At 69.6% G+C, this 115,343-nt stretch carries 94 protein-coding genes (2 of these 94 only partly in view); 40 read left to right on the plus strand and 54 right to left on the minus strand.

The features are described from left to right. Positions 1-7,673 carry the final stretch of an Ig-like domain-containing protein gene (locus SM116_RS05445; protein WP_320943442.1) on the plus strand. 22,753 nt of this gene lie to the left of the window's left edge, so only the last 7,673 of its 30,426 coding nucleotides appear in the window; the start codon falls outside the window, past its left edge; its stop codon occupies positions 7,671-7,673. A gap of 122 nt (positions 7,674-7,795) precedes the next feature. On the opposite strand, the gene SM116_RS05450 is transcribed toward SM116_RS05445, so the two are convergent. Beyond that, the gene (locus tag SM116_RS05450) at positions 7,796-9,238 is read right to left on the minus strand and encodes a helix-turn-helix domain-containing protein (protein WP_320943443.1); all 1,443 of its coding nucleotides are present in this window, start codon (positions 9,236-9,238) and stop codon (positions 7,796-7,798) included. A 113-nt stretch (positions 9,239-9,351) separates the two neighbouring features. Between SM116_RS05450 and SM116_RS05455 the strand changes: the two genes are divergently transcribed. Beyond that, positions 9,352-11,226, plus strand: coding sequence for a phosphoenolpyruvate carboxykinase (GTP) (locus SM116_RS05455; RefSeq protein ID WP_320943444.1), 1,875 nt, complete (start codon positions 9,352-9,354; stop codon positions 11,224-11,226). 55 nt (positions 11,227-11,281) lie between these two features. Here the strand turns inward: SM116_RS05455 and SM116_RS05460 are convergent, their stop codons facing one another. Beyond that, entirely contained in the window at positions 11,282-13,291 is a 2,010-nt protein-coding gene (locus SM116_RS05460) for an ABC transporter ATP-binding protein (RefSeq protein WP_320944104.1), read from the minus strand. 40 nt (positions 13,292-13,331) lie between these two features. Continuing rightward, positions 13,332-13,541: an AsnC family protein gene (locus SM116_RS05465; RefSeq protein WP_320943445.1), complete on the minus strand. Its 210-nt coding sequence runs from the start codon at positions 13,539-13,541 to the stop codon at positions 13,332-13,334. 339 nt (positions 13,542-13,880) lie between these two features. On the opposite strand from SM116_RS05465, the gene SM116_RS05470 reads away from it, so the two are divergent. The 5 genes from SM116_RS05470 (at position 13,881) to SM116_RS05490 (ending at position 17,850) form a co-directional block, all read left to right on the plus strand. Further along, a complete protein-coding gene (locus SM116_RS05470; protein ID WP_320943446.1) occupies positions 13,881-14,576 on the plus strand; it encodes an aggregation-promoting factor C-terminal-like domain-containing protein in 696 nt (231 codons plus the stop codon). A 69-nt stretch (positions 14,577-14,645) separates the two neighbouring features. Then, complete coding sequence (locus SM116_RS05475) at positions 14,646-15,587, plus strand: ABC transporter ATP-binding protein (RefSeq protein ID WP_320943447.1); 942 nt, start codon at positions 14,646-14,648, stop codon at positions 15,585-15,587. Next, the gene (locus SM116_RS05480; protein WP_320943448.1) at positions 15,584-16,480 is read left to right on the plus strand and encodes an ABC transporter permease; all 897 of its coding nucleotides are present in this window, start codon (positions 15,584-15,586) and stop codon (positions 16,478-16,480) included. The genes SM116_RS05475 and SM116_RS05480 overlap by 4 nt, the downstream gene beginning before the upstream one ends. 28 nt (positions 16,481-16,508) lie before the next feature. After that, a complete protein-coding gene (locus SM116_RS05485; RefSeq protein ID WP_320943449.1) occupies positions 16,509-17,336 on the plus strand; it encodes an ABC transporter permease in 828 nt (275 codons plus the stop codon). 64 nt (positions 17,337-17,400) lie between these two features. After that, positions 17,401-17,850, plus strand: coding sequence for a DUF2269 family protein (locus SM116_RS05490; protein ID WP_320943450.1), 450 nt, complete (start codon positions 17,401-17,403; stop codon positions 17,848-17,850). Between the two features lie 149 nt (positions 17,851-17,999). Here SM116_RS05490 and ribH read toward each other — a convergent pair whose 3' ends face one another. From ribH to ribD, 4 genes are read right to left on the minus strand one after another with little or no spacing between them, the layout of a single operon-like run. After that, on the minus strand, positions 18,000-18,479 hold the full coding sequence (ribH, locus tag SM116_RS05495; RefSeq protein WP_320943451.1) for a 6,7-dimethyl-8-ribityllumazine synthase: 480 nt from the start codon (positions 18,477-18,479) through the stop codon (positions 18,000-18,002). After that, entirely contained in the window at positions 18,476-19,753 is a 1,278-nt protein-coding gene (gene ribA, locus SM116_RS05500) for a GTP cyclohydrolase II (RefSeq protein WP_320943452.1), read from the minus strand. The genes ribH and ribA overlap by 4 nt, the downstream gene beginning before the upstream one ends. Further along, on the minus strand, positions 19,750-20,490 hold the full coding sequence (locus SM116_RS05505) for a riboflavin synthase (protein WP_320943453.1): 741 nt from the start codon (positions 20,488-20,490) through the stop codon (positions 19,750-19,752). Before SM116_RS05505 ends, ribA begins: the two co-directional genes overlap by 4 nt. Next, complete coding sequence (ribD, locus tag SM116_RS05510) at positions 20,490-21,557, minus strand: bifunctional diaminohydroxyphosphoribosylaminopyrimidine deaminase/5-amino-6-(5-phosphoribosylamino)uracil reductase RibD (protein ID WP_320943454.1); 1,068 nt, start codon at positions 21,555-21,557, stop codon at positions 20,490-20,492. Before ribD ends, SM116_RS05505 begins: the two co-directional genes overlap by 1 nt. 341 nt (positions 21,558-21,898) lie before the next feature. On the opposite strand from ribD, the gene SM116_RS05515 reads away from it, so the two are divergent. Both SM116_RS05515 and glpK read left to right on the plus strand, forming a co-directional pair. After that, positions 21,899-23,725 carry a glycerol-3-phosphate dehydrogenase/oxidase gene (locus tag SM116_RS05515; protein WP_320943455.1) on the plus strand — a complete coding sequence of 609 codons (1,827 nt, stop codon included), beginning with the start codon at positions 21,899-21,901 and terminating at the stop codon, positions 23,723-23,725. Between the two features lie 137 nt (positions 23,726-23,862). Continuing rightward, positions 23,863-25,359 carry a glycerol kinase GlpK gene (gene glpK, locus SM116_RS05520; RefSeq protein WP_320943456.1) on the plus strand — a complete coding sequence of 499 codons (1,497 nt, stop codon included), beginning with the start codon at positions 23,863-23,865 and terminating at the stop codon, positions 25,357-25,359. A gap of 65 nt (positions 25,360-25,424) precedes the next feature. On the opposite strand, the gene SM116_RS05525 is transcribed toward glpK, so the two are convergent. Continuing rightward, on the minus strand, positions 25,425-25,967 hold the full coding sequence (locus tag SM116_RS05525; protein WP_320943457.1) for a GNAT family N-acetyltransferase: 543 nt from the start codon (positions 25,965-25,967) through the stop codon (positions 25,425-25,427). Positions 25,968-25,971: 4 nt separating this feature from the next. Continuing rightward, positions 25,972-26,847 (minus strand): Fpg/Nei family DNA glycosylase, encoded by an 876-nt coding sequence (locus SM116_RS05530; RefSeq protein WP_320943458.1) that lies wholly within the window; start codon positions 26,845-26,847, stop codon positions 25,972-25,974. Positions 26,848-27,304: 457 nt separating this feature from the next. Here SM116_RS05530 and SM116_RS05535 point away from each other — a divergent pair, with 457 nt between their 5' ends. Then, on the plus strand, positions 27,305-28,147 hold the full coding sequence (locus tag SM116_RS05535; protein ID WP_320943459.1) for an endonuclease domain-containing protein: 843 nt from the start codon (positions 27,305-27,307) through the stop codon (positions 28,145-28,147). Between the two features lie 524 nt (positions 28,148-28,671). Here SM116_RS05535 and trpS read toward each other — a convergent pair. From trpS to sdhC, 7 genes are all read right to left on the minus strand, one after another. After that, entirely contained in the window at positions 28,672-29,676 is a 1,005-nt protein-coding gene (trpS, locus tag SM116_RS05540) for a tryptophan--tRNA ligase (protein ID WP_320943460.1), read from the minus strand. 23 nt (positions 29,677-29,699) lie between these two features. Then, entirely contained in the window at positions 29,700-30,548 is an 849-nt protein-coding gene (locus tag SM116_RS05545; RefSeq protein ID WP_320943461.1) for an exodeoxyribonuclease III, read from the minus strand. A 30-nt stretch (positions 30,549-30,578) separates the two neighbouring features. After that, entirely contained in the window at positions 30,579-31,877 is a 1,299-nt protein-coding gene (locus SM116_RS05550; RefSeq protein WP_320943462.1) for a YihY/virulence factor BrkB family protein, read from the minus strand. Positions 31,878-31,948: 71 nt separating this feature from the next. Next, complete coding sequence (locus tag SM116_RS05555; protein WP_320943463.1) at positions 31,949-32,728, minus strand: succinate dehydrogenase iron-sulfur subunit; 780 nt, start codon at positions 32,726-32,728, stop codon at positions 31,949-31,951. Beyond that, positions 32,728-34,530, minus strand: a complete 1,803-nt coding sequence (gene sdhA / locus SM116_RS05560) for a succinate dehydrogenase flavoprotein subunit (RefSeq protein ID WP_320943464.1) — start codon at positions 34,528-34,530, stop codon at positions 32,728-32,730. The genes SM116_RS05555 and sdhA overlap by 1 nt, the downstream gene beginning before the upstream one ends. A 71-nt stretch (positions 34,531-34,601) precedes the next feature. Beyond that, complete coding sequence (locus tag SM116_RS05565) at positions 34,602-35,048, minus strand: succinate dehydrogenase hydrophobic membrane anchor subunit (protein WP_320943465.1); 447 nt, start codon at positions 35,046-35,048, stop codon at positions 34,602-34,604. 13 nt (positions 35,049-35,061) lie between these two features. Then, entirely contained in the window at positions 35,062-35,496 is a 435-nt protein-coding gene (gene sdhC, locus SM116_RS05570) for a succinate dehydrogenase, cytochrome b556 subunit (RefSeq protein WP_320943466.1), read from the minus strand. Between the two features lie 171 nt (positions 35,497-35,667). On the opposite strand from sdhC, the gene SM116_RS05575 reads away from it, so the two are divergent. The 8 genes from SM116_RS05575 (at position 35,668) to SM116_RS05610 (ending at position 45,190) form a co-directional block, all read left to right on the plus strand. Further along, positions 35,668-36,783 (plus strand): mannose-1-phosphate guanylyltransferase, encoded by a 1,116-nt coding sequence (locus SM116_RS05575; RefSeq protein WP_320943467.1) that lies wholly within the window; start codon positions 35,668-35,670, stop codon positions 36,781-36,783. 128 nt (positions 36,784-36,911) lie between these two features. Then, positions 36,912-38,033, plus strand: coding sequence for a BMP family lipoprotein (locus tag SM116_RS05580; RefSeq protein ID WP_320943468.1), 1,122 nt, complete (start codon positions 36,912-36,914; stop codon positions 38,031-38,033). 100 nt (positions 38,034-38,133) lie between these two features. Then, a complete protein-coding gene (locus SM116_RS05585) occupies positions 38,134-39,651 on the plus strand; it encodes an ABC transporter ATP-binding protein (RefSeq protein ID WP_320943469.1) in 1,518 nt (505 codons plus the stop codon). Continuing rightward, on the plus strand, positions 39,648-41,018 hold the full coding sequence (locus SM116_RS05590) for an ABC transporter permease (RefSeq protein WP_320943470.1): 1,371 nt from the start codon (positions 39,648-39,650) through the stop codon (positions 41,016-41,018). Before SM116_RS05585 ends, SM116_RS05590 begins: the two co-directional genes overlap by 4 nt. Continuing rightward, complete coding sequence (locus SM116_RS05595) at positions 41,015-42,307, plus strand: ABC transporter permease (protein WP_320943471.1); 1,293 nt, start codon at positions 41,015-41,017, stop codon at positions 42,305-42,307. The genes SM116_RS05590 and SM116_RS05595 overlap by 4 nt, the downstream gene beginning before the upstream one ends. 1 nt (position 42,308) lies before the next feature. Continuing rightward, complete coding sequence (locus SM116_RS05600) at positions 42,309-42,710, plus strand: cytidine deaminase (protein ID WP_320943472.1); 402 nt, start codon at positions 42,309-42,311, stop codon at positions 42,708-42,710. 37 nt (positions 42,711-42,747) lie between these two features. Then, a complete protein-coding gene (locus SM116_RS05605; RefSeq protein WP_320943473.1) occupies positions 42,748-44,049 on the plus strand; it encodes a thymidine phosphorylase in 1,302 nt (433 codons plus the stop codon). 25 nt (positions 44,050-44,074) lie between these two features. Further along, positions 44,075-45,190, plus strand: coding sequence for an adenosine deaminase (locus tag SM116_RS05610; protein WP_320943474.1), 1,116 nt, complete (start codon positions 44,075-44,077; stop codon positions 45,188-45,190). A 53-nt stretch (positions 45,191-45,243) separates the two neighbouring features. On the opposite strand, the gene SM116_RS05615 is transcribed toward SM116_RS05610, so the two are convergent. The 7 genes from SM116_RS05615 to SM116_RS05645 all read right to left on the minus strand — a co-directional run bounded on the left by SM116_RS05615 (position 45,244) and on the right by SM116_RS05645 (position 55,314). Next, positions 45,244-46,134, minus strand: coding sequence for an endonuclease domain-containing protein (locus SM116_RS05615; RefSeq protein ID WP_320943475.1), 891 nt, complete (start codon positions 46,132-46,134; stop codon positions 45,244-45,246). Positions 46,135-46,411: 277 nt separating this feature from the next. Next, positions 46,412-47,134 (minus strand): TSUP family transporter, encoded by a 723-nt coding sequence (locus tag SM116_RS05620; RefSeq protein ID WP_320943476.1) that lies wholly within the window; start codon positions 47,132-47,134, stop codon positions 46,412-46,414. A 22-nt stretch (positions 47,135-47,156) separates the two neighbouring features. Continuing rightward, a complete protein-coding gene (locus SM116_RS05625) occupies positions 47,157-50,012 on the minus strand; it encodes a glycoside hydrolase family 2 TIM barrel-domain containing protein (protein ID WP_320943477.1) in 2,856 nt (951 codons plus the stop codon). Further along, positions 50,009-52,114 (minus strand): alpha-galactosidase, encoded by a 2,106-nt coding sequence (locus SM116_RS05630; RefSeq protein ID WP_320943478.1) that lies wholly within the window; start codon positions 52,112-52,114, stop codon positions 50,009-50,011. Before SM116_RS05630 ends, SM116_RS05625 begins: the two co-directional genes overlap by 4 nt. An 8-nt stretch (positions 52,115-52,122) precedes the next feature. Further along, positions 52,123-53,055, minus strand: a complete 933-nt coding sequence (locus SM116_RS05635; protein ID WP_320943479.1) for a carbohydrate ABC transporter permease — start codon at positions 53,053-53,055, stop codon at positions 52,123-52,125. After that, positions 53,052-54,017 (minus strand): carbohydrate ABC transporter permease, encoded by a 966-nt coding sequence (locus SM116_RS05640; protein WP_320943480.1) that lies wholly within the window; start codon positions 54,015-54,017, stop codon positions 53,052-53,054. The genes SM116_RS05635 and SM116_RS05640 overlap by 4 nt, the downstream gene beginning before the upstream one ends. Before the next feature lie 13 nt (positions 54,018-54,030). Then, positions 54,031-55,314, minus strand: coding sequence for an ABC transporter substrate-binding protein (locus SM116_RS05645; protein ID WP_320943481.1), 1,284 nt, complete (start codon positions 55,312-55,314; stop codon positions 54,031-54,033). Between the two features lie 145 nt (positions 55,315-55,459). On the opposite strand from SM116_RS05645, the gene SM116_RS05650 reads away from it, so the two are divergent. Further along, positions 55,460-56,773 (plus strand): glycoside hydrolase family 27 protein, encoded by a 1,314-nt coding sequence (locus SM116_RS05650; protein ID WP_320943482.1) that lies wholly within the window; start codon positions 55,460-55,462, stop codon positions 56,771-56,773. Here SM116_RS05650 and SM116_RS05655 read toward each other — a convergent pair. The 8 genes from SM116_RS05655 to SM116_RS05690 form a co-directional block, all read right to left on the minus strand. Further along, complete coding sequence (locus tag SM116_RS05655; protein ID WP_320944105.1) at positions 56,764-57,777, minus strand: LacI family DNA-binding transcriptional regulator; 1,014 nt, start codon at positions 57,775-57,777, stop codon at positions 56,764-56,766. The two genes, SM116_RS05650 and SM116_RS05655, sit on opposite strands and share 10 nt — an antisense overlap. Positions 57,778-57,889: 112 nt before the next feature. After that, positions 57,890-58,477, minus strand: coding sequence for a GNAT family N-acetyltransferase (locus tag SM116_RS05660; protein WP_320943483.1), 588 nt, complete (start codon positions 58,475-58,477; stop codon positions 57,890-57,892). 9 nt (positions 58,478-58,486) lie between these two features. Then, positions 58,487-59,665 carry a mannitol-1-phosphate 5-dehydrogenase gene (locus SM116_RS05665; RefSeq protein WP_320943484.1) on the minus strand — a complete coding sequence of 393 codons (1,179 nt, stop codon included), beginning with the start codon at positions 59,663-59,665 and terminating at the stop codon, positions 58,487-58,489. Continuing rightward, on the minus strand, positions 59,662-60,102 hold the full coding sequence (locus SM116_RS05670) for a PTS mannitol transporter subunit IIA (protein ID WP_320943485.1): 441 nt from the start codon (positions 60,100-60,102) through the stop codon (positions 59,662-59,664). The genes SM116_RS05665 and SM116_RS05670 overlap by 4 nt, the downstream gene beginning before the upstream one ends. Positions 60,103-60,121: 19 nt before the next feature. Continuing rightward, positions 60,122-61,783, minus strand: a complete 1,662-nt coding sequence (locus SM116_RS05675; protein ID WP_320943486.1) for a PTS mannitol transporter subunit IIBC — start codon at positions 61,781-61,783, stop codon at positions 60,122-60,124. Next, positions 61,780-63,465 carry a phosphoenolpyruvate--protein phosphotransferase gene (ptsP, locus tag SM116_RS05680; protein ID WP_320943487.1) on the minus strand — a complete coding sequence of 562 codons (1,686 nt, stop codon included), beginning with the start codon at positions 63,463-63,465 and terminating at the stop codon, positions 61,780-61,782. The genes SM116_RS05675 and ptsP overlap by 4 nt, the downstream gene beginning before the upstream one ends. A 14-nt stretch (positions 63,466-63,479) precedes the next feature. Next, entirely contained in the window at positions 63,480-63,755 is a 276-nt protein-coding gene (locus tag SM116_RS05685) for an HPr family phosphocarrier protein (protein WP_320943488.1), read from the minus strand. Further along, positions 63,748-64,095 (minus strand): PTS sugar transporter subunit IIB, encoded by a 348-nt coding sequence (locus SM116_RS05690; RefSeq protein ID WP_320943489.1) that lies wholly within the window; start codon positions 64,093-64,095, stop codon positions 63,748-63,750. Before SM116_RS05690 ends, SM116_RS05685 begins: the two co-directional genes overlap by 8 nt. Before the next feature lie 147 nt (positions 64,096-64,242). Here SM116_RS05690 and SM116_RS05695 point away from each other — a divergent pair, with 147 nt between their 5' ends. Then, positions 64,243-66,183 (plus strand): BglG family transcription antiterminator, encoded by a 1,941-nt coding sequence (locus SM116_RS05695; RefSeq protein ID WP_320943490.1) that lies wholly within the window; start codon positions 64,243-64,245, stop codon positions 66,181-66,183. Between the two features lie 15 nt (positions 66,184-66,198). On the opposite strand, the gene SM116_RS05700 is transcribed toward SM116_RS05695, so the two are convergent. Next, a complete protein-coding gene (locus SM116_RS05700) occupies positions 66,199-67,890 on the minus strand; it encodes a phospho-sugar mutase (protein WP_320943491.1) in 1,692 nt (563 codons plus the stop codon). Continuing rightward, positions 67,887-68,720: a purine-nucleoside phosphorylase gene (locus SM116_RS05705; protein WP_320943492.1), complete on the minus strand. Its 834-nt coding sequence runs from the start codon at positions 68,718-68,720 to the stop codon at positions 67,887-67,889. Before SM116_RS05705 ends, SM116_RS05700 begins: the two co-directional genes overlap by 4 nt. A 102-nt stretch (positions 68,721-68,822) precedes the next feature. Here SM116_RS05705 and SM116_RS05710 point away from each other — a divergent pair, with 102 nt between their 5' ends. Continuing rightward, positions 68,823-70,271 carry an NAD(P)H-quinone dehydrogenase gene (locus tag SM116_RS05710; RefSeq protein ID WP_425563245.1) on the plus strand — a complete coding sequence of 483 codons (1,449 nt, stop codon included), beginning with the start codon at positions 68,823-68,825 and terminating at the stop codon, positions 70,269-70,271. A gap of 3 nt (positions 70,272-70,274) precedes the next feature. Here the strand turns inward: SM116_RS05710 and SM116_RS05715 are convergent, their stop codons facing one another. The 5 genes from SM116_RS05715 to SM116_RS05735 all read right to left on the minus strand — a co-directional run bounded on the left by SM116_RS05715 (position 70,275) and on the right by SM116_RS05735 (position 77,036). Continuing rightward, positions 70,275-71,912, minus strand: a complete 1,638-nt coding sequence (locus tag SM116_RS05715) for an amidohydrolase (RefSeq protein ID WP_320943494.1) — start codon at positions 71,910-71,912, stop codon at positions 70,275-70,277. Then, complete coding sequence (locus SM116_RS05720; RefSeq protein WP_320943495.1) at positions 71,909-73,294, minus strand: APC family permease; 1,386 nt, start codon at positions 73,292-73,294, stop codon at positions 71,909-71,911. Before SM116_RS05720 ends, SM116_RS05715 begins: the two co-directional genes overlap by 4 nt. 191 nt (positions 73,295-73,485) lie before the next feature. Next, positions 73,486-74,514 carry a LacI family DNA-binding transcriptional regulator gene (locus SM116_RS05725; RefSeq protein ID WP_320943496.1) on the minus strand — a complete coding sequence of 343 codons (1,029 nt, stop codon included), beginning with the start codon at positions 74,512-74,514 and terminating at the stop codon, positions 73,486-73,488. Between the two features lie 35 nt (positions 74,515-74,549). After that, positions 74,550-76,319 (minus strand): acetyl/propionyl/methylcrotonyl-CoA carboxylase subunit alpha, encoded by a 1,770-nt coding sequence (locus SM116_RS05730; RefSeq protein WP_320943497.1) that lies wholly within the window; start codon positions 76,317-76,319, stop codon positions 74,550-74,552. A 78-nt stretch (positions 76,320-76,397) separates the two neighbouring features. Beyond that, positions 76,398-77,036, minus strand: a complete 639-nt coding sequence (locus SM116_RS05735) for a Maf family protein (protein ID WP_320943498.1) — start codon at positions 77,034-77,036, stop codon at positions 76,398-76,400. A 35-nt stretch (positions 77,037-77,071) separates the two neighbouring features. Between SM116_RS05735 and SM116_RS05740 the strand changes: the two genes are divergently transcribed. The 4 genes from SM116_RS05740 to SM116_RS05755 are packed head-to-tail and all read left to right on the plus strand — an operon-like array spanning position 77,072 to position 81,325. Next, positions 77,072-78,349 (plus strand): class I SAM-dependent RNA methyltransferase, encoded by a 1,278-nt coding sequence (locus SM116_RS05740; RefSeq protein ID WP_320943499.1) that lies wholly within the window; start codon positions 77,072-77,074, stop codon positions 78,347-78,349. Between the two features lie 24 nt (positions 78,350-78,373). Beyond that, complete coding sequence (locus SM116_RS05745; RefSeq protein WP_320943500.1) at positions 78,374-79,036, plus strand: response regulator transcription factor; 663 nt, start codon at positions 78,374-78,376, stop codon at positions 79,034-79,036. Next, positions 79,026-80,264 carry a sensor histidine kinase gene (locus SM116_RS05750; RefSeq protein WP_320943501.1) on the plus strand — a complete coding sequence of 413 codons (1,239 nt, stop codon included), beginning with the start codon at positions 79,026-79,028 and terminating at the stop codon, positions 80,262-80,264. Before SM116_RS05745 ends, SM116_RS05750 begins: the two co-directional genes overlap by 11 nt. After that, a complete protein-coding gene (locus SM116_RS05755; RefSeq protein ID WP_320943502.1) occupies positions 80,261-81,325 on the plus strand; it encodes a hypothetical protein in 1,065 nt (354 codons plus the stop codon). The genes SM116_RS05750 and SM116_RS05755 overlap by 4 nt, the downstream gene beginning before the upstream one ends. 290 nt (positions 81,326-81,615) lie before the next feature. Here the strand turns inward: SM116_RS05755 and SM116_RS05760 are convergent, their stop codons facing one another. Both SM116_RS05760 and SM116_RS05765 read right to left on the minus strand, forming a co-directional pair. Further along, the gene (locus tag SM116_RS05760; protein ID WP_320943503.1) at positions 81,616-81,840 is read right to left on the minus strand and encodes an acyl-CoA carboxylase subunit epsilon; all 225 of its coding nucleotides are present in this window, start codon (positions 81,838-81,840) and stop codon (positions 81,616-81,618) included. After that, complete coding sequence (locus SM116_RS05765; protein WP_320943504.1) at positions 81,837-83,426, minus strand: acyl-CoA carboxylase subunit beta; 1,590 nt, start codon at positions 83,424-83,426, stop codon at positions 81,837-81,839. Before SM116_RS05765 ends, SM116_RS05760 begins: the two co-directional genes overlap by 4 nt. A gap of 114 nt (positions 83,427-83,540) precedes the next feature. Here SM116_RS05765 and SM116_RS05770 point away from each other — a divergent pair, with 114 nt between their 5' ends. The 7 genes from SM116_RS05770 (at position 83,541) to SM116_RS05800 (ending at position 91,261) form a co-directional block, all read left to right on the plus strand. Continuing rightward, positions 83,541-84,326 carry a biotin--[acetyl-CoA-carboxylase] ligase gene (locus SM116_RS05770; protein WP_320943505.1) on the plus strand — a complete coding sequence of 262 codons (786 nt, stop codon included), beginning with the start codon at positions 83,541-83,543 and terminating at the stop codon, positions 84,324-84,326. A 35-nt stretch (positions 84,327-84,361) separates the two neighbouring features. Further along, positions 84,362-84,961, plus strand: a complete 600-nt coding sequence (locus SM116_RS05775) for a PH domain-containing protein (RefSeq protein WP_320943506.1) — start codon at positions 84,362-84,364, stop codon at positions 84,959-84,961. A 56-nt stretch (positions 84,962-85,017) separates the two neighbouring features. Beyond that, positions 85,018-86,136, plus strand: coding sequence for a 5-(carboxyamino)imidazole ribonucleotide synthase (locus tag SM116_RS05780; RefSeq protein ID WP_320943507.1), 1,119 nt, complete (start codon positions 85,018-85,020; stop codon positions 86,134-86,136). 119 nt (positions 86,137-86,255) lie between these two features. Beyond that, the gene (purE, locus tag SM116_RS05785; protein WP_320944106.1) at positions 86,256-86,723 is read left to right on the plus strand and encodes a 5-(carboxyamino)imidazole ribonucleotide mutase; all 468 of its coding nucleotides are present in this window, start codon (positions 86,256-86,258) and stop codon (positions 86,721-86,723) included. Next, positions 86,720-88,141 carry an LCP family protein gene (locus SM116_RS05790; protein ID WP_320943508.1) on the plus strand — a complete coding sequence of 474 codons (1,422 nt, stop codon included), beginning with the start codon at positions 86,720-86,722 and terminating at the stop codon, positions 88,139-88,141. Before purE ends, SM116_RS05790 begins: the two co-directional genes overlap by 4 nt. A 4-nt stretch (positions 88,142-88,145) precedes the next feature. Next, complete coding sequence (locus SM116_RS05795; protein ID WP_320943509.1) at positions 88,146-89,225, plus strand: glycosyltransferase; 1,080 nt, start codon at positions 88,146-88,148, stop codon at positions 89,223-89,225. Between the two features lie 155 nt (positions 89,226-89,380). Further along, positions 89,381-91,261 carry a cell wall-binding repeat-containing protein gene (locus SM116_RS05800; RefSeq protein ID WP_320943510.1) on the plus strand — a complete coding sequence of 627 codons (1,881 nt, stop codon included), beginning with the start codon at positions 89,381-89,383 and terminating at the stop codon, positions 91,259-91,261. A gap of 23 nt (positions 91,262-91,284) precedes the next feature. Here SM116_RS05800 and SM116_RS05805 read toward each other — a convergent pair whose 3' ends face one another. Continuing rightward, on the minus strand, positions 91,285-92,595 hold the full coding sequence (locus tag SM116_RS05805; protein ID WP_320944107.1) for a UDP-glucose dehydrogenase family protein: 1,311 nt from the start codon (positions 92,593-92,595) through the stop codon (positions 91,285-91,287). A gap of 336 nt (positions 92,596-92,931) precedes the next feature. Here SM116_RS05805 and SM116_RS05810 point away from each other — a divergent pair, with 336 nt between their 5' ends. Both SM116_RS05810 and SM116_RS05815 read left to right on the plus strand, forming a co-directional pair. Then, positions 92,932-93,957 carry a glycosyltransferase family 2 protein gene (locus SM116_RS05810; protein ID WP_320943511.1) on the plus strand — a complete coding sequence of 342 codons (1,026 nt, stop codon included), beginning with the start codon at positions 92,932-92,934 and terminating at the stop codon, positions 93,955-93,957. A 222-nt stretch (positions 93,958-94,179) separates the two neighbouring features. Beyond that, positions 94,180-94,824 (plus strand): hypothetical protein, encoded by a 645-nt coding sequence (locus SM116_RS05815; RefSeq protein ID WP_320943512.1) that lies wholly within the window; start codon positions 94,180-94,182, stop codon positions 94,822-94,824. Positions 94,825-94,834: 10 nt separating this feature from the next. Here the strand turns inward: SM116_RS05815 and SM116_RS05820 are convergent, their stop codons facing one another. From SM116_RS05820 to SM116_RS05835, 4 genes are all read right to left on the minus strand, one after another. Then, the gene (locus SM116_RS05820) at positions 94,835-95,575 is read right to left on the minus strand and encodes an ABC transporter ATP-binding protein (protein ID WP_320943513.1); all 741 of its coding nucleotides are present in this window, start codon (positions 95,573-95,575) and stop codon (positions 94,835-94,837) included. After that, positions 95,559-96,425 (minus strand): ABC transporter permease, encoded by an 867-nt coding sequence (locus tag SM116_RS05825; protein WP_320943514.1) that lies wholly within the window; start codon positions 96,423-96,425, stop codon positions 95,559-95,561. The genes SM116_RS05820 and SM116_RS05825 overlap by 17 nt, the downstream gene beginning before the upstream one ends. Positions 96,426-96,486: 61 nt before the next feature. Beyond that, the gene (locus SM116_RS05830; protein WP_320943515.1) at positions 96,487-97,398 is read right to left on the minus strand and encodes a glycosyltransferase; all 912 of its coding nucleotides are present in this window, start codon (positions 97,396-97,398) and stop codon (positions 96,487-96,489) included. Positions 97,399-97,434: 36 nt separating this feature from the next. Continuing rightward, a complete protein-coding gene (locus SM116_RS05835) occupies positions 97,435-98,310 on the minus strand; it encodes a glycosyltransferase family 2 protein (RefSeq protein ID WP_320943516.1) in 876 nt (291 codons plus the stop codon). A gap of 218 nt (positions 98,311-98,528) precedes the next feature. On the opposite strand from SM116_RS05835, the gene SM116_RS05840 reads away from it, so the two are divergent. Then, positions 98,529-100,499 (plus strand): DUF6541 family protein, encoded by a 1,971-nt coding sequence (locus tag SM116_RS05840; RefSeq protein ID WP_320943517.1) that lies wholly within the window; start codon positions 98,529-98,531, stop codon positions 100,497-100,499. A gap of 13 nt (positions 100,500-100,512) precedes the next feature. Here SM116_RS05840 and SM116_RS05845 read toward each other — a convergent pair whose 3' ends face one another. The 5 genes from SM116_RS05845 to rfbA form a co-directional block, all read right to left on the minus strand. Beyond that, entirely contained in the window at positions 100,513-101,919 is a 1,407-nt protein-coding gene (locus SM116_RS05845) for a bifunctional dTDP-4-dehydrorhamnose 3,5-epimerase family protein/NAD(P)-dependent oxidoreductase (protein WP_320943518.1), read from the minus strand. 130 nt (positions 101,920-102,049) lie between these two features. Continuing rightward, positions 102,050-102,970, minus strand: coding sequence for an NAD-dependent epimerase/dehydratase family protein (locus SM116_RS05850; protein WP_320943519.1), 921 nt, complete (start codon positions 102,968-102,970; stop codon positions 102,050-102,052). Then, positions 102,967-103,971, minus strand: coding sequence for a GDP-mannose 4,6-dehydratase (locus SM116_RS05855; RefSeq protein WP_320943520.1), 1,005 nt, complete (start codon positions 103,969-103,971; stop codon positions 102,967-102,969). The genes SM116_RS05850 and SM116_RS05855 overlap by 4 nt, the downstream gene beginning before the upstream one ends. 36 nt (positions 103,972-104,007) lie before the next feature. Further along, positions 104,008-105,006 (minus strand): dTDP-glucose 4,6-dehydratase, encoded by a 999-nt coding sequence (rfbB, locus tag SM116_RS05860; protein WP_320943521.1) that lies wholly within the window; start codon positions 105,004-105,006, stop codon positions 104,008-104,010. Continuing rightward, a complete protein-coding gene (gene rfbA, locus SM116_RS05865) occupies positions 105,006-105,875 on the minus strand; it encodes a glucose-1-phosphate thymidylyltransferase RfbA (protein WP_320943522.1) in 870 nt (289 codons plus the stop codon). Before rfbA ends, rfbB begins: the two co-directional genes overlap by 1 nt. A gap of 51 nt (positions 105,876-105,926) precedes the next feature. Here rfbA and SM116_RS05870 point away from each other — a divergent pair, with 51 nt between their 5' ends. Together SM116_RS05870 and SM116_RS05875 are read left to right on the plus strand one after the other, a co-directional pair. Further along, the gene (locus SM116_RS05870) at positions 105,927-106,670 is read left to right on the plus strand and encodes a glycosyltransferase family 2 protein (protein ID WP_320943523.1); all 744 of its coding nucleotides are present in this window, start codon (positions 105,927-105,929) and stop codon (positions 106,668-106,670) included. Then, positions 106,667-107,083, plus strand: a complete 417-nt coding sequence (locus SM116_RS05875; protein WP_320943524.1) for a DUF2304 domain-containing protein — start codon at positions 106,667-106,669, stop codon at positions 107,081-107,083. Before SM116_RS05870 ends, SM116_RS05875 begins: the two co-directional genes overlap by 4 nt. Here SM116_RS05875 and SM116_RS05880 read toward each other — a convergent pair. The 3 genes from SM116_RS05880 to SM116_RS05890 are packed head-to-tail and all read right to left on the minus strand — an operon-like array spanning position 107,047 to position 110,256. Next, a complete protein-coding gene (locus tag SM116_RS05880; protein ID WP_320943525.1) occupies positions 107,047-108,276 on the minus strand; it encodes a polysaccharide biosynthesis protein in 1,230 nt (409 codons plus the stop codon). The genes SM116_RS05875 and SM116_RS05880 overlap by 37 nt on opposite strands. A gap of 13 nt (positions 108,277-108,289) precedes the next feature. Further along, the gene (locus tag SM116_RS05885) at positions 108,290-109,294 is read right to left on the minus strand and encodes a glycosyltransferase (RefSeq protein ID WP_320943526.1); all 1,005 of its coding nucleotides are present in this window, start codon (positions 109,292-109,294) and stop codon (positions 108,290-108,292) included. After that, positions 109,291-110,256 carry a glycosyltransferase gene (locus tag SM116_RS05890; protein ID WP_320943527.1) on the minus strand — a complete coding sequence of 322 codons (966 nt, stop codon included), beginning with the start codon at positions 110,254-110,256 and terminating at the stop codon, positions 109,291-109,293. Before SM116_RS05890 ends, SM116_RS05885 begins: the two co-directional genes overlap by 4 nt. Positions 110,257-110,496: 240 nt before the next feature. Between SM116_RS05890 and SM116_RS05895 the strand changes: the two genes are divergently transcribed. Beyond that, positions 110,497-111,282 carry a glycosyltransferase gene (locus SM116_RS05895; RefSeq protein WP_320943528.1) on the plus strand — a complete coding sequence of 262 codons (786 nt, stop codon included), beginning with the start codon at positions 110,497-110,499 and terminating at the stop codon, positions 111,280-111,282. Here the strand turns inward: SM116_RS05895 and SM116_RS05900 are convergent. Then, complete coding sequence (locus tag SM116_RS05900) at positions 111,260-112,159, minus strand: glycosyltransferase family 2 protein (protein ID WP_320943529.1); 900 nt, start codon at positions 112,157-112,159, stop codon at positions 111,260-111,262. The genes SM116_RS05895 and SM116_RS05900 overlap by 23 nt on opposite strands. A 152-nt stretch (positions 112,160-112,311) precedes the next feature. On the opposite strand from SM116_RS05900, the gene SM116_RS05905 reads away from it, so the two are divergent. Further along, a complete protein-coding gene (locus SM116_RS05905) occupies positions 112,312-114,444 on the plus strand; it encodes an acyltransferase family protein (RefSeq protein WP_320943530.1) in 2,133 nt (710 codons plus the stop codon). Between the two features lie 740 nt (positions 114,445-115,184). Then, a protein-coding gene (locus SM116_RS05910) for a hypothetical protein (RefSeq protein ID WP_320943531.1) crosses the window boundary here: on the plus strand, positions 115,185-115,343 show its beginning. The gene runs 1,017 nt beyond the window's last position; 159 of the gene's 1,176 nt are visible here — the first part of the coding sequence; the start codon lies at positions 115,185-115,187; its stop codon lies off the right edge, out of view.

The raw sequence follows: 115,343 nt of genomic DNA on the forward strand, positions 1-115,343 counted from the left end.
CCCGCATCGTGAATGCCGGACTGTTCACCGGCTCGGTGGCCTATGACGCGACAGCAGGCACCCTGACGCGCACCGACGGCTCGAGCTGGCTTGACGACGGCTTCCTCGAGGGGCAGATCTTCAAGATCGGCGCATCCGGCGTCATGCTCAAGATCCAGTCGCTGACCGGCACGGACTCGTCACGCGTCGACATCCTGACTGTCACCGACAAGACAGCTCTCGCCGGCGTCCTCGGCGCATCCGGAACGATGACCCTCACCCTCACCCAGTGGGCCGCCGAGCTCACCTTCACGCCGAGCAACTGGTACGTGCCGGTGGCCATCCCGGTCGTCGCCGACCCGAAGTTCAACGTGCCACCGGGCAACCAGTCGCTGCTGAGCTTCCCGAAGATCGCGCACCTGCTGTCGGCGATCCGCGGTCCGCTATCGGTCGAGGGCGGCCCGACGGTCGACAACCACGCCGCGCTCAACCTCCCGGTCATGATGCCGGGCGAGGGCAACGCGCAGCCCTTCGGCATCGGCATCCAGCCGCCTGAGGCCCAGCAGGTCAACGTGCTGAACATCTTCGACGACGGCGCGCAGCAGAACGAGGTCGGGACGCTCAGCTCCACGGCCCTGAGCGGCTACGGCATGGGCCCGGGTGTGGACTTCAGCCACCACAAGGGCTACGTGCCGGGCGACCCGTCGCACCCGACCTTCGGGGAGCCTCCGGTGTTCCCGAGCGGCATCAGCTTCGGCTCGATCACCGTCGACCCGGCCACCGGCCAGATCCAGACGAACGCGAGCCTGTCGACCATCCAGGTGCTGAACCTCATGGAGGGCCAGGGCAACGACACCCTCACGGTGACCGGCACACTCGTCGGCGGACCGTTCACCAACGAGGACGGCACCCCGGGCACGACGTTCGTCCACGGCGGACTCACGAGCCTCAACGGCGGCGGCGGCGCGCTCCTGAGCATCACCGGCATCTTCGACATCACCTCGACCGCGACCGGAGGCACGATCACGCGCAAGGACGGCACCCCGTGGGCGACCGACCAGTTCGCGGTCGGCCAGGAGCTGATGTGGAACGGCGTTCCGATCGGGGTGGTCACCGCGATCAGCGGCCCGACGGTCACGTTCCACGGCATCGGCCCGGCCGCCGGCACGAGCCTCCACGGCACGGTCGCGGTGTTCGACCCGGCCGTCACCGTCACCGCGAACGTCCACGTCGTCGGCAACGAGCTGATCCGCACCGACATGCGCTCGTGGGTCGAGGCCGGCTTCTCGCAGGGCCAGACGGTCACGATCGACGGCGTCGTCGCGGGCAAGATCAGCTCCATCACCGGACCGACGCAGGACATCCTCGTCCTCGACGGCTCCGGCACGATCGACCCGCTGGGCTGCGGCGTGGGCGGCACGTGCACGGCGACGGTCGCCGAGGCATCCGCGTCGAACAACGCCGTGCGCTACGGCGGCAACGTCTTCACGATCACCGGAGGTGCCGGTCCCGGTCCCAGTGCCGTCCCGCCGACCATCAGCGGGACGTTCACGCCCGGCACCTCCGGCGGCTCGACACTCCTCACGCGCTCCAGCGGGTCCTGGATCGCCGACGGGTTCGTGGACGGCATGGTCCTGCAGGTGGGCGGCCTTCCCGCCTGGACGATCACCGGGGTGACCGCGCTCACCCTCACCCTGACCGGGCCTGCCTTCACGAACTCCCTGGTCAGCGTCACCGTCATCGGGTACGCGCCGTCGCCGCTGGTCGTCTACGGCGACACGTCGCAGGACGGCATCTGGTACAGCGGCGACACGCACACGCAGACGAGCCGGGTCTTCGGCTCCAAGCCGTTCCCGAACCAAGTCGGCGTCGGGACTCCGCAGTTCGTGTTCCCCGTCGCCGATCCGTACCGCCACGCGGGCAACAACATCATCGACGCGCACACGCTGTTCGCGAACGTGCCGGAGGGCCAGGTGCCGTCGATCGGCCTCACCATCTACGGCGGCTCGGGCGACGACACGATCTGGGGCAGCCAGGCCGGGGACTTCGTCGCCGGCGGCTCGGGCAACAACACGATCTACGGCGGCCGCGGCGACAACATCATCCTCGGCGCCAACGGCGTGAACGTGAACCCGATCACGCGCGCGGTCTCGTTCCCGACCGTCAACACGAGCACGTATCAGGATGCCGACCCGCTCGTCGCGGGCGACAACCTGATCTACGGCGAGGTCCCGAACGCCACGACCACCGACCGGTTCGGCGACTATAACAACCTCATCTTCGGCGCCTTCGGCATCGTGACACAGGACACGCAGGAGGCGACGGTCGGCGAAATCCCGAACACGCAGCGGGACGTGACAGGCACACTCGCCGGGCACGTGCCCTCCGGTAGCGCGCTCAACGGCCTGGCCACGCTCACCTGCGCGGCCGCCTGCTTCCAGGCCTCCGACGTGGGCCTCATGGTCAGCGACGGGCCGCTCCTGTCCGCGGGCACGATCATCACCGCGGTCAGCGGCGACCTCAAGACCGCGACCCTCTCGCGCGACCCGGTGGGCGGCGCGGCCGTCACCGCGACCGGCACGACGATGACCATCGGTCCGGCGCAGGGCTACTGCCGCCCGACCGGCACCGTCTCGCTGAACCAGTACTGCGCACCGAGCGGCACGACCCCCTGGCACGACCCGCGGCTCGAGAAGATCCAGACGACCCTCGACATCCTCGGCGCCGCATCGGATGCCGTGCAGAACCACGGTGACAACCGCATCTACGCATCTGGCGGCGACAACATCATCATCGGCGGCGACGGGAACAACGACATCCAGGGCGGCCCTGGACGCAACCTCATCGTCGGCGGCAGCGCCGTCCTGAGCCGGTCGGCGCACCTGTTCAACTACACGAACGCGCGGTTCCAGGACCTCACGGGCACGCAGATCTACAGCACGACGACGGCGACGCTGACGAACAGCCTGACCAACGGCGTGGCCCAGAACGACCCGACCGGGCACGCGTGGTGGGGCGACTTCCTCTCCGGCACCGGCGGCATCCTGCTCTCGGTCCCGCTCGGCGACACCACGCACGGAACCGTGCTCGAGGACTCCGCCTACAAGGGCGCCGACTACATCGCCGGCGGCTCGGGCTCGGCCATGATCTTCGGCGAGTCCAACGACAACATCATCCAGGCGCACGGCTCGATCGACATCACGGCGCCGCCGTCCGCCACCGGCTACCCCACGACCTCCAACGGCTCGCCGTCGATCGGCAGCGTCTTCGGCGGGGCCGCGACCTGCAGCTTCCGCGCCTCCTTCCTCGGCAACCGCGTCGGCGCGTGCCGCGACTCGGGGAACAACCTGCTCATCAACCCGTCCGTGAACGACTACCCGCTCGAGTACACGGTGACGACGAGCATCACCTTCGGCGCCCACACCATGACGCTCCCGACCGGCCAGTACTGGGCGGACGGCGGGTTCGCGGTCGGCCAGACGCTGAACGTCAACGGTGTCGCCGTCGGCGTGGTCAGCGCCGTGAGCGGCAACGTCCTCACCGTCACCGGGGCGCCGGCCCCCGCATCCTGCACCTCCCTGCCGTGCACCGCGTCGGCGACCGTGGCAGCCACCGACGGCCAGAGCTACGTCGAGGGCGGCCGCGGCAACAACACGATCTTCGCCAACCGCGGTCAGAACGACATCATCGGCGGCAACTCCGACATGTTCAGCCTGACGCTGCCGGGCGAGCGCGCGAGCGGGTCGAACCTGATCTTCGGCGGATCGGGCCTGAACGCGGGTCGCGAGGACTGCGGCGACGGGTATCTGGATGCCAACAACCACTGCATCACGAACCCCAACGGGCACGCGCACGACGCGAACGTCATCCTGGCGAACAACGGCGAGGTCATCCGTCTCGTGGGCGTCAACGGCGCGAACGGGGTCGGCAGCACCGGAGTGGCCACCTCGATCGGCTACCTGAACTTCAACTACGACGTCAACGGCTACCTGACGGCGACCGAGCGCATCATCGCCCGTGCGGTGAACCTGCTCGACAACACCCCGGGCGGACCCGACCTCGCCGGCCAGGCCACCGGCCCGCAGGTCGTCGGGTCGAAGGCGACCAACGGCGTCGGCGACATCGGCGGAACCCCGATCACGGTCGACGGCGTGCCGCTCATGAAGGGCAGCGAGATCCACGCAGAGTCCGGCGACGCGTTCATCTACGGCGGCCCGGCGAACGACGTCATCTACGGCGGCGGCCAGAACGACACGATCATCACGGGCTACGCCGACAACTGGGTCTCGGGTGGCCGCGGCGACCAGTGCATCATCGGCGGCGGCGGGCGCTGCTTCGCGAGCCGCAACAGCTCGAGCTACGGCGAGCCGCTGTACGGCGTCGCGCCGATCCCGGCCGCGCAGCTGAGCGAGCTCATCACGACGCCCGGCAATGTGCAGCAGGCGGTCATCAACGTCGCCGGCGCCCTGACCTACACCGCCGTCCTGTGGCCGTACAACTGGGATCCGGCGGCCGCGGCCACCGGTGCACCGAGCTTCTCGACCGGCTGCAAGCAGAACGCGATCTGCGCCCACTACCAGCCGCGCATGGGCCACAACATCATCTACGGCGGCTGGGGCAACGGCGTCATCCACGCCGGTCCCGGACAGTCCGCGGTGTCGGGCGCCGAGGCGCCGGAGCTCGGCTACCTCGACAACTTCAAGCTCGACGGCTCGGTCCTCAACTCGGCTCCATACGAATCCGACTGGTACCGGCCCTTCAACCCGGGCAACCCGGCCGGATGGTTCCCGCTCGGCGACGACGGCAACGGCAACGCCGCCCGCGCCGGGATGTCCGGCAAGTCGAGCTACTTCGACCCGACCGATCCGCGGCGCGAGGTGTTCCTGAGCCCCAACCCGACGAACAACTTCGTGCTGGGCAGCCCCAGCCCGATCCTGTGCACCTGGGCGGCCGGACAGACCGCACTGGGTCAGGGCTGCCTGCCGTTCTTCCTCACCTTCGACCCGACCGACAACGGTCTGCCGCTCGACCTCACGTGGTACCCCGGCACGGGCGACCCGCAGATGCCGGTGACCGGAGACAAGGCGATCTTCGGCGACCTCGGCAACGACTACATCGTCGCCGGCATGGGTCGCGTGCGGGTGTACGGCGGCTGGGGCAACGACCTCATCGACGTCCGCGCGAACACCTCCGTCGACAACGGCCTGAACGACGGCCCGGTTCCCGACCTCGTGCGGGGCACTGGCAACTCGTTCACGCTGCCCACATCGACGCCGACCTTCGGAACGCCGGCCTGGGAGTCCCTCGCCTACGGCGGCGCCGGCCAGGACATCTACTTCGCCGGCACCGGCGGCGACCGCCTCATCGACTGGGTGGGCAACCACAACAGCTACTACGTGCCGTTCTCGCAGTTCGGGATGCCGGCCGTCAGCCGCACGCTGCAGCCGTTCCTGCCGGAGTTCCTGTACGCGCTGTCCAAGAGCGACGGCGCCGACCAGACGCTCATGACGCGCTACGTGGCCTTCGACGACAGGTACCAGGGACTCGCATCCCGCAACGGAGAGCCGTACGGCGAGCTCGGCCTCGTCCTGCAGCACGACGACGCGTGGCATCAGCAGACCGGGTCGCCGTTCAACCAGATGCCCGAGAACCTCGGCGGCACCGCGATCGACGTCATGAAGACGGCGAACATCCGGCCGTTCAACTCCTCCGGCATGGGGTCGTCGTCCGGAGTCGTGGGCGGGGCCATGCTCCCGATGCTCTCCCTGCCCTCCGGCCAGGGCGTGAACCTGCCGTCCGGCACCAACCCGGCCGGCGCGTCCAGCGTGCCGTTCCTCGTCGCCGGAGCGCCGGGCAGCACGGTCGCCTACTCGTTCACGCAGGGCACGCTGAGCGTCACCGGCACGGGCACGATCTCGGCCGCGGGCACGTTCGGCGCTCTGCTCGACCTCTCCGGCTTCGCCGACGGCGGCATCAACGTCGCCGTGACGGTCACGAGCCCCACCGGCAAGGTGACGACGATGACGTCGGTGATGGGCAAGAACAGCGTCGCGCCACCCTCACCGACGCTCGGCGTCGCCGCGTACGCCAACCTCGCCACCCGCACGACCTTCACCGTGACGGTGACCGGGCAGGCCGGCTCCATCGCGAACGTCGTGATCACCGACACCTCGTCGCCCATCGCGCGGGTGGCCAACGGCATGGACATGGTCGGCACGAACGGCACCGTCGTGATCCCCGTCGACGTGTCGAACCTCGTCGACGGCGTGCTGACGATCACGGTCACCCTGACCAACGGCGCGGGGGTCAGTGCATCCACCGTCGTCACCGCGACCCTCGACACCATCCCGCCGCCGCTCACGGTGATCAACTACCCGGCCTCCATCACCTCGTCCAACGCGGGCAGCTACTGGTTCTACACGACCGGCCAGACCGGAGCGACCATCGCCTACACGTTCACCGACGGCACGACGACGGTGGGCGACAGCAAGCCGGTCAACGGCAGCGGCCAGTGGAACGTCAACAACATCTACCTCACGCCGCTCAAGGACGGACCCATCGTCTTCACCGTCACCGAGACGGAGCCGTCGGGCAACACGACGGTGTTCACCGTGACGCTGCTGAAGTCGACATCGCCACTGGCCCCGCCGACGATCGTCCTGAACTCCGCGGACGACTCCGGTGTCTCGGCATCCGACGGCATCACCAACGTGACGGCGCCGCGCTTCATCGTGACCCTCGCGGCCGGAGCCGTGTCGTCGACGATCTACGTCGGGGGAGTCGTGTACACCGGACAGGCGCTCGCCACCGGCACCTACTCGGTCACGGCGACCGATACGGATGCCTACGGCAACACGTCCGCCCCTTCGGCCGCCTGGACCCTCGTGATCGACGCCACGCCGCCCACGGGCACCGTCACGATCAGCAACGGCAAGACCGTCGGCACCACCGTCTACGTTGCGGGCACCACGGCATCCCTCGCCCTGTCGTTCTCGGGCGCACCGGCGGGGCTCACGACGATGTCGGTGTCGCTCGACGGCGGCGCCTACAGCGCGCCCGTGGCCTACGCCGCGACCGTCACCATCACCGGCCTCTCCGGCAACGGCACGCACACCGTCTCGGTGCTCGTGACCGACATGGCGGGCAACTCGGTGATCGTCACGCGGACCTTCGTGCTCGACAACACCCCGCCCGCGATCACCTCCTCGAGCATCGCCCCCACCAACGGCACCTCCTACGACGTGTCGCAGCGCATCGCGCTCGCCTTCGGGGCGACGGATGCCGCATCCGGGGTCGCTGCCGTGACGGCGACCCTCGACGGGGTCGCCGTCGCGAGCGGCACGGTGATCGTCGGGGAGACCCTCGCGGCCGGGGTGCACACGGTGGTCATCACCGCGACGGATGCCGTGGGCAACACCTCGACGTCGACCTTCACGGTCACCGTCCGCGCCACGATCGCAGGCCTCCAGGCGGCCGTGGACTACGGGGTTTCGATGGGCTACATCAGGTCGTCGGTTGCCTCGAGCATGCAGTCGTACCTGAGCGCCGCGCAGAGCGCCCTGAACGCCGGCAACCACACCCTGGCGAAGTCCGACCTGGCCTCGTTCGTGGCGCTCACCGGCAACAAGGGGGTGTCGAGCGCCTACGGGGCCCTGTTGAAGGGCTGGGCGAACGACCTCTCGTCGACCCTGTAAGTCTCACGCGCCCCTTCCGCCGGTGGCTGCACTCCCGCGGACTTCTGCGCTCCCGCGGATCCGCGGAAGCCGAGGCCTCCGCTGTTGCGCGCAACTCCGCAGTCACACGACCTCAGCAGGGCTCAGCCCTCGGCGTGCCGGTCGAGGAAGGCGTAGACCTCCGTCGCGTCGACGCCGGGGAACTTGCCGCTCGGCAGCGGGGAGAACATCTGCATGTGCACGCGGGCGCTCGGCCAGGCCTTGCCGTCCCAGCGGGCCGCGGCATCCGTCGGCGGCCGCCGGCAGCACGTCTCGTCCGGGCACGTCGACACCGCGCGCTTCTGCGTCTCGCGCCCTCGGAACCACTTCGCGTCGTCGAACGGAACGCCGACGGTGACCGAGAACTCGCCGGAGCTCGTCGAGCCGGTCTGCGTCGAGCACCAGAACGACCCGGCGGGGGTGTCGGTGTACTGGTAGTGCTCGGTGGTGCGGTTCTGCTCCTCGAACGCCGAGCGCGCGAGGAACTTGCGGCACACCATCTGACCCTCGACCGAGCCCGTGACGTCCATCGGCAGCGGCAGGTCGTCGTTCTCGTAGACGCGCGAGATGGCGCCCGTCCCGTCCACCCGCAAGAAGTGCAGGGGGATGCCGAGGTGGTGCGTCAGCAGGTTGGTCATCCGCATCCCGGCCGCCTCGTGCGTGACGCCGAACGCGTCGCGGAAATCCTCGACCGCGAGGTTGCGGTCCTTCTTCGCCTGCTGCAGGAACGCCACGGCGTTGGTCTCGGGCATCAGGCAGCACGCGGCGTAGTAGTTGATCTCGAGCCGCTGCTGGAGGAAGTCGGCGTACGACGTCGGCGGCTGGTGGCCGAGCATCCGGTGCCCCATCGCCTGCAGCGCCATCGAGCGCAGGCCGTGCCCGCCGGGGATGGATGCCGGCGGCAGGTAGATGCGCCCGTTCTGGATGTCGGTGACCGATCGCGCGGAGTGGGGGAGATCGGTGACGTAGATGAGCTCGAAGCCGAGCTGCTCGGCCATGAGGCTCACGGTGCGGTGCGTGAGCGCGCCCGACACGTGGCCGGCCGACTTCAGCTGCTTCTCCGCGAGCCGCTCGATCTCCGGCAGGTAGTTGTTCCGCTCGCGCATGTGCAGCCGCAGCTCGGTGTTGGCGCGACGCGCCTCCTCCGGTGTGGCGATGGCTTCGCGCTCGCGGCGGTGCAGCTCGCGGTGCAGCCCGAGGATGGACTCCAGCGTGTCGTCGCTCATGGCCTTGCTGACCTTCACCGGCGTGACGCCGAGGCGCCGGAACACCGTGCTCGCCTGCGCCCGCTCGAGCTCGATCTCCAGGGCGGCGCGGCGGTTCGGCGGCTCGGTCGACAGCAGGTCGGCGAGCTCCACCCCCGTGGCCCGCGCGATCTCCTGCAGCAGCGAGAGCTTCGGCTCGCGCTTGCCGTTCTCGATGAGGCTCAGGTGGCTCCCTGCGACGCCGACCTGTGCCCCGAGCTCGTCCAGGGTCATGCCGCTCTCGAGGCGGTGGTGACGGATGCGGTGGCCCAGGGTGGCCAGTTCGATGCCGGAGGCGGTCATTCCTTGAGCATAGCGAAAGAATCGCGGTTCTTTGCACCGGATCGGCGCGAAAGAGTCCTGCGAGGAGGGGGAGAGTTGTCATAGACCTCAGATCTGACGAAACAGGAGCGATGATGGCCTTGGCAGAGAGCTTCACCCGGACGACCGGCCCGATCACACGTCCCGTGACGGCGCTGCGCGAGTTCGGCGCCCGTCCTGCCTACACCGGCGCCGGCATGGACGCCCTCGTCGCCTGGGTGGACGAGGTGGCCGCACTGACGCAGCCTGCCCGCATCCACTGGGTCGACGGATCGCGCGCCGAGAACGACGCCCTCGTGCGCGAGATGGTCGCCGAGGGCAAGCTCATCAAGCTGAACCCCGAGTGGCGCCCCGGCTCGTACCTGGCCCGCTCGCACCCGAGCGACGTCGCCCGCACGGAGGGGCGCACGTTCATCGCCTCGGAGCGTGAAGAGGATGCCGGTCCCACGAACAACTGGGCCGACCCGGCCGAGATGCGCGCCACGATGACGGGCGTGTTCGCCGGCTCGATGCGCGGACGCACGATGTACGTCGTACCCTTCTCGATGGGAGCCGTCGGCGGCCCGCTGTCGCACCTGGGCGTGCAGATCACCGACTCGGCGTACGCCGTGGCATCCATCGGCATCATGACGCGCGTGGGCGACGCCGTCACCGCCCTCATCGCCGGCGGCCAGCCGTGGGTCAAGACCGTGCACTCCGTCGGTGCGCCCCTCGCCGAAGGCGAGCAGGATGCCGAGTGGCCCTGCAACGACGAGAAGTACATCGTCCACTACCCCGACACGCTCGAGGTGTGGTCGTTCGGCTCCGGCTACGGCGGCAACGCGATCCTCGCGAAGAAGTGCTTCGCGCTGCGCATCGCGTCGGTGATCGGCCGCGACGAGGGATGGCTCGCCGAGCACATGCTGCTCATCCGGGTGATCGACCCGCGCGGCAAGGCGTACCACGTGGCCGCCGCCTTCCCGTCGGCCTGCGGCAAGACGAACCTGGCGATGCTGCGCCCGACGATCCCCGGCTGGCGCGTCGAGACGCTCGGCGACGACATCGTCTGGATCCGCCCGGGCGAGGACGGGCGCCTGTGGGCCATCAACCCGGAGGCGGGCTTCTTCGGCGTCGCGCCGGGCACCGGCGAGTCGACCAACGTCACGGCCGTCGAGACGCTGTGGGGCAACACGATCTTCACCAACGTGGCCCTGCGCCCCGACGGCGACGTGTGGTGGGAAGGCCTCACCGACGAGGCGCCGGCCGAGCTCATCGACTGGGAGGGCAAGCCCTGGACGCCGGCATCCGGCCGCCCCGCCGCCCACCCGAACTCGCGGTTCACGGTCAGTGCCGCGCAATGCCCGCAGATCGCCGCGGACTGGGAGGAGGCCGTCCCGCTGGATGCCATCCTCTTCGGCGGGCGACGTGCGACCAACGTCCCGCTCGTGGTCGAGGCCACCGACTGGACGCACGGCGTCTTCCTCGGCTCGACCATCTCGTCGGAGCGCACCGCCGCCGCGGAGGGCACCGTCGGCGAGCTGCGCCGCGACCCGTTCGCGATGCTCCCGTTCTGCGGCTACAACATGGCGGACTACTTCGGCCACTGGCTGAAGGTCGGCCAGGCGGCGCGCTTCGACCGCCTGCCGCGCATCTTCCAGGTCAACTGGTTCCGCCGCGGCGCGGACGGCCGGTTCCTGTGGCCGGGCTTCGGCGACAACTCGCGCGTGATCGACTGGATCGTCCGCCGCATCGACGGCGAGGTCCCGGCGATCGAGAGCCCGATCGGGCGCCTGCCGCGCGTGCAGGATCTGAACCTGTTCGGCCTGCGGATTCCGGCCGAGGACCTCGACGAGCTCTTCGCCATCGACCGCACGTCGTGGGAGCGCGAGGCCGACCTCACCGAGGAGTTCTACGCGACCTTCGACGGCAAGATCCCGGCCGCCCTGCAGTCCGAGCTCGCCGCGCTGCGCTACCGCCTGCAGCGAGCCTGAACGCACTCGTTCCGGGGCCCGCGTTCCTCCCGGGTCCCGGAACCCGGGCCGGCGCTCACACCAGCAGCTGGTGGCGGGCGAGGTCGCGGTACAGGGGCGTGGATGCGACGAGCTCCGAGTGCGTCCCCTGACCAACGACGCGGCCGTGGTCCAGCACGACGATGAGGTCGCTGTCGACGACGGTGGACAGACGGTGCGCGATCACGATGAGCGTGCGACCGGATGCGACGGCGTCGATGGCATCCCGCATCCGCTGCTCGTTCAGACCGTCGAGGGATGACGTCGACTCGTCGAGCAGCAGGATCGGGGGAGCGGCCAGCAGCGCACGGGCGATCGCGAGCCGCTGACGCTCGCCGCCGGACAGCATGACGCCGCCCTCGCCGACCGGGGCCTCGAGCCCCAGCGGGCTGCGGTCGAGCACGTCGCCGAGATTCACCTCGCGCAGCACGAGCTCGCACGCCTCGTCGGAGGCATCGGGGGAGGCCAGCCGCAGGTTGTCGGCGATCGTGCCCGCGAGGGTCGGCGCATCCTGTTCGACGTAGCCGAGCCGGGCGCGCAGGTCGTCGCGATCGAGCGTGCGCACATCGGCGCCGTCGAGGAGGATCGCCCCGCCGGTCGGGTCGTAGAACCGCTCGATGAGCGAGAGGGTCGTGGACTTGCCGGCGCCCGACGGCCCGACGAGCGCGACCCGCGCGCCGTGCGGCACGGCGAAGGAGACGCCGCGCAGCACATCGCCGTCGGCGTCCGTCTCGACGTTCTCCGGTGCTCGCGCCTGCAGCGGTGAGGCGACCGCGACATGGGCGGACTCGAGCAGCGTCGCAGCCTCCGACTCGGCCTTGACGCGTGCCGCGACGACGGCGGCCGGGTAGCGGAAGTGCACGTCGCGGAACTCGATCGCCGCCGGCGCCTGTTCCGGTCCGCGGGCCTGTTCCGGTCCCCGGGCGTGTTCCGGTCCCCGAGCCTGTTCCGGTCCCCGAGCCTGTTCCGGTCCGCGAGCCTGTCGAGGGGTCGCACCCTCATCGGCTCCGGTCAGCGAGGCCGCGATGGCCGCGTCATCCGCCGTCTCGATGGGCAGGTCCAGCACCTCCTGGATGCGACCCAGCGCCCCGAGCGCCTGGTTCACCGACGTGATCGCGCCGAAGAACGAGCCGAGCGGCGCGATGAGCATGAACAGGAACATGATGAACGTCACGAGGCTCGCGATCGTGATCGCGCCCGACGCGACGCGCAGACCGCCGACGCCGAGTACGACGAGGAGCGACACCTGCAGCGCGATGCCGGCGACCGGCACGACGAGCGCCGACACCTTCGCGATGCGCACGCCGATCCGGTAGGTCTCCTCGGCGAGCCCGCTCACGGACGCCTCCTCGCGGGCGGTGGCGCCCGAGGCGCGGACGGTGCGGATCGACCCGATGGCCCGCTCCACCCCGGATGCGAGCTCGCCGACCTTCTCCTGCTGCTGTCGGGTCGCGACCCGGATGCGTCCGCTCAGCGCGACGACGCCGGCGATGGCGATCGCCAGCACGAGCACGATGATGCCGAGCAGCACCGGGTCGATGACGGCCATCGCGATGATGGCGCCGACGAAGATCAGGGCGTTGCCGACGGCATCCACGAGACCCTGCGTCATGACGGCGTACAGCAGTGTCGTGTCGGTGCCCACGCGTGACACGAGGTCGCCGGTGCGCCGGGCGTCGAACTCGGCGATCGGCAGGTGCAGGATGCGCGAGATCAGCTTGCGGCGGCTCGAGTAGACGACCGCCGTGCCGGTGCGCTGCAGCAGGTAGTGCTGGTAGCCCGACAGCAGGGACGACGCGACGACGAGCGCGATGAGCGCCCAGACGTACGGCGTGAGCTGACCCTGCCCCTGGGCGCCGGCTTCGACGAGCGTGATGACCTTGCCGACCACCAGCGGCTGGAGGAGGGTCGCGACAGCGCCGAAGATGCTCAGCAGCACCACGATCACGAGCACGCGCTTGTGCTCGAAGAGGAACGGCAGCAGTTGCGTGAGGCGTGCGCGCGGGCCTTCGGGGGCGGTACGGCGGCCGCGACGGGAGGCGGTCATGGACATGGGTGACCTCGTGTGTTCCGATCGGGGGAGAAGACTATCTTCGCCCGTACTTCTTGTGCACGGCCTGACGGCTGACGCCGAGGGAGTCCGCGATGGCGACCCACGAGTAGCCGCGGGCGCGGGCGCGGCGCACCTGCTCGGCCTCGGCGCGGGCGAGCTCGGTCTGCCACGCGCGGATGCGCCGAAGCTCCGCGAGCGGCTCGCCGCCCGCAGCGGCGATCGCCGCCGGAAGGCCTTCGCTCATCTCCGCTCCGTTTCGTCGCGTCAACTTTAGTTGACACGATCCGGGCCGTCAACCTGAGTTGACGCCCTGTTCTGTCCAGGAGTTTTGGATGAAGCGTCCAGGTTGCGCCCATAGCGTGAACGAGTCCGTTGAAGCGGTAGCGCCTGATCACGGTTCTGCAACGTTTCGACAAAGCGTGCACGTGCGTGCGTCAAGACGGATGCCTCGACCCGACGAGGCGGCGACTACCCGTAACCGTTTCGTTGTGCGAGGCGACCAGCCTGCACGGGCGCGACCGCGTCCGCTCCCCGGCGTGCGCGCCGGGCGGACAAAGCAGGGAAGCACGATCATCGGAGCCCCGTGCCCTCCTTCACCACCGCCACCCGAATCGCCGTGGTCGCCGCCGTCGTGGCAGCCGTGGCCATCCCGACCGCGGTGTCCGCCGCCCACGCGAGCGACACCGCATCCACCGCCGTCAAGCCCGTCGAGGTCGCCACGGCGATCAACGACCAGCTCGTGCTCGGAAAGGCTGAGGTCGCCCTCGAGCCCGTCCGGCCGGACTACGACCAGCTCCAGCTGGGCAAGACGCACGTCATGAAGACCGCCGCCTTCAGCGACGACGCACCGACGATCGTCGGCGTGCCCTACGTCCCGCCGCCCCCCGCGCCCCCGGCACCGGCACCGGCGCCGAAGCCGAAGCCCAAGGTCGTGGCCAAGCCCGCTCCGAAGCCGCGGGTCGCCGCGCCCGCTCCCGTGTCCGTCCCGGCGGGCGACGTGCGCGCGATCGGCCAGCAGCTCGCCGCCCAGCGCGGCTGGGGCGCCGACCAGTTCGCGTGCCTGAACGCCCTGTGGAACCGCGAGTCGGGCTGGCGCGTCACCGCGAGCAACTCGAGCGGGGCCTACGGCATCCCGCAGGCGCTCCCCGGATCGAAGATGGGCGCGGGCTGGCAGAGCGACCCGGTCGTCCAGATCACGTGGGGCCTCAACTACATCGCCGGCCGCTACGGCACGCCGTGCGGCGCGTGGGCGCACTCCCAGTCGACCGGCTGGTACTGAGCCGCAGCCGCTGAGTCGAGCCCGGTCCGGGGACGCCATCGTGTCCCCGGCCCGGGCTAGTCTCGTTGGGTGCCAGAGCCCGTCATCCACGCCGAGAACCTCGTCAAGACCTATCGGTCGAAGGGGCAGCCGGAGGTCGTCGCCGTCGGCGGACTGAGCTTCGAGGTCGCTCCGGGCGAGTCGTTCGGGCTGCTCGGCCCCAACGGCGCCGGCAAGTCGACGACCATGAAGATGATCGGCGCCGTCTCGACGCGCACGGCGGGGGAGCTCAGCATCCTGGGTCTCGACCCCGATCGCTACGGGCCTGAGATCCGCTCGCGACTGGGGGTCGTCCCGCAGCAGGACAACCTCGACGGCGAGCTCAACGCGCGTGAGAACCTCTTCATCTACGGGCGGTACTTCGGTCTGCCCGCGAAGGCGTGCCACGCGAAGGCCGACGAGCTCCTCGCGTTCGCGCAGCTCGAAGACAAGGCCAAGAGCAAGGTCGATCAACTGTCCGGCGGCATGAAGCGCCGCCTCACGATCGCGCGCGGGCTCGTGAACGACCCGCGCATCCTCCTGCTCGACGAGCCCACGACGGGTCTCGACCCGCAGGCCCGCCACGTGCTGTGGGACCGGCTGTTCCGCCTCAAGGAGCGCGGCACGACACTCGTGCTCACGACGCACTACATGGATGAGGCCGAGCAGCTGTGCGACCGTCTGATCGTCGTCGACAAGGGCAGGATCATGGCGGAGGGGTCGCCGTCGGCGCTCATCCGCGAGTACTCCACCCGTGAGGTGCTCGAGGTGCGCTTCGGAGCGAGCCGCAACGACGAGGTCGCCCCGCAGCTGCAGGGCCTCGGCGAGCGCGTCGAAGTGCTGCCCGACCGCATCCTGATCTACGCCGAGGACGGCGAGGCCGTCCTGGAGCGCGTCATCGCCGAGGGTCTCGAACCCATCACGTCGCTCGTGCGCCGGTCCTCGCTCGAGGACGTCTTCCTGCGATTGACGGGAAGGTCGCTGATCGAATGACCTTCCTGCCGGTTGGTGAGCCTGTCGAACCACAGGCGCCGGGCTCTGCGGCCCAGCCGTCGCTGGACGAGCTGCGCGCCGAGGCGATGGCGTGGGGTCGCAAGCCGCGCCGCCGAGGCGCGCTCTATGTCGCCGATCACGTCGTGCACGCCATGCGCGCGTACGGCTGGACGATCATCGTCGGCGCGCTGGGTCAGCCCATCCTCTATCTCGTCGGGCTCGTCGTGGGCCTCGCATCCCTCATCGGCGGGTCCGTCACGGACGCGTGGGGCCAGCACGTGCCGTACCTCGTGTTCGTCGCTCCGGCCCTCCTGATGACCGCGGGGATCCAGGTCGCGAGCGAGGAGTTCAGCTACCCGGTCATGGACGGGTTCAAGTGGCGCCGCTATTTCTACGGGTTCAGCGCGTCCCCGATCTCGCCGCAGCAGATCGCGACGGGTGTCGCCGTGGGCGCGAGCGCCCGCGTCCTGCTCGCGACGGCGGGCTACTTCGTCTTCGTCTGGCTGTTCCAGGCCGTGCCCCACGGCGGCAGCGGCTGGCTCGCCATCCCGATCGGCGTGCTCGCGGCCTGGTCGTTCGGGATGCCGCTCCTGGCCTACGCGGCGTCGCTGCAGAACGACGCAGGCCAGTTCGCCATGGTTCAGCGGTTCGTCTTCATGCCGATGTTCCTGTTCTCCGGCACGTTCTACCCGCTCACCGCGCTGCCGATCTGGCTGCAGTGGATCGGCTGGATCTCGCCGCTGTGGCACGCGACCGAGCTCGGCCGCGTCGTGACGTACGGGGCGGCCGAGCCGGTGTGGCTCACCGTGGTCCACATCGTCTATCTCGTCGCGCTCACCGTTGGCGGCTACCTCGCCGCGCGCAGGATCTTCGTGCGGCGGCTGGGCGCATGAGGCCGCGAAGCATGAGGGAGGTGGAGAGATGACGACCGCAGACGTCCGCACGAGCGAGGCGCCCATCCGCGGCGGCGGCGTTCGCGCCCTCTACGCCGGCAACCCCGGCTCCGTCGTGCAGCGCGGGTTCATCGCCGCTCGCAGCAGCAGCTGGGTCGTGGTGCTGTCGGGTTTCTTCGAGCCCGTGCTGTACCTGGCATCCATGGGCATCGGCCTGGGGAGCCTGATCGGCGACGTGCAGACGCCCGCGGGCCCGATCCCGTACGCCGCCTACATCGCCCCGGCCCTGCTCGCCGTCTCGGCGATGAACGGCGCGATCTACGACTCGACGTGGAACGTCTTCTTCAAGCTCAATCACGCGAAGCTCTACGAGGGGATGCTGGCCACCTCCCTCGGCCCGCTCGACGTCGCGCTCGGCGAGATCGTCTACGCGCTGCTGCGCGGCCTGGTGTACGCGACCGGCTTCATGATCATCATGCAGATCTTCGGCCTGAACCTCGCCTGGACGGCGATTCTGGCGCTCCCGGCGGTGGTGCTCATCGCGTTCGGCTTCGCGTCGCTCGGCATGGCGGTCACGAGCTACATGAAGGTCTTCCAGCAGATGGACCTCATCAACTTCGTCCTGCTGCCCATGTTCCTGTTCTCGGCGACGTTCTACCCGATCACGATCTACCCGGAGTGGCTGCAGGTGATCGTGATGGCGCTTCCGCTGTGGCAGGGCGTCGAGCTGGTCCGGGGACTCACGACCGGCGTGCTCGTCCCCGACATGTGGTGGCACGTCCTCTACTACCTCGTCATGATCGGCATCGGCCTCGTCTTCACGACGAAACGACTGCGGGCGCTCTTCCTCGATTGACCGCACGATCGGGCGACCTTCAGGTGGTCGAAAGGTTGGCCGGATTCAGCGTATGCTGACGGGCATGGACACTCTCATCACGATCCTCCACGTGGGCACCGCGGTGTTCATCGTGGGCCCGATGGCGATCATCCCGATGACCGGCCTGCGCGCTCTGCGTGCGGGCAACGCCGCCCAGGTTCGCACCCTCGCGACCTCCACGATGCTCTTCACCTGGCTGTCGCTGCTGACGTTCGTGTTCGGCTTCGGAGCGATGTCGATGGCGCCCGCCCGCTACCACCTGACCTTCACGACTCCGTGGATCCTGTGGTCCGCGATCCTCTACATCGTCGCGTTCGTCCTGAACGCGTTCGTCGTCGTGCCGCAGATGCGCAAGGCGGCCGACGCCATGGTTGCGACGCCCGAGGGCTCGGCGCCGGTGCGGCCCGCGGGCTACGGGCCCATCGCGGCGACCAACGGCATCGCGTCGCTGCTGCTGGTCGTCGTCGTCATCCTGATGATCTGGAAGCCATAGCCGACGCAGAGCATCCACAGAGCGAGGCGGTCACCATCGAAGGGTGACCGCCTCGCTCGCCTCCGGCCCGTAGTGCGCGGGCAAACGCAGCACGAGGCGCGTCCGCGGCTCCTGGACGTCGAGGACGAGACCGACATCGGGCGGATCGGTCAGGCGCGGGCGCGCAGCTCCCGCAGGATGAGCGCTGTGCGCAGGGCGGCGTCGGCCGCCTCCGCGCCCTTGTCCTCCTTCGAGCCGGGCAGACCGGCGCGATCCAGACCCTGCTGCTCGTTGTCGAGCGTGAGCACGCCGAACCCGACGGGCTTGCCCGTGTCGAGGGCCACGCGGGTCAGGCCGTCGGTCGCGGCCGACGAGACGAACTCGAAGTGCGGCGTGCCGCCGCGGATGATGACGCCCAGCGCCACGACCGCGTCGGCGCCCGCATCCAGCGCCGCCTTCGCGACCACGGGCAGCTCGAAGGAGCCCGCGACGCGCACGAGGCGCCAGGCGGCGCCCGAGGCGTCGAGGGTCCGCGCGGCGCCGGCGATCATGCCGTTCGTGATGACCTCGTGCCACGTGCCGGCCACGACGACGACCGACAGGCCCGAGGCATCCACCCGCTCCTGCTCGGGAGCGCCGTGCCCGCTCACTTCTCGGCCGCCTCGTGCATGGCGGCGAGCGCTTCTTCGAAGTCGTCGTCGGCGATGATGTGGCCCATCCGATCGCGCTTGGTGGCGAGGTATTGGTGGTTGTTCGGACCGATCCCCACGAGCAGCGGCACCTGCTCGACGATGTCGAGGCCGAGCTCGCGCAGCTGGTTCACCTTGTCCGAGTTGTTGGTGAGAAGGCGCACCTTCTCGACACCGAGATCCGCGAGGATGCCGGCCGCCGCCGCGTAGTCGCGCGCGTCCGCCGGAAGACCCAGCGCCAGGTTGGCATCGACGGTGTCGAGGCCGCGCTCCTGCAGGCTGTACGCGCGCAGCTTGTTGATGAGCCCGATGCCCCGGCCCTCGTGGCCGCGCATGTAGATGACGACCCCGCCGTCCTGCTCGATGGCGTCGAGCGCCGCCTCCAGCTGGGGGCCGCACTCGCACTTGAGCGAGCCGAACGCCTCGCCGGTCAGGCACTCCGAATGCACCCGGACCAGCGGGGCGCCGCCCTGCAGCTCGCCCGACACGACCGCGATGTGGTCGGTGCCCGTGACGCGGTCCTTGTAGGCGAGGAAGCGGAACGATCCGTGCGACGTCGGCACGTGCGCCTCCGCGCGCAGGCTCACCCGTCGCCTGTGCTGTGCGCGCTTGGCCGGGTCGCACGGCTCGTTCTCGTCGAGGTACTCGATGAGCTGCTCGATCGTGATGACAGGCACGCCGTCACGCTCGCCGAGCTCGAGCAGGCCCGGCAGACGCATCATCCCGCCGTCCTCCGCGACCACCTCGCCGATGACACCCACCGGCTGCAGGCCGGCGAGCCGCATGAGCTCGACCGTCGCCTCCGTGTGGCCGCCGCGCTCGCGGACGCCGCCGTCGACGGCGCGCAGCGGCAGGATGTGCCCGGGACGGATGACGGATGCGGGGGTGGATGCGGGGTTCGCCAGCACGTTGAGCGTGTGCGCGCGGTCGGTCGCGCTGATGCCGGTCGAGATGCGATCGGCGGCGTCGACGCTGACGGTGTACGCCGTGCCCCGCGCATCCTCGTTCACGGCCACCATCGGCGGCAGGTCGAGGCGGTCGGCCCAGTCTGTCGGCATCGGCGCGCAGAGGAATCCGCTCGACCAGCGGACCGCCCAGGCGACCCACTCCGGGGTCGCCAGCTCGGCCGAGAGGACGACGTCGCCCTCGTTCTCGCGGTTCTCATCGTCGGCGACGATGACGGGGCGCCCGGCGCGCAGCGCGTCGAGGGCCTGGGGGATGGTGGCAAGGCTCATCGTGAGCCTCCTTCCGTGAAAGTCGCCTCGCGGGGTGCGGCCGGTGCCGCGAAAGACAGAAGCCGTTGCACGTGGCGCGCGAGGATGTCGGTCTCGAGGTTCACACGCTCGCCCGGCGCGCGCTCGCCGAGCGTGGTCGCCGTGAGCGTCTCGGGGATGAGCGAGACCTCGAACCAGTCTCCGTCTCCGGTCCCCGATCCGTCCCCGGTCCCCGATCCGTCTCCGGTCCCCGATCCGTCTCCGGTCCCCGAGCCGCTCCCGGTCCCCGAGCTTGTCGAGGGGTCGGACACCGCGCTCACCGTGAGCGACACTCCGTCGACCGCGATGGACCCCTTGTCGACCACGAGCGGCGCGAGGTGGTGCGGGAGGCCGATGCGGATGACGCGCCACTGGGCGCCGGGCCGTACCTCGAGGATCTCTCCGGTGCCGTCGATGTGACCCTGCACGATGTGGCCGCCGAGGCGGCCGTGCGCGGACGTGGCGCGCTCGAGGTTGACGCGGCGACCCACCGCGACCCGCTCGAGCGTGGACATGTCCAGAGTCTGCTTCATGACGTCGGCGGTGAACCAGTCCGCGCCCTGGTCGACGACGGTGAGGCACACGCCGCTGACCGAGATCGAGTCGCCGTGCCCGGCATCCGACACGGCCTTCGGCGCGTGCACGGTGAGCCGCACGCCGTCTCCCGAGGGTGCGACGGCGGTGATCTCGCCGACCTCCTCCACGATTCCCGTGAACATCAGGCCTCTCCTTCTTCTGTCTTGCTCGCTGCGGGCCGGGCGACCACCAGCAGGTCGTCGCCGAGCCGTTCGACGGATGTCACAGCCAGTCGTCGGGCGTCGGCGATCGTGCCGACCCCGATGTCGCCGAGAGCGAGTCGGCCGCCCCCGAGCACGACGGGGGCGATGTAGGCGAGCACCTCGTCGACGAGGCCCTCGCGCAGGAACGCGGAGGCGAGCGCGGGGCCGCCCTCGACGAACACGCGCTGGATGCCGAGCTCGCGCAGCGCGTCGAGCACCGGGCGCAGCTCGGGGCCGTCGAAGAACAGCGGCTCGTGCGGGTGGCGCCGGAGCGCGGCATCCGCCGGCGTCCGACGGGTGCCGACGACGACCGGGACCGGCTGCGACTCCAGGAGGCGCCCGTCCGAACCGCGGGCGGTGAGGGCGGGATCGTCCGCGAGCACCGTGCCCGTCCCCACGACGATCGCGTCGGCCAGCGCGCGGCGGCGGTGGACGTCCTCGCGCGCCGCGGGGCCGGTGATCCACTGGCTCGTGCCGTCGTCGGCGGCCGCGCGGCCGTCGAGACTCTGCGCCCACTTGACGGTCACGTGCGGGCGGCCGAGCCGCTGCACCTCGAGCCACGAGTCGAGGAGCGCAGTGGCCTCGATCGCGCCGACGCCGGATTCGACCTCGACACCGGCCGCGCGAAGCCGGTCGGCTCCGCCCGAGGAGTGATCTCCCGGATCGGCGACGGCGTACACCACGCGGGCGACGCCGGCCTCGATGAGCGCGACCGCGCACGGGCCTGTGCGGCCCGTGTGGTTGCAGGGCTCCAGGGTCACGACCGCCGTGGCGCCGCGAGCGGCGCCCGGCGCGAGCCGTGAGAGCGCGTCGACCTCGGCGTGCGGGGTGCCTGCGCCACGATGCCATCCCTCGGAGAGCACCTCGCCGTCGGGGGAGAGGACGACCGCGCCGACCTGAGGGTTGACGCCGCGGGGACCGAGCTGCGCGATCTCGAGCGCGCGTGCCATGGCCGCGCGCTCGACGTCGGCGCGCTGCGCGCGCCGCTCGACGTCGGTTGCCGTCATCCGTCTTCCTGTCGTGTCCTCGTGACCGGGTCGACGGCGTGCAATGCGGCTGCCGCCGTGCTGCCTCCCATCCGGACTCGCGGGCCGCAGTCCTCGGACTGCCGCACCGCATCACCGTCGGTCCCGGAATTCCACCGGATCGGCCTCGGCGCTGCCCTTCGGAGAAGGGATCGCCTCGGTTCGCGGACTGTCACCGCCGGTTCGGATTCTCACCGACCCCGGAGCACGTTCTTCGGTCTCCAGTCTACTAATCGCGGGCGGCACCGTTTCATTCCGAGTCGCTGAATGGCGGCCTGATCGGCTCCGGGACCACGTAGCCTGGAGGTGGGGAAAGGGGAAGCATGCCCGACCGTTCCGGGGAGACGCACCACGAGCCGGTCGCACACGGCTACGACGCGCTCAAGGCTCGCCCGTACGCCGACGTCCTGATCGTGGGCGGAGGCATCAATGGCATCGCAACCTTCCGCGACCTCGCGCTGCAAGGCGTGGACGTCGCTCTCGTCGAGCGCGGCGACTTCGTCAGCGGAGCATCCGCCGCCTCGTCGCACATGATCCACGGCGGCATCCGCTATCTCGAGAACGGCGAGTTCCGGCTCGTGCACGAGGCGGTCACCGAGCGCAACTCCCTGCTGCGCACCGCCCCTCACTTCGTCCGCCCGCTGCAGACGACCATCCCGATCTTCTCGACCTTCTCGGGCGTGATCGGCGCTCCCCTCCGCTTCCTCCGGCACGGGTCGGGCCGGCCCTCCGAGCGCGGGGGCATCCTCATCAAGATCGGCCTCGTCATCTACGACTCGTTCTCGCGCGGGCTGTTCCACGTGAACGGCGTCGTGCCGCGGCACGCCTTCCACGGTCGTGCGCAGTCGCTGCGCGACCTTCCCGACCTGAGCCCCGATGTGAAATACACCGCGACGTATTGGGACGCCTCGCTCCACGACCCCGAGCGGCTCGCGCTCGACCTGGTCCGCGACGGGCTGGCGGCGGGCGCCCGCACGCGCTCGGAGGATGCGGCGCACCGCACCGCCCGTGCCGCCAACTACACCGCGGCGGTGGCCGTCAAGGACGGCCGCGTCGTGCTGCGCGACGTCGAATCAGGCGAGGAGACCGGGTTCGCCGCATCCGTCGTCGTCAACGCCTCGGGTCCCTGGACCGACATCACGAACGCCGCGCTCGGCAGCCCGACCCGCTTCATGGGCGGCACGAAGGGCTCGCACATCGTGCTCGATCACCCGCGTCTGCTGGCCGCGACCGGCGGGCGGGAGCTCTTCTTCGAGCATAGCGACGGCCGCATCGTGCTCATCTACCCGCTCAAGGGACGCGTGCTCGTGGGCACGACCGACATCGACCACGACATGGCCGACCCGATCGTGTGCACCGAGGCGGAGGTCGACTACTTCATCGACCTCGTCGCCCACGTGTTGCCGGGGATCCCGGTCGACCGCTCGCAGATCGTCTACCGCTTCGCCGGCGTGCGCCCGCTGCCGCGCCACGACGACGTGTCGCCGGGCTTCGTCTCGCGGGACTACCGCATCGAGCAGGCGCCGCTGGGCGAGGGAACGGATGCATCGGTCCTGAGCCTCATCGGCGGCAAATGGACCACGTTCCGCGCCTCGGCCGAGCACCTCGCCGACCGGGTCCTCGGGCTGCTCGCGCGCTCCCGCGTGCGCTCGACGAAGGGCCTCGCCATCGGCGGCGGCCGCGGCTATCCGACCACGGAGCGTGCGCGCCGGCAGTGGATCGCCGGCCACCCCGGCGTCTCCGGCGCGCGGGCATCCGTGCTCCTCGACCGCTACGGCACCTTCGCGGCCGACGTCATCCGCGCGATCGCGGCCGACCCTTCGGATGCCCCGCTCGCCGCAGCGCCCGCGTACTCCACGGGCGAGCTGCGTCATCTCGCCCGCACCGAGCATGTCGTCCACCTCGACGACATGCTCATGCGGCGCACGAGCATCGCCTTCACCGGCGGGGCGACCCCCGAGGCGGCCGCGGAGATCGCGGAGGCGATCGCTCCGGTCCTCGCATGGGATGCCGCGCGCCAGGCGTTCGAGGTCGAGCGCGGTCTCGCCAAGGTCGACGCGTTCGTGCCCGCCGCGCCGGCGCGCCACGACGAGGTGTCCGGAACCGACGACGGCGGCTCGCTGACCGGTCCCATCCCGCTCACCCGTTAGCTTCCCGGGCCCGCGTGCGGGCAGTCGAGCGGGCGCGAGCGGCACGAGACGGAGCCTGCGGAGCCTTCGACCTGCGCCGCTGGACCGATAGCCTGGCGGAGCCGCGCGGGGGCGCGGCATCCGATCGAGGAGGCGATGTGGCCGAGCATGTGATGGCGATCGATCAGGGGACGACGTCCACGCGGGCCATCGTGTTCGATCGCCACGGGGCGATCGTCGCGACGGCTCAGCGCGAGCACGCGCAGATCTTCCCCCGGGCCGGATGGGTCGAGCACGACCCGGTCGAGATCTGGACCAATACGGAGTGGGTCGTCTCGCACGCGCTCGGCAAGGCGAGGCTGAACGCCGCGGACCTGGCCGGCATCGGCGTCACGAACCAGCGCGAGACGGCGATCGTATGGGACCGTCGCACGGGCAGACCCGTCTACAACGCCGTGGTCTGGCAGGACACCCGAACCCAGGACCGCCTCGACCGTCTCGCCGATCAGGCCGAGCGGATCACCGGGATCACGGGGCTCCCGCTCGCGACGTACTTCTCCGCGTCCAAGCTCGCGTGGATCCTCGACAATGCGCCGGGTGCCCGCGACGCGGCCGAAGCCGGCGACATCCTCTTCGGCACCCCCGACACGTGGATCGTCTGGAACCTCACCGGCGGTCCGTCCGGCGGTGAGCATGTGACCGACGTCACGAACGCGAGCCGCACGCTGCTGATGGACCTCACGACCCTCGACTGGTCCGAGGAGCTCCTCGCGGTGTGGGGCATCCCGCGCGCGATGCTGCCCGCCATCCGGTCCTCGTCCGAGGTGGTCGGGACGGCTCAGCTGCCCGCCGTCGTGCGGCGTGTGCCCGTCGCCGGCATCCTGGGCGATCAGCAGGCCGCCGCCTTCGGCCAGGCCGCCTTCGACGAGGGCCAGTCGAAGAACACGTACGGCACGGGCAACTTCCTCCTCGTGAACACGGGCACCGAGCTCGTGCGCAGCTCGCATGGGCTCATCACGACGGTCGCGTACCGGTGCGGGACGGATGCGGCGCGCTACGCCCTCGAGGGCTCGATCGCCGTCACCGGGTCGCTCGTTCAGTGGCTGCGCGACAACCTCGGCATCATCAGGACCTCGCAGGAGGTGCAGACGCTCGCCGAGTCGGTGGAGGACAACGGCGGCGCCTACTTCGTCCCGGCGTTCTCCGGCCTGTTCGCACCGTACTGGCGGCAGGACGCGCGCGGCGCGCTGGTCGGCCTCACCCGCTTCGTCACCAAGGCGCACATCGCCCGCGCCGCGCTCGAGTCGACGGCCTTCCAGACGCGCGACGTGATCGGAGCCGTGACCGCGGACACCGGCCGCGAGCTCGACGAGCTGCGCGTGGACGGCGGGATGACGCACAACGACCTGCTCATGCAGTTCCAGGCCGACATCCTCGGCATCCCGGTCGTCCGGCCGAGGGTCGTCGAGACGACCGCCCTCGGCGCCGCCTATGCGGCGGGCCTGGCGACCGGCGTCTGGGCCGGCTTCGACGACCTGCGCGCACACTGGCAGGAGGACCGTCGGTTCGAGCCCGTGATGCCTGTCGAGGAGCGCGACCGGCGCTACCGCACGTGGCAGAAGGCCGTCTCGAAGTCCCTCGGCTGGGTGGACTGACACAGGACCAGTCATGCCGGTCGTCGAGGAAGCGCAGCGAGTCGAAACGCGGTGACCTCCCAGCCTCAGCCGTGGATGCGGTCGATGCGCAAGAGCGCGCACGTCGTGTTGTAGTACGCGTCGGTGAGGCCTTCGTCGCGCATGCCGATCCGGCGGGCGACGGCCTGAGATGCCGTGTTCTCGGGGTGCGTGACCGCCAGCACGCGGTCGAGCCCCGCCTCGAACGCGTACTCCAGCACCCTCTGCGCAGCCTCCGACGCGATGCCGCGGCCCCACGCATCCGGGTGCAGGTGCCAGCCGATCTCTGTCTCGCCCGACGGTTGCAGCGGATCGGCGGGACCGGATGCCGGCAGGTCCTTCAGCAGCGCCGTGCCGAAGCGTTCTCCGCTCTTGCGGTCGGCGATGAGCCAGATCCCCTTCGGCTCCTCGTCGTCCCACACGGCGTACCGGTCGACGCGCTCGATCGCCTCGGCGCGATCGGCCATGAGTCGTGGCACGCGGCCGATGAAGCGTTGCACGTCCCATCGCGAGTACGTGTCGAAGACGAAGTCGACGTCGTCGGGCCGGAACCGGCGCAGCCGCAGCCGGGGCGTCTCGAGATCCTGCATCCCTCTATTTCAGCAGGCGCGAGAGGCGCCGGTCGGCGAGGACCTTCCCGCCGGTCTGGCACGTCGGGCAGTACTCCAGCGAGTTGTCGGCGAAGAACACGCTGCGCACGGTGTCGCCGCATACGGGGCAGGTCTCGCCGCGGCGGCCGTGCACCTGCATCCCGCGTCTCTTCGCGTCCTTGAGGTCGGCGGGCGGCTTGCCCGTCGCCTCGGACACGGCATCCGTCAGCGTCGAGATCGTCGCCGCGTACAGCCGGTCGACGTCCTCATCCGTGAGCGAGGAGGCGAGGGCGTACGGCGACATCTTCGCGGCATGCAGGATCTCGTCCGAGTACGCGTTTCCGATGCCGGCGACGATCGACTGGTCGCGCAGCACGCCCTTGATCTGCGTGCGGCGGCCCGCCAGCATCCCGGCGAGCACGTCGCGCGTGAACGACGGAGCCAGCGGATCGGGCCCCAGCCGCGCGACGCCGGGAACATCGGATGCTGCGCGCACGACGTAGAACGCCAGCGACTTCTTCGTCCCCGCCTCGGTCAGGTCGAATCCCGAGCCGTCGCTGAGCGCCACGCGCAGCGCGATCGGCGTCCGTCCGGGCTTGATGAGCGTGGTCGGCAACTGGTCGTACCACCGCAGCCAGCCGGCCTTGGCGAGGTGGAAGACGAGGTGCGGACCTGCGCCACCGTCCTTCGCCGTCGAGATGTCGAGGAACTTGCCGTGACGCGAGACGCCGGTGATCTCGGCATCCTTCAGAGCCTCGACCGGCGGGTCGTACGTCTTCAGCGCCGCGATGTTCGCGACCATCGCCCGCACGATGCGCAGGCCGGCCGTGCGCTCGCCGAGGAAGTCGACCAGCCCCTGCACCTCCGGCATCTCGGGCATGCGCCCATCCTGGCACGCCCCACCGACCTCCGGGCCGCTGTCTCGCCCCGTCCCGCCCGCCCGGCCCCACCGCCCCGGCCCGCCCGCCTCACCCGCCTCACCCGCCCCGCCCCACCCGCCCCACCCGCCCCACCCGCCCCACCCGCCCCACCCGCCCCGACCACCGCCCCACCCGCCCCACCCGCCCCACCCGCCCCGACCACCGCCCTGCCGTGTCGTCCGGGATTCAGTCTGTTCGTTGCACAAGCGGCGGCCGGGCGGCGAACTTCCGGCCCTGCGCACGTCCGGCGGGCTCGACGAGACTGAATCCCGAACGCCGTGGGCCGCAGCGCGGCGCACGCACGGACGCCATGGTCAGGGAAACAGAGTCTCCTGCACCCGGCTCACCGGCGTTCGGCTATCCACACCGCGGGTGCGCGCCCGTCGGGGCGCGCCTCGGGGCCGCAACGATCAGGTGGTGTTCGATGTTCTGACCCGCGCCGACCTCATCCGGGACGGCTTCAGCTCCCGTGCCATCACCGCCGCGGTGAAGTCCGGCGACCTCGTGCGTGCTCGGCAGGACCGCTACCTCGCCCGCGATGCGCCGCCGCCGCTGGTTGATGCTGTCCGCGTCGGAGGTCGCCTCGGCTGTCTTTCACTGCTCGCGCTGCTGGGCGTCTTCGTCTTCGACGGTTCGACACTGCACGTGCACATGGAGCGAGGTGACAGCAGGATGCGGTCGCGCCTGAGTCGCCGCCGACGTCTGCCCGATCGCGGGAAGCGCGGGCCGATGCTGCTGCACTGGAGGCGCCTGACGGACGAGCCCGGGTTGGGCGCGGTCGGCGTCATCGATGCGCTGATCTCGGCTGTCCGCTGTCAGGAGCCGCGCCACGCCATCGCCACTTTGGACAGCGCCCTGAATCTGGGGGTGATCGATGACGTCGGATTCGCCGAGGTCTTCGCGCGCCTGCCGGCGCGTTTCCAGCTGCTGCGTGGGTTCGTCGACGCCAGGGCGCAGGCGGGGACCGAGACGCTGGTCCGGCTGATGGCGCAGAGACTCGGATGCCACGTCGTCCTCCAAGTCGTCTTCGAAGGCGTCGGTCGGGTCGACCTGGTTCTGGACGGCTGGCTTGTCGTCGAGTGTGACAGCAGAGCATTCCACGGCACGTGGGAGCAGCGGCTCAAGGACTATCGACGCGACCGCGCTCTCGCCGCGAAAGGCCTCTGCGTCCTCCGGCTGGCCGCTGAGGACATCCTCTATCGCCCGGAGTCGGTGGTCGAAAGCCTCCGCGGCCTCATCCACTCCCGCCGGCAGCTCTGAGCCGGACCGCCGGTAGCTCTGAGCCGGGCCGCCGGTCGCCGGTAGCTCTGAGCCGTGCCGCCCGATCGCCGGTAGTTCTGAGCCGGACCGCCGGTCGCCGGTAGTTCTGAGCCGGACCGCCGGTCGCCGGTAGTTCTGAGCCGGACCGCCGGTCGCCCTGAGCCCGACCGCGCATGCGCCCAAACGCCGATCCCGACACCGACGGCGTTCAGGATTCAGTCTCCGCGCCTCAGGATGAACCTGATCGCCCCGGAACTCGTGCGCCCGTGATCGCTGGCAGCGCGAGGAGACTGAATCCTGAACGCCACGCTCACAGAACGGCAGCGCGGAAGGACCCCCACCGGTAGGTCGCCAGCCGACCGCCAGCCGACCGCCCGCCGGCAGCCCGCCGGCAGCCCGCCCGCCGGCAGCCCGCCAGCCGACCGCCAGCCCGCCAGGCTGCAGGACCCCGCCGGCAGCCGCCCGCCAGCCGACGGGACAGCAGCCAGCTGGGCAGTCCGCCCGGCTGGATGAGCGGGGGAAGGTCACACGCGGCGCAGGAGCCCGACCCGGTCGTAGACGTCGGAGAGCGTCGCGTTCGCGACCTCTTCCGCGCGCGCGGCATTCAGAGCGAGCACGCGGTCGAGCTCCGCCGGGTCGTCGAGCATCGCCAGGGCACGCTCCCGCACCGGGCCGAACTCCTCCACCACGACCTCGGCGAGACCCTTCTTGAAGTCTCCGTAGCCGCGGCCGGCATACTCGTCCTCGATCGACGGGATCTGGCGACCTGTCAGGGCCGCGTAGATCACCAGCAGGTTCGACACGCCGGGCTTCGACTCGCGGTCGTATCGCACCGAGCCCTCGCTGTCGGTGACCGCGCGCATGACCTTCTTGGCAGATAGCGCCGGGTCATCCAGCAGCCACAGGACACCCGCATCCGATTCCGCCGACTTCGACATCTTGGCCGTCGGGTTCTGCAGGTCGTAGATGCGCGCCGTCTCCTGCTGGATGACGGGAATCGGCACGCGGAAGGTCTCGCCGTAGCGGGAGTTGAAGCGCTCCGCGAGGTCGCGCGTGAGCTCGACGTGCTGCTTCTGGTCGTCGCCCACGGGGACGATGTCGGTCTGGTACAGCAGGATGTCGGCGGCCATCAGCACCGGGTAGGTGAACAGCCCGACGGAGGTGGCGTCGGCACCGTAGCGCTGCGACTTGTCTTTGAACTGGGTCATGCGTCCGGCCTCGCCGAAGCCCGTGATCGTCGACAGGATCCACGCCAGCTCGGCGTGCGCCGGCACGTGCGACTGCACGTACAGCGTGGACTTCGACGGCTCGATGCCTGCGGCGATGTACTGCGCGGCCGTACGCCGCGTCTTCGCGCGCAGCTCGGACGGGTCGTTCGGCTGCGTCAGAGCGTGCATGTCGACGACGGAGAAGAACGCCTCGTAGGACTCCTGCAGGTCGCGCCACTGCATCAGGGCCCCGATGAAATTGCCGATCTGGAGGGAGTCGGCAGAGGGCTGCATTCCGGAGTAGAGGCGCGGTTTGGTCACCTCACGAGTCTATGGGAGCCCGATCAGGCCCCGACGGCGTAGTCCGCGACGACCGGAGCGTGGTCGCTCCACCGTGTGTCCCACGAAGGCGCCCGCACGATCCTGTAGTCGGCCACCCGCTCCGCGAGCTGCGGAGTTGCGACTTGATAGTCGATGCGCCACCCCGTGTCGTTGTCGAACGCCCGGCCCATCATCGACCACCAGGTGTACGGGCCGTCGACTTCGCCGTGGAAGCGGCGACCGACATCCACCCAGCCTTGGCCGCGACCGCGCGAGCCGTCGACCCCGGTCACGATGGTGCCTGCGGGCCCGAACAGCCGATCGAAGTACGCGCGCTCGCGCGGCAGGAAGCCGGACTTCTTGACATTGCCCTTCCAGTTGCGGATATCGAGCTCGCGGTGGCCGACGTTCAGGTCTCCCATGACAAGGGCGAGAGGCAGCGTGCGCAGCTGCCGCATCCGCTTCTCCATCGCGTTCAGGAAGTCCCACTTCTGGTCCTGCTTCGGCGTATCGGCCTCACCCGACGGCACGTAGGCGCTGACGACCGTCAGGTCCTCGCCGTCGATGACGAAGTCCGCCTCGAGCCAGCGGCCGGATGCATCGAGCCGCTTCGGGCCCGCCAACAGGCGTCGCACCACGACCGGATCCTCGCGGCTGGCGATCGCCACGCCGGCGCGGCCTTTCGCGAGGGCCTCGTCGCCGATGATCCGCCATCCCGGCAAGGAGGCGGCAAGCTGCTCGGCGGTCGCCCGGACCTCCTGCATCGCCATGATGTCGACATCGGCATCCGCCAGCCATTCGAGCATCCCTTTGCGCGTCGCCGCACGGATGCCGTTGACGTTGATGGAGGCGATACGTACGCGGCGGGGCATGTACGCCAGCCTAGCGAGGCCCTCCGACGTTCAATGCCGCCCCGCCTCGTCCGAAGGCTGCGCGTGCAGCCCGTGGTGCGAAGCGGTGGCGGCGGCCACCGCCGGCGTCGCAGCCTCGACCTGCTCGAGCTCGTCCTCGGCCTCTCGCACCGCGCGGTCGGCCGCCCACCGTCGGTGCCACGGCGCCGTCGCTCGCGCCTCCTGCGCCGTGCGCAGGCGCACCCGGGCTGCCAGCAGCAGGGCCTGGTGCTCGGCGGCGAGGCGCTCCGCCTCGGTGACGGGGAGGAGCGGGATGTGGTTGTCCTTCGCGGCCACGGCGATCCACGATGCCGCCACCAGCAGCACGATGCCGATGAGGCGGAACCACAGCAGCAGGACGATCGCGACGGCGAACGTCGCCACGAGCGGGTTCGAGGGCGTGAAGCTGAGGAACAGGCCGAAGCCGAGCTGCAGGACCGTCGTCGCGCTCGCCCCGAGCACAGCGCCGGGCATGATGCGCCGCCACGTCAGCTGCGTCCCCGTCAGGAAGCGGAACAGGCCGGCCATCAGCAGGATGTTCACGATGAGCAGCGCGAGCACTGTGACGAGCCGGACAGTGAGCAGCGAGGCCTTCGACGAGTTGCTCAGTCCGATCAGGTCGAAGGTGAACTGCAGGGCCCATGTGCCGAAGGTCACGAGGACCGTGCCGAGGAACAGACCAGCGCCGAAGACGAGGGCGGCCACGAGGTCGAGGCTCTTCAGCCAGAAGTAGTTGCGGCGGTCGGGCGGGATCCCGAACACTCCGCGCACCGCGCGCCGTGCGTACGAGATCGCGCTGATCGCCGTCCATACGAGGGTGCCGAGGGCGATGACGCCGGTGATGGTGAGCGTCCCGGTGTTCGCGCTCACGATCTCCTGCACCTGGTGGGGTTTGATCACGCCGTCTTCGGCGATCAGACCGGGAAAGTAGTTGTTGATGATCCGGATGAGCTCGTTCGCGGCGCTGACGCTGTCGCCGAGCCACAGCCCGGCGATCGCGAACACGACGTAGAGCGCGGCGAAGCCGGCGAACAGCGACTGATAGCTGACGCCCGCCGCCAGGATGAACCCGTCGTGCTGCAGGAAGTTGCGCCAGACGCGCACCGGGAACCACGCGAGCGTGCGCTGGGTCAGCGCCGTGGCGCGGGCGATCGGCTCGTCGAACCGCTGGCGCAGCGTCTCCTGCCGCTCCTCGAACCGTGCCCGGAGGTCCTTCTCGTCGCGCTCCGCCTGGGCGGCAGCAGTACGCGAGGACTTCGCGCTGTCGCTCGACGAAGGGGCAGCGCCGTGTTCGACTCCGGGACGGGTCACGGAGTCAGATTAGCGAGTCGCAGCCGCCGCATCCGCCGTCGCCGCGGCCGCGTGGCGGACGGTGCGGCGCGTCAGCGACCGCGGAGGACGGCCTGCTTGACCTCGGCGATCGCCTTGGTCACCTCGATGCCGCGCGGGCACGCCTCGGTGCAGTTGAAGGTGGTGCGGCAGCGCCACACGCCTTCCTTATCGTTGAGGATGTCCATGCGCACATCGCCGGCATCGTCGCGCGAGTCGAAGATGAACCGGTGCGCGTTCACGATCGCGGCAGGCCCGAAGTACTGGCCGTCGGTCCAGAACACGGGGCACGACGAGGTGCACGCCGCGCACAGGATGCACTTCGTCGTGTCGTCGAAGCGCTCGCGCTCGACGACCGACTGGATGCGCTCCTTGCCCGGCTCCGGCTTCGAGTCCGCGATGAGGAAGGGCTTGACCTCCCGGTACGCGGCGAAGAACGGCTCCATGTCGACGACGAGGTCCTTCTCGAGCGGCAGCCCCTTGAGCGCCTCGACGTAGATGGGCTTCGAGATGTCGAGGTCCTTGATCAGGGTCTTGCACGCGAGGCGGTTGCGGCCGTTGATGCGCATCGCATCCGACCCGCAGATGCCGTGCGCGCACGAGCGGCGGAAGGTGAGCGACCCGTCCACCTCCCACTTGATCTTGTGGAGCGCGTCGAGCACACGGTCGGTCGAGTACACCTCGACGTCGTAGTCCACCCAGCGCGGCTCCTCGTCCACTTCGGGGTTGAACCGGCGGATGATGAACGTGACGAGGAACGACTGGATGCCGGTCTCCGCCGTCGTCTCCTCGACTTCGGAGACCGCATCCGGATCGACGAGAGCGGTGGACATCAGTACTTCCTCTCCATCGGCTGGTAGCGGGTCACGACGACGGGCTTCCAATCCAGCGTGATGTGGTCCGACGCGTCCGACGAGTGCGCGTCCCCGGTCAGGTACGCCATCGTGTGCTGCATGTAGTTCTCGTCGTCGCGCTTGGGGTAGTCATCGCGCATGTGGCCCCCGCGGCTCTCCTTGCGGTTGCGGGCCGCGTAGACCACGACTTCGGCGAGGTCGAGGAGGAAGCCGAGCTCGACGGCCTCGAGCAGGTCGGTGTTGTACCGCTTGCCCTTGTCGTCGACGTGCACGTTCAGGTAGCGGTCGCGCAGCTCCTCGATCGTGCCGAGCACCTCGCCCAGCGACTCGTCCGTGCGGAACACCTGGGCCTTGCGGTCCATCTCGTCCTGCAGCGTCTTGCGCAGGACGGCGATGCGCTCGGTGCCGGCGTTGTTGCGCAGCTTCTCGATCATGTCGGAGACGGCCTGGGCCGGGTTCTCCGGCAGCGGGACGAACTCGGCGGTCTTCACATACTCCACGGCGTTGCGGCCGGCGCGCTTGCCGAACACGTTGATGTCGAGCAGCGAGTTCGTGCCGAGCCGGTTGGAGCCGTGCACCGACACGCACGCGCACTCGCCGGCGGCATAGAGGCCGGGCACGACGGTCGTGTTGTCGGAGAGGACCTCGGCTTTGTTGTTGGTCGGGATGCCGCCCATCGCGTAGTGGGCGGTCGGCATGACCGGCACCGGCTCGACGACGGGGTCGACACCGAGGTACGTGCGCGCGAACTCGGTGATGTCCGGGAGCTTGGTCTCGAGCACCTCGGCGCCCAGGTGCGTGCAGTCCAGCAGCACGTAGTCGCGATGCGGACCGGCGCCGCGGCCTTCCGCGACCTCCTGGACCATGCAGCGGCTCACGATGTCACGCGGGGCGAGGTCCTTGATGGTGGGGGCGTAGCGCTCCATGAAGCGCTCGCCGCTCGCGTTGCGGAGGATCGCGCCCTCACCGCGCGCGCCCTCGGTGAGGAGGATGCCGAGTCCGGCCAGCCCCGTCGGGTGGAACTGGAAGAACTCCATGTCCTCGAGGGGGAGGCCCTTGCGCCACACGATGCCGACGCCGTCGCCGGTGAGCGTGTGCGCATTCGAGGTGGTCTTGAAGATCTTGCCGAAGCCGCCCGTGGCGAAGATGACGGCCTTGGACTGGAAGACGTGCAGGTCGCCCGTGGCCAGCTCGTACGCCACGACGCCGGCGATCTGCTTGTTCCTGCCCTCACCGACCGTGATGAGGTCGAGGACATAGAACTCGTTGAAGAAGTTGATGCCGAGCTTCACGCAGTTCTGGAACAGCGTCTGCAGGATCATATGGCCGGTGCGGTCGGCGGCGTAGCATGCGCGGCGCACCGGGGTCTTGCCGTGGTCGGCCGTGTGCCCGCCGAAGCGGCGCTGGTCGATCTTGCCCTCGGGCGTCCGGTTGAACGGCAGGCCCATGTTCTCGAGGTCGATGACCGCGTCGATGGCCTCCTTCGCCAGGATCTCCGCCGCGTCCTGGTCGACGAGGTAGTCGCCGCCCTTGACGGTGTCGAAGGTGTGCCACTCCCACGAGTCCTCTTCGACGTTGGCGAGCGCCGCCGCCATGCCGCCCTGCGCCGCACCCGTGTGCGAGCGCGTGGGGTACAGCTTGGAGATGACGGCGGTCTTCGCCCCGGGGCCGGCCTCGATGGCCGCCCGCATCCCCGCGCCGCCGGCGCCCACGATGACGATGTCGAACTGGTGGTAGTGGACGCCGTCCTTGACGATGGAATCCGCGGTCTGCGTGCTCACGTGATGTATGCCCTTGCCTCTACGTCGTGTCGCTGGTGATCCTGGTGCGTCGCCGTCGTCCCTGCGCAGGCTCACGCCGTGCAGAGGGCGGCCAGCTCGCTGCCCGGGGTCACTCCCAGGCAGGGGTCGAAGGTGAAGACGACCAGCGTGCCGAGGAGGATGAGGAATGCGGCCGCCAGCCACAGCGCCCAGACGAGCACGCGCCGGGTGCCGGCGTGCATGACGTAGTCGTTGACGATCGTCCGCATGCCGTTCGCGCCGTGGATGAGGGCGAGCCAGAGCATGATGACGTCCCACCACTGCCAGAACGGCGTGGCGTACTTGCCCGCGACGAACGCGAAGTCGATCTGGCGCACTCCCTCGCCGGCGACGAGGTTGATGAACAGGTGCCCGAAGATCAGGACGACCAGCAGGACCCCGGAGGCCCGCATGTAGATCCAGCCCCACTTCTCGAGGTTGGATCCCCTGCGGCGGGACGGGGCCGGGGTGCGGGGGGCGGCGATGGTGTCGGAGGTCATGTCGTCGTCTCCCTTACTTCGCGCCGGACATCTCGGCCACGATGACCATGAGCTGACGGGGGATGAAGCCGAGCATCGTGATCGCCCAGAGTCCGATGACGCCCCACCACAACTGCCGCTGGTGGCGCGTGCCCCACGACCAGAGGTCGACGAGGATGATGCGCAGCCCGTTGAACGCGTGGTAGGTGATCGCCGCGACGAGCACGATCTCGCCGAGGCCCATGATCGGGTTCTTGTACGTGCCGATCACGGCGTCGTACGCCGCCGGCGACACGCGGATGAGGGCTGTGTCGAGGACGTGCACCAGCAGGAAGAAGAAGATCGCGACGCCGGTGATGCGGTGCAGGACCCAGGACCACATCCCCTCGCGGCCGCGATACAGCGTGCCGCGCGGGACCTTGGAGGTGGTTTCCGAGATCTGCGGTGTGAGGCGTGCTGGTGCAGACACGGCCGTCCTCCTTGATCGAAAACGGTGGGCTTCGAGCCCCGGGGGAGAGGCTGGGGAGCCTCTGGCGTCTCGCGGGCGCCTCACTCATCCTATTCCCAGCCAGGAGGTGGTGCGGGCGAGGGCACCCTCACCGCCAGGTGGCCGGCAGGAGCCTCCCGTACGCTGGTGCCCATGCCGCAGCCCATCGAAGACTTCTACGCCGTCATCCCTGCAGGGGGCGTCGGCAGTCGACTCTGGCCGCTGTCGCGGGCGGACGCACCGAAGTTCCTCCACGACCTGACGGGGTCCGGTCAGACGCTGCTGCGCGACACGTGGGATCGGCTCGAGCCTCTCGCCGGCGCCGACCGCATCGCCGTGGTCACGGGGCGCGCCCACCGTGCCGCGGTGGAGAAGGAGCTCCCCGGCATCCCGGACAAGAACGTCTTCCTCGAGTCGGAGCCGCGCGAATCGGCCGCCGCGATCGGGCTGGCCGCGGCCATCCTGAGCCGGCGCGAGCCGAACGTCATCATCGGCTCTTTCGCCGCCGATCACGTCATCCGCGGTCTGCGGACCTTCGAGTTCGCCGTCCAGCAGGCGGTCGCCGTGGCGCGCGAGGGGTACATCTGCACGATCGGCATCCAGCCGACGGAGCCGTCGATCGGATTCGGCTACATCCTGAAGTCCGACGAGCTCCCCGTCGACGGCGCGCCCGAGGCGGCGTTCGTCGAGCGGTTCGTCGAGAAGCCGGACCTCGAGACGGCGAAGGAGTACTTCGCCGACCGCCGGTACCTCTGGAACGCGGGCATGTTCATCTCCCGCGCCGACGTCCTGCTGGGCGAGATCGCCGAGCAGGATCCGCACCTCTACGCGGGTCTCATGGATCTCGCCGAGGCCTGGGACGACCGAGAGCGACGCGGCCCGGTCGTCGATCGCGTCTGGCCGACCCTCACCAAGATCGCCATCGACTACGTCGTGGCGGAGCCCGCCGCGGCCAAGGGCCGGCTCGCGGTGATTCCGGGCCACTTCGACTGGGATGACGTCGGCGACTTCGCGAGCCTCATCAAGCTCAACTCCCACGGGCGCAAGAACGACCTCGCCATCCTCGGCCCCAACGCCCGCGTCCTCGCCGACGCATCCAGCGGGATCGTGGTCTCGCAGACTAAGCGCGTGATCTCGCTGATCGGCGTGCACGACATCGTCGTGGTGGACACGGACGACGCTCTCCTGGTCACCACGAGCGAGAACGCGCAGCGCGTGAAGGGCATCGTCGACGCCCTCAAGCTGAATGGCGGAACCGACGTGCTGTGAGCCCCGATATCTCGGGTTCATAACCATTCACCTCAGGGGCTTTGTCCGCATGCAAATCGGCCGTCATGCTGGGTAACTTCTATACAGCCCTCGCGAGATCCGCTGGGGAAAAGACGTGGAGGCGTGAGTTGACCATCTCTACCACCCGCAAGCTCGTCGGCGCTGGGGTTGCCGCGAGCCTGCTCCTTGCCCTCGCCGGCTGCGGCTCGGCGCCCACCGCTACCTCGAGCAGCGCCGGCACGAAGGCCGTCGCCGGTTTCAAGCCCTGCATCGTCTCCGACAGCGGCGGTTTCAACGACCACTCGTTCAACGAGGCGGCGCTGAACGGCATGAAGGAGGCCGCCGACTCGCTCGGCATCAAGTTCACCCAGGTGACGTCCAAGTCCGCGAGCGACTACACGCCGAACATGCAGGCGCTCGTGGCCGGCGGCTGCACCTACATCGTCTCGGTGGGGTTCAACCTCTCCGCCGCCACGATCGAGTCCGCCAAGGCCAACCCGAAGATCGACTACGCCATCGTGGATGACCCGGCCGACGCGAACAACGACGGCAAGACGGATGCCCCGAACATCAAGCCGCTCCTGTTCGACACGGCTCAGGCCGCCTACCTCGGCGGGTACGCCGCGGCGGCGTACTCGCACGCTCAGAAGGTCGGCACCTTCGGCGGCATGCAGATCCCGCCGGTGAGCATCTACATGGACGGCTTCGTCGACGGCGTCGCCAAGTACAACAGCGACAAGAGCAAGAGCGTCCAGTCGTTCGGCTGGGACAAGGCGACCCAGAAGGGCTCCTTCACGGGTGGCTTCGCGGCGAACGACACCGCCAAGCAGACCGCCCAGGGCATCCTCGACCAGGGTGCGGACGTCATCCTGCCCGTCGGCGGACCGATCTACCTCAGCGCCGCGGCAGCCATCCGCGCGCAGGGCAAGGACACGGTCATGCTCGGCGTCGACAGCGACTTCGTCGTCGCCGACCCGAGTGTCGCCGACATCACGCTCGTGTCGATCCTCAAGCGCATCGATGTCGCCGTCCACGACGCCGTCATGGCGGGCGGGACCGGCAAGTTCGACCCGACGACGTACGTCGGCACGCTGAAGAACGAGGGCGTCGGCCTCTCCAGCTTCCACGACTTCGAGTCGAAGCTGCCGGCCGGTCTGACCGACGAGCTGAAGAAGCTCCAGCAGGACATCATCGACGGCAAGATCGTCGTCCAGTCGCCCTCGTCGCCGAAGGCGGCGTCGGCCGGCTGATCCCTGCGGACGGACAGCACGAAGCGGCGACCACGGTCGTCGCTTCGTGCTGTCCGTGGCCTCTCCCCGAAGTCCGCACGTAACGGATAAGGTGCAGAACATGAAGCTCGAGCTGCGTGGAATCACGAAGCGCTTCGGGTCTTTCACGGCGAACGATCACATCGATGTGACCGTCGAGCCGGGCGAGATCCACGCCCTCCTGGGCGAGAACGGCGCGGGCAAATCCACCCTCATGAATGTCCTCTACGGCCTCTACCAGCCGGAGGAGGGCGAGATCCTCCTCGACGGTGTCGCGCATCACTTCCGCGGTCCCGGCGACGCCATGAACGCCGGCATCGGCATGGTGCACCAGCACTTCATGCTGGTCCCGGTCTTCACCGTCGCCGAGAACGTCATGCTCGGCCACGAGCAGACGAAGGCCCTCGGCTCGCTCGACCTCGCGGCCGCGCGCAAGCACGTCCGAGACGTCGCCCAGCGCTTCGGCTTCGAGGTCGATCCCGACGCGACCGTCGGCGACCTTCCGGTCGGCGTCCAGCAGCGCGTGGAGATCATCAAGGCGCTCTCGCGGGATGCCAAGATCCTGGTGTTCGACGAGCCCACCGCCGTGCTGACGCCGCAGGAGACCGACGAGCTCATGACGATCATGCGCCAGCTCCGCGACGAGGGCACGTCCATCGTCTTCATCACGCACAAGCTGCGCGAGGTGCGGGAGGTCGCGGACCGCATCACGGTCATCCGCCTGGGTAAGGTCGTGGGCGAGGCGAACCCCACCGCGTCCAACACGGAGCTGGCCTCGATGATGGTGGGCCGTGCGGTCGAGCTGACGGTGCACAAGGACGCGCCGAAGGTGAAGCCGGCGGGCGGCCTCGAGGTGCGCAACCTGCGGGTGATCTCGCCGACGGGCACCGTGCTCGTCGACAACATCTCGTTCGACGTCCGTCCGGGGGAGGTGCTCGCGGTGGCGGGCGTCCAGGGCAACGGGCAGACCGAGCTCACCGAGGCGATCATGGGACTGCATTCGGGTGTCACCGGCTCGATCGTCCTCGACGGCGAGGAGCTCGCCGGGGTCGCCGTCCGCGGCACGCTCGACGCCGGCATCGGCTTCGTGCCCGAGGATCGGAACGAGGATGGCCTCGTCGGCGCGTTCTCGGTCGCCGAGAACCTCATCCTCGATCGCTCCAGCGACAAGGCGTTCAGCTCGATCGGCACCATCAATCGCGGCGTGCTCGATGAGTTCGCGCGGGCGCGCATCGCCGAGTTCGACATCCGCACGCAGGGCCCGCAGACCCCCGCCGGGGCCCTCTCCGGCGGCAATCAGCAGAAGGTCGTCATCGCGCGCGAGCTCAGCCGCGACCTGAAGATGCTGCTCGCCTCCCAGCCGACCCGTGGCGTCGACGTCGGCTCCATCGAATTCATCCACAAGCGCATCATCAAGACGCGGGATGCCGGCATCCCGGTGCTGGTCGTGTCGACCGAGCTCGATGAGGTCGCGGCCCTCGCCGACCGCATCGCGGTGATGTACCGCGGGAGTATCGTCGGGATCGTGCCCGGGGACACGCCTCGCGATGTGCTCGGCCTGATGATGGCCGGCGAGCAGCCTGAGGAGTCGGCAGCATGAGCGACACCACGTCCGACCCGAAGGCGGAACCCGGGGGCGCGCCCGAGGCCGACCGCGCGGTCCAGGCGGCGCCGGGCGCGGCCACCACGACGGCCACCACCGTCGACACCGCCGCGGGCACGGCTCAGACGATCGCGCCGCCCCCGCGGCAGAACCTCATCATCCGCGACATCATGCGCGGCAGCGTGGTCACGACGATCCTCGCCATCGTGCTGGCCATGCTGGTGGGCGGCATCCTGATCGCGCTCACCGACCCCGCGGTGCAGAAGGCCGCCGGCTACTTCTTCGCGCGGCCGATCGACACGTTCGCGGCGATCTGGAACGCCGTGTGGGGCGCGTACTCGGCCCTGTTCCAGGGGTCGATCATCAACTTCCAGGCGACGTCGTTCCAGCAGGCGATCCTGCCGCTGACGAGCACCCTGGGCTTCGCGGCGCCGCTCACGGCCGCCGCGCTCGGTGTCGCCCTCGCCTTCCGGGTGGGCCTGTTCAACATCGGCGCCCAGGGGCAGATGCTCATCGCCTGCGCGGCATCCGCGCTGCTGACGTTCAACCTCGGTCTGCCGATGATCCTGCAGCTGCCGATCACGCTGATCGTCGGCATCATCGGCGGTGCGCTGTGGGGCGGCATCGTGGGCGTGCTGAAGGCCCGCACGGGTGCGCACGAGGTGATCCTCACGATCATGCTCAACTACATCGCCTTCTATCTCGTCTCGTGGATGGTGCGCACGCCGAGCATGCTGCAGAAGCCCGGCACCAACCAGCCGATCTCCTCGCCGACGCCGCAGAACGCGGTCTTCCCGGCGCTGTTCGGCCCGCAGTATCCGCAGCTCACGTGGGCCTTCCCCGTCGTACTCGTCGCCACCCTCTTCGTGTGGTGGCTCATCGAGCGCTCGAGCCTCGGCTTCCGCATGCGCGCCGTCGGCGAGAACCCGAGCGCGGCCCGCGCGGCGGGCATCAGCGTGCCGCGGATGTTCGTCTACGCCATGCTGTTCGCGGGCGGTCTCGCCGGTCTCGCAGGCATGATCCAGATCCAGAGCACCATCACGAGCGGTTTCGATGCCGGCATCCATGCGGGTATCGGCTTCGACGCGATCACCGTGGCGCTCCTCGGCCGCAGCCGCGCGTGGGGCACACTGTTCGCCGGAATCCTGTTCGGTGCGCTCAAGGCCGGCTCGTTCACGATGCAGGCGCTCCAGGGCATCCCCGTCGACATCGTGCTGGTGGTCCAGTCGCTGATCGTGCTGTTCATCGCGGCGCCCCCGCTCATCCGCGCGATCTTCTTCCTCCCCAAGACCGAGGCCGAGAAGACGGCGAACGCCGTTCGAAAGTCCACGAAGAAGGCGGCTCGCAAGGAGGCGGCGGCATGACCATCGCAGAGGCGCAGACCGCCCCGGACGGCACCGTCCAGCTCGCCGTCGTGCAGGTCCGCAAGCTCAAGGTGCCGTTGACGCTCCTCGTGCTGGCCGCGCTGCTCGGCCTGCTGTTCCTGCTCGCCCCGGCGCACGGGGACACCGTCTACCGGCTCGCCGAGAGCGGCGCGGTGATCAAGCTCGGCTCGATCTCGGTGCCGGCGCAGCCGGCCATCTGGATCTCGTGGGTCATCGCGGCGCTGCTCGGCGTCTGGTCGCTGGTGCTCGCCATGCGGTATCGACCGACGCCCATCTGGCTGTCGATCGTGTACTCCCTTCTCGCGATGTTCGCGTTCCTGACGTGGTCGGGCGCCGGTTCGAGCGCAGCGGTCCCCGTCGTGGGGCTGCTCGGCGGCTCGCTCTCGCTCGCGGTGCCGCTGATCTTCGGTGCGCTCGGCGGTGTGATCGGCGAGCGGGGCGGCGTCGTCAACGTGGCGATCGAGGGTCAGTTCCTGCTCGGAGCGTTCACGGCGACCATCCTCGGCAGCGTCACGAAGAATCCGTTCGTGGGGCTCATCGGCGCCATGATCGGCGGCGTGCTCGTCGCCGCCGTCCTGGCCGTCTTCGCGATCAAGTACATCGTCGAGCAGGTCATCGTCGGCGTCGTCCTCAACGTGCTCGTGTCGGGCCTCACCGGCTTCCTGTACACCGCGGTGCTGGCGCCGAATGCGGGGGCGCTGAACAGCCCGGTGCCGTTCAAGCCGGTCGCCATCCCCGTGCTCTCCGAGATCCCGGTCATCGGTCCGGTGCTGTTCGACCAGACCTTCCTGGTGTACCTCATGTACGTCACGGTCGCCGTGGTCGCCTGGGCGCTCTACCGCACACGCTGGGGCTTGCGGCTGCGCGCCGTCGGCGAGCACCCGCAGGCCGCGGACACCGTCGGCATCAAGGTGAACCCCACGCGGTTCTGGAACCTGCTGCTCGCCGGCGCGATCGCAGGCATCGGCGGCGCCTACTTCACGCTCGTCTCGGTGCCGAACTTCACGAAGGACATGACGGCCGGTCTCGGATTCATCGCCCTGGCGGCGGTCATCTTCGGCCGCTGGGACCCGATCCGCGCCACGCTCGCGGCCCTGCTGTTCGGCTTCGCATCGAACCTGCAGAACCTGCTCAACGTGCTCGGAACGCCGATCCCGAGCGAATTCATGCTGATGCTGCCGTACGTCGTGACGATCCTCGCGGTCGTCGGGTTCGCGGGGCAGATCCGCGCACCTGCCGCGGACGGCAAGCCGTATATCAAGGGGTGACGTGACCGATATCGATTGGGACGAGCTGCGCGCTGCGGCGACGGATGCGATGCACAGGGCGTACGCCCCGTACTCGCGGTTCAAGGTGGGCGCAGCCGCACTCGTGTCGGACGGCCGGATCGTGTCCGGCTGCAACGTCGAGAACGCGTCGTACGGCGTGACGCTGTGCGCCGAGTGCGGTCTCGTCTCCGAGTTGCACATGAGCGGGGGCGGCCAGCTCGTCGCGTTCGTGTGCGTGGACGGCGACGGCGCGACGCTCATGCCGTGCGGCCGCTGCCGCCAGCTGCTGTTCGAGCACGCGCTGCCCGGCATGCTCCTCGAGACGGTCTCCGGCATCCGCACGATCGACGAAGTGCTGCCCGACGCCTTCGGCCCGCGCGATCTCGAGGAGGCGGCCCGATGACCCTTCGACACGCTCAGGGACCGGAAGAGGCCGGAGAATGACCGTGGAGGCTTTCGACGCGGTCGACGTCATCCGCGCCAAGCGCGACGGCGGGGCCGTCCCCGAGGACGCGCTGCGCTGGATGGTGGATGCCTACACCCGCGGCTACGTCACCGATCCGCAGATGGCCGCCTTCGCCATGGCCGTGTTCCTGCGCGGCATGAGCCGCGACGAGATCCGCGTCATGACCGACGCCATGATCGCATCGGGCGAGCGGATGAGCTTCGCCTCGCTCGGCAAGCCGACGGCCGACAAGCACTCGACCGGCGGCGTCGGCGACAAGATCACGCTGCCGCTCGCGCCGCTCGTGGCATGCTTCGGCGTCGCCGTGCCGCAGCTGTCGGGTCGCGGGCTCGGACACACCGGCGGCACCCTCGACAAGCTCGAGTCGATCCCCGGGTGGCGCGCTGCGCTCACGAACGAGGAGATGTTCGCCCAACTGCGCGACATCGGCCCCGTCATCTGCGCCGCCGGTTCCGGGCTCGCGCCGGCGGACAAGAAGCTCTACGCCCTCCGTGACGTCACGGGCACCGTCGAGGCGATCCCGCTCATCGCGTCGAGCATCATGTCGAAGAAGATCGCGGAGGGCACGGGAGCGCTCGTGCTCGACGTGAAGTTCGGCTCGGGAGCGTTCATGCACGACATCGACCGTGCACGTGAGCTCGCGCGCACGATGGTCGAGCTCGGCACCGACTCGGGCGTCGCGACGACCGCGCTCCTGACCGACATGAACACGCCGCTCGGCCTCACCATCGGAAACGCGAACGAGGTGCGCGAGTCGGTCGAGGTGCTCGCCGGCGGCGGTCCTGCCGACGTCGTGGAGCTCACCGTCGCTCTCGCCCGCGAGATGCTCGCCCTGGCAGGACAGCCGGACGCCGATGTCGAGGCCGCGCTCCGGGACGGCCGGGCGATGGATGCGTGGCGATCCATGATCGCGGCGCAGGGCGGCGATCCGGATGCTGCGCTGCCCCAGCCGCGCGAGACCCACGTCGTGACGGCCCCCGCCTCGGGTGTCGTGACGCGCATGGACGCACTGCCCTTCGGCGTCGCCGCGTGGCGGCTCGGGGCGGGCCGCGCCCGCGCCCAGGATCCCGTGGTGCACGCCGCGGGCATCGACCTGCACGTCAAGCCGGGCGACACCGTGGTCGCCGGGCAGCCGGTGCTGACACTGCTCGCAGACGACGCCGCACGCTTCCCGCGCGCGCTCGAGGCGCTCGAGAGCGCGTGGGAGGTGGGGGAGCCGGGGGCGGCCTCGGCATCCACCGATCGCACGCTCGTCCGCGAACGCATCACCGCCTGACTCCCACCCCCACGGAGGAACCACCATGCCCATCGATCAGAACGGCGACGCGCTCGTCGACGGCGTCTCGCTGCGCGGCCTGCCCAAGGTCTCGCTGCACGACCACCTCGACGGCGCGCTGCGGCCGCAGACGATCCTCGAGCTCGCCGACGAGGCGGGGGTCGAGGTGCCCGAGTCCGACGCGGGTGCCCTGGCCGACTGGTTCGCTGCGCGCAGCGACTCCGGCTCGCTCGTCGAGTACCTCAAGACCTTCGACCTGACCACGGCCGTCATGCAGACCGCGGAATCGCTGACCCGCGTCGCACGCGAGTTCGTCGAGGACCTCGCGACCGACGGGGTGATCTACGGCGAGGTGCGCTGGGCTCCCGAGCAGCACCTGGCCGGAGGGCTCAGCCTCGTGGAGGCCGTGGAAGCCGTGCAGCAGGGCATCGAGGAGGGGGAGGATGCCGCGGAGTCCCGTGGCCAGGACATCCGGGTGGGCCAACTCGTCTCCGCGATGCGGCACGCCGACCGCTCCCTCGAGATCGCCGAGCTGGCGGTGGCATTCCGCGGACGCGGCGCGGTCGGCTTCGACATCGCCGGCCCGGAGGACGGCTTCCCGCCGTCGCGGCACCGCCCGGCGTTCGAGTACCTCGCTTCGGAGTTCTTCCCGGTGACCATCCACGCCGGAGAGGCGGCCGGTCTGGACTCGATCCGCTCAGCCCTCATCGACGGCCGCGCCCTGCGCCTCGGCCACGGCGTGCGGATCGCGGAGGACCTCGAGGTCGTCTCGCGCGCCGGCGACGAGGTCCTCGTGCAGTTCGGCGACCTGGCGCGCTGGGTGCGCGACCGCGAGATCCCGCTCGAGCTGTCGCCGTCGTCGAACCTGCAGACCGGCGCCATCGAGCGCTGGGGGAGCGAGCTCGCCGATCACCCGTTCGACCTCCTCTACCAGCTCGGCTTCTCGGTGACCGTGAACGTGGACAACCGCACGATGAGCCGCACGTCGCTGACGCGCGAGCTCGCGCTGCTGGTCGAGACGTTCGACTACGACCTCGACGACCTCGAGGTCTTCCAGCTGAACGCCGCCGCCGGAGCCTTCCTCCCGGTGGAGGAGCGCGAGGAGCTGATCGACCTGATCACCGACGGATTCGACGTCTGACGCTCTGCCCGGCCTGCAGAACTCCACGGAGAGGGAGCCCGAGGCGCCCGCGCTCAGCGTGCGCGCCCGAGAGGGACGGGATCCGTGGAGTCCTGCAGACGGCCTGGGCCCCACGAGAGGATCTCCTTCATCGTGCTCACGATCTCCTCGCACCGGTAGTAGACGTCCTCGGCAAGCGGCCGGATCGTCGCGTATCCGAGTGCTGCTGCCGCCAGGTCTCGCCTGCGGTCGCGGACCTGCGCCGTCCATCCCTCATGGAATGCCCGGCTGTCGCATTCGACGATGAGCCAGCCGTCCACAATGAGGTCGACGCGGCCCACCCCGGGCAACTCGACCTGTACGTCGACGCGGCACCCGAGCTCCACCAGGATCAGTCGCATGAGCGTCTCGGCGCCCGATTCGCTGCGGGCATCCAGGAGGGCCCGACGTGGACGGAATCGTCGCGGGAGGCGCCGTAGGATCTCCGCGACATCCGCCTCGTCGATGAGGCCGTGGTGCCACGCGCTGTCGAGCGTGGCGATCGCGTCACGCGGCGACTGGCATCTGCACGCCTGAACGAGCGCTCCGAGGAGATCTGCGGTGAGAGCGTCGTCGCCGGCCTCCACGAACCGCCAATGGGCGATGACCTCGGGCGGTCGCACGGGCAGGCGGGTCGTACCCGGCGTGAACTGGAAATGCGACCCCGGCCTCTCACGGACGAACACGCCGAGCGCCGCCAGGAGCGAGACGCAGTCGAGACGGCCGCCGTAGCGCGCCGCCTCGACGAGGGACGGGTGCGTGTCCGGCGTGACATAGCGACCTTTCCGCACGCGCCAGAGGGCTCCCACGGCGACCTGAGCAGCCAGGCGATGACGGGTGAGCCCCATCTCCCTCACACGGTGCGGGGTGAGGAACGTCGCAGACAGGACGGCCTTCGCCGTCGCGCGGATGTCAGTGCTCGACATCCCCCAGCGAAGCGCGGTCGGCGGCGTCGTCGTCCGCCGTGGGTCGCAGGTGTGGACTGCTGCGGCTCCCGCCTCTCTTCCGGAGGAGACGCCTGCACAACTCCACGGATCAGACGTGACACACCGATCCCCGGAGGGAAACACGCCCCACCGCGCGCAGATCCGTGGAGTTCTGCAGGCCGCGGGGCGCGCGGCGCGCGGCGCGGGGCGCGCGGCGCGGGGCGCGGGGGGCGGGGGCGGGGCGGGGCGCAGGGGCGGGGCGCGCGGGGGGCGCGGGTCAGGCGAACAGTGCCAGGACGCCGCGGATGAGCACGACCGTGGCCCCGGCCCAGGCGAGCGCGAGCATCGCGATGCGGGCGATCCGCGGCGAGACGTTCCGGGCGAGGATCGACCCGATCGCGATGCCGGCGACCGTGACGGCGACGAGCATCCACACGTCCTGAGCGGGTGCGGCGGGCAGGCCGCGGAGGGCGACCGAGGCGACGTCGAACACGACGAAGATGACCTGCGCGCTCGCGGCGAAGCTGCGCTGAGGCCAGCGGTCGCCGACCGCGTAGGCGGCGAGCGGCGGTCCGGACAGGCCGCTGGCGACGTTCATGAAGCCACCCGCGGCTCCCGCGACGACCGCTCCGGTGCGTCCGGTCAGCGAACCGGAGAGGGCCCGGATGCGTCCCGCGACCAGGGCGAAGTACGCCATCGCGGCGATGAGCAGGAGGAGCGCGGCATCCGGCAGCACCCGCACGAAGAGGGCGCCGAGCGGGGCCGCGAGGAGGCCCGGCCAGATGAGCCACCACGTCCGCCGCCCATCGACATGGCGCCACACCAGCGGCACGGCGCTGAGCGACGCCACGAAGGCGAGGAGCACGGCGATCGTGACGCCCTCGACAGGCCCGTACAGCAGCACGATCGGTCCGACGAGCACCAGGACGAACCCGAGTCCCGTGATCCGCTGGATGACGGCCGCGATGAACACGGCGATTCCGGCGAGGACGAGGGTCACCAGCCGATGCTAGTCGAGTTGCTCAGGGCAGCAGCCGCAGGGCGACCCGGCCCTCGACCGACCTCGGTTCGAGCCGATAGGGCGGCAGGACGCCCGGCCCGCACGCGCCGGTGCCCACGCCGTGCTGCGCGAAGTCGATCGTCAGCCAGCAGCCGTCGCGCGGCGTCGGCAGATCGGTCGGATGCGCGGCCGCGGCGAGCTCGGCAGCCGTCCACGGATTGGCCGTGAAGGCGAAGCCGTCGCCGGTGATGCGCAGGCCGGAGCCGGCGACATCCGTCATCTCCAGCTCCGTGACCTGCGCGCGCGATCCGCTCTCCTGCGGCCGCACATAGTCGGTGCGCAACTGCTCGAGGGTCGCCTCCCACGCGCCGAGGCGCTGGCCGAGGCCCGTGTCGGGGTAGGCCTGGTCGGGGCCGAGGCCCGTCCACCGGACAGACGGCGTGAACGGCAGGTGGATGCGCAGTCCGACGCGCGCCCATGTGCACGGCCACGTGCCGTCCGGATCGACGCGCACGTGCAGGCCGATCGCATCCCCGTCCGACTCGTAGCGGAGCGCGACGAGCGCACCCCACCCGAAGACGGCGGGGGCGACGCGCGTGCGGACGACCACGGCGTCGGGCTCCACATCCACACCGAGCACGCGGGTCATGAGGCGCGGGAGTTCCGCAGCGTCCCAGTCCGCCGCCTCCGGCGGGTCGAGGTCGTGGCCGCTGGACGGCGCGGCGTGCGCGGCGCCGAGGTCGTTGTCCGTCGGCGCGCGCCACAGGACGAGCTCGGGGCCGGCCAGGTCGAGTCCGCCGAGGGAGAGACGGCCGGTCACCGCGTCGATCCTCGCGGGGCCGAGATGGATGCCGCGCCCGCCGCGCTCCGGCACGGCGGAAGCGCTCGAGGCCGCAGGGGCGACGGGGGCACCGCGCTGCGCCCACGCGACCTCGTGCCCCGCGGAGGCCCAGTTCGTGTCGTCCGCCAGCACGGCCGCGACCGTGAGCACCCCGGGCCCCTGTGCCCCCGGCGGCAGTGGCACCGTCGCCGACTCGCCGGGCCCGATGCCGGGCAGGTCGAACGTGCCGCGTGCGCTGTCGAGCGACCACACGCCTCGCAGATGCGAGAGGTCGACGACGTCGTGGCGGTTCTCGACGGTGACGGCACTCTCGCCGATCGTGAGGCGGACGGGTGCGAAGACCTTCGCGACGTCGGCGAGGCCGGGCCGCGGGCGGCGGTCCGCATCCACCAGGCCGTCCGCGACGAAGTTGCCGTCGTGCACATGCTCGCCGAAGTCGCCGCCGTACGCGGAGAACTCGCGCCCGTCTGCGGTGTGCCGGCGGATGCCGTGCTCGAGCCACTCCCAGATGAAGCCGCCGGCCGCTCGGTCGCTCGACTCGAAGAGTTCCTGGTATTCGCGGAGGCCGCCCGGTCCGTTGCCCATCGCGTGCGCGTACTCGCAGAGGATGAACGGCATGCCGCGGCGGTGCGCATCCAGCGCCGCGTCGCCCAGGGGCTCCTCCTCGCCACGGCCGATGACGGCGACCTCCTCGGGGTGCGCGTACATGCGGGAGTACACGTCCACGTGCGCCGACGACCGATCGCCCTCGTAGTGCAGCGGACGCGAGGCATCCCGTCGGCGCGCCTCATCGGCCATCGCCGCGATGTTGCACCCCGCGTACGACTCGTTGCCGAGCGACCACATGATGATGCTGGGATGGTTCCGGTCGCGCTCGACCGTGCGCGCCATGCGGTCGCGCAGAGCCGTCTCGTAGGCCGGATCGTCTGTGGGGTTGCCGTGCCAGTCGACGTACTCGAAGCCGTGCGTCTCGAAGTCGCACTCGAGGATGACCCAGAACCCGAGCTCGTCGGCGAGCGCCGGGACGTCGGGATGTGGCGGGTAGTGCGACGTGCGGATGGCGTTGATGTTGTGCTGCTTCATGAGCCGCAGCTCGTGCTCCACGACCTCGCGCGGCACGACGCGACCGAGGTCGGGATCGTGCTCGTGCCGGTTGACGCCGCGCAGCAGCAGGGGCCGGTCGTTCACCATCAGACGGACGCCGTCGATCCGGACCGTCCGGAAGCCGATGCGCAGGCGCGCGGTCTCCACCGCCGACGCGATCTCGAGGTCGTACAGCCGCGGTGACTCGGCCGACCACGGCTCTGCGACGGCGGTCGCGGTCTCTCCGGGGGCGAGGTCGAGGCCGAGCTCGGGCACTCGGATGCGGACGGAGCGCGCCTCGCCGTCCTCGGCATCCACCTCCACCCGGAGCGTCCCGTGGCCCTCCGTCCAATCGGCCTCGACGCGCACGTCGCGGATGCCGCCGGCCGGCCGGTCGAGCACGGCGACGGAGCGGAAGACGCCGGGGAGCCACCACATGTCCTGGTCTTCGAGGTAGCTCGTGGGCGCCCACTGCGCGACGCGGATGACGAGCAGATTCGACCCGGGGCGGACCGCATCCGTGATGTCGAACTCGTGGACCAGGCGGCTGCCGCGGGTCGTGCCGACGAGGATGCCGTTGACCAGGACCGTCCCGGCGGCATCGACGCCGTCCAGCCGGAGGAGGGTGCGGCCGCCGGGGGTCCAGTCGAAGCGCACCGCGTGATCGGCCACCGGGTTGTCGTCCGGCACGTGCGGCGGCTCGACCGGGAACGGGAAGCGCTTGTTGGCGTAGAGCGGAGCGCCGTGCCCGTGCAGCGGCCAGCTCGAGGGCACCGGGATGCGATCCCACGCGGCGATATCGAGGTCGGGGTCCGCGAGGTCGTCGGGGGCCGTGGCAGGGGAGTCCGACCACCGCACGGCCCACTCGCCGTCGAGGCTCAGGATGCGCGCATCCGTCTCGAATCGCGCCCGAGGCGCGCACGTGCCCTGCGGCACGACGTCGGGAGCCGTCATGAGAGCGCCGTCACCTCGAAGACGATCGCGTGCTCGGGTCGCAGTGCGGGCATCGGGAGTCCGATGTCGGCGAGCGCTGCGCCGGTCAGCTCCACGGGACCGGGGAACCAGCTCGGATGCCGCCGGTCCTGCGCACTGTGCGCATCCACTGCCAGCCCGACCCGCACGCGGTAGACGCGCTCGCGGTCGAGACCGGGGAACGTCATGGGCGGCGGCACCTCCGCGGGCGTCGCCGCCAGGACCGCCCAGACGAAGACGGCGCTCGACCCGTCGTCGGCGACGACGCCGGTGACGCCGACCGACGCGTCGAGGTCATCGGCGTGCACGAGGCGCCCGGAGTGCAGGAGCGCGCGGTGCTCCCGGTAGAACGCGATCGCCGCCGCCAGTGCGGCGCGATCGGCGTCGGACGCCGTGCGCACGTCCCACTCGATGCCGAAATGCCCGATGAGGGCCGTGATCGCGCGGAACGACAGGTCGTGCGTGCGGCCCGTGGTGTGCGCGGTCGGCGGCCCGACGTGCGAGCCGACGAGCTCCGGCGGCAGCAGGACGTGCGTGCCGCGCTGGATGAACTGCCGCTCCAGGGCGTCGTTCGTGTCGGAGGCCCAGACGCGGTCGGTGCGCTGGAGGATGCCGAGGTCGACCCGCGCGCCGCCGGACGAGCACGACTCGATCTCGACGTCGGGGTGGCCCGCCCGCAGCTCGTCGAAGAGCCGGTACGCGGCGAGCGTCTGAGCGCGGGTGCTCGATCGCCCTCTGGACCCGAGCTCGGTCTGGTCGCGGTTCTGGTCCCACTTGAGGAACGCGATGCCCGGGTACTCCGTCAGGAGGTCGTCGAGACGCGCGAGGACGTACGCGAACGCCTCGGGGTTCACGAGGTCGAGCACCTGCTGCGAGCGCCACTCCGGGGATCGCCGTCCGGCGGGCCCCGAGATCCAGTCGGGATGCTGCCGCACCACGTCCGAGTCCTCGTTGACCATCTCCGGCTCGACCCACAGACCGAAGCGCATGCCGTGCGCCTCGACCCGCTCGATGAGCGGTCCGAGCCCCTCGGGCCACACCTCCGGGTCGACGACCCAGTCGCCGAGACCGCGCGTGTCGCGCCGCCGCCCGAGGAACCAGCCGTCGTCGAGCACGAACCGCTCGACGCCGAGTTCGGCCGCCGTCTCGGCGAGCGCGGACAGCTCATCGAGGTCGTGGCGGAAGTACACGGCCTCCCACGTGTTCAGCACCACCGGCCGCGGGCTGTGCGGGTGACCGGGCCGCGCGCGCAGGTGGCGGTGGAAGCGCGCGCTGACGCCGTCGAGCCCCGCGGTGGAGTGGGCCGCGTACAGCGTCGGGGTGCGGTGGCTCTCGCCCGCGGTCAGCACGATCTCGCCGGCGTGCAGCAGCTCCCCGGCCGCGACGACCGTCGTGCCGGAGCCGATCCGCTCGACGCGGTGCTCGTGGTCTCCGCTCCAGCCGAGGTGGATGCCCCACACCTCGCCGCGACCGTAGCCGAAGCCGGTCGTGCCGACGGCCAGGAGACCCGTCGCGTCGTGGCCGGTGCGGCCGTGCCGCGCTTCGCGCGTCCACGTCCCGAAGCGCACGCCGTGCCGCTGCTCCTGCTTCTCCTTTGCCCAGCGTCCGGCGTAGTCGAGGATCTCGGTGGCGCGATCGGGCACCGGCAGGGCGATTTCGAGCGCGTCCAGGCGATAGACGCCGTCCCCGGTGTTGGTCAGCTCCGCGTCGGCCTGAAGGATGCCCTGCTCGTCGATGGCGAGCGTGATCGCCAGGGCGAGCCCGTCGCCGGACAGCCGGACGACCGCGCGGCGGGTGTCGGCATCCACCGCTTCGACGACGAGGAGGGGCGAGTACGAGCCGCCGTCGTCGCGGGCTCCGCGGATGCCGGGGCGCCCGCGCCAGCCGCGCGATGCCTGGGGCACGAGCGACGCACGCACGGGGACGTCGAACATCGAGTGCGGCACGGCGGGCAGCAGGAGGCTCGCGTCCGGGAGGGGTGCGGGCAGCGCCGATCCCCAATGGACGACGACGACATCGCCGTCGCTGACATCGAGCAGGATGCCCGTGCCCCCGCCCTCCAGATACACCTGTCGTGCGGGCATGGCGTCCCTCATCCCTTGCTTGCTCCGAGCGTCAGACCGGCGATGAAATGCCGCTGCAGCAGCAGGTAGATGACCAGGGTCGGGATGACCGTGATCATGGCGCCCGCCGCCAGCAGGTTGTAGTTCGTCAGCCACTCGCCCTTGAGGTTGTTGATGGCGGTGGTGACCGGCAGCCGGTTGCCGCTCTGGATGAACAGCAGCGGCCAGAAGAAGTCGTTGTAGATGAAGATGACCTCGAGGGTGGCCAGAGCCGCGAGCGCGGGCCGGCTGAGCGGCAGCACGATCGACCAGTAGTGCCGCCAGACGCCGGCCCCGTCGACCTTCGCCGCCTCGGACAGCTCGGTCGGCAGCGCCTTCATGAAGTTGGCGAGCACGAAGGTGCAGAAGCCGATCTGGAACGCCGTGTTCACCGCGATCACGCTGATGTAGGTGTTCAGCAGGGTGCCGGAATCGCTCATCCAGTAAGGGAGCTTCAGCAGGCGGAACGCCTCGAACAGCGGCGTCGCCAGTACCTGCGGGGGCAGGAGGTTCCCGGCCGTGAACATGATGAGCAGGGTCAGGCTGAACGTCCACGAGTAGCGGCTGACCGCGTACGCCATCATCGATGCCAGGAAGAGCGTCAGGATGACGGTCGGCACCACGTAGATGACCGAGTTCATGAAGTACGTCGAGAACCCGCCCTGGTTCCAGGCGTCGATGTAGTTCTGCACGTTGAACGTGCCACCGAAGGAGAAGTACCCGTACTTCGCCGTATCGGCATAAGGCCGCAGCGAGGTGAAGAGGCTCCACGCGAGGGGCAGCAGCCAGATGAGCGCCATGACGATGAGGAAGATGTACGTCCACAAGCGCGCAGGGCGCGGTCCGTGCCGCCCGGCGGCCTCGCGCTTGTCCTGCCCGGTGACGATGGCGCTGGTCGTCAGGGCGTCCGAAGCCGCGGTCATTCGGCGGCCTCCTTCCCGAAGGTGCGGACGAGGTAGAAGACGATCGGCACGAGCGAGATCACGAGCAGCACGACGGCGAGCGCCGACCCGATGCCGATGACCTGGCCCTCACCCACGAGGTTGCGCACCACCAGGGCGGAGAGGAGCTCGAGTCCGTTGGTGCCGCCGTTGATGATCCACACGATGTCGAAGGCTCGCAGGGCCTCGATGATCGTGATCACGACGACGATGATGTTCGTGGGCCGCATGACGGGGAACACGACACGGAAGAACGTCTGGGCGCCGTTCGCGCCGTCGAGGGCGGCAGCCTCGCGCAGCGAGGGGTCGACGCCCTTCAGCCCCGCGAGATACAGGATCATGATGTAGCCCGCGTGCCGCCAGGTCGCGGCGATGAGGGCTGCCCACAGGTTCACACGGGAGTCGCCGAACCAGTCCACGGCGTGCGACGTGCCGGAGGTGCCGAGCAGGTTGTTCAGCAGACCGTTGTCCTGCGAGTAGAACAGCTGCCAGATCACGCCGATGAGGGCGAGGGAGAGCATGACGGGCACGAAGAAGAACGACTGGTAGATGCGGGTGCCACGCAGGGGCCGGTCGAGGAGCACCGCGAGCAGCAGCCCGAGGGGCGTCGCGATGACCGCCAGGAAGACCAGCCAGATCACGTTGTGCAGCACCGCCGGCCAGAACGGCGGGTAGTCCTTGAGGATGTAGAGGTAGTTGTCCAGCCCCGCGAAGCGCAGGTTCGTGATGGACAGGCCGTTCCACTTCGTGAACGAGAGGAACACCGAGGCGACCGTCGGGATCCAGATGAGGAGCGCCTGGATGAGGGTCGGGATGGCGATCATGATCGCCAGGACGACCTTGTCGCCCCCGGAGAGCTGACGCAGGCGGTGGCGCCGTGCCGGAGGCTCGTGAACCTCCGGCACGCGCTCCGCGGCGACGGTGTCCGTGCGAATCGCGGTCAACGTCGGGCCCTTCTCACTGCTGCGAATAGAGCTGCTTCGCCTGCGACTCCATGTTCGCCAGATCGATCGTCCCGGACTTCGTGAAGTTCTGGAGCGCAGGGATCATCACGTTGCTGGCCATGGCCGGCAGCGCGTCGCGGTCGAAGAACTGGCTGATGTGGCCTGCCTTCGCGATGACCTGTCCGAGCATCTTCGTGAAGTCGCTGTACGACGAGGTGTCGGCATCCTTCGCGGTCATGATGTTCGAGGGGTCGGCCTTCCAGTACGCGAGCTGGCCGGCACCGGTGCCCATGAAGGCGAGCATGTCCTTCGCCGCCTGCGAGTCGGCGCCCTTCTTGGACAGGCATAGGCCGTCGATGGGCGCCTCGAGCGCCGTCTGGCCCTCCATGGCGATCTCGGGGAACTCGAAGAAGCCGATGTCGGCCGCCACGGCCGGGTCGGTGAACTGCTGCATCACGAACGAGCCGAGCAGGTACATGCCGGCCTGCTTGTTCCCGACCTTCTGGGCGGCGTCCTGCCAGGTGAGGCCGAGGGCCGCCGGGTCCTGGTAGGGCCGGATCTCGTTCCAGGTGTCGAAGACCTTCTTGACCTTGTCCTGGTCCCAGGATTCCTTGTGCGCGCAGAGGTCGAGGTGGAACTGGTAACCGTTCAGGCGCATGTTGATGTAGTCGAACGTGCCCATGGCCGGCCAGCCGTCCTTGTCGGCGAACTGGATGGGGATGATCCCGTCGGCCTGCATCTTCTTGGCGAGCGTGACCAGGTCGTCCCACTTCGTGGGCACCGCGTAGCCCTTCTCCTGCCACAGCGACTTGCGGTAGAAGTAGCCCCACGGGTAGTTGTAGTTCGGCACGAAGTACTGCTTGCCGTCGTCGCCTGTGGAGGCGGTCTTCATGGCGTCGCTGTAGTTGCCGCCGACCTTCTTCCAGACATCGGAGACGTCGCCCAGCAGGTCGTTCTTGGCGAAGTACCGCATGCGGTAGCCGGCGAACCAGGTGAAGGCGTCGTCCGGGCTGCCCTGCAGGTAGTTGTTGATCTTCTCCTGGAACGAGTTGTGGTCGCTCGTGTTGACGGTGACCTTGTCGCCGGACTTCTTCTCGAAGGCCGCGACGAAGTCGGCATACGCCTTCTTGGGCACGGGGTCCGAGGCGTTCGAGCCGAACGTGAGCGACCCGGTGCCCGAGGAGCTGGGGGCCGACCCGCCCGTGCAGGAGGCGAGCGTGAGGGCCAGCGCGCCGGCGCCGGCGCCGGCGAACAGCTGACGTCGGTTGAGCGTGACGTGAGACAAGGATTGAGGCATTCGCGACTCCTTCGTCGGTGCTGTGGGAATGGTCAACGTGACCGGTCACGTAGAAACTACTCCTGGACTCTCCGGAGGACAACGGTCTGTCACCGGAGTGTTATGCGCGCGAGGCGTCCGCCGCCCGCCGCGTATCGTGTGCGGTGTGACGCGGAACCGCCTGACCGCCCTCGCTGTCGCGGCGGCCGCGCTGGCCGGCGCACTGTCGGGGTGCACGACGGCGGCCGCTCCGGTGCCCACGGCTCCGGCCGCCTCCCGCCCGCCGACCGTGCTGCAGACCCCGCCGATGGGGTTCAACGACTGGAATGCGTTCGGGTGCGACGTGGACGAGGCCGACATCCGCGCTGCGGCGGATCTGCTGGTGACCACCGGCCTGCGCGACGACGGATACACCTACGTCGGCATCGACGACTGCTGGATGGCGGGGCGCGATGCCGCCCCCGGCAGCCGAGCGCGGGCCGCCGCAGGACGCGACGCGTCGACGCACCGGCTCGTGGCGGATCCGCGGCGGTTCCCGAGCGGCATCCCTGCGCTCGTCGCGTACATCCATGCCCGTGGGCTCAAGGCGGGGATCTACGAGAGCGCCGGCACCACGACGTGCGAGGGGCTCGCCGGAAGCCTCGGCTACGAGGCCGTCGATGCGCGCACCTTCGCGCAGTGGGGCATCGACTACCTCAAGTACGACAACTGCGGCGCCAAGTCCGTGACCGTCGACGGCCGGCGCATGCACTTCACGGCCGATGAGGCGGGCTACCGGGCGCGCTACCAGCGCATGGCGGATGCGCTCGCGGGCGTCGACCGCCCGATCGTGCTGAGCCTGTGCGAGTGGGGGATCCACGAGCCGTGGATGTGGGCGCCGGCCATGGCGGGCCTGTGGCGGACGACCCACGACATCAAGGACCGCTACGCGAGCATGCTCGCGATCTTCGAGCAGAACGTCCGTCTCGCCGCCTACGCCGGACCCGGCCGCTGGAACGACCCCGACATGCTCGAGGTCGGCAACGGCGGCATGACGGATGCCGAGTACCGCAGCCACTTCGCACTGTGGGCGATGATGGCGGCGCCGCTGCTCATCGGCACCGACCTGCGCTCGGCGACGCCGGAGACCCTGGCGATCCTGGGCGACAGGGACCTCATCGCCGTCGACCAGGACGAGCTGGGGACACCGGCCCGCGTGGTGTCGCAGGCGGGGACGACATGGGTGCTCGCGAAGCCCCTCGCGGACGGGGACGTGGCCGTCGCGCTCTTCAACGCGGGCGATCAGCCGACGCGCATCGACACCACGGCTCGCGCGATCGCAGTGCGAGGGGGCGCCCTGCGGCTGCACGACCTGTGGTCGGGCGAGGTCATGAGCGCCGGCTCGTCGTTCGGTGCGACCGTCGCACCGCACTCGACCGTCGTCTACCGCGTGACGGTGGAGGGTCAGCCCTCGCCGTCCGCGTCCGCGGGTCAGGGCTGAGGCGGCGCGGTGCTCTCGCGCACGACGAACGTCGTCTGATCCGGCACCTCGCCGTCGGGCACCGGCCGCCGCTCGACGACCGCGATCAGGCGGCGCATCGCTGTGTCGCCGAGGGCGGTGAACCCCTGCCGGACGGTCGTGAGCGGCGGTGCCGCGTGCCGGGCCTCGGGGATGTCGTCGAAGCCGACGACGCTGAGCTCGAGGGGGACCTCGACGCCGGCCTCCCGAGCGGCGTGCAGCAGCCCGATCGCCATCTGGTCGTTCGAGGCGAACACTGCGGTGAAGTCACGGCCGGGGAGGATGCGCAGCCCGACCTCGTAGCCCGAATCCGCCGTCCAGTCGCCGCGCACCGGAGCGAGCGGCTCGAGATCGGCCTGCGCGAGCGCCTCCCGGTACCCCGCGATGCGCTGGTCGACCTCGGCCCAGCCCTCGGGTCCGGCGAGATGGAGGATGCGGCGATGCCCGAGCCCGATGAGGTGCCGGGTGGCGGCCACTGCGCCCACGCGCTGGTCGATGGCCGCCGTGTTGGCCGGGCCGCCCGACCATTGCAGCGTCAGCGACGGCATCGTTCCGAGCCGCTCCTGGATGAGGGGCCAGCTCGCCGCCTGGGGCGCGATCACGACGATGCCGTCCACGCCCCAGCGGACGAGCTCGTCCAGGGCCTCGGCGATCTCCTCCTCGCCGTCGGAGGCCGCCGAGACGCTGGCGAGCGCGTAGTCGTATTCGCGCGCGGCGCGCTCGATGGCGAGGGCGATGCTGGCGGGTCCGAACTCGCGCGGCGCCGTCGTGATGAGGCCGATCGTGCGGTGGCGCGAGGTGGCGAGGGTGCGTGCGGCGCGGTTGGGCCGGTAGTCGAGCTCCGCGATCACCGCGCGCACGCGCGCCGCCGTCTCCTCCGACATGCCGGGCAGGTCGTTGAGCACGCGGGACACCGTCTGCCGGGAGACCCCCGCCCGTGCGGCGACGTCGCGGATGGATGCGCGCGCCGGCGGCTTGGAAAGCACCAACGTCGTCCCCTTCCGCTCGCTGCACCCAGGACCCCGACGCACCGAGGCCGCTAGGCCGATCGTAGGGCCTGCGCATCCACTGTGCGGCGGGTCCCGCCGCACAATGACGTCAGCCGCGGGCCAGACGCTCCTGCAGGCCGCGGCGCACCGCGGGCGACTCGCCGGCGATGATCGAGAAGACGACGGTGTCGCGGAGGATGCCGTCGGGTCCGATGCGGTGGTTGCGCAGCACCCCGTCCTGCTTGGCGCCCAGGCGCGCGATGGCCGCTCGCGACTGGCGGTTGTGCCAGTGCGTGCGCAACTCCACGGCGATCGCGTCGCACGCCTCGAAAGCGTGGGTCAGCAGCAGGATCTTCGCCGCCGTGTTGACCTCGCTGCGCTGCGCCGCCGGCCCCAGCCACGTGTACCCGATCTCGACGTGCCGGCTGGGCTGGTCGATGTTGCAGAACGTCGTCTGCCCCACGATCTCGCCGGTCGCGAGCCGCCGCACGGCGAAGGGATTCATGGTCCCGGCATCCCGCATGGCGAGCCGCGCTCCGACGTCGTCGGGGACGTCCTCGGGGCTCGGCACGCTCGTGTACCACGCGTGCTCGAGCCCGACGCAGGCTCGCGCCAGATCGGCTCCGTGGGCCGCCGCATCCAGCGGTTCGAGGCGGACGTGCGCGTTCTCGAGCGTGACGGGGGTCGCGAATTCCACCGATCCAGCCTAAGCGCCCTCCTCCGGCGCGGCGACCGAGCGCAGGGCCGCCTGCCGGGCGGCGACGACTTCGCGCACCGGTCGGTACAGCGGATGGTCGGGCTCGAGCCCGGTCACCGTCGAGGTGAGGGTGTCGGCATCCACGTCGCGCAGCATGACCTGGAGCTCGACGGCCTGCTCGTCGGCCGGGTCGTCGAACTCGAGCGCCGCGGCCATCGCCGCGACGAGCGCCCGCGTCGGCAGCCCGCGCTCGGCGGCCGCGGCGGCGGGCCCCACGAAGCGCTCGTTCCTCGAGAGCTTGCGCAGCGGCTGCCGGCCGACCCGCCACACGGTGTCGGGCAGAGCCGGGTTGCGGAACCGCCGGAGGATCGTGGAGCGATACTCCGCGAGGTCCGCGGCGGAGAGCCCGTGAACGGCCTCGAGCAGCGCCGAGGTCTCCTCGAGGGCTGCCTCGACGCCGGCCGCGACGGCGGGGTCGGCGAGCGCATCCGCGATCGTCTCCCGACCCACGCGCGCCCCGAAGTACGCGGTCGCGGCATGGCCGGTGTTGACCGTGAAGAGCTTGCGCTCGATGTACGGCGCGAGGTCGGGCACGAAGTGCGCGCCCGGGATGCGGGGCGGATCGTCGCCGAACGGCGGGCGCTCGATGGCCCACTCGTAGAACGCCTCGACCGTGACATCCACGCCGCCGCCGGCCGGCTGCGCCGGCACGATGCGGTCCACCGCGGTGTTGGCGAACACCGCGCGGGCGGCCAGCGCCTCCCACTCGTCGCCGGCGACGGCCTGCATCTCGCCCCGCAGCAGGTCGGTGGCGTTGATCGCGTTCTCGCACGCCATCACCTGGAGCGGGGCGAGGGATGCCGAGCGCCGCCGCAGCCCCTCCACGAGGAGGGGTGCGACGAAACGCAGGATGGTCGGGCCCACCGCGGTCGTGGCGACCTCGGCTGTCGCGACCTCGTCGGCCACGGCATCCGGGTCCACCGCGCTGTTGAGCGCGCGGAATCCCGTCACCACGGTGTCGCCGCCGCCCTCGCCCACGGCGTGCACCGTGTACTGAGGCGTCGCGTCGATCGCATCGACGAGTGCGGCGGCGACATCCGAGAAGACCAGCTCGTAGCCGCCCTGGTGCAGCAGCAGACCGACGAAGCCGCGCCCGATGTTGCCGGCGCCGAACTGGACCGCCTTCATGTCTCGTTCACGCTCGCCAGGAGGTCGAACAGCTCGTCCGCGCTCGATGCGCCCTTGAGCCGTGCGACGTCGTCGTCATCCGAGAAGAGGATGGCGATGCGGGAGAGGATCTCGAGGTGCTCGTCGCCCTTCCCGGCGATGCCGACGACGAAGCGGACCGGTTCTCCGCCCCAATCGACACCGCCGTCGTACCGCACGAGCGAGAGCGCGGATGAGAGGATCTCGTCCTTCGCCTCGTTCGTGCCGTGCGGGATCGCGAGCTCGTTGCCCATGTACGTCGACACGGTCTGCTCACGATCCTTCATCGCGCCGTAGTACGCGGCGGTGACCGCGCCGGCATCCTCCAGGATGCCGGCGGCCTCCCGCATCGCCTCGTCCTGCGTCGCTGCTTCCGGGTGGATGCGCACCCGGTCGCGGGTCAGAACATCGTCAGACATGTGAGATCCCCTTCGTGACCTACTCGCCGTGCTTCTGCTGCTCGCGCACCGTGTCCACGACCTCGTCGTACCGCGGCGAGTTCATGAAGTTGTCCACGGTGACGTGGATCGCGTTCGGCGCCTTGGCCCGTGCGCGATCGGTGAGCTGGTTCTGCGTGATGATCAGGTCCTCCGAGCCGTCGAGGTTCGCGATGGCCTTGTTGACGACCGTCACGTTCTCCACGCCCGCCTTCTTGACCTTGTTCCGCAGGACGCTCGCCCCCATCGCGGAGGAGCCCATTCCGGCGTCGCACGCGAACACGATGTTGTGGATCGGCCGCTCGGAGACCACGGTGCCCGCGGCGATCGCATCCGCCGCCTCGGAGCCGTACGTGTCCAGCTGCTCGCCCTCCGCGGCCGCATTGGCCGTGGCGCGTGCGCGCAGACCCGACAGCGCTGCCGACTCCTTGCCCTTGTTCGCCTCGGTCTGCGCGATGGCGCTCGTCAGGTCGCCCGCCCCCTCGGTCGCCATGTCACGACGGCGGGTGCGCAGCAGGAAGACCGACGACAGCAGGAACGAGACCGTCGCCGCCAGCAGCACCGACAGGAGCACGACCAGCAGGTTCGGCACGCCCGGAGGCAGGGCCGCGATCGTCACGGCGATGATGGATCCCGGCGCGGCGGGGAACCGCAGACCGCCGCCCAGGAACTGGTTCGTCGCGACGCCCGTCATGCCGCCGGCGATCACCGAGATCAGGAGGATCGGCTTCATGAGCACGTACGGGAAGTAGATCTCGTGGATGCCGCCGAGGAACTGGATGATGATCGCACCCGGTGCGGAGGCGCGTGCCATGCCGACGCCGAAGAACGAGTACGCCAGGAGGACGCCCAGGCCGGGGCCGGGGTTCGCCTCGATGAGGAACAGGATCGACTTGCCGGTGTGCGCGGCCTGCTGGATGCCGAGCGGTGTGAAGACGCCGTGGTTGATGGCGTTGTTCAGGAACAGCACCTTCGCCGGCTCGACGATGATCGACAGGAGCGGCAGCAGGCTCTGGTTCACGAGCCACTGCACGATCGAGCCGAGGCCCTCGCTCACGAAGGTGATGACCGGTCCGAAGGCGAAGAAGCCCACGACGGCCAGGATCATGCCCAGGATGCCGGCCGAGAAGTTGTTGACCAGCATCTCGAAGCCGGGGCGGATCTTGCCGTCCCACAGCTGGTCCATCTTCTTGCAGACCCACGCCGCGAACGGACCCATGATCATCGCGCCGAGGAACATCGGGATGGTGGTGCCGACGATCACGCCCATGGTGGCGATGGATGCGACGACGCCGCCGCGCTCGCCGTAGACCATGCGACCGCCCTGGTTGGCGATCAGCAGCGGCAGCAGGTAGGTGATCATCGAGCCGACCAGACCCACATACTGCGGGAAGGTCTTGCCGTCGGCCCCGGTCGCCAGGGTCGTCATGGCGTGGCTCCAGCCGATCTGGTCGGCGTTGCCGAAGCCGCCGAGCATGTCGGCGACCGGGTGCCACCAGCCCAGCCATCCGGCGGAGATGAACAGGCTGGTGATGAGGCCCCAGGCGATGAACGCCGCGATGTTCGGCATGATCATGCCGGAGAGGAACGTGCCGAAGCGCTGGATGTGGACCTGCGCTTTGCGGCCCGCACTCGGGGCCTGTGGGGGTGACGTCGTTGTCATGGGAGTTGCCTCTCTCGGGGGATGGCGGCCGACATGGCCGCGTCTCGGGCGGACGCCGCGTCGTCTGCGGCGAGTGCGGCCTCGGCGATGCGCCGGGCATCGTCGAGGGTGTGGGTCGCGAGCGACGCACGTACGTCGGCGAGCGCCGTCGGCGCCATCGACAGTGACGTGGCGCCGAGGCCCACGAGGACGACGGCAAGCAGGGGGTCTGCCGCCGCCTCTCCGCAGATGCCGACCGGCTTGCCGGTGCGGCGCCCGGCATCCCCGACCTCGCGCACGAGGCGCAGGACCGCGGGATGCCAGGGGTCTTGGAAGCCCGCCACCGAGCCCAGCAGGCGGTCGGCGGCGAGCGTGTACTGGGTGAGGTCGTTGGTGCCGATGGACGCGAAGTCCGCGTGGGCGAGGATGCGGTCGGCCAGCAGGGCGGAGGACGGCACCTCGACCATGACCCCGGCCGTGCGGATGCCGTACTCCCGGGCGATCGTGACGAAGTATTCGGTCTCCTCGGTCGTCGAGACCATGGGCGCCATGACCCACAGGTCGGCGGCCTCGCCGGCGGCGCGCACGGCGGCGTCCGCCTCCGCGAGCGCGGTCAGCTGCTCGCGCAGGATGTCCTCGCTGGCCCGCAGGGCGCGCAGACCGCGCAGGCCCAGCGCCGGATTCTCCTCGTGCGCGTCGTTGAGGAACGCGAGCGGCTTGTCGGCGCCCGCATCCAGCACGCGCACCACGACCTTCTTGCCGGGAAAGGCCCCGAGCAGCCGCTCGTAGGACTCCCGCTGCTGGGTGATCGTCGGCGCGGACTGGTTGCCGAGGAACAGGAACTCGGTGCGGAACAGCCCGACGCCCTCGGCGCCGAGGGCGACGGCGTTCGTCGCATCCGGGTTTCCGAGGTTCGCGAGCAGCGGCACCGGCGTCCCGTCCGCGAGGGCGCCGGGCGTGAGCGGGGCGGATGCGGTGCGCAGCCGATCGTCCGCGCGGCGGCGCGCCTGGTCGAGGTCGTCCGCCGACGGCTCCGAGATGACGAGGCCGGCCGCGGCATCCACGATCACGGTCTCGCCGTCTCGCAGCCGGTCGGCGGTCGTGGCGCCCACGATGGCGACGATCGACTTCTCCCGCGCGAGGATCGCCGTGTGCGAGGTCGGTCCGCCCTGCGTCGTGACGAGTGCGAGCACCTTGTCGAGATCGAGGAGCGCGGTGTCCGCGGGGGCGAGATCCTCCGCCACCAGCACGAACGGATGTCCCGGATCCGGGATGCCGGGTGCCGAGACTCCGCGCAGCCGCGCGATGATGCGCTGCGCGACGTCGTCGAGGTCGGCGGCGCGCTCACCGAGGTAGCCGCCGAGGGCCGTCAGCTGGTCGCGGAACGAGGCGAACGCGTCGAACACCGCCCACTCGGCGTTCTTGCCCGCGGCCAGACGCGAGTCGACCTCGGACTCGAGGGCCGGATCCTCGGCCATCATCGCCTGGGCCTCGAGCACGTCCCGGGCCGTTCCGCCCGCGCGCTCGCCGCGCTCCTCCAGGTCGCGGGCGACGACGCCCATCGCCTCCCGGACGCGGGCGGTCTCCTCCTCGACGCCGGCGGTCGCCGGTTCGTCGATCGGCGCGGCCAGGGGCGGGGTCATGCGGGCGATCGGGCCCTGCGCGACGCCCTGGCCGATGCCTACTCCGCGGATCTGAGACATGTCGTCACCCCTCGTCACGCCGCGTCGTGGTCGGTGGTCAGCAGCTCGCTGAGGGTGTCGAGCACCTGCTCGGCGTTCTCCCCGTCCGCGGTGAGCGTGACGTAGTCGCCCTGCTCGGCGCCGAGCGCGATCACGCCCAGGATGCTCGCGGCGTTCACCGGAGCGCCGGCGCCCTTCGCGACGGTCACCGGGATGCCGGCCTCCTTCGCCGCCTGGGCGAACATCTTGGCCGGCCGTGCGTGCAGGCCGTGGGACGAGCCGATGCGCACGGTGCGCGCGATCTCAGTCATCGTGATCCTCTCGTTGGGTCGGTGCCGTGATGCGGCTGGACGCGATGCTCTCCTGCACGAGGGCGAGGGTTCGCGATCCGTCCAGGTCGGAGAAGACGTCGCCGGGCAGGAGCACCGCGACGGCGCCGCGGGACGCCGCGCCCGCGCGGATGAGCTCCATGCGCGGAGCGAGATGAGGGCCCACGAGCACGACGTCGAGGGTGTCGAGGTCCGCCCCGATGCTGCTCTCGCTCCCGGCGCGTGCCTCGCACGGAATGCCCCTGTCCTCCGCGGCAGAGCGCACCCGCTGCGCCACGAACGTGCTGGACGCGCCCGCACCGCAGACAACGAGGATCCTCATCGATCCGCCTCCTTCTCCGACATTGTGCGCAGCTGCGTGCCCGGGGCGGGAGGCAGACAACTTTCCGCCCCCGCGGAACATGCCCTGGCGGTTCCGCCCCGGCGCAGCGGCGTCCGTGATTTACTGGCCGGGCGACGGTGAAGACGGATGCGGCCGCACGGAGGGCGAGTGACGAGAGCACGACAGGACCGCCTGCTCGGCCTGCTCCTGCACGAGAACGACTGGGCCACGGCAGCGGTGCTGGCTGACGCCCTCGGCGTCACGCCGCGCAGCATCCGGTCGTACGTCACGGCCCTCAACACGCGCGATCCGAATGCGCTCGTCGTGGAATCCGGGCCCCTCGGCTACCGCGTCGGTCCGGCGGCGTCGTCCGCGGGCCGCGCCAACGCGGTCGAGCGCGGCACGCCGCGTGACCGGCTGCACCGGCTCGTGCGGGGGATGCTGGATTCCCCGGACGGCATCGACGTGTACGAGATCGCCGACGAGCTGCACGTGAGCAGCGCCACCATCGACGCGGACCTCATGCGCGTGCGCACCCTGCTCAGCGGCATGGATCTCGCACTCGAGCGCTCGGCGTCGCGCGCCAAGCTGCGCGGCGAGGAGCTCGCCCGTCGGCGGCTGCTCAGCCGGCTGGCGCACGACGAGATGGATGCCGGCTCCTTCGACCTCGACGTGCTGCGGCGCTCGGTCGGCGGCTCCGTGTCGATGGATGCGTCGGCGAAGCTCAAGGGCGACCTGGTCGCCGGACTCACCGAGCTCGGCTTCTTCGTGAACGAGTTCGCGATCGCCGACGTCATCGCGCACATCGTGATCGCGGCCGATCGCGCCGCCCGGGGCCACCCGCTCGGACTCGCCGAGGACGGCCCTCGGGAGGCCGACGACATCGAGGCGCTCATCGCGCGGCTCGTCTCCGACGACCTGGGGGTCGAACTCGGCGCGGGCGACCGACGCCACCTCGCGATGATCGTGCTCACGCGCGTCGTGGAGCCCGGGTCGGAGTCCCGCGCCGCGACGATCCGGGCGCAGCTCGATCCGGCCGTCGTCGACGCCGTCCGCGAGGTCGTGGAGCAGGCGGCATCCGAGTACCTCGTGGACATCGCGCACGACGACTTCATCCTGCGCCTCGCCCTGCACGTGCAGAACCTCCTGCACCGGGCGCGGGCCGGAGCTGTTCCGCGCAACCCGCTGACGCGCGAGCTCAAGTCGTCACATCCCATGATCTTCGAGGTCGCCGTCTTCGTCGCGAGCGGCCTCCAGGACCGGCTCGGCACGCCGATCGTCGATGACGAGATCGGCTACATCGCCATGCACGTCGGGGGCCGCATCGAGCGGAACCGGCGCTCCGAGCGCCTCCTGACCGCCACCATCGTGTGCCCCGGTTACCAGGAGCTCCACGAGCTGCTGCGCTCGAGCATCGACCGCTCCCTCGGCCAGGCGATCGAGGTCGTCTGGGTGGAGACGCGCATGGACCCGGACTGGGCGAGCATCGACACCGACCTCATCCTGACCACGATCGAGGCTCCGGTGGCCTCCGAGCGGGTGGTCCGCATCCAGCCGTTCCTCACCGACGCCGACGTGGCACGCGTGCAGGCCGCGGCCGTGCGCATCCGTCGTGGGCGGCGCCTCGCGACCCTCCGCGCCGACCTCCAGCGCTACCTCGCCCCGGATGCGTTCGTGCGCGGCCTGGACGGCAGCGGCGGGGAGGAGGGCGTCATCCGGCGCCTCGGGCAGCTGCTCGTGGCCCAGGGCGTCATCGACGAGGACTACGTCGCGCACACGATCGAGCGGGAGCGCATGAGCTCGACGGCGTTCACCGACGCGCTCGCGGTGCCGCACGCGCTGGCGATGACCGCGTTCCGCACCTCCATCGCCGTCGGCATCGCGGACCCGTCGATCCCGTGGGGCGACGGCCGCGTGAACGTCGTCGCCATGGTCGCCTTCTCCGAGACCGACCGGGAGGCGTTCCAGACCGTGTTCGAGCAGTTCGTCGAGGTGTTCTCGGAGCGCGACAGCGTCCAGCGGATCATCCGCAACGGCGTGGACTTCCCCTCGTTCGTCGAGGAGCTCGCCGCCGTCATCGACGGCTGAGCTCCCCGGCGCCGGTCAGCTCAGGTCGTCCAGCAGCGCGCCGACCGCCTCCCGCAGTGCGTCCAGGCGCTCCCGTGCGTCGTCACGCGTGTCACCGCGCACGTCGAGGTACGCCTTCAGCTTCGGCTCGGTGCCCGAGGGACGCACGACGACCCGGGACCCGCCGGCGAGGTGCAGGCGCACGACGTCTCCGGGAGGCAGATCGTCGACGCCTTCGGCGAGGTCGTCGAACCGCTCGACGTCGACGTCGCCGATGCGCTCGGGCCGGCGTTCCCGCAGGCCCGCCATGATCCGCCCGATGATCGAGAGGTCCTCCACCCGGAGCGAGATCTGGTCGCTCGCGAAGTGCCCGAAGGTGTCGCCGAACTCGGTCAGCAGGTCGTCGACCGTGCGGCCGTGGCCCCGCGCGTCGGCGACGAGGCCGAGGAAGGCGATGGCCGCCGAGATGCCGTCCTTGTCGCGCACCGTGTCAGGGTTCACGAGATACCCGAGGGCCTCCTCGAAGCCGAAGACGATCCCGGGCGCCCGCGAGATCCACTTGAAGCCGGTGAGCGTCGCGTGGAAGTCCAGCCCGTAGTGCTGCGCGACCGCCGCGAGCCCCGGTGACGACACGAGCGAGCAGGCGAGAGATGCGCCCTCCCTTCGGCCGCCGTCGGCTGCCAGTCGCGCAGCGCGCCAGCCGAGGAGCAGCCCGACCTCGTTGCCTGTGAGCCGGCGCCACCCGCCTTCGGCGGCGGCATCCGGGATCGCGACGGCGAGGCGGTCGGCGTCGGGGTCGTTCGCCACGATCAGCTCCGCGCCGCTCTCTCGCGCGGTCTCGTACGCGAGGTCGAGGGCGCCCGGCTCCTCCGGGTTGGGGAACGCGACGGTCGGGAACGCGCCGTCGGGTTCGATCTGAGCGGCGACGGTCGTCGGCGCGGGGTAGCCGGCGGTGGCGACGATGCGCTCGAACGTCTCCCACCCGACGCCGTGCATCGCCGTGTAGACCCAGCTCAGGCCCTCCGCGCCGTCCGGCGCGGGTGCGACGGCGGCCGTGGCATCCACGTACGCGTCCACGACCGACTCGGGGGCGGTCTCGTAGCCGACCGAGCGGGGGAGCGCATCCACCGTCGACTCGGTCGCGATGCGCTCGATGTGCGCGGCGATGTCCGCATCCGCCGGCGGCACGATCTGCGAGCCGTCGTCGGCCCCGCCGAGGTACACCTTGTAGCCATTGTCGTTCGGCGGGTTGTGGCTCGCGGTGACCATGACGCCCGCCGCCGCCCCGAGGTGGCGCACCGCGAAGGCGAGCACGGGCGTCGGCAGCAGCCTCGGCAGGAGGATCGCCCGCAAGCCCGCGCCCGCGAAGATCTCGGCCGAGTCCACCGCGAACACGTGCGAGTTGCGTCGTCCGTCGTAGCCGACCACCACCGTGGGCGGTTCGTCATCGTGGCCGGCCTGCTCCCGCAGGTAGGCGGCGAGACCGGCCGCGGCCTGCGTGACGAGCACGCGGTTCATACGGGCGCTGCCGGCCCCGAGCTCTCCGCGCAGCCCGGCCGTGCCGAAGGCGAGGCGCCCGTCGAATCGGCTCGCGAGGTCGGCCGACGCATCCTCGTCGCCTGACTCGGCACGTGCGACGAGGTCTTCGAGCTCCGCGCGCGTCTGCGCGTCGGGATCCTGGGCGAGCCACGCCCGCGCCTCGGCGAGCAGGCCCTCCGCGGCGCTCACAGCTGCCCGATCACCCGGGCCAGCAGCGAGGAGATCACCGGCTCGGCGGCGCGGCCGGCCTCGATCACCTCCTGGTGGCTGAGGGGCGTCGTCTGGATGCCGGCGGCCATGTTCGTGATGAGGGAGAAGCCCAGCACCTCCATGCCCGCCTGCCGCGCCGCGATCGCCTCGAGCGCCGTCGACATGCCCACGATGTGCCCGCCGATGGTCTTGGCCATGTGGACCTCGGCCGGCGTCTCGTACTGCGGTCCGCGGAACTGGCAGTACACGCCCTCGTCGAGGGTCGGATCGACGAGCCGTGCGACATCGCGCAGCCGCAGCGAGTACAGGTCGGTGAGGTCGATGAACGTCGCGCCCTCGAGCGGCGAGGCGCCGGTCAGGTTGATGTGGTCGCTGATGAGCACGGGGCGGCCCGGCTTCCACGTGTTCTTGATGCCGCCCGCTCCGTTGGTGAGCACCATCGTGCTCGCTCCGGTCGCTGCGGCGGTGCGCACGCTGTGCACGACGCGCCGGACGCCGTGGCCCTCGTAGTAGTGCGTGCGCGCGCCGATGACCAGCACGTGCTTGCCGCGGGGCGTGCGGACGCTGCGCAGGTTTCCGACGTGCCCCTCGAGTGCCGGCGTGCCGAAGCCCGTCACGTCGGTGGCCGGGAGGGTCGCGACGGTCTCGCCGATGAGATCCGCCGCCTTGCCCCAGCCGCTGCCGAGGGTCAGGGCGATGTCGTGGTGCCCGACACCGGTGAGCCGGGCGATGTCCTCGGCCGCGCGGCGCGCGACCTCGAACGGGTCGGCTGCCGGGTCGTCGAGCGGGTTGTCGCTGTTCGTTGACATGGACCCACTTTAGAGAAGGCCCGGGGCTCAGGCGAGGGAGGCCGCGGGCCGCGGAGCGGGGGCTGATGCGGGGGCGGCGCGCGGCGGGGGAGAATGGATGCCATGTCCCTGAGCTTCGAGAGAACGCAGAGCGTCGCCGTCCTCGGCGGCGGTCCCGGCGGATACGAGGCGGCGCTGGCCGCCGCCCAGCTGGGTGCGGAGGTGACCCTCGTCGAGCGGGCGGGTGTGGGCGGCGCGGCCATCCTCACCGACGTCGTCCCCTCGAAGTCGCTCATCGCGACCGCCGACGCGGCGGTCGCCATCGCCGGGGCGAGCGACCTGGGCGTCGAGTTCTACGCGAAGGGAGCCGAGGGCAAGCCGCTCAAGCCGATGGTGGCGATCAACCTCGCCGCCGTGAACAAGCGGCTCCTCTCCCTCGCCCGCCAGCAGTCGGACGATCTGCGCGCGACGCTCCTCGAAGAGGGCGTGCGGATCGTCACGGGGCACGGACGGCTCGAGGGGAACCGGGCGGTCGTCGTGTCGACAGGTCCCGGTGGCACCGACTTCGACCGCATCGAGGCCGACACGCTCGTCGTCTCGGTCGGAGCGTCGCCCCGCCAGCTGTCGTCGGCGAAGCCTGACGGGGAGCGCATCCTCACGTGGACGCAGCTCTACAGCATGCCCGCCCTGCCCGACCACCTCATCGTCGTCGGCTCCGGTGTCACGGGCGCCGAGTTCGCGGGCGCCTACATGAACCTCGGGGCGAAGGTCACCCTCGTCTCGAGCCGTGACCGCGTGCTTCCGGGCGAGGACGAGGACGCCGCCGCCGTCCTCGAGAAGGTCTTCACCCGCGGCGGGATGCAGGTCCTCTCGAAGTCGCGCGCCGCGAAGGTCGAGCGCACTCCGGACGGCGTGATGGTCACCCTGAGCGACGGGCGCACCGTGGAGGGCAGTCACTGCCTCATGGCCGTCGGGTCTGTTCCGAACACGGCGGGCATCGGCCTGGAGGACGCGGGCGTGCAGCTCGCCGAGTCCGGTCACATCCAGGTCAACCGCGTGGCACGCACCTCCGTGCCGAACATCTACGCGGCGGGCGACTGCACGACGTTCATGCCGCTTGCCTCCGTCGCCTCGATGCAGGGCCGGACCGCGATCTTCCACGCCCTCGGCGACGCGGTCATCCCGCTCGAGCGCCGGCGCATCGCCGCGAACATCTTCACGGCTCCCGAGATCGCGACCATCGGCTGGCAGGAGAAGGACATCGCCGACGGCCTCGTCGAGGGCGTCGCGCACAAGCTGCCGCTCGCGGCGAACGCCCGCGCCAAGATGATGGGCATCAAGGACGGCTTCGTCAAGATCATCGCCCACAGGGGCAGCGGCACCGTCATCGGGGGCGTGATCGTCGGGCCGCGCGCATCCGAGCTGATCTATCCGGTCGCGATCGCGGTGGAGCGCCGCCTCACCGTCGACCAGGTGTCGCGGGTGTTCACGGTGTTCCCGTCGCTGTCGGGGAGCATCACGGACGCCGTGCGCGCCATGCACTCCGTGGAGGTCGTGCGCGAGGACGGCTGAGTCTCAGCGTGCGCCCCCGGCCGTCACGGCGCCTTCGAGCCGCGCCGTCACGCAGCCGTCCAGCATCGTGAGCAGCGGCCGCGCGTGCGCGAGCTCGTCGGGCGTCACAGCCAGCGGATCGATGTCGAGCACCACGAGGTCGGCCACCGCGCCGGGGACGAGCGCCCCGCCGCCGACCCCGACGGACCGGTGCGCGTGCGTGGTGTAGCCCTCGAGCGCCTGACGGGCGGTCAGCGCCTGCTCGGGCGCGACCGGATCGGCCTCGGGATGCTCCGACGACCGCCGCAGCTGGGCGTCGGCCATGATCTCCCACGGGTCGAACCCGACGACCGGCCAGTCCGAGCCGAGAGCCAGGGTGGCACCCGCAGCCCGCACGTCGGCGGTCCGCCACGCCCGTCGGGCGCGTTGGGGTCCGAGCCGGCGCGACCAGTCGTCGCTGCCGTCCGGCCGCACGTAGTGCGTGCAGTGGGTGGGCTGCATGCTGGCGGCGATGCCGCCTGCGGCCAGCAGGTCGATCACGTCGCGGTCGACGGACTCGATGTGCTCGATGCGGTGCTGCGGTCCGGGCGTGGGCAGGTCCGACAGCGTCTCGACGACGAAGCGGATGCCGCGGTCGCCGATGGCGTGGGTCGCCGTGGGCACGCCGAGATCGTGGAAGCGACGGATGCGGCGCGCATACGCCTCGTGGTCGCTCCAGAACGCCGCGGTGCCCTTGCCGAAGGCGTCCGGCGTCTCGAGCCAGGCGGTGCCGCCCTCGACCGTGCCGTCGATGAACAGCTTGACGCCCTGCACCGCCCAGCGGCGGCCGTGGCGCTTCTGCAGCGCCAGGATGCGCTCCACGTCCGCGTCGTCGGAGGTCGGCTCGCACCACGGCGAGAGCCGCAGACGGATCGGCAGCTCGCCCTCCGCCTCGATCGCCTCGAGCAGCGCGAGCGCGTCGTCGGCCTCCAGATCCATGACGTGCGTCGCCGTGATGCCGCGCTCGGCCATGCGGGTGAGCAGGTCGCGCAGCTGCCGCACGCGGTCGTCGAAGGAGCGTGGCGGCAGAATCGACTCCACCCGGTCCATGACGGCGAACTCGAGGAGGTGGCCGGAAGGGCGGCCGCTGCCGTCGTCGACGACCGATGAGCCGTCGTCGTTGACGACGGGGGCCGTGATCCCGGCCAGGCGGAGGGCGGCATCCGTCGCGACCGCCGAATGGGCGTCGAACATCTTGACGTACGCGAGCCGGTCCGCACCCAGCACCTCATGCAGGATCGCGTGCGAGATCGGCTCGCCCTCGAAGGCGTTGGGATCGAGTCCCCACGCGAGGAACCACTCGTCGCCGGCCTGTTCGTCGCGCCCGCGCTCGAGCGCCTCGACCAGTCCCGCGCGCGTGGAGATGCCGGTGAGCGACGTCCCCCGCACCATGTCGAGGCTCAGGATCGGGTGCGTGTGCGCATCGACCAGACCGGGGACGACCGTCGCGTCGGGGAACTCGAGGACGACGGTGTCGGGCCCGGCGAGCGCAGCGATGGCATCTCGGTCGCCCACCGCGAGCACGCGCCCGTCCGCGATGGCCAGGGAGTCGGCATCCTCCCGACCGAGCATCGTGCGGATGCGGCGGGCGAGGACGATCGTGTCTGCTGAGGTGTCGCTCACTGTCGCTCCGAGAGGTCGAGGGTCGGCGTGGGACGGCGGAAGAAGCGCGTCACGATCAGCAGGATGACGAAGCCGGCGGCGAGCCAGGCGAGGCCGATCGCGAAGGTCACCGGCGCCAGGCTCGTCCACAGCCAGACGGTGAGGGCGAAGCCGATGAGCGGCAGGACGAGGTTGCTGAACCACGCGCCGCCGGTGCGCTCCCGCTTGTCGACGAAGTAGTGCTTGAAGACCGCGAGGTTCACGAACGAGAAGGCGATCAGGGCGCCGAAGCTGATCATGTTCGACAGCGTGAGCAGGTCGAAGACGATCGCGAGGAGCGAGACGACCGACACGATGAGAGTGGCGACGACCGGCGTGCCGAAGCGCGTGCTCAGGTGTCCGAAGATCCGCCGGGGGAGCACTCCGTCCCGTCCCATGGCGAACAGGATGCGGGCGACCGACGCCTGAGAGGTGAGGGCCGATCCGAGTCCACCGGCGGTGAAGCCCGCGATGAACAGTGCCGAGAGCCAGTGGCCGCCGACGGCCGTGACGACCTCGACGCTGGCGGTGTCCGCCGAGTGGAAGGCATTGGAGGGGAACGCGATCTGTGCCGCGAACGAGATGACGATGAAGATGATGCCTGCCGCGATCGTGACGATCATGATGGCTCGGGGCACCGTGCGCTTCGCATCCTTCGCCTCCTCCGACAGAGTCGACACCGAGTCGAAGCCGAGGAACGACAGGCACAGGATCGCGGCGCCCTGGAACAACGTCGCGAAGCCCGAGACCGAGCCGTCGCCGCGGAACGGGAGCAGCGGATCGACGCCGTGCCCGGTCGCCGACGCGATGGACAGCGCGAGGAAGACGACGATGAAGACCCCCTGCAGCGCGATGATCACGAAGTTCGTGCGCGCCACCGAGATGATGCCGATGATGTTCAGAACCGTCACGAGCGCGATCCCGAGCACGATCCAGATCCAGTTGGCCACCGCGGGGAAGGCGTTGTTCATGTAGAGCCCGAGGATCAGGTAGTTGATCATCGGCAGGAACAGGTAGTCCAGCAGGAGCGACCAGCCGGCGAGGAAGCCGATGGCGCCTCCGAAACTCTGCTGCGTGTACACATAGGCCGATCCCGCGTACGGGTAGGCGACGGACATCCGGGCGTACGACCGCGCGGTGAACATCATCGCGACGAGCGTGATGAGGTACGCGTCGACGACGCGTCCGCCGGTGAGCTGCGTGACGATGCCGTAGGTCGTGAAGACCGTGAGCGGCACCATGTAGACCAGACCGAACAGGACGAGCGACGGCACGCCGAGAACGCGCCGGAAGCGTCCATCGGTGACCTGGGCCGTCGCCTCCGTCGGGCTGATCAAGGCTTCGGGGGCGGAATTCTCGGACATGGAGGCTCTTTCCTCTTTCGGGACGGATGCGGCGCTGCATCCGGTTCGACATCGACGTCTGGTGCCCGGTACGCGGGTTTTTCTCCGGGGGATTCCCGTGCGGGTCCGCCCAGGATAGCAATATCGTTACAGCAGTGCAATATCGCTACAGCATCTCGCGACGACCGGAGGCGGGAGGGCGGAATTGGTCATCAGCGCGGCGGTGCGACGGGTCCGGCGGTGGACTGCCGGCGGCGAAGCGTCAGAGGGATGACCTCGCGCACGAACTGCCGGGGCGCGCCCGCGGCATCGGCATCGAGCACCGCGACGAGCGCCCGCATGCAGCGCCGGCCGAACTCGCGCGCGTGCAGATCGATCGCGGTGATCGACGGCTGGGTGAGCTCCAGCGCGGCGGAATCGACGGCCGCCGCGACCAGCAGGTCCGTGCCCACCCGGCGGCCGAGGCGCTCCGCGCTCGTGACCACGCTCAGGACCGTGCCGTCCGCGGTCGTGACCACCGCGTCGACGGGCTCCGGTCCCTCGAGCAGCTCGGTCACGGACCGATGGATGCCATCGGGCGTCGCGGGATGCGCGAGCGCGACGACACGCGGAGGGATGCCGCGATCCCTGCACCAGGTCTCGAACGTCTCCCGCACGGTCATGGCCCACTGCATCGGCACGTCGAGCGACAGCAGCGCAGGATGCCGGCTCCCGCGCTCGGCGAGGTGATCCATGAGCTCGGCGACGCCGCTCGCGTGGTCGCTCATCACGTCGCCCCGCGGCTCGGGCAGCCCGGGCGGCACGGGTTCGCCCGTCACGACCGGAAGCCGCCCGGACAGGATCGCGCGTGCCGACTCGTCGTCCGCGAGCGGGTCGAGGAGGATCACGCCGTCGGCATGCACGCGGTCCAGCTGAGAGGGCGACGCGTCGGCGGTGAGCATCGAGACGATCAGGCCCGCCCGGTCGGCCTCCTCCACGACGCCGAACGTCGCCTCCATGTAGTACGCCATGGTCGACGTGTCCCGCGGCAGCGCGAGGGCGATCATGCCCGTCCGGGCGCCGCGGAGGCTGCGGGCGAGCGTGTTCGGGTGGTAGCCGATCTCGGCCGCGACCTCGTGCACACGGCGTCGTGTCTCCTCCGACACCCGGCCGCGGCCGGTGATCGCGAACGACACCGTGGAGCGGGAGATGCCGAGGCGGTCGGCGATGTCCTGGAGGGTCGCCGCCCGATCGGTACGCATGAAGCGAACCTACAGGGCCCCGTGGAACACCCTCGTCAGCTGATGAGCAGCAGCTGGTGCCCCGCCGACACGGTCGTGCCGGGGTCGGCGTTGATCGAGCCCACGACGCCGTCCTTGTGCGCCTGGATCGGCTGCTCCATCTTCATGGCCTCGAGCACGATGACGAGGTCGCCCTTGACGACCAGCTGGCCCTCCTCCACCGCGACCTTGACGATCGTGGCCTGCATGGGCGCCTTGACGGCGTCGCCGGATGCGCCGGCGACGACGGTGTGCTCGTGCGAGCGCCGCGACGGCGGCACCGCTGCGGGACGGCCGGCGGTCTGCGCGACGGGGGCGACGATGCGGTCGGGAAGGCTCACCTCGAGGCGCTTGCCCGAGACCTCGACGACCACGGTGTGGCGCGTCTCGGTCGCCTGAGGACCGTCCAGCTCGCCGTCCCACGCGGGGATGTCGTTGACGAACTCGGTCTCGATCCACCGGGTGTAGACGCCGAAGCGGCCGTCCTCCGCGGTGAACGCCGGGTCGCGCACGACCTTCCGGTGGAACGGGATGACCGTCGGCAGTCCGCCGACCTCGAATTCGTCGAGCGCGCGGCGTGAGCGCTCGAGCGCCTCCGCGCGGTCGCGGCCGGTCACGATGACCTTGCCGAGCAGCGAGTCGAACGCGCCGCTGACCGTGTCGCCGGCGGTGACGCCGGAGTCGAGCCGCACGCCCGGGCCGCCGAACGTCTTGAAGACCTTGATGGGGCCGGGCTGCGGCAGGAATCCGCGGCCCGGGTCCTCGCCGTTGATGCGGAACTCGATGGAGTGGCCCTGGGGCTCCGGGTCGTCGTAGTCGAGCGTGCCGCCCTCGGCGATGCGGAACTGCTCGCGCACGAGGTCGATGCCGGTGACCTCCTCGGACACCGGGTGCTCGACCTGGAGCCGCGTGTTGACCTCGAGGAACGAGATCGTGCCGTCGGCGCCGATCAGGAACTCGCAGGTTCCCGCCCCGACGTAGCCGACCTCGCGCAGGATGGCCTTCGACGACGCGTAGAGAGTGGCGTTCTGCTCGGCCGTCAGGAACGGCGCGGGAGCCTCCTCGACGAGCTTCTGGTGGCGGCGCTGCAGCGAGCAGTCGCGCGTCGAGACGACGACGACGTTGCCCTCGGCATCCGCGAGGCACTGCGTCTCGACGTGGCGCGGCTTGTCGAGGTACTTCTCCACGAAGCACTCGCCGCGGCCGAACGCGGCGATCGCCTCGCGCGTCGCCGAGTCGAACAGCTCGGGGATCTCGGCCATCTCGCGGGCGACCTTGAGGCCGCGTCCGCCGCCGCCGTACGCGGCCTTGATCGCGATGGGCAGTCCCACGGTCTCGGCGAACGCGACGACCTCGTCGGCGCCCGCGACCGGGCCGGGCGTGCCGGGGGCCAGGGGGGCGCCGACCTTCTCGGCGACGTGACGAGCGGTGACCTTGTCGCCCAGGGCCTCGATGGCCTCGGGGCTGGGGCCGATCCAGACCAGGCCCGCGGCGGTGACCGCCCGGGCGAAGTCGGCGTTCTCGGCGAGGAAGCCGTAGCCGGGGTGCACGGCATCCGCTCCCGAGCGCCGGGCGACGCCGAGGATCTTGTCGATCGAGAGGTAGGTCTCGGCGCTCGTGGTGCCCTCGAGCGCGTAGGCCTCGTCGGCGAGGCGCGCGTGCAGGGCGTCGCGGTCCTGGTCGGCGTAGACGGCCACCGACGCCTTTCCGGAATCGCGCGCGGCGCGGATGACACGGACGGCGATCTCGCCACGGTTGGCAACGAGAACCTTGGCGATCTGAGGCATGGATGTCAGCCTACAGAGGGGCGTTGGGGGGGTTTTGAGTGACCTCCACAAGAAACGCCTGTATATGTGTCAGGGAACCTACGAGCGCGTCCACAGGCTCGGCCAGGCGATCCCGAGCTCCCGGACGAGCCGCCGCACCGTGGACAGCGACATCCCGACCACCGTCGACGGGTCGCCCTCCACGCGCTCGATGAACGGCCCGCCGAGACTGTCGATCGTGAACGCCCCGGCGACATGCAGCGGCTCGCCGGTCGCGACATAAGCGTCGATCTCGTCGTCGGTCATGTCGGCGGTGAACGAGACGGACGCCTCGGCCACCGCGTGCGCCTCGGCCGGCTCGGCATCCGGTGAGAGCAGATAGACGCTGTGCCCGGAGTGCAGGACACCCGTGCGGCCGCGCATCCCGTGCCAGCGCCCAGCCGCGATGTCCGGGGTGTACGGCTTGCCGAGGATACGCCCCTCGATCTCGAACATCGAGTCGCCGCCGATGACGATGCCGGTGAAGCCCTCGGCGGCCGCGCGCGCCGCGACGTCGGCGGCCTTGCGGCGGGCGAGGAGCAGCACGTGGTCGGCGGGCGGAAGCCGCCCCTCGACGCGCTCGACCGCGGCGATGACCGCCTCCTCGTCGACATCCGGCGCGAGCGTCTCGGGCTCGATGCCCGCCTGCCGCAGCAGCATGAGTCGGGCGGGCGAGGTCGAGGCCAGGAGCACGCGCATCCCCTCACGGTAACGGGTGTGGGATGCTCGGACACATGGTTTCGACGGGCGCCGTGGGCGACGAGGTGGAGCTCGCGATCGAGGGCGTCGCGCACGGCGGCGTGTTCGTCGCACGCCACGGGGGCGATGCCGAATCCCGCGGGCGGGTCGTCTTCGTCCCCGAGGTCATCCCGGGCGAGCGCGTCCGCGCCCGCCTCACCCAGGCCGGTGCGAAGTCCTTCTGGCGCGCGGAGCCGATCGAGATCCTGGATGCGTCGCCCCACCGCCGCCCGCACGTGTGGCCGCAGGCCGACATCAACGTGCCGGCGGCCGAGCGACCCGGCGGCGCCGACTTCGGCCACATCGCGCTCGAGCACCAGCGCGAGCTCAAGGCGACGGTGATCTCCGACGCGCTGCGCCGAATGGGCGGGGTCGAGCCCGGGGATCTCGCGGTCGCCCCGGCCGGCGCCGACGAAACCGTCGACGGCACCGGCTGGCGCACGCGCGTCAGTCTGCACGTCGACGAGAAGGGGCGGATCGGCCCGTTCGCGTCGCGCAGCCACGAGGTGGTGCCGGTCGTGGACCTGCCGCTCGCGACCCGCGCCATCGCCCATGCGGCCGACCGCCTCACGGGCGCCGAGCCGGGGCGAGTCGACTTCGTGCAGCCGGCGGACGGGCGCGTTCGCATCCTCCGCCGTCCCGCGGCGAGGCGTGCGCACCACAAGCCCGAGACCGTCGTCGAGGTCGTCGACGATCGCGAGTTCCGCGTGGATGCCGGCGGGTTCTGGCAGGTCCACCGCCTCGCTGCGGCGGCGCTCAGCGCCGCCGTCCGCGCGGGGCTCGCGACGGCAGGCGGAGTCGATCCGGATGCCGCGCACCTCGACCTGTACGGCGGGGTCGGACTCTTCGCCGCCACGCTCGCGGAGCTCGGCGGGCCGCGCACGCGCGTCACCTCCGTCGAGTCCGACCCCGCTGCGACCGAGCACGCCGGAGACAACCTCGCCGAGTGGGTCGGGGCCCGCGCCGTCACCGGCAGGGTGGACCGGTGGATGCGTCAGCTCGCCGACACGGCGTCCGCCGCCGAGCGATCGCGTCTCGCGGCGGGCGTCACGCTCCTCGACCCGCCGCGCGCCGGAGCGGGGCGCGAGGTCGTCGACGCGATCGCGGGGCTGGCCCCCGCATCCGTCGTCTACGTCGCCTGCGACCCCGTCGCGCTCGCGCGGGACCTGGCCACGTTCCGCGGCCACGGTTACGAGCCCGCGGTCCTCAGGGCGCTGGACCTGTTCCCCAACTCCCACCATGTCGAGACGGTGGCGATACTGACGCGGTCGTGACCCGCACTCGTTAGGCTGAGCGGCATGACGCAGGTGGCGCTGATCGACGACCATGAGTCCGTGCGGCTCGGGCTGGAAGCGGCCTGCGACCGGAACCGCTCGCTGCACGTCGTGTTCTCCGGGAGCACGGTCACGTCGTACCTCGACTGGCGCCGGTTCAGCGACTCGCCGCCCGCCGACGTGGTCGTCCTCGACCTCACACTCGGCGACGGGACGACGATCCCGGAGAACGTGCGCGCGCTGACATCCGACGGCTCCAGCGTCATCATCCACTCGGTCGCCGACCGGCCGGACGCGGTCCGCGAGGCGCTCGCCGCGGGTGCTGCAGGCGTCATCAGCAAGGCCTCGCCGACCGAGGACGTGCTCGACGCGATCCGCACGGTGGCGCGCGGCGAGCTTCTGGACAACGTCGAGTGGGCCAGCGCCGTCGAGGGCGACCGGCTCTTCGCCGATGCGCAGCTGTCGATGCGCGAGCGCGACGTGCTGAGGCTGTACGCCGCGGGGCTGCCCTTGAAGGCCGTCGCCGATCGTCTCGGGATCGCGTACTCCACCGCGAAGGAGAACATCACCCGGGTGCGCATGAAGTACATCGACGTCGGCCGGCCGGCGCCGACCAAGGTCGATCTGCTCCGCCGCGCCATGGAGGACGGCATCCTCAACGTCGAAGAAGGCGCCGGTGGCGGCTGAGGCGGTCGCATCGCGCCGGCGCACCCGCGCGCTCGGCTCGTTCACGCGCACCCGCGTCGAGCGCATACTGCAGCTCGCCATCGCGATCGGATGCCTCGCGCTCGGATCGCAGGCGTTCTTCGCGGCGCTCGGGCCGGACGATGAGGCGCGGGGATGGCACGTCCCCTTCGTCGTGATCGTGTTCGCGAGCCTCGCCGCGGCGATCGTCGCATGTCTCGCGGGCCGGGCGGTCCGTCCGATGAGCGCGCAGTTCCCGCTCGTCTACGTGGCCGCGCTGCTGGTGTGGCCGCTGGCCACCCGCGGCGTCGCCACGGCACCGACGGACCACCCCTGGATCTTCTACCTCATCAACGTCGCGACGGTCATGACGATCCTCGCGTTCCGCCTTCCGCTCCAGATCCTCGCGACGATCGTGATCCCGCTCCTGTACGGACTCACCCGCCTCGTGCAGGGCGGGTTCGGGCGGGAGTACTGGATGACGGTGAGCCTGGATGTCTCGTTCGCCCTGATCCTCGGCGGCATCCTGCTGTCGCTCGGCTGGGTCTTCCGGGCCGTCGCGGACGACGTCGACGGCGAGCGCGCCCGCGCGGTCGAGACCTACGCGGCCGCAGCCGCCGCGGAGGCGACCGAGCAGGAGCGCGTGTCGGTCGCCGCGCTGATGCACGACAGCGTCCTGGCGGCGCTGCTCGCCCTCGCCCGGTCGCATTCCGACCGCGAGCGGGCCCTGGCGGTGTCCATGTCGCGCGAGGCGCTGACCCGGCTCGCCAACGCCGAGCGCGACGCGGAGATCGGGACGGATGCGCCGGTCTCGATGACGGCGCTGGCGGATGCGGTCGAGAATGCCGGGGTCGAGTTCGGGGTCGTCCCTCCGACGACCCGGCGCATCGACCGCCGCGCCGGCACGCTGCCCGAGAGCGTGGCGCGCGCCCTCGTCCTCGCCGCCACCCAGGCGATCGCCAACTCGATCCAGCACGCGGAAGGGCGCGGGCTGCGCCTGGAGGTCGAAGGACTGACCGACCCGCCCATGGTGGTGGTGCGGATCATCGATTCGGGTCCGGGCTTCGATGCGGATGGCGTCGCCGAGGACCGGCTCGGCATCCGCGCCTCGATCCTCGCCCGGGTCGCGGCCGTCGGCGGGCGCGCCCACGTGGACACCGGACCACAGGGCACGCGGGTCGTGCTGGAGTGGGGCTGGCCCTCGCCCGACCATGAAGGGGAGGATGCATGACCTTCAGCGTCCGGCACGTCCTCATCGGGCTCGCCGTCGCCTTCACGGCCTACCTGTCCGCACGCGGCCTGTGGTGGACCGAACCTGTCGCGCGCCCGGTCGGCATGATCGCGTCGCTCGTGGTCTATCTCCTGATCACGTGGCTGTGCCTGCTCGTCGAGCCTGCCGGAGGGCGCCGCACGACCCCGGACGACCACGACGTGCCCTTGACTGCCGGCTCCCGCGGACCCGTCCCGCTTCCGACGTGGGCCGCGGCCCTCGCCTTCGCCCTGGCCATCGCGCTGCCGACGGGCCTGACCCTCTTCGCCGGCACCGGATCGGCCGGTGCCCCGTATGTGACCTGGTACATCGGGGGCATCGGCGCCCTGATGACGATCGTGATGGTGCGCCGGCGCACGTGGTGGGCGTGGGCGGGCACGGCGGCGCTCGCGGTCGTCTCGGCCGTGTGGCTGGGCCCCCTCAACGCCCTCGCGATGGGACTCGTCGGATCGATTCTGTGGGTCGGCGTCGCTCAGCTGCTCATGCGTTCCTTCGACCGTGCCGCGCGCGACACCTCGCAGCTGCAGGAGCTCCAGGCCGCCGCATCGTCCTGGCAGGCCGCGCAGTCCGGCCGCCGGCGCGAGCGGCGGGTCCAGGTGCAGCGCGCGCTCACCATCGCGGGCCCCGTGCTCACGCGTGCCATCGAGGTCGGCGGCGCGATCTCGCCGGCCGACCGTGCTGAGGCGACCATCGCCGAGGGGCGCCTGCGCGATGAGCTCCGCGGCGGACGACTGCTCGACGACGACGTCCGCGAGGCCCTCGAGCGGGCGCGCCGACGCGGCGCCGTGGTCACCGTCTACGACGAGGGCGGGCTGGATGACCTGTCCGAGCCGGCGCTGGTCACCATCCGCCGGGAGCTCGCGGCAGCGGTCGGCTCCGCGCACTCGGATCGGCTGTTCGTGCGAACGTCGCCGGACGCCGATGTCGCCGTGACCGTCGTCGGCCGATCGGCCGGAGGCCCGGGCCGCGGCGAGGACGAGACGGTCGACCTCTGGCGTGAGATCCCGCGTCGCCCGGCGTGAGCCGCGCTCGTCGTCGGCGCGCGGCGGATCTCACCGACCCGGCGGGGGAGTGACAGGGCGGTGGAGAGAGAAGAAGGCGAGGGGCGGCGAAGCCGCCCGCCCCTCGCCTGAGCGGACGGTTACCCGAAAACCGTCCGCAGGGGGCCGTATCCGGAGCTCGTCAAACCCTGTCCGAGCCGGTCGGCCGAACGCGGAAGCGTTCCAGCTCCATAAGTCTGACAAACCTGTGCGGTGCGTGTCTGTAGGTATTTTGGGGGACAAATTCTCGCGGGATCACGCGAGAAAGGACATCATGCGGTCCAGCTGCCCCAGCCGTACTCGCGCGGCAGGCGCTGGCGAAGTCCACGGCTCGACAGTTCCCATGCGGAGCGATGCTCCCGCTCTTCGGCGACCGCATCGGCCGCCTCGTTCGTGTACGCCTCGCTGACCACCGCCATGAGGGCGGCGAGCTCCTCGTCGCTGGGAGTGCCCCGGATGACCTCGATGGCGAGCTGTGCGTCGTCCTCGCCGCTCATAGCGGGATGTTACCGTGCTTCTTCGCGGGCATGCTGGCGCTCTTCCCGCGCAGCGCTCGCAGGGCCTTGGCGATCGAGACGCGGGTGTGCGCGGGCTCGATGATGCCGTCGAGCTCGCCGCGCTCTGCGGCCAGGAACGGGGATGCGACGTTGTACGTGTACTCGTTCGCCAGGCGCGTGCGCACGGCGGCGATGTCCTCGCCGGCGTCGGCTGCCCGCTTGAGCTCCCCGCGGTAGAGGATGTTGACGGCGCCCTGACCGCCCATCACCGCGATCTCCGCGGTCGGCCACGCGAGGTTAACGTCGGCGCCGAGCTGCTTCGACCCCATCACGATGTATGCGCCGCCGTAGGCCTTGCGCAGGATGACGGTGACGAGCGGCACGGTGGCCTCGGCGTAGGCGTACAGGAGCTTGGCGCCGCGCCGGATGACGCCGGTCCACTCCTGGTCCGTGCCGGGGAGGTAGCCCGGCACATCCACGAGCGTCACGATCGGGACCGAGAACGCGTCGCAGAACCGCACGAAGCGGCTCGCCTTCTCTCCGGCCTCGATGTTGAGCGTCCCGGCCATCTGCGACGGCTGGTTCGCGATGATGCCGACGGTCCGGCCCTCGATGCGGCCGAACCCGATCACGATGTTCGGCGCGAACAGCGGCTGCACCTCGAGGAAGTCGCCCGCGTCGACGATGTGGGCGATGACCTGGTGCATGTCGTACGGCTGGTTGGGGGAGTCCGGGATGACCGTGTTCAGGAACTGGTCGGCATCCGTCGTCTCCCATTCGAAGCCCGACTCGTACCGCGGGATCTCCGACATGTTGTTGTCGGGGAGGAAGCCGAGGAGTGTGCGCACGTAGTCGATCGCGTCGTCCTCGTCGTCGGCGAGGTAGTGCGCCACGCCCGAGCGGGTGTTGTGGGTGTAGCCGCCGCCGAGCTCTTCCATTCCGACGTCCTCGCCCGTGACCGTCTTGATGACGTCGGGGCCGGTGACGAACATCTGGCTCGTCTTGTCGACCATGACGACGAAGTCGGTGAGTGCGGGGGAGTAGACGGCACCGCCCGCGGCGGGACCCATGATGATCGAGATCTGCGGGATCACGCCGGACGCGGCGGTGTTCAGGCGGAAGATCTCGCCGTACTTGCCGAGCGCGATGACACCCTCCTGGATGCGGGCGCCCCCGGAGTCGAGCATGCCGATGCAGGGCATGCCGTTGCGCAGTGCGAACTCCATGACCTTGATGATCTTGTCGCCCGCGGCCTCGCCGAGCGATCCGCCGAAGGTGGTGAAGTCCTGGGCGTAGACGGCCACGGTGCGGCCGTTGATCGTGCCGATGCCGGTGACGACGGAGTCGCCGTACGGGCGCGCCTTGTCCATGCCGAACGCCGTGGTGCGGTGGCGCACGTACTCGTCCAGCTCGACGAACGACCCGCGGTCGACGAGAAGCTCGATGCGCTCGCGCGCGGTCAGCTTGCCCTTGGCGTGCTGCTTCTCGAGCGAGATCTTCTCGGGATCGACGACGGCTTCCTGGAAGCGCTGGCGCAGGTCGGCGATCTTGCCGGCGGTCGTGGAGAGGTCGGGCTCATCGGTCACCGTTCCACCCTAGCGAGCGGCGCGTTTTCCCGGTTGGAGGGTGCGCACAAGTCCTCGAGCGCACTGCTGTCAGAATCATCGCGGCGGACCGGGTGACGGCAATAGGGTGACGGCATGGACGATCTACCGCTCTCCCGCACCGCATCCCCCCGAATCGAGGTCGTCGAGTCCACCGGCTCGACCAATGCCGATCTCGTGGCGCTCGTCGCCACGCATCCGGGTGCGTGGCCGCACCTGTCCGTGCTCCTCACGGACGATCAGCGCGCGGGCCGGGGCCGGCTCGACCGCACGTGGGTCCTGCCCGCGGGCACCGCCCTGGCCGTGTCGGTCGTCCTCGATGTCACCGGTATCCCGCTCGCAGCCCGCGGCTGGGTGCCGCTCATCGCGGGCGCGGCGATGACGCGGGCCGTCGCCGCCGCGTTGCAGGGGACCACGCACACCGCCGGACTGAAGTGGCCCAACGACGTGCTGGTCGACGGCGCGAAGATCTGCGGCATCCTCGCCGAGGGCGTGCCGGGCCACCCCGGGCTGGTCGTCGTGGGGGCGGGGATCAACACCCGCATTCCGCGCGAGCATCTGCCGGTCCGCACGGCCACCTCGTTCACGGCGCTCGGCGTCGACGTCGACGAGGACGCGCTGCTGTTCGCCTACCTCCGGGCCCTCGGCGAGCAGATCTCCGCGCTCGCGGCGGCGAACGGCGATGTCGCGGCATCCGGCATACGGGGTGAAGTGGAGGCGCTCTGCGTGACGCTCCGGCGCGACGTCCGCGCCCTCCTCCCCGACGGATCCGAGGTCCTGGGAACAGCGCGCCGGCTCACGTCGGACGGCGCCCTCGTGATCGAGCCGCTCGTCGGCACGGAGTCCGTCGTCGCAGCGGGCGATATCGTACATCTGCGCTGACGGGTCGCGGGCAGCCCCGGTGTCATGATGGAGGCGTGACGCAGCCGAGCATCGGGGGACGCCCGCTCACGCCGGCGCCGGGCATCCCGACGCCGGAGCTGCGTGTGGCCCGCTTCCGCGGCCACGCCCGCAGGCTGACCTGGTCCGCGCTGGTGCTGATCGTCACCGCCGGCGCGCTCGGCTACTTCTACGGCCGCCTGCCGGCTCCCTTCACGAACTGGATGCTCGTGGGCGCCGCCGTGGCGATCGTGCTGCTGCTCGTCCTCATCCCGTTCCTCGTCTGGTGGGGCCGCGTCTACACGATCACCACGCGCCGGGTCATCGCGCGCGGGGGGATCGGCGGCGGGGGCACGCGCGAGCTGTCCCACGTGCGCGGGTACACGATCGACATGCGCCGCGGGCCCATCCAGCGGATGTGGGGGACGGGCACGCTGACGCTGCGCAACGGCATCGACGAGCCGCTGCGGCTCGTCGACATCCCGAGTGCCGTGCTCGTCCACGAGGTGCTCGTCGACCAGGTCGAGGTGAACCAGATCCTGGCGCACCGGGAGCTGCCGCTGCCGGGAACGGCTCAGGGCGTCTCGGGCATGGTGCCGCCGAATCCGCCGCCGCCCCTGCCGCCCCGTCCGGCCTGACCGCGCATCACCGCGCCTGTCGGGTGCGGGACAATGGTCCGGTCGAGAGGAGCGGGATGGCCCTGCGAGTCGGAGTGGTGGGCGGCGGACAGCTGGCGCGGATGATGATCGCCCCGGCGGTCGAGCTCGGAGTCGAGATCCGCGTGCTCGCGGAGGCGGAGGGGATGTCGGCATCCCTCGCTGCCACATCGGTCGGCGACTATCGCGACGCCGACACGGTCCTGGCGTTCGCGCGCGACGTCGACGTCGTCACGTTCGACCACGAGCATGTGCCGCAGCCGGTGCTGCACGCCCTCGTCGACGCCGGCGTCGCCGTGCGCCCCGGGCCCGATGCCCTGCATTACGCGCAGGACAAGCTGGCCATGCGCGCGAGACTCGACGAGCTCGGGATGCCGCAGCCGGACTGGGCATCCGTCTCCGACGAGGACTCGCTGCAGGCGTTCCTCGACGACCACGGCGGGCGCGCCGTCGTGAAGACGCCACGCGGCGGGTACGACGGGAAGGGCGTGCGCGTCGTGTCGCGGGCCTCCGACGCCGCGGACTGGCTCAGCGCGGGAGCGCCCCTGCTCGTCGAGGAGCTGGTCGAGTTCACGCGCGAGCTCGCACAGCAGGTCGCCCGCCGGCCCTCCGGCCAGGTCGTCGCATTCCCCGTCGTCGAGACCGTGCAGCGCGACGGCGTCTGCGCGGAGGTCATCGCACCGGCGCCGCACGCGGGCGACCGACTGACGGAGGCGGCGGCTCGCGTGGGCACTGAGATCGCGGAGGGACTCGGCGTCACGGGGATGCTCGCCGTCGAGCTCTTCGAGACCACCGACGAGCGGATCCTCGTCAACGAGCTCGCCATGCGCCCGCACAACTCGGGGCACTGGACGCAGGACGGGGCGGCGACCAGCCAGTTCGAACAGCACCTGCGTGCCGTGCTCGACCTTCCGCTGGGCGATCCGGCCTCCCGCGCGGCATGGTCGGTGATGGTGAACATTCTCGGCGGACCGGCATCCGATTCCCTCGACGCCCGGTTCGCCGCCGCGATGGCGGATCATCCGGACGCCAAGATCCACACCTACGGCAAGACGCCGCGCCCCGGACGCAAGGTCGGTCACGTCAACGCCGTCGGCGACGATCTGGATGACGTGGCGTACGTCGCCCGCTCGGCGGCGGCGCGGTTCCTCGACTGACAGGCACGGAGTCGCCCCGGGTGGCCGTGCCGTTGCGGAGTTCTCGCAGGCGATCGGCCTAGCCTGGACGGGTGACTGAGCCGCTGAATTCGTCCTCGTCCCCCCTCGTCGGCGTCGTCATGGGCTCCGACTCGGACTGGCGCGTGATGGGCGATGCCTCTGCGGTGCTCACCGAGCTCGGCATCCCGCACGAGGTGGAGGTCGTGTCCGCACACCGCACTCCCGACAAGCTCGTCCGCTACGGGCGGGAGGCGCGCGGGCGGGGTCTCAAGGTCATCGTCGCCGGCGCCGGCGGCGCTGCGCACCTGCCCGGCATGCTGGCATCGGTCACGGCTCTGCCGGTCGTCGGCGTGCCCGTCCCGCTCGCCTTGCTCGACGGCATGGACTCCCTCCTCAGCATCGTGCAGATGCCCGCCGGCATCCCCGTCGCCACCGTGTCGATCGGCGGCGCGAAGAACGCCGGGCTCCTCGCCGCGCGCATCATCGGCGCGGGCGACGCCGCCGTCGCCGACCGGATCGAGGCGTACGCGCGGGACCTCGAAGCCCAGGTGGAGGAGAAGAACCGCCGGCTGAAGGCGTCGCTGTGAGCGCGGTCGGCATGTCGCGCGGCGTCCTCATCGAGGAGCGACCGCTCAGGTACCCGGATGCCTCCTCCCCGCAGTTCATGGAGAACCGGGGCTGGTGGCTCGTCGGCATGAACTTCCTGCTGCCCGGGTCGGCGCAGGTGCTCGCCGGCAATCGACGGCTGGGACGGGTCGGCGTCGCGGCCACCCTGTTCCTCTGGATCGCGGCGATCGTCGGAGTCGTCGCCGTGCTGCTGTGGCGCACCGCGCTCATCACGCTGGTGACGAACACGTGGTTCCTGCTCGCCGTCGAGGTCGTCCTCACCGCGTACATCGCGCTGTGGGTCATCCTCACCGTCGACACGCTGCGGCTCGTGCGCTTCGTCAAGATCCGCGGGTGGGCGCGGGCCGGCATCCCGATCCTCGCCGTCTCACTGCTGGTCGCCAGCAGCGCGGTCACCGCCAAGGGGGTCGCCTACGCGGACGCCGCGCGCGGTGCGCTCGGCTCCATCTTCGCGGCCAGCGGACCCTCGCAGCCGCCGAGCGACGGCTATTACAACATCATGCTGCTCGGCGGCGACGACTCCGCCGGACGGGACTCGATGCGGTTCGACAGCATCTCGGTGGTCTCCATCAACGCCGACACCGGCCAGGTGGCGCGCACCGGCATCCCTCGTGACCTCGCCGGGTTCCCGTTCGTCGAGGGCAGCCCGATGCGGCAGCTGTATCCGAAGGTGCACACCGGCCACGCCTCCGCGAAATGCGGCTGGGGTGGAGGCATCAACCAGCTCAACACGGAGGTCGGCGTCTGCGGGCACGGGAAGAACCTGTACCCGGATGCGGTCAGCCAGGGCTCGACGCCGTCCATCGAGGCGACGCGCGACGCAGTCGAGGGCATCCTCGGCATCAAGATCCAGTACTACGTGCTCATGAACTTCGGCGGCTTCGCGCAGCTCGTCGACGCCCTGGGCGGCGTCGACATCACGGTCACCGAACGCCTGCCCGAAGGCGGACCGGCGTACGAGGGTCAGCCCGTGCAGAAGTGGGCCACCGGCTGGATCGAGCCCGGCACCCAGCACATGGACGGCAACACCGCCCAGTGGTACGCCCGTTCGCGCGAGACGACGAGCGACTTCGACCGCGTGAAGCGGCAGTCGCAGCTGCAGGACGCGATCCTCCACCAGGTCACCCCGACGAACCTGCTGACGCACTTCCAGGAGGTCGCGAAGGCCGGCACGCAGCTGTTCAAGACCGACATCCCCGAGTCGATGCTCGGCTACCTCGCCGACCTCGGAGTCAAGTCGAAGTCGCATCCGTCGCCGTCGATCGTGCTCGATCCGTCTGCGGACGTCGATCAATTCCACCCCGACGTCGCCTACATCCACGGACTGGTGCAGAAGATGCTGCACCCGCCGTCGGCGTCGCCGAGCACGAAGGGGTGATCGGGTGACCGCCTCGCTCAGGCTCGTGCTCGACACGGGCGCCGAGCCGGACATCGCGTCGGCCGCCGTGCAGCTCGGACGCGCCCTCGTACGCACGGCCCCGTCAGGATGCGAGGTCGCCGCCATCGCACCGTCGGGCGCCGACGTTGAGGAGGCCGTCCCCGGACTCGCCGATGTCCGGCGCCTCTCGTTCGCCCGCAGGGAGCTCCTCGCTGCCTGGCAGCTCGGCGTCACCGCCGGTGTCGGAGGAGGCCTCATCCACGCGCCGTCGCTCCTCGCGCCGCTCACCCGGCACGATCGCGTGCACGACAACGATCAGACCGTCGTCACGGTCTGGGATCTCGACGTCTGGGAGCGTCCCGACCTCCTCTCGCGTTCTGCCGTCGCCTGGCAGAAGGCGATGTTCAAGCGTGCGCAGAAGCATGCCGACGCGGTCGTCGTGCCCACCCACGCCATGGCGGAGCGGCTCGCGGAGCGCTCGCGGCTGGGTGGTCGGGTTCGGGTCGTCTCCGGAGCGGCGCCGACCGGTTTCGCCGTGCCGGTGGATGCCGTCGGCCGCAGGAGGACCCTCGGCATCCCCGATGGCACCGTCGTCCTCGCGAGCGTGGACGGGGCCGACCTCGCCTTCGCCGCGCTCGCCGGTGTGGATCTGCCCGTGGTCGTCCTGGACGCGGGGGAGGGGGATGAACCTCTCGTCGCCGATCGCGCCACCGCCGCCGGCATCCCGCGATCGCACCTGCACGTGCGGGGAAGGCTCGACGACGCCGATCGGGCGGCGCTCCTCGACAGCGCGCTCGTGGTCGTGGCGCCGTCGCTGCGCAGTGCCTTCCCCTGGCGGGTCGTGGATGCGCTCGCCCTCGGCGTGCCGGTGGTCGCCGCGGCATCCGACGTGCATCGCGATGTGATCGCCGACGGCGGTGCGCTCGCCGACGCGGATGCCGACGCCCTCGGCGCCGCGATGCAGAAGGCGCTGGCCTCGAACGAGGCGATCGAGCGGATGTCGGTGCTCGCCGCGGACCGTGGGCGGGCTTTCGCGTGGCGCGACGCCGCGGATCGGGTGTGGCAGCTCCACGCCGAATTGTGAGCAGGGATTTTCCCACAGTGGCGCACTTCTGCCACATACGACACACTGGTCACATGCAGTCGGGTCGGGGGACATCTGTGCGTCATGGGGTCAGAGCACGTATCGGGGTGGCGCTCGGCGCTGTTCTGGTCGTCATCGGAGGGGTGCTCTTGCCTGTGGCTGCCGCAGCGCCGGCACGGGCGGCGGACCTGTCGCAGTTCGATCCCGGCAACATCATCAGCGACTCGGTCTTCTTCTACACCGGGTCGATGTCGCAGGCGCAGATACAGTCCTTCCTCGAAGGTAAGGAGACCTCCTGCGCGCCGTCGGCGACCTGCGTCAAGAACTACTACACCGTGACGAAGTCGGTGGCGGCCGACCCGATGTGCGGCGCGTATCCGGGCGGATACAGCGAGCGTGCGTCGGCCATCATCTACAAGGTCGCCCAGGCGTGCGGCATCAATCCGCAAGTGCTTCTCGTCACCATGCAGAAGGAGCAGGGCCTGATCACGAGCGTGTGGCCTTCGGATTGGGCCTACGCCCACGCCATGGGAGCGGACTGTCCCGACACGACCGGCTGCAACAGCATCAGCGCAGGCTTCTTCGCGCAGGTCTACAAGTCCGCATGGCAGTTGAAGCGCTACGCGAACCCGTCCGGAACGAGCAATTACTTCACGTGGTACGCCCCCGGACACACGTGGAACATCCTCTACAACCCGAATACGGCCTGCGGGACGAAGGCCGTGTACGTCAAGAACCAAGCCACAGCGGACCTGTACTACTACACGCCCTACACGCCGAACGCCGCCGCGCTTGCCGCAGGCTACGGAACGGGTGACTCCTGCTCTGCGTACGGAAATCGGAACTTCTACAACTACTTCGTGGACTGGTTCGGATCCACGCAGATTCCCGCGAATGCCTGCACGCCGCCGACCGCTGCGCAGATCACCCCGGGCAGCGGTGAGTTCCTGGTCAACGTCGCGTCGCTGAACGGGCGGATCGCGCCCTCGACGTCGTGCCCGACCGGAATCGTGTCACTTCCGCAGGGGACGATCCTGACCCGTCTGGGAACGTGGGACACGTGGACCCAGGTCCGTCTCAACGGCCAGATCATGTGGGTGGCCTCGCAGTATCTCGTTGCCGCGCCTCCCGTCTCCTACACGACGGCCCGGATCGCAGGCGCGGACCGCTACTCGACCGCCGCAGCCATCGCGCAGCAGAGCAACCCCAACGGCGCGACGACGGTCTACCTGGCATCGGGGGAGAGCTTCCCGGATGCCCTCTCAGGAGCCTCACTCGCCGCTCTCAAGTCCGCGCCGATGCTGCTCACCGCCGCCGGAACGCTGCCTCAACCGACCGCGGCCGCGTTGGCGGCGCTCCACCCCGCGAGCGTCGTCGTTCTCGGAGGTGAGACCGCTGTCTCTCAGGCTGTCTTCAACGCTGTGGGCGCGATCGTGGGGCAGACCAACGTCAGCCGCGTCAGCGGTGCGGACCGGTACGCAACCTCGTTGGCCATCGTGGACTCCGGTTGGAAGACTGCACCGGTCGCATACCTCGCAACCGGCAGCGGGTTCGCGGATGCACTGGCGGCGTCTGCCGTCGCAGGTGCAGCGGGCGCACCGGTGCTGCTCACAGATGGTGCTCAGACGTCGCTGGGCCCGGCTCTGGCCACCGCGCTGCAGACTCTGCATATCGGCAAGGTGATCATCGCGGGCGGTTCGCAGGCCATCTCGGATGGGATCGCGTCTCAACTCTCGAGCCTGGGCATCACCGTCGATCGGAGGGCGGGTTCAGACCGGTACCAGACGAGTGTCCTGCTGGCCGCGGACGCGCCTTCGGCATCGCAATCGTTCATTTCGTCGGGTACGAATTTCCCGGATGCACTCGCGGGTGCTGTCATGGCAGGGCGACTCAAGTCGCCGCTACTCACCACGCCGGCGACGTGTATGGCGGATGTCACGAAGGACTTCCTCATCTCTCGCGGTGCGACCACGGCGACCCTCTTCGGGGGCCCGGACGCGCTGGACGCCGATGTGTTGTCGTCGGTGCGCTGCTGACATCTCATCGCGAGTGCGAGGAATCAGGGCCGCCCCATGCCGTAGTAGGTCCACCCGGATGCTCGCCAGACCGCAGCATCGAGACAGTTGCGGCCGTCGACGACCACCCGTCCACTCACAAGGGCTGCGGCCTGCTCGGGCGAGAGCTGACGACGGTACTCGTCCCACTCCGTGACGACCACGACGATATCCGCAGCGCGCAGGGCGTCATCCCGGTCGGCGACATACGTCAGCTGCGGATGGATGAGGCGCGCGTTCTCGATCGCAGCGGGATCAGTCACCGTGACCTGGGCGCCGAGTCCGTGAAGGCGCACCGCCACATCGAGGGCGGGCGAGTCGCGGACATCGTCGCTGTGGGGCTTGAATGCTGCGCCGAGGACCGTGACGCGCTTGTTGAAGACGCTTCCGTCGAGAGCGTCGACCGTCAGCTGAACGGCACGATCGCGTCGGCGGAGGTTGATCGCATCCACTTCCCTGAGGAAGGCCACCGCTTCGCTCTTGCCCAGCTCCTCGGCGCGAGCCGAGAAGGCCCGGATGTCCTTGGGGAGGCATCCGCCGCCGAATCCGATTCCGGCCCCGAGGAAGCGTCGCCCGATGCGCTCATCCAGCCCGATGGCGTCGGCGAGCTGCGTGACATCCGCGCCCGTGACCTCGGCGATCTCGGCCATCGCATTGATGAACGAGATCTTCGTGGCGAGAAAGGCGTTCGCCGAGACCTTGACGAGCTCTGCCGTCGCGTAGTCGGTCGTCAGGAACGGCGTGTCGGCCGCGACCGCCGTGTGGTACACCTGGCGGAGCATCGCTTGCGCATGGACTCCGGCGTCGCCCGCCGGGACACCGACCACGATCCGATCCGGCGAGACGGTGTCCTGAACCGCCCAGCCCTCGCGCAGGAACTCGGGGTTCCAGACGAGGGTCGCTCCGACCGACGCGATGCGCACGGCGAGGTCCGCGGCGGTGCCCACAGGAACCGTCGATTTACCGGCGACGATGTCGCCCGGCCGCAGGACGGGCATGAGAGCGGTCACTGCCGCATCCACGTACTGCAGATCGGCAGCGTGGGCTCCGGGCAGCTGCGGCGTGCCGACAGCGATGAAATGCACGTCCGCTCCGCGCGTGTCGGCGATGTCGGTCGAGAACCGCAGGCGGCCCGATGCGAGACCGTCCCCGAGGATCTCCGGGAGTCCGGGCTCGAAGAAGGGCGCTTCTCCCCGGGAGAGCGATTCCACCTTGCGGGCATCCACGTCGATGCCGATGACGTCGTGACCGATCGACGCCATCGCAGCCGCATGGACGGCGCCGAGATAGCCGCAGCCGATGACCGAGACGCGCAAGGCTGAAGTGGTCATGCGGGAAATGGCCGGACGCGCGACGTTGCGGCGCACCCTGAATTGCAGTTCCTGCCGGCAGCGCTGATAGCACTACGGCTTCGGCGAGAGCGGGTCAATTCCAGCACTCGGCTAGGCTATCGTTCTTGGACGGAACTGACGGCGAGCGATTGACGCTCGGCGTGCTGCGGTGCACTCAGGCTGGCATTCATCAGTGACCGAGGACTGCAACTATGCTGATTCGACCGGCTAGCCCATTCGACGCTGAATATGCGAGCTCGGATCGATGGCGGGTGCGATCGTCGCCTGGCATCCTCGATACCCGACCAGGAGTCCATCCGTATGACCGCCTCGCAGGCTACCCCCCGGGCAAGAGAAGCCCCTGTCGTCTCCGTCGTGGTGCGCACCAAGGATCGGCCCATGATGTTGCAACGGGCGCTCCGCGGCATCCTCGGCCAAAGCTTCGTGGACCTCGAAGTCATCGTCGTCAACGATGGCGGCGACCCGGCGACGATCGCAGGCGTGATTGCCGGGTTCTCGGAGTCTGATCAGGCGAGGGTGGTGAGGATCGATCACGAGCGCTCTCTCGGAAGATGGCCCACTGCGAATGACGGAGTCCTTGCAGCTCGTGGCCGTTTTGTCGCCTTGCACGATGACGACGACCTCTGGCACGTGGACTTCCTGGAGCGCACGGTCGCTTTTCTGGACGCGACACCCGATGCTGCAGCGGTCGCCGTGCCCACAGAGGTGGTCTACGAAGAACTCGAAGACGGACAGTGGGTCGAGAGAAGCAGCTACCTGTGGTCGCCGCCCGGGAACGTGGTGACACTGTTCGATCTGATCCTCCACAACCGCGTCGTGCCGATCAGCATGCTGACCCGGCGATCGACGTACGACGAGATCGGACTCTACGACCCGACCCTCGACGTGGTCGGCGATTGGGAGTTCAACCTCCGCCTGGCGGCCCGCGGCACCATTGCCTATCTGGACGGCCCGGTGCTGGCGTATTGGCGCCAGCGCCCGGCAATGACCGGGCCGCTCGGCAACAGCGTTCATGCCGAGCAGACCGCCCATTTCAAGTTCGACCGCCTGGTTCGGGAGCGGGCCCTCAAGAGCGAGAACGCCACCGCAGACGTCGCGCAGCTGCTTTACCTGTCGAAGATCATCGATGAGCGGTTCGGTGACGCTGAACGCCGTATCATCGAGCGTCTCGATGCGCTCGAGCAGGCCATGCAGCGCTCCAGCGCTGCGCTCGATTCGCAGATCAAGCGGCAGTCGAGATACTTCTCCCTCGGCCAGACAGTGGTGAGGCTGCGGCGGCGTTTGTGGCCGCCGCGTTCTGGACGGAGACCGTCGCAGGCGTCCTAGGTGAAGTTGGAGGGCAGGTCTGGAGCGGGTACCGTTTTGGTGGTGCGCCCCCGTCCCCGCCTGCAACTCCGCCGGGCGAAAGCAGCGATCGCGAATCTGCCAGTAGCGGTCCGCTATCGGTCGGAGTTGGTCTCTGCGGCGCCCCTGACTCCTGTGCTCAGCGTGGACGCGAGGACGGATGTCGTCGTTGTCGTATGCCTGTGGCGACGCACCGATCGACTGATGCCCATCCTCCGGATGCTGGAGGCGCAACGAGCTGCGTCGCGAATCCGCGTCGTCTTCTGGAACAACGACCCCACGACGACCGCCCGCTACCGTGGCGAACTGGCAGCACATCAACTGAGTGGTGCACTTGCCCGGGTCGACCTCGTCGACTGCCCCCGGAACATCGGAGGAGCAGCGAGGTTCGTGGTCGCCCGTCGACTCGCTCAAGAGGGCTACGCTGGTCCGCTGATCATGCTGGATGACGATCAGGAGGTGCAGGCGGACTTCATCGCGCGACTTCTCGGGTCGTGGCGTCCGCGCGGCTACTGCGGCGTCTGGGCTTGGCGCATCCACGGCGACTACTGGGACCGATCTGAAGTTGAAGACGGGAAACCCGCCACCTACGTCGGCACCGGCGGCTCGATCTGCGACGTCGGCCTGCTGGCATCTAGGAGGGTCGCGCGTCGTCTGCCCGTCGCCTACCACTTCCTGGAGGACATCTGGCTCTCGGCGCAGGCAATTCGCTCAGGTTACGCGCTGTATCGCGCGCAAGTCGAGTACAGGTTCACGGACGACGATCACGGCCAATGGGAGATGCTCGCGCGCTCGAAGTCGGACTTCTTCGATGTCCTGCGCCGGCCGGGTGTCGTGCCGCGGCCCTGAAGTATGGCGGTCAGGCGCGCATCGCCGCGACGGCGTCCGCGCTGGAACCGTCGAACAGGACTTTTCCATCTCGAAGCAGGATGCCGCGCTCGCACAGGGAGGTCACCATGCCCAGATCGTGGCTGACAACAACGAGCGTCTTGCCTTGCGAATGCAGCTCCCTGATCCGTGCGAGGCACTTCCTCTGGAACGGCTCGTCGCCGACGGAGAGGATCTCGTCGATCAGGAGGACGTCCACCTCCGTGTGGATCGCCACGGAGAACGCCAGCCGTAGGAACATGCCGGAGGAGTAGTGCTTGACTTCGGTATCGATGAACTTCTCGATCTCGCTGAATGCGACGATCTGCTCGTATCGCGCCTCCGTCTCCTTCTTGCTCATGCCGAGGATCGCGGCGTTGAGGTAGATGTTTTCACGCCCGGACAGGTCGGGGTGGAATCCGGCACCGACTTCGATCAGACCCGCGACTCTGCCCCTCGTGAGCACCTTCCCCTGATCGGGTGTCAGCACACCCGAGATGAGCTTCAACATCGTCGACTTGCCCGAGCCATTGAAGCCCAAAAGCGCGACGGCTTCGCCCTCGCCGATCTCGAATGTGATGCCGTCGAGCGCGTGGAAGTCCGTCGTCAGAGGCTTGCGCTTAATGGCCGCTACGAACGTCTCCTTGATGGAGTGCGTGTGGCGCAGTTTGAAATCCTTGTGGACGTCGTCGACGATGATGCGAGGCAGGATGGCCTCAGAGGTCCTGGGCAAAGCGACCCTCCAGTCGGCGGAAGACGAACTGACCGAAGATCAGGATCACCAGCGAGATGACCAGGGCCAGGCCCGAGAACAGCCACAGGTCGGGCAGTGGCTGCGCGTCGCGGGGATGAAGCGGAAACCAGATGCCGTAGTGGAATAGCTCCACTGCCGGCGTGAGCGGATTCAGGCAATAGATCGTGAAGAGCCATGGCGGCACCTTCGAGGCCACCATGTCCCAGTGGTACATGACCGGCGAGGCCCAGACCGCGCACATGACGATGATCTCCACGAAGCTCTGCGCATCCCGGAACGTGACGTTCACGGCGCCGAAGAGCATGCCGAGACCGGTGGAGAGCACCGCGATGATGATGAGCCCCAGGATGATGGCGCCGAGCTGGCCGATCGAGGGAGCCCAGCCGAAGAACACCGCGATCACGAGGACCACCGCGATCTGCGGCAGAGTATTGACGAGCGCCACGAACATGCTTGACACCGGGAACATCTCGCGAGGCAAGTAGATCTTCTTGATCAGGGCCGCATTGTCGACGAGGGATCGAGTGCCGTTCGAGAACGCCTCGTTGAAGAACGTCACGATCGTGATCCCCGCAAGGATGTAGATCGCGTAGAAGTCGATGCTCTTGTTCAGGCCGAGGAATACGCCCAGCGCGACGTAGAAGACGAGGAACTGGACCAGAGGCTTGACGTACGACCAGAGCCAGCCGAAGATCGATCCACGGTACCGGATCTGGATTTCCTTGCGGACGATCAGTGACAGCAGATGACGATGTCCGAAGACGTCGAGGAGACCGCGGCTGCGGCCTGGCTCTTCAAGAACGGCGGCATCCCCTATGTCGACGCGCATGGATCCCCTTCGGGCACCGGATTTCCTGCCGCGATGGGCAGCTTCACATTGATTTTGACTTCTAGCCGGCCGGTTGAACGGATTTCACCCGCTCGGCCTGCGGATTGAATCGTATGGCTGCGAACAGGCGGCCCGTGATCCGGCGTCGTAAGCGCCATGGCACGCGCCCGCGCTGCATGAGAATCTCCACTCGTGCGAAGAACCGCAGATAGGACAGAAGCGACTCGTGATGGAGGTGATACGACCCCTCATTGCGGGCGCCGTACGCGAATTTCCAGATGTTCCCGTCGTCGACCTTGGAGAAGTCTCCGGCGACGTTTGTGGGTGTGTCGTGGTAGGCCTTGCTGTCGAGAATGCAAACGCCGGGGCCGATTCCGACGCTCGCCATCCGTGCATAGGCGGCGTCGTCGAACCAGATGAAGTACTCGCGCAAGGGCAGACCGATCCGCTCCACCGTGTCTCGGGTATACAGCGCGGACACGAAGGAACACGTCTGTACGAGGACCGCTCGCTGCCCCTGAACCCAGAGCCGAGCCCACTTCCAGTCGGGGGCGGGGATGTTCATCTCCGCGAGCTCCTGATGGTCGAAATACACCAAGGAACAGGCGAATGGCACGCCGCCCGGCATTGAGGTCATCGCTACAGCGTGGCCGTCGACGAGATGCTCGAGCGCATCGAGCTCGGGATAGCAGTCATCGTCCATCAACCAGAACAGGTCGGCGCCCAGATCGTATGCACGCTTCATCCCCGTTGCGAAGCCGCCAGCGCCACCCGTGTTCGCCGTCAGCGTGGTGATGTCGAGGACCGAGTCGGTCTGTTCGGCGAGAAACTCGGCGGTGCCGTCTGTCGAAGCGTTGTCGACGAGAACGATCCACTCGGGCGCCATGGTCTGGGCGCGCAGCTTCTCGAGGACCGTCTTGAGCTTGTCCAGCCTGTTGTAGGTGACGACGACCGCAGCGACGCGTTGGCTCACGCTGGTGGGACCTTTCTGATATGAGAGATGAGGCGGTCAGCGACGGCGACCGATACGCAGCTTCGAGGAGAGGCGCGCGCCTGCACGCCTGACGGTCTGCTGGATGGAGTAGTAGCGGACCGTGTCCTCGATGTGCTTCGAGAGATAGAGAAGTCCGCCGATGCCGTTACGGTCTATGTATTCCTGCAGCGCGCGGTCTCGCACCATACGATCGAACTGCATGTGATCGAGGCTCTCCCCGAAAACGCTGTTCGACGTGGGGCCCTTGGCATGCGGGCGCTGATGCCAGAAGGCGAGCGGCTCGTCGCCGACGAAGATGACGCGCCCGTGGCGGACGAGGCGCAGGTTGAACTCCCAATCGCCTACAGCCTTGAGGGCCGGATCATACCAGCCGATCTCGTCGTAAACGCTTCGCCGCACCACCAGCGCGATCGGCACAATCCGATTCGTCTGGAGCAGGTCGTACATCGTGACCATCTCCCCAGGTGGCACGAATGGCGCACGACCGATCTCGGTCGTGCGATCGCCCTCCAGGCGCTCGAACACGATCTCCGTGCGGGCCGCGGCAGCGACGGCTCCCTCATCCGTATCGAGCGCGTCGACCATAGCGGTCAGGAAGTCGGGCGCCCACGTGTCGTCGTCGTCGTGGACAACGACGAATTCGCCTCGCGCGCGTTGCGCGCCGAGGTTCGCCGCGGCCTCCATTGAGCCGGTACCCCCTTCGACGTGGATGACGTCGAGCCGGCCCTCCCATTGCTTCTCGCGCTCCGTGACGAGTTCATCGACCGGCGCGTGGCGGCCGCCGTCGTTCACGACGATCGCCTCCCAGTCGGACATGGTCTGGGCCAGGATGTCGTCCAGTGCACGACGCAGAAGGGGAGCCCGATCCTTGGTCCTGATCACGATGGTCACTCGCGGGCGACGCTCAAGCATGTGGATTTAACCTTTGGGTGGGGTCCGGGGAAGTCACCCGCGCGCGACGGGCCCGATGAACGATTGTATGGGTGTTCGATCCGCGGCACCTGTGTGAGCTCTGAGCGCTGAGATACCCGGGCGGCGCATGACAGACGGCTCACAGCGCGCGTCCCCTAGGATTTCGTGGACATGCCTGACTCCGGAGGACCCTGTTGATGCCCTGGTTGACATTGCTCGCCGCCTCTGCTGCCGTGGTATTCGCCACGATCGTGCCCGGCCTGGCGGCTGGACTCGTGCTGCGACTGCGTGGTCTCACGCTTTGGGCCCTGGCCGCACCGTTTGGCCTGTCCATCATTGCCGTCGCGAGCGTGATCCTCCCGTTCGTCCACGTCGAATGGTCCTTGTGGGCGGTCCTCGTGTTCGCCGTCGTCTCGATCGCGCTCGTCGCGGTGGTGCGCGTGCTGCTGCGTCGCTTCAATGGGCCTCGGCGCCAGCGGATCGAGCGCGCCAGCGGCTGGTGGACCGTCGGCGGACTCGCGGCGGCAGCGGTGGCGATAACGATCCAGGTCATTCTCTCGATCGGCGCACCGGGTGCGGTGTCTCAGACGTTCGACAACGTGTTCCACCTCGACGCCATCCGTTACATTCTCCAGACGCACGACGCATCGCCCCTGTGGATCGGAACGATGACCAGCCCGCGCGGTGGTCTTCCCTTCTATCCCGATGCATGGCATGCGCTGGGCGCGCTGGTGGTGTCGGTGACGGGAGTCTCGATCCCGGTGGCGGCGAACGCGATCACGGTGGTCTTCGCGGCTCTGGTCTGGCCAGCGGGTGCGGTGCTCCTCGCGCGGACGCTCTTCGGAAGCCGTCGCGCCGTGACCATCGGCGCGGCTGTCGCGGCATGTGCGCTTCCGGCCTTTCCGCTGCTGATGATTACGTACGGCGTTCTGTTCCCCTTCTTCCTCGGGTTGGCGGTGCTGCCCGCGGCGGTCGTGGCTGCGGTGCAATTGCTTCGGCTCGGACAGGATTGCGCGACCTATCCGAGGTGGGTGTGGATTGTGGTGGTGGTCGGATGCCTGCCCGGCCTCACCCTGGCCCACCCGGGCGCCTTCATGGCGTGGCTCGCAATGGTGGCCGTGGCCGCGGTCGTGGCAGCAGCGTTCTACTTCGCGTCCCGCCCGCCACGGCGGGCGATGATCAGGACGTGGGTGGCCCTCGCCGTGTTCGCCGCACTCGCGGGCATTGCGCTGTGGGTGCTCCGCCCGCCGGACGCAGCACGGACGTGGCCCATCGTGATGACCGTGGGGCAAGCGTTCGGCGAGGCGCTCACAGCTTCGATGTACTGGGCGCCTGTGTCGATCACGGCCGTGTTCCTGATCGTGGGCTTCGTCTACTCGATTCGGCTTCGCACCCGCAGTGCAGTGTTCGCGGCCTCCGCGTTCGCAATCGCGGGCGCCCTTTACATCATCTGCGCGTCACTTCCTTACTGGCGATTGCGCGACTTGTTCGTCGGCGCGTGGTACGACAACACGCCACGGCTGGCGGCAATCCTGCCGATGACCATTGTCCCTCTGGCGGCGTTCGGCATGGCGAAGGCGTGGGACTTCGTGGTCCGCCTGCTCAGCCGGAGAGATGAGTCACCGTCCCGGACTTCTGTGCCCCGGCCCGCCGTGCGCGGGATCGCCGCGGTAGCGGGTCTTCTGGTCATCATCGGGTGGACGCAATGGTCGATGCGCGATGCCGTCAATGGAGCTAACTTCACGTACGCCGCGACGAGCACCGCGCCCCTGCTCACTGCGGAGGAATTGGCGCTCATCCAACGCGTTGACAAGAACGTGCCCGCGAACGCGATCATCGCCGGGAGCCCGTGGACCGGCACTTCGCTCGTTTACGCCTTGGCCGATCGGCGGGTTCTGATGCCGCACATCTTCACCGACACCACGAAGGACACGGACCTCATCAACACGCATCTGAGGGATGCGACCCCCGGCAGCGCGGTGTGCAAGGCGGTCGAGCGCGAGCACGTCCGATACGTGCTGGACTTCGGAACGCAGGAAGTCCATGGCGCGCACCACGACTTCGGCGGCGTCAGCGACCTACAGGGGTCACCCGCTGTCCGTCTGATCGACAGTCAGGGCAAGAACGCGCGCCTCTATCAGATCATCGGCTGCGGAGAGGCGCGGTGACGAGCCGAGAGCGCTATTCAGCGAGATAAGCGCGCAGAGATGCTTCGGCATGGGGAGAATCGAACCCTGCGCTCGCGATCTTCGCGAGGTCGAGCACGCTGTTGCGCGGACGCGGGGCGACCGGTCCCGCAGCCGACGCGTAGTACTCTTCGGTCGACACGCCGGTGACCCGCGCGGGATCGTGTCCGGTCAGCTCGAACACGGTGCGGGCGATGTCGGCCCACGAGGTCGGCTCGCCGCCACCCGTGAGGTTGTAGATGCCGTACGGAGCGCCGGACCGTACGAGATGGACGATCCCTCGCGCGAGGTCGTCCGTGAAGGTGAGGCGGCCGATCTGATCGTCGACCACCCTCGGGTCGATGCCGCGCTCGGCGAGCGAGGCCATCGTGCGAACGAAGTTCTTCCCTTCGCCGATGACCCATGAGGTCCGGACGATGTAGTGCTTCGGAGCGGTTGCGACCGCCGCGTCGCCGGCCGCCTTCGTCTGTCCGTAGACGCCGAGCGGGCACACGGAGTCATCCTCGCGATACGGGCGGTCCAGCGTGCCGTCGAAGACGTAGTCGCTCGAGATGTGCACGAGCGTCACGCCGTTCTGTGCCGCGACGCGCGCGAGCGCCGCGACTCCGGTGACGTTGGCGGTCCAGGCATCCACCCGTCCCTCAGGCGTCTCAGCGAGATCGACCGCGGTGTACGCGCCGGCGTTGATGATCGTGTCGTACTCGCGCCAGCGGCGCGCACGCGAGAGGTTCGAGGAGAGGTCGAGGTCGGCGCGTGCGGCGTACTCGATGTACGCAGCATCCCCGAGTTCCGCGCGAAGAGCACGACCGAGCTGGCCGTTCGATCCGACCACGAGCGTCTTGCGCGGCGCAATGGGCGTCACGTCCGCGATCCTCGGATGCGCGAGGTCTTTCGCAGAGATCTCGACATCCGAGAGCGGTATCGGCCACGCGATGGCGGCTGTTTCGTCGGCGAGGTTCAGGAATGTGTAGGCAGCCTCGGGCGACCAGTGGTCGTTCACCAGGTACGTGTATGCGGTGTCGGGCTCGAGCGTCTGGTAGGCGTTGCCCACGCCGCGCGGGACGAAGATCGCCCGCGACGGGTCGATCTCGGCCGTGAAGACCGCCCCGAACGTCGGGCCCTCGCGCAGGTCGACCCACGCGCCGAAGATGCGCCCGGTCGCCACCGAGACCCACTTGTCCCACGGCTCGGCGTGGATGCCACGGGTCGTGCCGACGGCGTCGTTGAACGAGATGTTGTTCTGCACGGGGCCGAAGTCATCGAGCCCGAGCACGGTCATCTTCTCGCGCTGCCAGTTCTCCTTGAACCACCCGCGGCTGTCGCCGTGGACGGGAAGCTCCCAGAGCACGAGACCGGGAATGCCGGTCTCGACGGGTCCGAGCTGCTTGCCGAACTCCGTCATCACTGGCCCTTCGCGCTGTGGAAACTGCTATGGGACCTGACGGGGAGCATGAATCCGTTCACTCGTCAATCTTCTCAGGTGAAGCCGAGACAGGTGGTGGTCGGGGGGCCGGGCGTGTGCGCGTGATGCTTCAGACGCTCGCCGACACCGCGTCGGCGATCGTCTGGGCGAAGGGGATGGTCGGGTGCCATCCGACATCGGCTGCGATGCGTTCGGCGCGTCCGACGATGATGGCTGGATCGGTGGCCCGAATCTTCTCGTCCTCGGTGATCAGACGTGGGGTGGCGATGGCAAGGCACGCGCAGAGCATCTCGAGGATCTCCTCACCCGATCGCGAGACGCCCGAGGCGACGTTGTAGACGTCGTGGTCGAGGGTGAGCGCCGATGCGAGTGACAGATACGCACGCACGACATCGCGCACGTCGGTGTAGTCGCGCCGCGTTGCGAGGTTCCCCACTCGGAGCACATCGCTGTCGCCCAGACTCTTGAGCCGCACGAGCAGGTCCGGCACGAGAAACCCGGAACTCTGTCCGGGTCCTATGTGGTTGAACGGTCGCGCGACGACGATGTCCAGACCCCGTCGACGGTAATAGGCGACCTGATTCTCCACCAGCACCTTGCTCACGACATACGGCGATGTGAAGGCCACCGGGTCAGTCTCCGCGCGCAACGGATCTTCGTCGTTCGGCGCGTACACGGCGCCCGAGCTGACGACCACCACACGAGGTGCGGTCCCGGCTCGCAGCAGCGCCTCGCACATCTTCGTGACCATCGCGCTGTTCGACGAGATGTATCTCTGCGGATGATCGAACGACGGGCCTACAGCCGCGAGACCCGCGAGATGGACGATCGGCTCGTCGAGCGGAGCTTCTCGAGGCCACTCCGATCGCAGGTCCACCGCTGCGTGCCCGCCCAGCCACGGAAGGAGCGCCGCATCGCTGATCGGCGCGCGGGCGATGCCGAAGACATCGAGGCCGGCATCCGCGGCCGCATGCGCGAGGTGGCGCCCGACGAACCCGTCGACGCCGGTGATGACCAGACGCCCGGTCATGCGAGCGCGCGCTGCATCCTCGCCAGCTTCAGGTCGTGCTCGACCATCAGCCGCACCAGCTCGGGGAAGTCCACCCGGCGCTTCCAACCGAGGACCCGCTCGGCCTTGCTCGGGTCACCGAGCAGGATGTCGACCTCCGTGGGGCGCATGTGCGTCGGATTCTGGATCACATAGGGCCGCCAGTCGTCGATGCCGACCTCCGCGAATGCCAAGGTCAGGAACTCCTCGATCGAGTGCGTCTCGCCGGTCGCGAGAACGAAGTCGTCGGGCTCGTCATGCTGGAGAATCTTCCACATGCCTTCGACGAAGTCGCCTGCGTAACCCCAGTCGCGTTTCGGCCAGAGGTCGCCGAGTTCGATATTCGCCTGCAGGCCGAGCTTGATGCGTGCGACGCCGTGGGTGATCTTGCGCGTGACGAACTCGAGGCCGCGCCGCTCGCCCTCGTGGTTGAAGAGGATCCCGCAGGAAACGAACATGCCGTACGCCTCGCGGTAGTTGCGCGCGATCCAGTGTCCATATAGCTTGGCGACCCCATAAGGGCTGCGGGGATGGAAGAGGGAGTCCTCGTTGTAGCCTGCCCCGGGCCTGTTGTAGTCGAGGCCGCCGAACATCTCCGAGGTCGACGCCTGGTAGATGCGAGTCGACTGATCCCGGCCGGTCACTCGGACGGCCTCGAGGACGTTGAGCACGCCCGTGGCCGTCACATCCGCAGTGAGCGTCGGGTTCTTGAAGGAATACCCGACGTGACTGATCGCCGCCAGGTTGTAGAGCTCGTGGGGGTTCGAGACCTCCACCGCGCGGATCAACGATGTGGGGTCCGTCAGGTCGCCTTCGATCAGGGTGAGATTGGGCATCTCGGCTTCGAGTGCGGCGCGCCGCGGGTTGTTCTGGCCGCGGATGAGGCCGTAGACCTCGTAGCCCTTTTCGTGGAGCTGCAGCGCCAGATGACCGCCATCCTGTCCGGTGATGCCTGTGATGAGAGCGCGGCGCGCTTCTGCCATGTCGTCCTCCAGATCTCGCGACGTCGCCGGGATCGTCTACTGGCCCTTCGCGGCGTAGAAGGCTTCCGTGGCGTCCTTCGCCGGCGCCCACCAGTCCTCGTTCTCGCGGTACCACTCGATCGTGGCGGCGAGCCCTGCCTCGAAGTCCTGATACGCCGGTCGCCACCCGAGCTCGGTGCGGAGCTTCGTCGAGTCGATCGCGTAGCGCATGTCGTGGCCGGCGCGGTCCGTGACGTGGTCGTAGGCGTCGGCATCCTGCCCCATGAGAGTCAGGATGAGCTCGACGACCTCCTTGTTGTTCTTCTCGCCATCGGCGCCGATGAGGTAGGTCTGGCCGATCTCACCCTTCTCGAGGATCGTCAGGACGGCGGAGGAGTGGTCGTCGGCGTGGATCCAGTCGCGCACGTTCTCGCCCGCGCCGTAGAGCTTCGGACGGATGCCGCGGATGACATTCGTGATCTGCCGCGGGATGAACTTCTCGATGTGCTGGTACGGCCCGTAGTTGTTGGAGCAGTTCGAGATCGTCGCCTGCACGCCGAACGAGCGCACCCAGGCACGGACGAGGAGGTCGCTGCCGGCCTTCGTCGAGGAGTACGGGGATGACGGATTGTACGGCGTCGACTCGGTGAAACGCGCCGGGTCGTCCAACTCGAGGTCGCCGTACACCTCGTCGGTCGAGATGTGATGGATGCGCGTTCCGTGCCGTCGAGCCGCCTCGAGCAGCGTGTAGGTACCGATGATGTTCGTGTCGAGGAACGGCCGCGGGTCGTTCAGCGAGTTGTCGTTGTGCGACTCGGCCGCGTAGTGCACAACCGCGTCCACGCCGGGGAGCAGGTCGTCGACGAGAGCCGCGTCGGCGATGTCGCCCTGGACGAAGATCACCCGGTCATCGGGAAGTCCGGCGAGGGATGCGAGGTTCCCGGCGTAGGTGAGCTTGTCGAGCACCGTGACGTGGTGGTCCGTGTGGGCGACGACGTGGTGCACGAAGTTCGAGCCGATGAACCCGGCTCCGCCGGTCACGAGGAGGCGCGACATCACAGTCCTCTTTTCAGGAGATCGAGCAAGTAGGTGCCGTAGCCGGATTTGACGAGCGCCTGCGCACGTTCCTCGAGTTCGGCATCCGTAAGGAATCCCTGACGCCAGGCGACCTCCTCGGGGACGCCGATCTTCATGCCGGTGCGGCGCTCCATCGTGCGGACGTAGTCCGCCGCATCCGTCATCTGGTCGAATGTTCCCGTGTCGAGCCATGCCGTGCCTCGCGGCAGGACATCGACCTGGAGCTTCCCGCGGTCCAGGTATGCCCGATTGACATCCGTGATCTCGTACTCGCCGCGGGCGCTCGGCCCGAGATTGCGCGCGATATCGACGACGTCGTTGTCGTAGAAGTACAGGCCCGGCACCGCATAGTTCGAGCGCGGATCCAGTGGCTTCTCCTCCAGGGAGACTGCACGACCGGCCGCGTCGAACTCGACGACGCCGTATGCGGAAGGCTCGGCCACCCAATAGGCGAAGATCGCTCCACCGTCGACGTCAGCGAACCGTTTGAGCTGCGTGCCGAGTCCCGGACCGTACAGCAGGTTGTCACCGAGAACGAGGGCGACCTTGTCGTCTCCGATGAAGTCCGCGCCGATGGTGAATGCCTGGGCGAGACCATCCGGGGATGCCTGCTGCGCGAAGGTCAGCGATACGCCGAACTGGGAGCCGTCGCCGAGGAGCCGTTCGAAATGGGCGGCATCGTGCGGCGTCGTGATGACGAGGATGTCACGGATGCCCGCGAGCATCAGCGTCGACAACGGGTAGTAGACCATCGGCTTGTCGTAGACCGGGATGAGCTGCTTGGACACGCCGAGCGTGATCGGGTGCAGCCGGGTGCCTGAGCCGCCCGCCAGGATGATGCCTTTCACCCGTCAATCCTGCCATATGCGTTCAGAGGCCTCTTGTAGGCTTGTCGGACCATGCCACTGCCTCCCGAGACGACGCTCATCATCGTTCCAGCGTGGAACGAGGAGCGGAACGTCGGGAATACCGTCGCAGAGATCCTTGAGGCCCATCCTGAGTACGACGTCGTCGTTGTCGACGACGGCTCATGGGACTCCACCGCCGCGGTTGCGCGTGACGCGGGCGCCTCTGTGCTCTCCTTGCCGTTCAACCTGGGCGTCGGCGGTGCCATGCGCACGGGCTTCGCGTACGCCCACCGGAACGGCTACCGGCGCGCCATCCAGGTGGATGCCGACGGGCAGCACAACCCGGAGGACATTGAGAAGGTGCTGGCGGGGCTCGAGACCGCCGACATCTCGATCGGGGCCCGCTTCGACGGCGTCGGCGACTACGACGTGCGCGGCCCGCGCCGCTGGGCGATGCGGTTCCTCGCGTCCGTCCTGACGAGGGTCGCCCGCGTGCGGCTGACCGACGTGACGAGCGGATTCCGTGCGGCCGGACCGCGCGCGATCGAGCAGTACGTGAGGTACTACCCCGCCGAGTACTTCGGTGACACCCTCGACTCGCTGGTGGCGGCCTGTCATGCAGGCCTCACCGTCACCCAGGTGCCTGTCGCGATGCGCTCGCGTGTTCACGGACGCCCGAGCCAGGGGACGATCGGGTCGATGGTCTACCTGCTGCGAGCCCTCTTCGCGCTGGGGCTCGCCGTCATGCGCCGACCTGTGCGAGGCGGACACAGGTCGGAAGGAGTGGCGGCATGATCGTCGTCGGTGGAATCATCCTGGCGGCGGTCATCATCGTTCTGGTCTTCTGGATGCTGCTCACGCGCAAGCTGCGCGAGAAATACGCGGCCCTGTGGCTGATCATCGGTCTCGGGGTCCTGATCCTCGGCCTGTTCCCGAAGCTGCTGCTGTGGCTCACGGCCGCCCTCGGCGTTCAGCTACCGTCGAACCTGATCTTCTCGATGGCGATCCTGCTGCTGCTCGGTGTCGGACTGCACCTGTCGTGGGAGCTGTCCCAGGCGGAGGACGAGATCCGCCGTCTGGCGGAGGAGTCGGCCATCGCCCGCACCGAGATCCAGTCCCTGAAGGCGCGGCTCGACGCCCTGGAGGAGCGCGACCTCTCCGCACGATCCGATCAGCCGGACGACGCGGGCTCCGACGGCGGCAGCTGAGCGAGCATGCGTCTCAGCACGAGTGCCTGGTAGATCCCCACAACGAGTTCTGAGACGGCGACGGCCGCGGCGACGAGCGGCAGGCTGTGCAGCGCTGCGCCGATCACCATCAGGGGAACCCCGACGACCGCGGCGATGATCGAGCCACGCGCGACGTATCGGATGCCGCCGAGCAGGGTCAGGCATGCGTAGCCGATCAGCGCCGAGCACGCGATCGCCGCGAACGCGACGCCGAGCGGGATGCTAACCGCGGGCGGGACGTGGATGACGCCGCCGCTCAGGATGTCGGATGCGAGCGGGCTCAGGGCGGCAAGGAGCGTGCCGCCGAGGAGTCCGGCGCCGAGACCCGCGAGCGCGGCTTTGCGGGCCCGCGCGGGGATCTCGGCAGGCCCCGCCTCCGGCACCCATCCCTGGAAGAACTGTTGGAACGGGGACAGGGCGACGGAGGCGAACTTGAACAGCCGATCGGCCACCGCATATGTCGGGGCGAGGGGCGCGGCGAGCGCTTGGACCATCAGCAGGGGACTGGACACATAGAGCGTCGTCACGAGCGACGACGTGACGGCGTGACGCTGGCCGGCGAGGGTGCGGCCCATGCGCCGGATGCTGAGCGGCTCGGTTCGGTTCGAGCGGTGAGTCAAGACGACGACCGTGAGTTCCGCGACGATCGCGCCAAGGTAGCCCGCTGCCTGTGCGCACAGGAACCAGAGCGCGCTGTGCGTGAGCGCGGCGAGAACCAGACCGGCGAGGGTGCCCACGACGGTCGGCAGGGTATTGAGAAGGAAGAGACGATCGGGTCGCGCTTCGCCCACGAAGTACCAGGGAGATGCGACATACGCGAGGAGGTACGTGAAGCTGCCCGTGGACGCGAGCGCGACATCGCCGTGGAGCAGGGCGGTTGCGACAACCGACATAGCGAGGCCGCAGACGGCATAGAGACACACGCGCGTCGCTGTGGCCTCTCGCAGGAGTCCCGGACGCGCGGATCGTTCGGCTGCGGCGATGGTCGACGGGCCCGTGACACCCCAACCGAAAGCGACGAGAACTCCGAAGATGCCGGCGAGGGTCTGCAGCACGACCAGCGAACCCCACATGGTCTCGCCGATCGAGGAGATCAGCATGGGGATAGTGAGCAGGCCCACGATCGTCACGAGCCCCACGGAGGCGACGAAGGCGAGGAGTCTTCTGTACACGGCGCCCTCCCGATCAGCGTGGGCCAGGCTCAGCGCGGGCCGTGAGCGACCGCCGGCGCTGCATGCCGTTCATGAGCCGGCCGGCATCCAGCATCACGGTGTTCGAGGCGCCGCCCGAGGCTGCCGCGAAGTGCGCGAACGCGGCGCCCCACTTCGCGTGTGACCCGTAGATCCGCGACAACTGCGCGACCGCGGCATCCCCCGGCTGACGTCGCGCCTCGAGTGTCGTCGAAATGAGGGCGCGCCACCCGTAGCCCATGTCATACACCGTGCGCACGAGCGCGCGAAGGGACCGCGAGCCCTGGTACCGCTGCGAGCTCGCGGCGAGGGTCCGCCAGGCTGACGAGGCGCGGAAGCGCCCCGGCGCCCCGGCCTCCCCGAGCACGTTCCCGGCGTGCTGGACGTAATCCTGCAGCACGTCGTCGACGATGGCGGTTGGACCCAGCACCGCCGCGCACACCGCGATCCAGTGATCGTGAACCTCGACCGGGGTCGCCATCACGGGGAAGGGGAGGGCGAGATCGAGGACCTCGCGCCGGAAGACGCTCATGGCCCCGGAGAACCTGTTCAAGGTCGTGAGGTCGAGGAGTTCTGCGGCGACCCGGTCGGTCGATTCGGCGATGGTGCGCCCTGACCCGTCTTCCGCCACGCGTGCCTGCCCCGAGACGATGGTGTGGTCCTCCAGGAACGGAATGAGACGCTCAAGCTTTCGCGGGTACCAGAAGTCGTCCTGGTCGCTGAGTGCGACCCACGCGACCGAGGGCTCGACCTCGCGGAGGGCCCGTTCGAAGTTGCGATAGAACCCGACCCTGTCGTCGTAGCCGCAGACGGTGAAGCGGTCATCGCGGCCGACGGCCCGCCGCACGGCGGCCTCGACCTCTTCGCGGCCGCCGTCCGCGCTGATGACGCAGGACCAGTCCTCGACCGTCTGAGCCTGAAGGGAGCGCAGTTGGCGGGCGAACAGCTGTTCGTCCGGCTGGTAGGCGGCGAGTGCGATCGCGCCGCTCCTGGCCGTCATAGCGGGAACCTCCAGTCGATGCCGCCCGCTGCATGCTGGAGTGCGGCCGGAATCCGACCACCGACCCCTCTGCGCCCATCCCTGCGGCCGGCCCGGAGCAGAGCGAGGAGTGCGCCTCGCTGCTTTACGGCGGCGAGGACGATCGCGTAATGCCGCGCTTCCACCAGGGTGTCCACGGCAAGTCGCATCCGATGACGGCGTCGGTGGGCGCGGGAGACCAGGACCCGGTTGCGAGCGCGGTAGTAGTAGCGGAATGGCGCGCTGACCGTGAAGGCCAGGGGACGGCCCCGCATCCCGAGAGGGCGCCCGAAGAACGGGACCGCGACCTGCTGACCCAGCTGGTGGGGCAGACGGATGTCCGCCGCGCCGACGATGACCCGCCCCGCATCCGCCACGCGTAGCGCGAAGTCGTCGTCCACGAGGTCGATGAAGAGCTCATCGCGCATGCCGCCGACGCGGGCGAGCGTGTCTGCCGTGACCATGAGACCCGACTGGATCGGCATGTCCACCCGGAGAAGGCCATTGCGGTCCGTGCGTCCCTGCCTGACGCCCGCGAAGTGCTCCGGAGCGGCCCCGCCGACGGGGACGCCGCGGCGACCCGCGGTCGCGATGGCGCCCCGCAGTGCGGAGACGAATCCCGGCGGCACCGCGGAGTCCTGGTCGAAGAAGACGACGAGGTCGCCGCCGCGGGGCTCGACCTGCGCGATCCCGGCGTTCGTGGCTGCGGCGATGCCGGAATTCTCGGTCAGGCGGATCACGTTTGCGCCGCTCGCCACGATGTCGGCGAGGGTCGCTGAGGACTCCGGGCCGCTGCCGTCGTCGACCACGACGAGTTCATCGACCTGCTGGGCGATCGAGAAGGCGTTCCGCGCCGCCTCCGCGCCCGGCCGGAAGACCGTCATGACCGCGAGCATTCTGTCCTGCGAAGGGGAGGTCGCATCAGCGGCGGAAGTGTCGGGCATGGCGTCAACAACCTACCAGCGGACCCTGGGCTGCCGCCGTCCGTGGTGCCCGTTGGGGAGCGTCCGCCATCGGCTGGTCTGCGCACCGAGTGCCGGTGACCCGGGTCCACCACTGCAGCGGCACGGCCAGCGATCGGTCATGCACGGGCCCCATCCCGGTCCCGGGCCGCCCACCGACCGCGGTCGTGACCGATACCGCCCATCCGAACTTCCAAGGTCGGAGCACCTAGACTGTCGGCGATGCCGCATGACGATGCAACCGAGGAAGCGCGGCCGCGCGTCAGCGTCTGCATGGCGGCCTACAACGGCGCGCGCTACATCGAGGAGCAACTGCGCAGCATCCTGTCTGAGCTCGAACCCGGCGACGAGGTGGTCGTCGTCGACGACGCCAGCACGGACGACACCGCGACAGTCGTAGAGGCCCTCGGCGACCCTCGGGTGCGGCTTCATCGCGAGACGCGCAACGAGGGGTACGTCCGCACGTTCGAGAAGGCGATGACGCGCGCGACGGGGGATGTCCTCATGCTCGCCGACCAGGATGACCTCTGGGTCGAGGGGCGTCGGCTCGCACTATTGGTCGCTGCGGCGAAGTCGGGGGTCGCAGCATCCAATCTGGTCCTTCTCGGCACGGGGGAGAGCTTGCGCTCGCCGGTGACGCGCCGAGTGTGGCGGCTGCATTCGGCCGAGTCACGGCACGCTCTTCGCAACGAGTGGCGGATCCTCGCGGGAGTGATCCCGTACTTCGGCTGCGCAATGGCGGTACGCAGGGACGTCCTGGACCTCGTGCTGCCGTTCCCGCCGTTCCTCACGGAGTCCCACGACCTGTGGATTGCCACGGTCGCCAACAACGCGCGCGCGATGACCCATGTCGACGCGGTCACGGTCAAACGCCGGCTGCACAATGAGAATGCCTCCACCCCGCGCCCGAGATCGATCGGTCCCGTGCTGCGGGCGCGCTGGATGCTTCTGCGTGCCTGGCGCGAAGCGAGCAGGCGCCGCCGTTCTAGGGTGCGAACGCCAGCTTGAGGGCGGATACGCGCGCAGCGGAGGATCCGTGCAGAAGTATGGCCGGAAGCAGGGCGATGCCGTGCAGGCGCGACATGATCCGCCATTTCGCAGCACGCGCAGCGCGCTTCCAGCCCAGCGATTGCGTGATCTGCGCGATCGACCGGTAGTACCGTCTCTCGTCGGCGAAACGCGTACCGTCGAGGAGCGACTGCTGCGAAAGGCTCTCGCTGTGCCGGCGGTAGGCGAAGGCCTGCGTGGGCTCGTAGCGCAGCGCCCGGCCGTCGAGAGCGAGGTCGAGCAGCAGGGCGAGATCGAGGATGATCGGCAGGTCGTCGTGGAATTCGAAGCGGCGCACCGTATCGGTGCGAAACATGAGCGAGGGCCAGTACAGCCAGTCGCCGACGAGCAGGCTTCGCGCGAGGTCCTCCCCGCGGAGCGTCGTGGCGTGGCGAGGGGTGAGCAGGCGGAGCTTCACGGTGTCGGCGAGTGATCCTCCCGGCTCGCCGTCTGAACCGATGACGGTCACCCCGAGCTGGAAGATGTCGACGTCCGAGTTCGCCTGCGCCGTCTTTCGCATGAGGTGCACGTAGTTGGGCAGCAGCAGATCATCGCTTCCCATGACGACCACGAGGGGCCCGGTCGCCGCCGCCACTGCACGGCGGAAGTTCTCGGTGATGCCGACGTTGCTCTCGTTGCGCCGATAGACGATGCGTGGATCGTCGATCCCGTCGAAGAACGGCTTCACATCGACCGGGTAGCAGTCGTCGATCACCGTCAGACGCCAATGCGGGTCCGTCTGATCGAGGATCGACCGGACGGCGGCCTTGAGATCATCGGGGTCGCCCCAGAAGGGCATGCAGAGATCGACCACGGGCGCGGGGGCTGCAGAGTCCATCGACGAAAAGCGTACGCGCTACGGCCGGTCGTCCAGGGACGCTTGGTATGGTCTACGCGCGGCGGGCGCCGGCTCGGGGAACCGGTGCCGCCACGACTCCCTCCGATCTCGTGCCGCGCATCCGTGCGCCCATCCACCTGTGAGACCTGATGATGCCCTCTGACTCCGCGACGACGATCGCCGCAGTGCAGCCCGCGGCAGCGTCGCGAGCCGGCTTCCGGACGGACATCCAGGCACTGCGCGCCGTAGCGATCACAGCAGTCGTCCTGGATCATCTGTGGCCGACGGTGTTCACCGGCGGCTATGTCGGGGTCGACGTCTTCTTCGTCATCTCGGGCTTCCTCATCACGGGGCATCTGTTCGGCGAACTCGCCCGGACCGGGCGCGTCAGGCTCGGTGCCTTCTACGCGCGTCGCGTGCGAAGGCTCCTGCCGGCGGCTCTGCTCGTTCTGATCGTCGGCGCTGTCCTCGTCTGGACCTTCCTGCCGTACCCCCGCTGGGGCCGCAACGCGATCGAGATCGCGGCCAGTGCCGGGTACGCCGAGAACTGGGTCCTGGCGGCATTCTCGGTGAATTACTCGGCCCTGAATGACTCGGCGACAGTTGCACAGCATTACTGGTCGCTGTCTGTCGAAGAGCAGTTCTACCTGATCTGGCCGCTGCTCATGATCGGCGCCGCCGTGCTCGCTGTCAGAGCCGGACGCCGTGGCGGCCCGCGACGGCCCGTCGTGTTCACGCTCGGAGCCATCGCAGTGCTCTCGCTGGCTGCCAGCATCGTCTGCACAGCCATCGCGCCCTCACAGGCCTACTTCGTCACCTTCACACGGGCGTGGGAGTTCGCCGTCGGTGGGCTCATCGCCCTTCTGGCGCACCGGATCCGCCTCCACGGCTGGTGGGCGCAGATGCTCAGTGCACTCGGCATCCTGATGGTCGCCGCCGCGGTCGCGCTGTTCGGTCCGTCCACGGCGTTCCCCGGAGCGGTCGCACTGCTTCCCGTCGTCGGTACCGCACTCATCATCGGCGCCGGAACGGACGGTGCCCGCCTGTGGCACACGAGCATCAGCGCATCGAGGCCGGTTCAGTGGCTCGGCGCGGTGTCGTACTCGCTTTACCTCTGGCATTGGCCGCTCATCGTGGCGGCGCCGTTCGTGCTGGGAACGGAGGTGCGTACGCCCGCGAAAATCGGCATCCTGGCGCTTGCACTGGTTCTCGCGTGGCTCACGAAGAGGCTCGTCGAGGATCCGGGCCAGCGGCTCGACGCCTGGAAGCACTCCGTGCGGCGCACGATGATCAGCATGCTGGTGGGCATGGGGGTCGTCGCGATCCTCGCGGCAGGGCTGTTCTGGGGTTACAAGGTCCGGACGGCGGCCGACACGCCGACCGCGCCCATCCCATCGGGCAGCTGCGTCGGCCCCTCCGCCATGGCGAACGCGTCCCACTGCCCCGATCGGTTCGGATCGCCGGGGACAGCCGTGATGACGGCGAAGAACGAGTACTTCTACACGCCGCCGGAATGCAGGATCGACTCCACAGTGCTGAAGTACGGCGACAGGACGACCGTCAGCCGGTGCGACTTCGCACACGGCGCACCGACTGCGCGCGTGTGGCTCGTCGGAGACTCTCACGCCCAGCAATGGCAGGCCGCCGTCTTCCAGCTCGCACGCGAGCGGGGATGGCAGGTCAGTTTCAGCTACTTCGGCGGATGCCCGGTGGCCGATGTCGCCTTCACAGGCTTCCGAGTCCCGTGGGGTCCGGCCGACTACGGCCTGTGCCGGCAGTGGTCGCACGACCTCGCGGACGAGATCCAGAAGGAGCGCCCCGACCTCGTGGTCACCTCCATGGCCGCGCGCGAGCAGCTGGTCGACGACGGCTCGGGGCGGACGCAGGGCGAGCAGTTCGTCCGCGGACTCGATGCCTTCTGGACGCGCTGGGCGGACAAGGGGATCAAGGTGCTCGCGATCGCGGATCCGCCCCTGAATGGCGCCGTCCGCAGCCCCGACTGCGTGCTCCTGAACCAGGGAGATCCCACCACCTGCGCCCGACCGCGCGACCAGGCGCAGCCGGCGGATCCGATCGTGCGGGCGGCCACAGTCCTGCACCGGCCCGACGTGCGGCTGTTTGACGCCACGTCCACCGTCTGCGATCAGGCCGAGTGCTACGCCGTGGTCGGCGGCATCCCCGTTTACTACGACGCAGACCATCTCAACCTGGAATTCGTGCGAATGCTGACCCCTTGGGTCGGCAGGGCGGTCGACCAGGTCCTGTCGAAGACCCCCTCGCCATGATGCGCTCCGAAACTGCCGGCTTCCCGGATCCCGGCATTGCGAGGGGGGCCGCATCGGCTGCCGCGCTGCACACCACGGCTAGGCTGACGCGAGCGCCGTTTCCCGAAGGAGCGCAGAGCATGGCCTTTGCCGCCCAGGCCGCACCCGCGGGGACCGGCGCACTCCTCGCCGGATCCCGGCGTGTCGTTGCACGTGCGGAAGGCGGCGGATGTTGATCGGGTCGGCCGCTCCGGGGATCGCCATCGCGCTGGTCGCATTCGGCCTTGTAGGCGGTACCGGCGCGGCGGCCGCCCACAGATTCCTGCACCACCGTCATCCGACTGCGTTGATCGGCTTCGGATTGGCCGCACTCGGCACCGCCTCCATGGCCGTCTTCACGGGCATGTGGATCGCCGCATGGCTCGGAGTGGTCCTGGCAGCAGCGATTCTCGCGTGCGCCGTCGTGGTGTCTGTCATCACGACGGTGTGGATCTTCTGGCGCCCGATCGTCGCGGGGGGCGCCGTGGTCCTCGCGATCGCCCTCTTCGACCTCGGCATGCTCTATCTGCGCGGCGTGTCGAGCGATCCGTTCCTGCAGGCGGGCCGTCGCTTCTATCCCTGGGAGCTCCCGGGCGACAACGAGCTGCCGAGTCTGCTCGCGTCATGGGTCGTGAACCCCGGACCGGGCCCGTTCCTTGTCGGGGACTGGCTGCCCAGTGACCGCCCCCCGCATCAGGGCGGGCCTCATTCTCCTGACGCGCGTGCTGGGTTGGGTGCCCCGTGCCGCCCCGTGGACGCACATCGATCCGCGGATGCTCGACTTCGGGGCGAGCGTCGCGTCGCAGCTTGTGTGGGTCCCCGCCGCAGCGGCCCTGCTGTGGGCGCTGGGCTTCAGACGCAGGGTTGTCCTGGCCTCCCTG

Source organism: Microbacterium rhizosphaerae (assembly GCF_034120055.1).
GTDB lineage: Bacteria > Actinomycetota > Actinomycetes > Actinomycetales > Microbacteriaceae > Microbacterium > Microbacterium rhizosphaerae.

Coding starts and splice junctions, on each gene's coding strand:
- SM116_RS05485 (WP_320943449.1), top strand. CDS start 16,509: ATGACGACCGCAGACGTCCGCACGAGCGAGGCGCCCATCCGCGGCGGC.
- SM116_RS05490 (WP_320943450.1), top strand. CDS start 17,401: ATGGACACTCTCATCACGATCCTCCACGTGGGCACCGCGGTGTTCATC.
- SM116_RS05735 (WP_320943498.1), bottom strand. CDS start 77,036: ATGCGCGTGCTCCTGGCCTCGACCTCGCCCGCCCGACTCATGCTGCTG.
- SM116_RS05705 (WP_320943492.1), bottom strand. CDS start 68,720: ATGTCAACGAACAGCGACAACCCGCTCGACGACCCGGCAGCCGACCCG.
- SM116_RS05850 (WP_320943519.1), bottom strand. CDS start 102,970: ATGACCGGGCGTCTGGTCATCACCGGCGTCGACGGGTTCGTCGGGCGC.
- SM116_RS05630 (WP_320943478.1), bottom strand. CDS start 52,114: ATGCCCGCACGACAGGTGTATCTGGAGGGCGGGGGCACGGGCATCCTG.
- SM116_RS05855 (WP_320943520.1), bottom strand. CDS start 103,971: ATGGCAGAAGCGCGCCGCGCTCTCATCACAGGCATCACCGGACAGGAT.
- SM116_RS05755 (WP_320943502.1), top strand. CDS start 80,261: ATGACCTTCAGCGTCCGGCACGTCCTCATCGGGCTCGCCGTCGCCTTC.
- SM116_RS05675 (WP_320943486.1), bottom strand. CDS start 61,783: ATGACAACGACGTCACCCCCACAGGCCCCGAGTGCGGGCCGCAAAGCG.
- SM116_RS05645 (WP_320943481.1), bottom strand. CDS start 55,314: ATGCCTCAATCCTTGTCTCACGTCACGCTCAACCGACGTCAGCTGTTC.
- SM116_RS05610 (WP_320943474.1), top strand. CDS start 44,075: ATGCCCATCGATCAGAACGGCGACGCGCTCGTCGACGGCGTCTCGCTG.
- ribD (WP_320943454.1), bottom strand. CDS start 21,557: ATGACGGCAACCGACGTCGAGCGGCGCGCGCAGCGCGCCGACGTCGAG.
- SM116_RS05710 (WP_425563245.1), top strand. CDS start 68,823: ATGTCCCTGAGCTTCGAGAGAACGCAGAGCGTCGCCGTCCTCGGCGGC.
- SM116_RS05460 (WP_320944104.1), bottom strand. CDS start 13,291: ATGACCGCCTCCCGTCGCGGCCGCCGTACCGCCCCCGAAGGCCCGCGC.
- SM116_RS05745 (WP_320943500.1), top strand. CDS start 78,374: ATGACGCAGGTGGCGCTGATCGACGACCATGAGTCCGTGCGGCTCGGG.
- SM116_RS05505 (WP_320943453.1), bottom strand. CDS start 20,490: ATGTTCACGGGAATCGTGGAGGAGGTCGGCGAGATCACCGCCGTCGCA.
- SM116_RS05615 (WP_320943475.1), bottom strand. CDS start 46,134: ATGTCGAGCACTGACATCCGCGCGACGGCGAAGGCCGTCCTGTCTGCG.
- SM116_RS05555 (WP_320943463.1), bottom strand. CDS start 32,728: ATGTCCACCGCTCTCGTCGATCCGGATGCGGTCTCCGAAGTCGAGGAG.
- SM116_RS05455 (WP_320943444.1), top strand. CDS start 9,352: ATGGCCTTGGCAGAGAGCTTCACCCGGACGACCGGCCCGATCACACGT.
- ptsP (WP_320943487.1), bottom strand. CDS start 63,465: ATGTCTCAGATCCGCGGAGTAGGCATCGGCCAGGGCGTCGCGCAGGGC.
- ribA (WP_320943452.1), bottom strand. CDS start 19,753: ATGAGCCTTGCCACCATCCCCCAGGCCCTCGACGCGCTGCGCGCCGGG.
- SM116_RS05895 (WP_320943528.1), top strand. CDS start 110,497: ATGCCGCATGACGATGCAACCGAGGAAGCGCGGCCGCGCGTCAGCGTC.
- rfbB (WP_320943521.1), bottom strand. CDS start 105,006: ATGTCGCGCCTCCTCGTGACCGGCGGAGCCGGGTTCATCGGCTCGAAC.
- SM116_RS05545 (WP_320943461.1), bottom strand. CDS start 30,548: ATGCCCCGCCGCGTACGTATCGCCTCCATCAACGTCAACGGCATCCGT.
- SM116_RS05585 (WP_320943469.1), top strand. CDS start 38,134: ATGAAGCTCGAGCTGCGTGGAATCACGAAGCGCTTCGGGTCTTTCACG.
- SM116_RS05875 (WP_320943524.1), top strand. CDS start 106,667: ATGATCGTCGTCGGTGGAATCATCCTGGCGGCGGTCATCATCGTTCTG.
- SM116_RS05760 (WP_320943503.1), bottom strand. CDS start 81,840: ATGAGCGGCGAGGACGACGCACAGCTCGCCATCGAGGTCATCCGGGGC.
- SM116_RS05530 (WP_320943458.1), bottom strand. CDS start 26,847: ATGCCCGAGATGCCGGAGGTGCAGGGGCTGGTCGACTTCCTCGGCGAG.
- SM116_RS05665 (WP_320943484.1), bottom strand. CDS start 59,665: ATGAAGGCGGTCCAGTTCGGCGCCGGCAACATCGGGCGCGGCTTCGTC.
- SM116_RS05515 (WP_320943455.1), top strand. CDS start 21,899: ATGCCCGACCGTTCCGGGGAGACGCACCACGAGCCGGTCGCACACGGC.
- SM116_RS05815 (WP_320943512.1), top strand. CDS start 94,180: ATGCCCATCCTCCGGATGCTGGAGGCGCAACGAGCTGCGTCGCGAATC.
- SM116_RS05625 (WP_320943477.1), bottom strand. CDS start 50,012: ATGACGGCTCCCGACGTCGTGCCGCAGGGCACGTGCGCGCCTCGGGCG.
- SM116_RS05900 (WP_320943529.1), bottom strand. CDS start 112,159: ATGGACTCTGCAGCCCCCGCGCCCGTGGTCGATCTCTGCATGCCCTTC.
- SM116_RS05685 (WP_320943488.1), bottom strand. CDS start 63,755: ATGACTGAGATCGCGCGCACCGTGCGCATCGGCTCGTCCCACGGCCTG.
- SM116_RS05725 (WP_320943496.1), bottom strand. CDS start 74,514: ATGCGTACCGATCGGGCGGCGACCCTCCAGGACATCGCCGACCGCCTC.
- SM116_RS05575 (WP_320943467.1), top strand. CDS start 35,668: ATGCCGCAGCCCATCGAAGACTTCTACGCCGTCATCCCTGCAGGGGGC.
- SM116_RS05825 (WP_320943514.1), bottom strand. CDS start 96,425: ATGCGCGTCGACATAGGGGATGCCGCCGTTCTTGAAGAGCCAGGCCGC.
- SM116_RS05905 (WP_320943530.1), top strand. CDS start 112,312: ATGCCCTCTGACTCCGCGACGACGATCGCCGCAGTGCAGCCCGCGGCA.
- SM116_RS05740 (WP_320943499.1), top strand. CDS start 77,072: ATGGTTTCGACGGGCGCCGTGGGCGACGAGGTGGAGCTCGCGATCGAG.
- SM116_RS05590 (WP_320943470.1), top strand. CDS start 39,648: ATGAGCGACACCACGTCCGACCCGAAGGCGGAACCCGGGGGCGCGCCC.
- SM116_RS05480 (WP_320943448.1), top strand. CDS start 15,584: ATGACCTTCCTGCCGGTTGGTGAGCCTGTCGAACCACAGGCGCCGGGC.
- SM116_RS05690 (WP_320943489.1), bottom strand. CDS start 64,095: ATGAGGATCCTCGTTGTCTGCGGTGCGGGCGCGTCCAGCACGTTCGTG.
- SM116_RS05595 (WP_320943471.1), top strand. CDS start 41,015: ATGACCATCGCAGAGGCGCAGACCGCCCCGGACGGCACCGTCCAGCTC.
- SM116_RS05870 (WP_320943523.1), top strand. CDS start 105,927: ATGCCACTGCCTCCCGAGACGACGCTCATCATCGTTCCAGCGTGGAAC.
- SM116_RS05770 (WP_320943505.1), top strand. CDS start 83,541: ATGGACGATCTACCGCTCTCCCGCACCGCATCCCCCCGAATCGAGGTC.
- SM116_RS05670 (WP_320943485.1), bottom strand. CDS start 60,102: ATGTCTGACGATGTTCTGACCCGCGACCGGGTGCGCATCCACCCGGAA.
- purE (WP_320944106.1), top strand. CDS start 86,256: ATGGGCTCCGACTCGGACTGGCGCGTGATGGGCGATGCCTCTGCGGTG.
- SM116_RS05810 (WP_320943511.1), top strand. CDS start 92,932: ATGACCGCCTCGCAGGCTACCCCCCGGGCAAGAGAAGCCCCTGTCGTC.
- SM116_RS05890 (WP_320943527.1), bottom strand. CDS start 110,256: ATGCCCGACACTTCCGCCGCTGATGCGACCTCCCCTTCGCAGGACAGA.
- SM116_RS05695 (WP_320943490.1), top strand. CDS start 64,243: ATGCGGCCGCACGGAGGGCGAGTGACGAGAGCACGACAGGACCGCCTG.
- SM116_RS05635 (WP_320943479.1), bottom strand. CDS start 53,055: ATGACCGCGGCTTCGGACGCCCTGACGACCAGCGCCATCGTCACCGGG.
- SM116_RS05565 (WP_320943465.1), bottom strand. CDS start 35,048: ATGACCTCCGACACCATCGCCGCCCCCCGCACCCCGGCCCCGTCCCGC.
- SM116_RS05720 (WP_320943495.1), bottom strand. CDS start 73,294: ATGTCCGAGAATTCCGCCCCCGAAGCCTTGATCAGCCCGACGGAGGCG.
- SM116_RS05605 (WP_320943473.1), top strand. CDS start 42,748: ATGACCGTGGAGGCTTTCGACGCGGTCGACGTCATCCGCGCCAAGCGC.
- SM116_RS05730 (WP_320943497.1), bottom strand. CDS start 76,319: ATGCCTCAGATCGCCAAGGTTCTCGTTGCCAACCGTGGCGAGATCGCC.
- SM116_RS05845 (WP_320943518.1), bottom strand. CDS start 101,919: ATGACGGAGTTCGGCAAGCAGCTCGGACCCGTCGAGACCGGCATTCCC.
- SM116_RS05450 (WP_320943443.1), bottom strand. CDS start 9,238: ATGACCGCCTCCGGCATCGAACTGGCCACCCTGGGCCACCGCATCCGT.
- SM116_RS05780 (WP_320943507.1), top strand. CDS start 85,018: ATGGCCCTGCGAGTCGGAGTGGTGGGCGGCGGACAGCTGGCGCGGATG.
- SM116_RS05840 (WP_320943517.1), top strand. CDS start 98,529: ATGCCCTGGTTGACATTGCTCGCCGCCTCTGCTGCCGTGGTATTCGCC.
- SM116_RS05525 (WP_320943457.1), bottom strand. CDS start 25,967: ATGCAGGATCTCGAGACGCCCCGGCTGCGGCTGCGCCGGTTCCGGCCC.
- SM116_RS05885 (WP_320943526.1), bottom strand. CDS start 109,294: ATGACGGCCAGGAGCGGCGCGATCGCACTCGCCGCCTACCAGCCGGAC.
- SM116_RS05465 (WP_320943445.1), bottom strand. CDS start 13,541: ATGAGCGAAGGCCTTCCGGCGGCGATCGCCGCTGCGGGCGGCGAGCCG.